We start from the raw sequence: 113,386 nt of genomic DNA on the forward strand, positions 1-113,386 counted from the left end.
CCTCACGAATCCCATGAAACGCGGCATCTCGATCACTCCTCGGGGTTGCTGGGGTGTTGTCTCACACTCGTACGTCGAACGACGGTCAAGGTCTTCGACATCCACTCCGAACGCGTTCTCACGCCCGCAGGTTCACGTTGACCGTCGGGCCCTGAGGCTGAGCCAGGCGCGTCGTCGGGTCGAAGTCGGTGTGCTCCCACTTCCATCGGACGATGCGCGGGCCCACCCAGAAGAGGTAGATGCCCGCCGTGACGAAGGTGAGGGCCAGCCACTTGATCCAGGTTCCGAAGAGGCCCAGAGCCGTGCCCGTGAAGACGAGTCGCTGTCCGTCGATGTAGGAGTGCTTCGCTCGCCACCGCTCGTTCAACACCAGCGCGAACGGGTAGCAGATACCGGCGGTGAGGACCGTGATGAGGACTCCCAGGATGGCCGTCCCGAGGTAGGTCCCGGCACCCCCGTCAAACCGAAAACGCCCGGAGTTGTACGACACTGGCTCTCCCCTGTGGTGTGCATGCTGATCGTGCAGGGCGCCCCTCCGCGACTCGTCTGACGCAGTGCGGATAGCCCAGCGGCCGCGCCGACTCTGCCAGTTCCAGCAACCGGTAGAACACGAAACGCGCAATTTGCCCAGGCGCCATATGCCGTCCGTGCGTCAGGTGTCAGAGGACGAGCTTCATGCGGGGCGCGGACGTCAGGACGAATCCCGCCCTCGCGTAGATCCGCTGGCCCTCCGGCGTGGCGCTGAGGTCGACACGGTCCGCGTCGATCGACCTGGCCCAGTCGGTCACGTCGTTGACGAGCAAGGTGCCGTAGCCGACGCCCCGGTGCGCGGCGAGAGTAATGACGTTCGCGAGCCGGACCGTGCGCCCTCGAGGGCACTGAGGATTCGGAACACCCACCTCGAGTGTGCCTATTGCCGTCGCCACGATCTCGCCGTCGACCTCGACCAGCGGAAACCTGACGAGGCTGGGCCGCGCGACGAACTGCGTGAACCACTCGCGTGCATGGCCGCGCCAGACGTCGTCGCGCGGAGAGTCGTCCTCGTCGAACAGCAGCGCCCACAATCGCACGAGTTCAGGACCGTCGCCGGGAGATGCGATGCGCAGGAGACCGCCGGGAGTAGTGGGCACGACGTCATGCTGACACTCAAACGGCCGGCAGCTGCGGAGCATTACATGGTCGCCGCTGCGGTGCCGCCGGGGTTGGCGCGTGCTGGTGTGCGCACGTGCCCAACGATCTACTGTGGCTGGATGCTCACGAACCGGTCTGCGCCGCATGCGCGCGTGACACCCGTTCTGACTGTCGCCGACGTTCGGGCGGCGGTGGCCTGGTACGCCGACGTGTTCGGGTTCGTCGAACACGTCCGCATCGGCGAAGGACACCGCTCGCAGCTCGGGCTGCCGAACGGGGAGCCCGCCGAGCTCGTGGTGGCCGAGGTTCGTCCCGGACGGCGAACGCCTCAAGGAGAGCGGTCGCACCAAGTGATGCTCAAGGTCGCCGACATCGCGCGCGTGGTCGAGACAGCGACGGCTCGAGGCGCCGTTCTGGTCGACCCGCCGCACGACTGGGAGTACGGCGAGCGACAGGCCACGATCGATGACCCGTTCGGGCACCAGTGGGTCCTGAACCAGACGATCGTCGACGTCGCGCCCGAGCAGTGGGGCGGTCAAACCGTGTCCCCGCGTCGCGGAACCCAGTAACTATCGGGGGCGGCGACGCTTGGGTGAGGACCGACCCCTGCGCCGAATGGACGCCGTCATCACAGCGACACCGCATAGGCAAGGAAGAACGCCGAGCACACTGACTCCAACGCCGATGGCGACTCCGATCTCCCGCAAGGGATTCGAGGCATTACCAGGAGCCAGCGCGTCGCGAAGATACGACAGGCCCCAGACTGCGCCAACACCCCCGGCGAGCGTCAACGCGACACCCACGGCCATCGCCCACCACGACGACAACGCACGCCCTCCGGCGTCCGACCGATCGCAGGAGGACGACACGTCGACCTCGGGATACCTGTCTGGTGATCGCCCCACGCGCTGCTAGAGCTTCTCCAACACGCGAGCCGTCAGCCGACCAGCTCGTGGAGGTGGACGCCGTGGTCCGTCGCGATCAGCTCCGCCGCCTTCTCGCCGATCATGATGGCCGCGGCGTTGGTGTTGCCGCTGACGACGTTCGGCATCACGCTCGCGTCCGCCACGCGAAGGGCCTCGATGCCGTGCACCCGCAGCCGCGGGTCGACGACGTCACCGATCCGGCAGGTCGACGTCTCGTGGTAGACGGTCAGCGCATAGTGGCGGGCCAGGTCCTCCAGCAGCGCGTCGCTCGGGTCGGAGCCGGCCTCGTGGCCGTGAGCCCGCGCCAGGTGTGGCGGGATGACCGGCCCCCCCAGACCACCGCCGGGCCAGGCCTTCGCGATCTCGAGGGCCCTGCGCATCACGGCGATCATGACCCTCACGTCGTGCGGGTCGTCGAAGTAGTTGAGGTCGATCCGGGGTGGGACGGCGGGGTCCGCGCTGGCCAGCGTGACCGACCCCTCGGAGTGGGGTTGCACGGGATTGGGCAGCACGACCACCTGGCCGCGGGTCGGGTCGAGGAAGGACTCCGGGTCCTCGAAGAACGCGGACGGCGGGAGTCGGAAGACGGCCTCCCAGATCGGCGGGGTGTAGCCCGTCGCGAGGAAACCGATCTGCGCGTCGTGCGTGTGCTCGTCGCCCAGCCCGGTCGAGAAGAACGCGACGGCGTCGTAGAGGGAGGACGACGCGAGGCCGCGGCCGGTGGTGAACCACTCGCCGATGCGGCGCTCGGCCTCGGCCTTGGCGGCGGCGAGCGGCTCGGGGAGGTCGACGTCGTCGGCGGGGTCGGCCGGGAGCGGACCGGCCGGGGCCCGCAGCGCGTCCGGCCCGAGGGCCATGGCGACGTCGGTCATCGTCTCGCCGATGCCGTCCGCGGCGAACATCAAGGGGGTGTGGAGGTGGTCCTTGAGGTGACGCCCGACGTCCGGGAGGTCCACGACGCAGTCCACCCCGACGGCTGCCAGTTCGTCGCGCGCCCCGACCCCGGAGAGCAGCAGGATGTGCGGCGAGCCGATGGCGCCCGCGCACAGCACCACCTCGGTGCCCGCGGACACCTCCTCTTGGGTGCCGTGCTCGGTGCGGTAGGCGACCCCGGTGGCACGGACCACCTCTCCGTCCGCCTCGAGCAGGACGCGCTCGACGAGCGCGCCGGTGACCACGGTGAGGTTCTCCCGGTCCAGCGCCGGTTCGAGGTAGGCGTGGAAGGTCGAGCTGCGCCGGCCGTCCTTCGTCGTCGTCTGGAAGAGCGAGGCCACCCCCTGGGGGTCGAGGCGGTCGCGACCGTTGTAGTCGCCCTGCTTCAGACCCGCGGCGCCCGCGGCCTCGACGAACTGGGTCGAGGCGCGGAGGATCGGCTGGCGCACCGACACCCCCACCGGGCCGTTGTGGCCGTGCATCTCGCGGTCCGGGTGCAGCTCGGGGCTGTCCACGAACCCCTCGGCCTTGAGGAAGTAGGGCAGCACCTCGTCATACGACCAGCCCTCCGCGCCCCCGGCGGCCCAGGAGTCGAAGTCGCCGGGGTGTCCCCGGACGTATGCCATGTAGTTCAGGCCGGAGGAGCCGCCGAGCATCTTTCCTCGGGGCACCATCATCTGGCCGCCGACGAGTCCCTTCCCCACCCCACCCGGGTCGCCGTTGAACATCCAGTCGGTCGCGGGGTTGTTCTGCAAGCTCGCGACCGCGGCCGGCACCAGCTCCGCGGGCGGCGGCGGGCCGCCGGCCTCGAGCAGGCACACCCGGACCTCGGGGTCCTCAGTCAGTCGGGCGGCGACCACGGCTCCCGCCGATCCCGCCCCGACGATCACGTAGTCGTACGTCGAGCCCATCGCTACCACCTCGTCGTGGTGCCTCGCCGGACGGCGGGGACGGTGTGGCCACGCAACCACACTCCTGGAGGGCAGACAAGGGAGTCGGTGGCCCCGGCCTCGAACGACACCGAGGGTGCCCAACCGCTGTGGAGAGCGATGGGCCCAGGTCCGACGACTCTGCCCGGGCTTGGACGGAACCGACCGTCAGGACGACGCGCCGAGTCGGTGTCGCACCACCCTCCGGCGCAGGGTGGGCGACGCCTCGACCTCGTAGCCGGCGTCGAGGAAGACCTGGAGCAGCCCGACCGACGCCTCGTCCCAGATCACGGTCTTCCCCGGCGGCGGGTCGGTGGGGTAGCCCTCGAGGACGCGAGCGCCGACCTGCCTGCCGTACTCGACGGTTGCGGCTGCGAGCTCGTACAGCAGTCCTTGGCGACGGACGCCCTTGCGCACGACGAAGCAGGTGACCGACCAGACGCCCTCGAGATCGGGGTCCATCCTCATCCACGACTTCTGCCGCGCCCAGATCCTCGGGTAGTTCTCCCGCGGCTCGACCGCGACCCAGCCGGCGGGCTCGCCGTCGACGTACCCGACGAGCCCGGATGTGGGGTCGCTCGTGCCGCAGCCGGCCTGCTCCCGGAACGCGGCGTCGCGCTCCTCCTGCGTCGTGTCGCGCCAGATCCAGCCCGGGACCTTGAGCGCCTGGCAGCGGCACTTGCGGGCGCCGCCGGCGTCGAACACGGCCTCGACGTCCTCGAGCGTCGCGTCGTTGGCCGGTCGCCAGCTGAACTCGGGCACACCGCGAGACTAGGCGCGGCCGCCGCCAGGAACGACGCCGTGACCATCAATCCGTTTGGTGCAAGGTCGGGCAGAACCGGCACGAACGCCCACCGTGGGAGTGATTCCCCTGCAAGACGATCCGATGAGGAGTAAGCCGGGACGAGGGCTACTCGCCGATTGCCCTAGACCCACCGACGAGGTGGCACCATGACCGCTCGCGCACCTTCTCCGCCGCGGCGCACGCCAAGAGCTCTCTCGTCGGAGTGCACGCCAAGCGCGCTCTCGTCGTCCTGCTGCCAGGCATTGGCAAGGAGAGTGACTGGCAGACGATCTGGTCTCGCGAACCATCCGACTCGCACGCACCGGTCCATTTGGTCTGCGCTGATCCATCCGGTCCCGAACGGACAGATCCCACGGCGCGGCGCACCCCTCAGAAAGCCTGTAGGAACCGACTAACAGCCGAAAGGAAAGCCACGCATGGTCAAGCGTCCATACGCCTCAGTCTTCTTCGGAGCCATCGCAGCGGTCGCGGCGGTGGCCATCGCGCCCGTTGCCTCCGCGGACCCCAAGAACACCACGATCCCGCTGACCTGCGACAACGGCCAGTCCGTCGAGGCCGCCTCAACGGGAACGGCAACTTCACACCAGGGCATGTTGTCGGCAGCACGGCGACGTATGTCATCCAGTCACTGAAGGCCACCGCGACATTCACCCCGACTGGCGGTGAGCCCGTCGTCGTGTCACAAGTGGACACCACCAAACCACATCCGGTCGGAGACCTCGTGACCTGCCACTTCGACTTCGTTCGAGTCACGCCCACCGGGACCTTCCACGGAGTCGGGACCTCGGTCATCTTCATCACGCCGGCGTCCTAGCACCCGGACCAACCGTTGCATCTCAGTTCAGCGACCAGAAGTGCTGTGCTGGACCGAAGGCAACACCACAGAGCTGGTGGCGCTCGCTCACGCTCCCGGGCGGCGTTCCCCACCCCCACGCGAGAAACGGTCGGTCTCCTCGAGAACCGGCTGCTCATGCGTCGCGGTCGCTCGACGGGCGCCACGGCTCGTGCTGGTGCGCGAGCCAGACCTCCTTTGGAGCGAGTGCCCGGACCAGCCGCTGTCCTTCGGTGCGGGGATCGTCGAGCTCGTCGAAGAAGACGGCCGTGTCACCGGCGATGACGACTGAGCTGTCGCCCGTTCCAACGACCACGACCTGCGAGCCCCGGGTGTGGCCTGGCGTCGGGACGAGCCGGATGTCCGGCAGCAGCTCGAGCACGCCGTCGACGGGCACGTATCGCACCCCGGGCGCGTCGACCCACTCCCGGATCGTGTAGTCGTCCTGGCTCCGCGCATCGTCCAGCTCCGCCTGCTGGACGTAGACCGGCCTGCCGCTGAAGAGGTGGTTGCCGCCGCAGTGGTCGAAGTGCAGGTGCGTGTTGACGACGATGTCGATCCCGGCCGGGTCGAAGTCGGCCTGCTCGCTCAGTGGAGTGAGCTGAGGGTCCATGTCGTCGACCGCCGGATGCAGCTGCGTCATGCCGGTGTCGACGAGCACCCGCGCGTCGGGATGGTCGATGACGTGCACGTAGACCGGCATCCGCTCGCCGTCCGCGAGCAGCTCGGCGACGAGCACTGGCGTGACGGTCAGCGACGAGACCTTGCCTTCCGGTCCCCCGCCCTTCTCGGTTCGTGGATCACCCATGGCGCAGAGTCTGGTGCAGAGTGGCCGTCGGCGCGCGTCTTTGGCTGGCCTGTAGCGGGAACGCCGCCTGGGTGCGCGTGCGAAGGTTGGCAGCGTGACGGACGAGCTGCCTGCCTTGACGGTCGCGGACAGCATCGCGTGGCGCGCCTGGCTCAAAGAGCACCACAGCGATGACCGCGGGGTGTGGCTGACCCTGGCGAAGAAGGGCGCTGCCGCACCCACGAGCCTCACCTACGACGAGGCGCTCGAGGAGGCGCTGTGCCACGGGTGGATCGACGGGCAGATCCGAGGCGGCGACAAGGACAGCTACCGACAGCGCTTCACGGCCCGCACTCCGCGCAGCGGGTGGTCGAAGCGCAACGTCGCCATCGCCGAGCGGCTGATGACGGAGGGGCGCATGCAGGCGGCAGGACTCGATGCGGTGGAGCGCGCCAAGGCTGACGGCCGTTGGGACGCCGCGTATGCCGGACCGGCGAGCATCGAGGTGCCGGCCGATCTCGCCGCAGCCCTGGAGTCCAACCGTGCCGCGCGGACGATGTTCGAGAACCTCAACGGCCGTAATCGCTACGCCGTGCTCTACCGCATCGAGACCGCCAAGCGTGCCGAGACCCGAAGCCGACGCATCGAGCAGTTCGTCGCCATGCTCGCGCGGGGAGAAACCATCTACCCCAACCCTGCGAGGGACCAGGATGGCGACCTCCACGCATAGCTGGACGAAGCCGCAGCGAGCCAGCGCTCGCAGGTGATGCCCCGACGGCCCGGCCTCGCGCTTTGACATGATGACTGGCATGGAGGGACCCGCGGCCGCGCACCAGCCCGACGCAGCCCAGCCGGCCGCAGCCCAGCCGGCCGCAGCCCAGCCAGCCGCAGCCCACACGCAACCCGACCGCGAGACCGAGACCCGCGCCCTGCTCGCCGAGCTCGGCACCGCCATGATCGCGACCGGGCAGCCCGTGCAAGAGATCGAGGAGGAGCTCGCCGAGGTGAGCGCCCGGCTCGGCTACCCCGAGGTCCAGTCGGCCGTCGGTCCCACCGGCCTCATGGTCACCCTCACCCCCGGCGGACCCTCCACCTACCGCTCGGCCCCCGCCGGCCTGCGCCTGCACCAGTCGGCGAGCGTCCGCCTGATCCGCCACCAGCTGCTGCACGACGAGCTGACCATCCCCGCCGCCCGTGACGAGCTCGCAGCGACGGCCACACGTCCCGTCCAGCAGCCCCCGTGGCTCGTCGCCCTCGCGTGGCCCGTGCTCGCCGTCGGCATCGCGCTCATCCTCCAGCCCGGCTGGGCCAACGTCGCCGCCGCCGCGGTCGGCGCCCTCATCGTCCTCGCGCTCGTCCAGCTCGCCGAGCGCCACGAGGTGGTCAAGGCCCTGCTGCCGACCCTCGCGGCCTTCGCCGTGTCGCTCGCCGTCTTCGGCGCGGCGAACGCCGGCCTGCTCGACGGCCCGCTCCGCACCGTCCTGCCCCCGCTCGCCGTCCTGCTCCCCGGCGCGCTCGTCGTCAACGGGATGTCGGAGCTCGCCTCCGGGCACATGCAGGCCGGCTCGGCCCGCCTCGCCTACGGCCTGGCTCAGCTCGGCCTCTTCGCCCTCGGCCTCCTGATGGCCACCGCGCTGCTCCGGATCCCCACCGAGACCCTCGTCAACCTCCGCGTCGACGAGATCGGCTGGGCCGGGGCCCCGGTCGGGCTCGTGCTCATCGGCGCGAGCATCTGCCTCATGGAGGGTGTGCCGCTGCGCCTGCAGGGCTGGGTCCTGCTCGTCCTCAGTCTCGCCTTCGGCGCCCAGGTCGCCGGGCAGGAGCTCGGCACGATCGCCCTCGGCGGCTTCGTCGGCGCCATCGCCGCCAGCCTCGGCGCGAGCATCGTCGAGCTGCGCCGCCCCCTGCTGCCCCGCCTCGTGCTCTTCCTCCCCGCGTTCTGGCTGCTCGTGCCCGGAAGCCTCGGCCTCGTCGGCGTCACCGAGCTCGCCGCGGGTCGCGAGTCCGTCACCGACGTCGCCCTCGGCCTGCTCGGCGTCGCCATCGCGATCTCCCTCGGCCTGCTCGTCGGCTCGTCGGTCGGCCGCGCCCTGCGCGGGCGCCTCGCCGCGCCGCTGCCTGAGGCAGCCACGTCAGCACCAGAGGCCGCAGCCGACTAGAGTCGCAGACGCAACACCCTGTCCTCTCGCCAGGACGGGGTGTTGTTCGTCGCCCCGGGTGCGGGGACCGCCGTCATGGGTACGGAACGTAGGCTCTAGGGGCCAACTGGCACCTGTGACCAGCCACGCGGAGGAGCCACCCGTGTCTCAGACCTCATCCCGGATCAAGACGATCCTGCCGACGTCGAGTCGCACTGCCCTCGGCGCCACCGTCGCCACCGGCCTGCTGACCGCGCTCGCCCAGGCGCCCGAGCGGCTCGGCCGGCTCCTGCGGGACCGCTATCCCATGGTGGCCGTCACCGGGATGACCGGGGTCGGCAAGAGCCAGCTCGTCGACCGCCTGACCCGCCGCTCCACCGACGAGGCCGTGGCGCAGGTCGGCTCGGCCGTCATGGAGCGTCGCACCCGCAAGGGGGCCAGGCTGCACGGCTTCCGCTTCCTCGTCGTGCCCGGCGACAACGCCGCCACGCGGCTCGGCGCCCTGGACGAGGTCTTCCACGACGAACCGGTCGACGGGGTGATCCACGTCGTCGCCAACGGCTACGCCACCCCGCGCCGCGCCGGCGGCACCACCGGCACTGCGAGCGCCACGCGCGACGAGCAGCTCGCCGCCGAGCTCGAGGACTGGGCCATCACCTCGCACCGCGTCGCCTCGATGGCCGTGCGCCGCCACAAGCCGATCTTCCTCATCATCGCGGTGACGAAGACCGACCTCTACCCCGACGACATCGACGAGGTCGTCCGCTACTACTCCCCGGGCAGCGGCTCACCCTTCGGCGACAAGATCGACGCCCTCCGCGCCCTCGCCGGCGGCGCGAAGCTCTCCGTCGACGTGCTCCCCGTCTCGAGCCAGGGCGGCGACAAGAAGGCGCCGCTCACCGACAAGCGCGCCGGCGCCATGGTCGACGCGCTCGCCGACCGCCTCGGCCAGCTCAGCGGTCACGCCTGAGCGGCGGCGCGGGACCACTGCAGATGGAAGGCCTACGCGGTTTGGCCGATGCGTGCGTGAGTGACCCGGGTCTAGCGTCGAACCACAGGGCTTGACTCCCCGTCGGCCTTGGATGCCGAGGAGGAGCTATGCCGACGTTGATTGGTCACCACGACGTGAAGGACCGCGACCACTGGCTGGCGTCGCCGAAGCGCGAGGAGTTCTTCGGGCCGCTCGGGGTCTCCAACATCCGCACGTTCGTCGACCCCCAGAACCCGAACCACGTCGCGGTGCTCATGGACGTCGCCGACATGGACACCTTCCAGGCCGCGATGCAGTCCGAGGGCGCCGCCGAGGCGATGGCCCACGACGGCGTGCTGCCCGAGACCCTGGTGATCCTCGTCGAGGCCTAGACCCCTCGGACCGCAGCGCGGCGGAGTCAGGACGGCGTCAGAACGGCATCGCGATGAACGGTGACGAGTAGTCGTCGTCGCCGGCCAGCTGCCGTTCGCCTTCAGCTGGAGAGACCCGGTTCCGCTCGGCCTCGAGAAGCATGCCCAGCAGCCCGACGTCTCCGGCCGTGGGGATCCCGGTGACCTCGTCGTGGTCCAGCACCCATGACAGCGCCGCGGTGATCGGCCTCTGGTGGTGGTACGGCTCGTACCACGTCGTGTGCGAGCGAGCCGCGCCATCGGGCCAGTTGCGCCGCGACACGGTCTTGATGGTCATCAGCCCGGCGTCCTGGCGACGGATCTCGTCGACGAGCGCCAGGTATGCCGTCTGGTAGGTGTCGTCGCGCCACAGCACGGGGTTGAGCGGGGTCAGCACGGTCGCGAACGGGTAGCGACGCAACGCCTCCAGGTGGGTCTGGGCGGCCTCCGTGCCGTGCCCGGTCACGCCGACCGCGCCGGCGAGTCCCTCGTCCACCGCGCGAACCGCTGCCTCCAGGGCGCCGTCCGGGCCGGTGGCCAGGTCGAGCTCCCCGAGGTCGCCGACCGCGTGGAGCTGCAGCAGGTCGACCCGGTCGGTCTGCAGCCGCTCCAGCGACTCGTTGATCTCTCGCCAGGCCGACTCACGGTCGCGGCGACCGGTCTTCGTGGCCAGGAAGATCTGGTCGCGGATCCGGGGCATCCACGGCCCCAGCCGCAGCTCCGCCTCTCCGTAGCTCGCAGCGACGTCGAAATGGTTGATCCCGCCGTCGAGGGCCTCCTGGATCGAGGCGTCGGCCACGTCCTGGGACACCTCGCTCAGGGCCGCCGCGCCATAGATGAGCACCGAGCTCCGGTGCCCGAGCCGACCGAGTCTTCGCGTCTCCATGCCCCCCACCTTCGGCCACCCGCACGGTGGGGGCAACACCTGTGTCACCGGGCGCACAGACAGGCGCGCCTCGAACGGCCATCATCGACGTGGACGAAGGACGCCCTCGCGCTCGCCGAGGAGACCGAGATGGGAACACCGACCGAACGCCGCCGCGGCACAGCCACCACGCACCGCCGCGTGAGCAGACACGGACACGGACGGCTGGCCGCAGTGGCCGTGATGGTGCTCGGCCTCGGGCTGTCCGGGTGCACGTCCGGCGCCGACCCGGCGTCGTCGACGAACGCCAGCACACGGCATACGACCGCGACGACCCCTGGCGGAGCCATGGCCACGACGCTCGAGCCCGAACGTGACGTCACCGTCGCCGGACGGCACTTCAAGGCCCGGTGCGCCGGCAACGGGCCGTCGGTCGTCATGCTGGCCGACATCGGACGGGCCATGGACGACGCATGGGGCACGATCCCGCAGACCCTCGCGGCGAGCAGTCGGGTCTGCGTCTACGACCGCCTCGGGGTCGGGCGCAGCGACCCGGCCCCTGACCTCCAGACCTTCGCAGCCCTCGCGAACGACCTCGACGGCGTGATCTCGGCGCTGGGGCTGACCCGGCCCGTCGTCGTGATGGGCCACGAGATGGGCGCCCCCATCGTGCTGACGTGGGTGAGTCGGCACCAGGCCGACGCGCGCGCCGTCGTGCTGTTCGACCCCGTTCCACCCGGCTACTTCGGCCCGGACGGGGCCCTGGTGAAGCTGTTGCCGCCGAAGGACCCGGGCGATCCGGAGCTGGCCAACCTGTGGGCCGACATCGACAGGTTCAACCAGCCGGCGACGAACAAGGAGAGCCTCGACCCGAGGTCGTGGGCGGCCTACTTGCGCCTCCCGGCGATGTCCACGCCGCTCTACGACCTCGTCGAGGCGCAGGCGCAGCCGTGGCCGACGGCGGTCGACGCGAAGAAGATGGATGCGGCGTGGCGGCAGTTCCAGCGCCGGGTGCTCGCGATGTCATCGCCGTCCGAGATGCTGACGGTGCCGAAGCCCGAGGACTGGCCGGCGACGATCAAGAGCGCACTCGACCGCGCGCTGCGGTCGTGACTGTCGCGCGCCTCCGGTCCCGTGGGCTGTTTGTGGCCTGGGCTGGGCTGGGCTCGGCTGCTCAGCCCTCCGGGAAGCCGGAGTCGATGCAGAGCGTGTTGCCCTCGCTGTCCTTGAACCAGGCCGCCTTGCCCATCCCACCCATGTCGGCGACGCCGTCGTCCCAGCTCACGCCGGGCATGTCGTAGGTCTCGAGCGCGACGCCCTTGGCCTGCAGGGCGCGGGCCTCTGCCACGACGTCGGCGACGTGGAACTGGGCGATGGTGTGACCGGCCTGGCCGGCGTAGTCGGTCTGGTAGACGCTGAACATCGTTCCGCCGTCGGTGCGGTAGATGAGCATTCCGGCGTCCCCGACCTCGCTGGCCGGCTTGAGGCCGAGGGTGTCGGCATAGAACGATCGGGCCCGCGCGATGTCGGCGGCCGGGATGTTGGCGGTGACGGATGCACTCGTGAGCATGGGGGGTCCTCCTGCGGCTGACGAAGGTGGTTCCGGGCCACATCTGCGATGGCCCTCATCCCGCGATACACCTCCTCCGGCGCCGCCGCAGCCGAACCGCGAAGGCAGCTTCGCGATAGCGGCGGGTATGGGCGGCGTTGCCTGAAAGTCCCCTCACCCAGCCTGACGCGGTCGCGCTCCGGGTGCCGGCTAACGGGCCGGTGTCATGTGGAGGTCCGTGCCCAGCATGCCGGCCAGCCGCGCCGCCTCCTGCTCGATGGCCTCGTCGGGTCGCTGTCGCCCGTCCAGCCAGGAGACCGTGAGCGCGTCACCCTTCCGCGTCCACGTTCCCCGGACGACCCCACCGACGACGAGCGGGTTGGCCTTGCGGGTCATGGCGTCCCGAAGCGGCGGCGGCGTGACGTGGACGTCCTTGGTCCCCGGACCCATGACCCACTGGTCGTGCCCCGGGAGGAACCGCGCGGCCTCCGACGGCCGCGCGTCGAGCAGGGACGGGACGTCCTCGCGCACGACGTACGCGGTCGTGCCGTCGACGTCGACGTCGACCAGCTGGTCGCGAAGTCCCTCGATCCACCGATCGAGTCGTCGACGACCGGCGCTCAGCCCGTTGCCGAGCCAGTAGTGGACGTGCTCGAGCGTCGCCGGCCCGTAGGTGCGCAGGTAGGCCGTGACGGCCCGCGGACCGGCGTCGTCGAGGTCGGGGATCCCCGCCCAGCGCGGGTTGGTGTCGAGCCGCTGGAAGGTGTGCTGCCCGTCGCGGGGCGCCCCGAAGCTCATGTCCCCCTGCCACGTCAACGGCTTGATGAGCGTGCCCGCACCCTCGTCGAAGACCGCGCCCAGGTGGGCGTATGCCGTGTGCTTCGTCAGCGCGTCACCGAGCTCCCCGATCGTCAACGGTCCGTCGCTCAGCGCCTCACGCACCGCCGCGCGGAAGTCCGGCCAGTCCGACGGCGCGAGCCGGTAGTGGTCCACCCAGCTCGGCAGCTCCCACTGCCGCCCGGCCGACCGGAGCGCGAGGTAGACGCCGCCGTCCTCGGGCGAGAGGTAGTGCATCGACCCGCGGAACGCGAACGCCTTGATCACCGACCCGTCCGCCAGGGCCTGCGCGAGGTCGCCGGCACGCGCCGTCGTGCTGCGCGTTCGCACCGCGAGGTCGGCCAGCGACTCGTCCATCGACAGCACCGCCCCGAGCCGGCGAACGACGTCGGCGACCGAGGAGGACCCGACCGGGTCGAGCAGGTGTCGCTCCAGCCGCCAGGCCAGCGCCTGGGTCCACGAGGTGGTGGCTTCGGCCCCGCTGCTCATGCCCAACATCGTCGCACCGGTTCCGGACGGAAGACGCCCTGGTGAACCACTGCTGAACCGGCTGGTGGCCGGTGTCGTCTTCTCAAGGGTGCCGGTCCAACTCGGGCTGTGCGCTTTCGAACGGGAGGTTTCCCATGAGACACACCATCCGTCGTCCGTCATCGCTGCTGGCCTTCGGCGCCGGCCTCGGCGCGGCCGTCGGCCTGCTGGCCGTCAGCGCCCCAGCCGGCGCGACCGCCCTCGCTGCGCACTCGAGCGGTCCCTCTGCCTACAAACAGGTCAATCTGGTCTCGGACGTGCCCGGGAGGGCCCAGGTCACCGACCCGCACCTGGTCAACGCCTGGGGCGCGTCTCACCTGGGCGCGAGCCCGCTCTGGGTCTCGGACAACGGCGCGGACGTCACGACGCTCTACTCCGGAGGCGTCAACGGCAGCCCGCAGACCATCGTCCCGCTCGTCGTGAGCATCCCGGGCGGCGCGCCCACCGGTCAGGTGTCCAACGCCACGACGTCCTTCGCGGTGCATGACGCAGCAGGCCACTCGGCACCCGCGCGCTTCCTCTTCGTCGGGGAGACCGGCCACCTCAGCGGGTGGAACCCCGCCGTGGGTGGCACCGGTGCGCCTCCGTCGACCCACGCCGTCGACGCAGTGGTCACCCCGGGCGCCGTCGACAAGGGGATGGCCATGGGCCAGACGGCAGCCGGCCCGATGCTCTACGTCGCGGACTTCTCCGCCGGCGTCGTGGACGTCTACAACGGTGACTTCCAGCGCGTCATCACCAAGGGCAACTTCACGGACACCCAACTGCCCCAAGGCTATGCGCCCTTCAACGTCATGGTCTCCGGCGGGAAGGTCTACGTCTCATACGCGAAGCAGGACAGTGCGCGCCACGACGAGATCGCCGGTGCCGGACGAGGTCGGGTCGACGTCTTCACCCAGGACGGCGTCCTCCTCCGGCGCCTGTCGAGCCACAGCGTGCTCAACGCGCCCTGGGGCCTCACCATCGCCCCGTCGGGCTTCGGCACGTTCTCCGGGGACCTGCTCGTCGGCAACTTCGGTGACGGGCGGATCAACGCCTTCAACCCCCGCACGCTGGACTTCGCGGGTGTCCTCCGGACCCCGGGCGGCAAGGCCGTGGCGATCGACGGACTCTGGGCCCTCCTGCCGGGCTACGGCACCGAGGGATCGACCCATGACGTGCTGTTCACCGCCGGTCCGCAGAACGAGGCACACGGCCTGCTCGGCCTGCTGCACGCGACGTCCTGACGTGACGTGACGTGACGGTGCTGCGGGGTCGGCTGGACGACCCCGCAGCACCCCCGCAGGGTCACGCGACCGGGCTGGCTCCGAGCGTGACGGGCGCCTCGTGCTGGCTTCCGTCCTGGCTGGTCCACCCCATCGGCACGTTGTCACCCGGGTTCGCCCCGACGAGCGCTGCCGACACGTCGTCCGGAGTGGAGACGGCCCGGCCGTTGAGGCTGGTGATGACGTCGCCGGTCTGGAGGCCGGCGTTGGCGGCCGCCTCCCCGCTGACGACGCCACTGACCTGCGCCCCGGGCGTCGTCGCGAACCCACCACGGGCACCGTCGCCGTAGCCGGGGTACGAGGAAGCGCTGCTGACCTGGACCCCGAGGAACGCGGCCGGACCGATCCGCACCGTGCTCGTCTCGTGACCCGACTGGATCTCCTGCGCGATCGAGAGCGCGCGGTCGATCGGGATGGCGTATGCGTCGGGCGCGCCACCGGACGAACCGGCCGTGTCGATGCCGACCACTTCGCCCTGGGCGTCGAACAGCGGTCCACCGGAGTCGCCGGCGAGCACGTTGGCGTTGGTCTCGAGCATGCCGGTGAGGGTCTCGGGAGCGGTCCCGTCCTCGGAGGCTGCGGTGACCGAGGAGTCGAGCCCGGTGATCTCGCCGTCGGCCGCGGTCAAAGTGCCTGTGCCACCAGCGTTTCCGACCGCGGTCACCTGAGAGCCCACATCCACCCCATCGGGGTCGGGCTTGATCGTCGTCAGACCGGAGGCGCCGGCGAGCTGGATGAGCGCGACGTCCTGCGTCGGGTCGGCACCGACCACGGTCGCCTGGTACGTCTGTCCGGTCTGGGCGACAGTGACCCGGATCGAACCCGAGCCCTGGACGACGTGGTAGTTCGTCAGCACCTGGCCGTTCGAGGTCAGGACCATGCCGGTGCCGGCGGCCTGGCCGTGCTGGTACGGCAGCACCGTGTCGATGAGCACGACCCCGGCGGACTCGGCCGCGGTGGCCGGCTGCGACGTCGCGCCCGCTCCGAAGCTGCCCGAGCTGCCAGAGCTGCCCGAGCTGCCCGAGCCGTAGGGGGACTCCCACGACTGCGCGCCGGAGCCGCCCTGGGACGAGGACGAGCCCCAGTCCCGCAACGTGGGTGCGCCGGTCGAGTGCCCAGCGGCCAGGGCCGGCGAGGCAGCGGCCAGGCAGACGAGCAGCGCGGTGGCTGCGCCGAGCGCGCCACGTCGGAGCCGTCGGCTGTGGGCGGGAGATGTGGAGGGGCTGTCAACCGACTGCGTGACGGCCGCGGCGTTGCCTGTGGGTTCCATCGTTGCTTCCTTCAAGACGTACCGGATCTGCTGAGATGAGTTGACCAAGGGCGCCCATGAGGTGTCTCTGGGACAGCCATGAGTTGGTTGTGAGTCGGCCCGTCGGCGTCGGCGTGAGGGAGGGGTGACATGGCCGCACGTGGCGGGACGTCGATGACCTTCTCGGCGAGCGCCAGAGAGGCGATCACGGCGATCGAGGAGGCGGCCCGTCGTGCGGGGATGCAGCACCTCTCCGCAGACCCGGCGAGGGGGATCCTGGTCTTCACCTCCGGGAGGACCGTGCTGGCCTTTGGCGAGAAGGTCACGGTCCGGGTGCGCGAGGCCGCGACGGGGACCGTGCAGGTGACGCTGTCGTCGGACCTCCAGTTCGGCCTGACCGGGTGGGGTCGCAAGGGAGCCGGCCGGGACCGGATGTCCAACGCCTTGGTCCAGCTCCTTCCGCCAGCCCGGTGACCGGACCCCAGACGATCCACGGAGGAGCAGCACATGCCACACATCCAACGTTTCGACCATGTCGGCATCACCGTCGCGGACCTCGACGCGGTGACGGCGTTCTTCGTCGGGCTGGGTCTCGAGGTCGAGGGACGGACTTTCGTCGAAGGCGAGTTCGTCGACACCGTCACCGGCATCCCGGACGTGCGCACCGAGATCGTCATGCTCCGGCCGCCCGCCGGCGGGACCATGCTCGAGCTCTCGAGCTTCGTCCGGCCCGACCACGAGCCCGGGTCCCCGGCCGCGATGGCGAACGAGCTGGGCCTGCGCAACGTGGCCTTCGAGGTCGCCGACGTCCACGCAGCCGTCGACCAGCTGGCCGCGGACGGGTACGGCCTCGTCGGTGGGATCGGCGACTACGAGAACACGTGGCGGATGGCCTACGTCCGCGGTCCCGAGGGGATCATCGTGTCCATAGCCGCGCGCATCGGCTGAGTGCGAGGAATCATGGCTCCATGGACTTCCCGGAGATCTGGCCGCGCCTGAGCCCGTCGAGCCGCTCATGGCTCGTCGAGCACAACGGCGAGCCCCTGCCCGACGAGCTCGTGGCCGAGATCCTCGGCGTCACCGGCGGTCAGGCCAGCGCACAGTGGTGGACCGGCCCCTCGGCGGACGGGCAGACGCAGCTCTCCGACGAGGCCGTCGACTGGATCGAGACCGTCGCCAACGACGAGGACGAGTAGGCCTTGGTCCGTCCCCCCACGGGGCTAGGGTGCCGCCATGGCGGGGTTGACGAAGAACGAGCAGAGCCAGCTGGAGACGGTGGTGGCCCGTCGCCTCGGAGTGCGCTCGAACGCCAAGGTGCTCGTCGCGGCATACCTCGACGCCATGGAACGCAACGCGTACTCCCGAACCGTCGAGTCGGGGCCCGTCCCCACCAGCCTCGTGGCCGAGCGCTCCGCCATCCTGGTCGAGATCAGCCGCCAGCTCGGCCGGGTCATCGAGGACTTCGAGATCCAGGCCCTCTTCCGCGTGACGCCACGACAGGCCGGCAGCATGCGGGCAACGTTGCTCGCCACCTACAGCGACGACGCCGACGCGCTGACCCTGGCGTGGTCGATGCGAGGCGCCCGGCAGCTGGGTCGCCTGACCGTCGACGGCCTCAACGGCACCAAGGTCACCCTGGAGTCGGAGGACCGTCGCGACGCCCTCGTCGCCTATGCGGGTCGCACGGGTGTGGAGGTCCGGGTCGTCACCGATGACGATGCTCATCCGTGGGCGGTCGTCCTGGGCGACGACTTCCCGAAGGCCGACCTCCCCGCCAAGAAGTGACCCCGACCCAGGCCACCACCATGGCGGCACTGCTCGGTGGGCCAGCCGCCCTGGGGGTCGCGGCCCTGCTCGGTTACGCCCGAGGGGTCCTGTCGGCGCCGGCTCGCGATCCGGGGGCAGGCTGGCGCATCGTCGGGATCGGCGTCGTCCTGGTCGTCTGGTTCGTCGTGTTCCTGCTCCTCAGCACCGGCGACGTCGTCCGCTACTGGACTGGCGGGGGCACGGTCGCGCCGGAATACGTCGCGCTGACCACAGCCTGGGTGGTGGGGATCGGCCTGCTCGGCGTCACGCTGTGGAACGCCCGCCGAGCCGCTCGCTATCTCTCCGAGAGCTACCGGGCCGGCGAGTGGCCGCGACCCGTCAGGCTGCTGCGCTGGCTCTTCCGACTCTGAGACCCGTCTCAGGGGCGTCCTCCCTCAGACCGGGATCGGGCGGCGCGCTGTGCGAAACTCCCACAGATGGACACGCTCTCGGGTGACTTCACTCTGACGACCGACGAGCTGCGGGCGGTCGCCGCGTATGCCGTGGCGTGCGCCGAGCCCGCCCTCGTGATCTTCGCGAAGGCCCATCCCGACGACCCGCGCCCGGCGGCGGCTCTCGAAGCCGCGCGCGTCTTCGCCGAGGGAGCGCCTCGGTCCCGCCTCCAACGGACCGCCGCGGCCGACGCCCACCGCGCGGCCCGGGACGCCACGACCGAGCCCGCCCGGCACGCAGCGAGCGCTGCAGGGGATGCCGCCGCCGCGGCATACCTCCATCCCCTGGCCAAGGCGACGCAGGTGCGCCACATCCTCGGGGCCGCGACCCACGCCGCCCGGGCGGCCGAGCTCGCGCGGGGCGACGACCCGGTGGTCGCGGAGTACGTCGTCACCGCCGCCGCCAAGCGGGCCACGCCGGCCGTCCTCGACGTGCTGGGCCGCTATCCGCGAGCACCCAAGGGGCGCAGCCGGATCGCGGTTCTCGTGCAACGGCTCGACAGCCTGCTCCGCGACCCTCCCCCGACGCCGCGCGTCGTCGACGACCCCGGGCCGTTCTTCCACGGGACCAGAGCCGACGTGCGTCCGGGCGACCTGCTCACCCCGGGCTGGCGCTCGAACTACGGCTCGCAGCGCCAGTCCAACCACATCTACCTCACGGCCACGCGCGCGGGCGCGCCGCTGGCCGCCGAGCTGGCCCGCGGCGAGGGGCCAGGACGGGTCTACCGGGTCGAGCCCCTCGGCACGATCGAGGACGACCCGAACGTCACCGACAAGCGCTTCCCCGGCAACCCGACCCGCTCCTACCGGACGACCGAGCCGCTGCGGGTCCTCGAGGAGATCACGGGCTGGGAGCGGCCTCCGCAGGAGATGGTGCAGCACATGCGCGAGCGGATGGCCGAGCTCGCCGAGCTCGGGATCGAGGCGATGGACGACTGACGGCGGTGGGCCCCACGCCCCGCGGCCGGGACTGCGACGGCACTCCTAGGGGACGAGGATGGCGCGCCCACGCACCCGACCGGCCTCGAGGTCGTCCATCGCCTCGTTGACGGCGCCGAGCTCGTACGTGCGGGTGTGCATGCTGACCTTGCCCGCAGCGTTGAGGGCCATGAGCTCGACCAGGTCGTTGTAGGAGCCGACGAGGTTGCCGATGACGTTGCGCTCGGTGGAGATGACGTCGATCGCCGGGATCTCGATCGTGCCGCCGTAGCCGATGACGAAGTCGCTCCCGGCCCGCCGCGTCATGGCCCAGGCCTCGGTCTCGGCGCCCTGCTCGCCGACGAAGTCGAGCACCACCTCGGCGCCGTTGCCGTCGGTCATCTCGAGGACCTTCGCCACGTGGCTGCCGTCGGCGAGAACCATCTCGTCGGCGCCCATCTCCGCCGTGAGGGCGAGCGCCTCCGGGTTCGGGTCGAGGACGACGATCCGAGTGGCGCTCATGGCCCGCAGCGCCTGGATCCCGATGTGCCCCAAGCCTCCCGCGCCGATGACCACGCACGTCGAGCCCGGGAAGAGCAGCGGGACTGCCTTCTTCACCGCGTGGTATGCCGTGAGGCCGGCGTCCGCGAGCGCCGCCACGGCGGCCGGTTCGATCCCCTGGGCGAGCTTGACGACGGACCGGGCCGAGGTCCGGATCCGTTCGGCCATGCCACCGTCCGTGTCGATGCCCGGGAACTGGCTCGCCATGCAGTGCACGTCGTCACCAGCGCGGCAGGCCCGGCAGAAGCCGCACGTGACGAGCGGGTGCAGGATGACCGCGTCGCCGGGCGCGAGGTGATCGACCGCGGAGCCGACCTCGCGCACCCATCCGGCGTTCTCGTGCCCCAGCGTGTAGGGCAGGGTGACGTTGCTCTTCGGCGCCCACTGCCCCTCGACGATGTGCAGATCGGTCCGGCACAGACCGGCGCCGCCGATGTCGACGATGACATCCAGCGGACCCGCGAGCGTCGGCTCCGGGACCTCCTCGACCACAGGACGCCGGGTGTACTCGTGCAGTCGGACCGCCTTCATGACCTCTCCTCGCGTGGTGGGGAAGCGGTGACCGTCTGGGCCGCCTGAGGAGAGCCAAGCACCGCGGCGTCCGGTTGGCCAGAGGCGGCAAAACCCTGCCGCACGGATTTGCCGGGTGCGACAATCCCCATGTCGCCCTCGCAGACACCACCCACGGAAAGTGAAGGGGAGCTCCATGTCGCGCACTCCGGAAGAAGTCTTCGCACACCACGGGCAGGTCCTGGGGGCGGGCGACCTGGAGGGCATCCTCGAGGACTACAGCGAGGACTCGCTCTTCATCGTGCAGGGGAAGGTCCTTCGAGGACTGGACGGGGCCCGGGAGGTCTTCACCCAGCTGCTCAGCGACGTCCCGAACGCTGACTGGAGCCTCTCCACCACCTTCGCCGACGACGTCCTCTACCTCGAGTGGTCTGCGACCGGGGAGGGGTTCAAGGTCGAGGACGGCATCGACACCTTCGTCTTCGCCGACGGCAAGATCCGCGTGCAGACGGTCGTCTACCACGTGCAGCACGGCTGAGGTCGCTGTCTCGCTCGCAGGCTCCGGGGCCGGTCACCGCAGCACGAGGGCCAGTGACGCGCCGACGATGAGGGCCGACTGGAGGCTGTGCACGATGATCCCGAGCCAGGCGCTCTCGTAGCGACGGGACGGGTAGGCCAGCGCCAGGGTGTCGAGCAGCGCCTTCGGGATCGCCCACGGCATGTGCAGGTGGTAGAGCGCGAAGAGGAGCCCGTTCGCCAGCCAGTCGGCTCGCCCGAAGACGCCGCGCATCCGCGGAAGCAGCAGGCCGCGGAAGAGCAGCTCCTCGCCGAGCACCGTGTTGAAGACCGTCATGACGACGATCGCGGCGAACCACGGCCAGTTCCCGGAGAGGAACGCGTGCCCGTCCGTCGACCGCAGGAACGCGCCCAGGTCGCGACCGGCCGGGGCGTGCAGTGACGGCAGGAGCTGCTCGAGACCGACGACGAGCACCGCTGGGAGGAGCACCCACCACACGCGCCCACCGACGCGGCCGGTGCGCGGACTGCGGGGCCGGTGCAGCCACAGCGCGTCCGCGACGGCGCGCCACCGCAGCGTCCCGGTCTCGCGCCGCACGAGCACCAGCACGAGCACGCCCTGCCAGACCAGGCCCACGGTCAGACAGGCCACCAGCGCCCGCGGCCACGCGGTCGGACCGTCCAGCTGCGCCGCGAGTGCCGGGGCCACGAGCCAGGACAGCGCAGCCATCGGCAGCGCCGCCGCAGCCCAGACGCCGAGGATCCGGTGCAGGTCGTACTGGCGCGGCGTCACCGCAGCCGCGGACGACCGGGTCGCGACCACCGACGTGTTGGAGTGGGACATGTTGACCTCCTCAGGCTCGCTCAGCAGGATGCGCGCCGGCGACTCGGTCCCACATCCGGGATCACCCTGACGTCCCTCCTGAGCCGACCCCGAGCAGGCACGTTCGGGTGCCCTACGTGGCGGTGATGTCCGATCATGGGGTGGTGCCCACCCCAGAGCTGGACAAGGCCGCGATCCTCCTCGCCCTGCACGCCGGTCCCGGCTTCGTGCTCCCGAACGCCTGGGACCCTGGCTCGGCCCGCATCCTCGAGCAGATCGGCTTTCCGGCCATCGCGACGACCAGCGCGGGCATCGCGTGGTCCTGCGGCGTCCCGGACGGTGAGGCCCTGGATCGCGACACGATGCTCGAGCACGTCGGCCGCATCGTGGCGGCCGTGGGCGTGCCCGTGACCGCCGACCTCGAGGCCGGCTACGGCGACACCTCGGCCGATGTCGGGCGCACCGTGGCTCTGGCCGCGGAGGTCGGTGCGGTCGGCGCGAACATCGAGGACGCCAGTGACGGTGGGCTGTTCGGCATCGAGGAGGCCGTCGATCGCCTCGCGGCCGCCAGGGCCGCAGCACCGAGCGGCTCCTTCGTGCTGAATGCCCGCACCGACACCTACTTCGTCGACCCGAGCCTTCCGGGTCGCGACAGTGACGACCTGTTCGCGCAGACGGTCGAGCGGGCGAGCCGCTACCTCGACGCCGGGGCCGACTGCGTCTTCGTCCCCGGCGTCGTCGAGGAGGACACGATCCGGCGACTCGCGGCAGCCATCCCCGGCCCGCTCAACGTGGTGGCAGGGCTGGCCAGCACCATCGACGCGCCCACGCTCTTCTCGCTCGGTGTCAGACGGGTCAGCTTGGGCGGCAGCCTCGCCCGGGCCGCCCTCAGCCTGGTCGAGCGCGCCGGACGGGAGCTGCTCGACACCGGCACCCTCGGCTTCCTGGACGGTGCGATCGGCTACGCCGACCTGCAGCGACGCTTCAGCCGGTGACCGCGCCGCTCCGCGGGTGCCGTCAGGCCCGCAGGACCTTGTCCATAGCCTTGCCCTTGGCCAGCTCGTCGACGAGCTTGTCGAGGTAGCGGATCTTCTGCATGAGCGGGTCCTCGACGTCCTCGACGCGAACGCCGCACACCACGCCCTTGATCTCCGAGACGTTCGGGTTGAGGTGGGCCTGGGCGAAGAAGTCCTCGAAGGTCGTCCCGTCCTCGAGATGCCGGCCGAGCTCCGTCTCGTCGTAGCCCGTCAGCCACTCGATGACCTCGTCGAGCTCGGCCTTGCTGCGCCCCTTGCGCTCGACCTTGTTCACGTAGGCGGGGTAGACCGACGCGACGGACGTCGTGAAGATGCGATGCGCCATCCCTCGAGGGTAGCCACGAGCGGTGACGGGGAGGCCCCGGTCCGGCGATTCTCGGTGGCCGGACCCGGTCGCCTGCGGCACGATCGGGAGCCCAGCCCTCTGCCAGAACGGTTCTCGCATGAGCATCGCCGTGTCCGTCCGCCCCCTCGATCTCGGCGACGACGCAGAGCTGGCTGCGGCGTATGCCGTCGAGTCGGCTGCGACGAGTCACGTCCGTGCCGGCTGGGTGCCGTTGGGAGAGCCCGCTCGCCTCGCGGCGTGGCGAGCCGACAACGGGTGGCACCGTCTCCTCGTCGGAGCCTTCGACGGCACCGACCTCGTGGGCGTCGCCTCGGCCCAGACGGCCCACGACACTCCCGACACGTGCTGGGTCGACGTCGCGGTGCACCCGAGAGCCCAACGACACGGCGTCGGTCTGCGTCTGGCGCGGTCGGTCGAGGACAGCGCCCTGCCCGACGTGAGCCGTTTCGTCGCCAGCGCCTACCGGCCCACGTCCGCCGCGGTCGACGAGCTCGTCGAAGGCTTCGCCCGGCGCCTCGGCTACCAGGTGGCCACGACGGAGACCGTGGTCGAGCTCGATCTGGTCCACGCCGAGCTGCCGGCCGGCGCGACCGGCCACCCCACGGCATACGCGATCTCGACGCACGTCGACGGCGTCCCGCACGAGCTGCGCGCCCAGGTGGGCGTGCTCAAGGGACTCGTCGACGCGGAGGCGCCCAACGGCGAGCTCGACTGGCAACCCACGCCGGTCAGCGTGGAGGAGTACGCCGCCGAGATCGCGCTCGCGCAGGAGCAGGGTCGCACGACGATCGAGTCCGTCGCCCTCGGCCCGGACGGCGCCGTCGTCGCCTGGACCGGCGTCGTCGTGGCGGCCGACGCTGCCCGCGCGGCGCAGATCGAGGGGACGCTGGTCCTGGCAGAGCTCCGCGGACACGGTCTCGGGAGGGCGGTCAAGGTGGCGTCGCTGCGCGCCTGCCGCGAGCACGGTCGCGCATCCCGGGTCCGGACGAGCAGCGACGACGAGAACGTGTGGATGCGCCGGATCAACGCCGACCTCGGCTTCGTCCCCGTCGAGTCCGAGGTGATCGTGCACCGACGCCGCTGATCGTCGCGTCCGCGGACGCCGATCGTCCGGGATGGGCCCTACCGTCGTTCCCATGGCCATCGCCCGCTACCCCAGCCTCGTCATCGACTGCCCCGACGCCACCGCGCTCGCGACCTTCTACGGCACCCTCCTCGACTGGACGGTCAAGACGTCCGACGGGTGGGGCGAGATCCGTGACACCACCGGTCAGTGCATCTGCTTCCAGCAGGTCGAGGGGTTCACGCTGCCGCAGTGGCCGGGCCAGGACGTGCCGCAGCAGATGCACCTCGACGTCATGGTCGAGGACCTCGACGAGGCCGAGGCGGCCGTGCTGGCCCTCGGTGCGACGAAGCACGCGCACCAGCCCGGCACGTCGTTCCGCGTCTTCCTCGACCCCGCCGGCCACCCCTTTTGCCTCTGCGTCGACTGACGGCAGCCGTGGGCGAGCGGCGCCTGGTCAGCTGATCCGGGCGAGGTCCAGGGTCCAGACCGGGTTGCCCGGCACGGTCGTGACCCGGGCGTCGCTCGCGACGCGCGTCGCGGGCTGGATGAGGGGGACGAACGGGCTGCGCGCATTCATCGCGAGCTGCCACGCGGCATACGCCCCAGCCCGGTCGTCACCGACGGAGTCGCCCGCGGTGTCGGTGAGGTCGTCGATCGTCCGGTCGGTCCCGCGGGCCCAGCCGGCGCGGGAGCCGAGCAGCTCGCCGGGGGCGAACGCGAGGTAGTTCTCGGGGTCCGGGTAGTCCGGGCTCCAGCTCCACAGGCTGAACGCGCTGCGCCCCGCCCGGTAGGCGGCGATCGCCTGGGCGGCCGGCGCCGGGTTGAGCTGGACCTTGATGCCGACCTCGGCGAGCTGGGAGCGGACGGCCACCGCGAGCGCACTCGCCGGGATGCCCTGGATCGGCAGGTCCACGGCATACGACAACGGGACCGGCTGACCCTTGTAGCCCGACCGGCGCAGCGCCGCCTTCGCGGCCACGAGGTCGCGGGCGGGCACGAGCGGCAGCGTCACGACCGGCGTGGGCTTGCCGTTCGCCCCGGTCGTGGAGGCATCCGTCGGCGTCGCCGAGGAGCCGGACGACGACGGGACCGGGGTCGCTGGGGAGGTGGTCGACGACGGGGCCGGCGTGCCGGTGCTGGTGCCGCCGGTGCCGTCCGGGGTCGCGGTCGGCCCCGGTTTGGGTGCCAGGTCCTCGAGCGCTCCTACAATGCCCTCGGGGATGAGCCCGGCCGCGGGGGTCGAGCCCGACGCGACACGGCTCAGCGCGTCCCGGTCGATGCCGCGCCGCACCGCATCTGCGAAGTCGGGGTTGGCGGTCCACGCGTTGAGGGCCGGGTTGCGCCCGAGGGCGAGGTAGACGAGCGAGCTCGAGCGCATCGTCGTGACCCGGACGGCCGAGGCGGGCGCGGTCGCCGACGTCGGCGCAGTCTGCGAGGCCGGCGCGGTCTGCGAGGCCGCCGGCCGGGTGCCGACCGCGGCGGCCTGGCCGGGTGAGAGGTCGAGGGCGACGTCGACGCCGCCGGACCGCAGCTCGGCAAGCTGGTGGTCCGCGTCGAGGTTGCGCACGATGATCTCGGGGAAGGCGGGCTTGGGCCCTGACCACAGCGGATTGGCTTGCAGCCGAACCTCGGTCGTCCCGCGGACGCTCTCGATGACGTAGGGACCGGAGCCCGCGGAGTGCTGCGAGAGGTAGGCGCTCGCGGTGTCACCGGGTCCGATGGTGCCGCCGTGGGCCTTGACGGCCGTCGAGTTGAGGATGCCGAACGCCGGGTTGGCGAGGATCGCCGGAAGGGCGAAGTTCGACCCTGCCGAGGTGAGCGTGAAGGTGCGGTTGTCGACCTTGGTCAACGTGATCGCGCCGATGATCGACGCGGTCGGACCCGACAGCCCCTTCGCGCGCTCGAGGGTGAAGAGGACGTCGTCGGTCGTGACGGGCGTGCCGTCGGAGAAGCGGAGCCCCTTGCGCAGGCGCAAGGTGAGCCAGCGGCCCTCGGGCGAGAGCGTGTACTCGGCCATTCCGGGCACGACCTTCGTCGGGTCGGCGGGGTCGAGGCTCGTCAGGGTCTGGTAGAGGGCGTGCGTCAGCATCGCTCCACTGCGGTCGAACTGGCGCGTCGGGTCGAGGGTCGAGTGGTCGAAGACGGCGCCGACGACGAGCGGCGCCGAGGCGGTCGCGGGTGCCGTCGCGCTGCCCGGGGTCGTGCCCGATGCCCTGCCCGACGTCGTGGCCGAGGAGAGCGGCCCCGCTGACCCGGCCGTGCAGGCGGCGGCCGACGCCACCGTGAGCACGCCGATCGCCGCCACCGTCGTGGGGCGGACGAGACGTCGACGCATGGACTTCCTTCGGGGGCGCCCGGCACGGGGCCGGACTGGGACTGCGGCAGGCACGGGGAGCGGGACGGGAGCGGGACGACAGGTGGCGCCGACGGCGACCCGGAGCACCGCTGTCCGTCTCCGGAGTCTAGCCGCCGCCTGCGGCAGCGCTCACTGGCGCGGCGCTGGGCGTGAGCACGAGGTAGGCCTGCGCGAGGAGCAGGATCCCGATGGCGACCCACTTGCCGGTGGGCAGCTCCACCCCGTAGCGCCACCGGTCGACGAGGACGAGCCCGACCTGGAGCATGACGATCCAGCCCATCGTGACGAGGGCGAGCTCGGCGTACCTCAGCGACGACGCATACACCCAGAAGAGGACGAGGAAGACGCCTGCGCCGAGGACGAGACCCCGGGCGCTCCCGTTCTGTGCCCACTCCTTGGCGAAGAGCGCGCCCGCGAGGTCGAGCGCGGCGAGGCTGACCATGGCGATCGTCGCGACGACGGGCACAGGCCACGCCTCGGGCATCCTGATGAGGGGGAAGACGTCGGTGACGCTCATGGTGGCCACGTCCTTGGTCGGTCGGGCCGGCTCGGCCAGCGGGCCCTTCACCTCAGAGGGCACTCCCGAGCGCGGTGATACCGCTCAGGCGCCGACGTAGGCCGCCAGGTGCTCACCGGTGAGCGTGGCGCGGCCCGCGACGAGCTCGGCGGGCGTCCCCTCGAAGACGACGTTGCCGCCGTCGTGGCCGGCGCCCGGACCGAGGTCGATGATCCAGTCGCCGTGCGCCATGACCGCCTGGTGGTGCTCGATGACGACCACCGACTTGCCGGACTCGACGAGCCGGTCGAGCAGGCCGAGGAGGTTCTCGACGTCGGCGAGGTGCAGGCCGGTCGTCGGCTCGTCGAGGACGTAGACGTCGCCCTTCTCGGCCATCTGCGCGGCGAGCTTGAGGCGCTGGCGCTCCCCGCCGGACAGCGTGGTGAGGGGCTGCCCGAGGGTGAGGTAGCCGAGACCGACGTCGGCGAGCCGCGTCAGGATCGTGTGGGCGGCCGGGGTGCGGGCCTCGCCGTCGGCGAAGAACTCCAGCGCCTCGGTGACCGGCATGGCGAGCACCTCGGCGATGTTGCGTCCGCCCAGCTCGTAGTCAAGCACCGCGGCCTGGAAGCGCCGGCCCTCGCACTCCTCGCACGTCGACTCGACGGTCGCCATGACACCGAGCTCGGTGTAGATGACGCCGGCGCCGTTGCACGCCGGGCACGCGCCCTCGGAGTTGGAGCTGAAGAGCGCGGGCTTGACGCCGTTGACCTTGGCGAACGCCTTGCGGATCGGCTCGAGCAGGCCGGTGTAGGTCGCCGGGTTGCTGCGGCGCGAGCCCCGGATCGCGCCCTGGTCGACGACGACGACCCCCTCGCGCTTGGCCAGCGACCCGTGGACGAGCGAGCTCTTGCCGGAGCCGGCGACGCCGGTGACGATGCACAGCACCCCGACCGGGATGTCGACGTCGACGTCGCGCAGGTTGTGCGTCGACGCTCCGCGGATCTCCATCGCCCCCGAGCCCTGGCGCAGGGCCTGCTTGAGGCTGACCCGGTCGTCGAGGTGGTGCCCGGTGATGGTGTCGCTCCGGCGCAGCGCCTCGACGGTGCCCTCGAAGACGACCTCGCCACCGGCGGTGCCGGCTCCTGGTCCGAGGTCGACGACGTGGTCGGCGATGGCGATGGTCTCCGGCTTGTGCTCGACGACGAGGACCGTGTTGCCCTTGTCGCGCAGCTGGAGCAGCAGCGAGTTCATCCGCGCGATGTCGTGCGGGTGCAGGCCGATCGTCGGCTCGTCGAAGACGTACGTCACGTCGGTGAGTGAGGAGCCGAGGTGCCGGATCATCTTGGTGCGCTGGGCCTCTCCCCCGGAGAGCGTGCCGGCCGGGCGGTCGAGCGAGAGGTAGCCCAGGCCGATCTCGGCGAACGAGTCCAGCAGGTGCTGCAGCCCGCGCAGCAGCGGCGCGACCGACGGCTCGTCGACGTCGCGCAGCCACTCGGCGAGGTCGCTGATCTGCATCGAGCAGAGCTCGGCGATGTTCTTGCCCCTGACCTTCGAGGACAGCGCCTCCTTGGACAGGCGGGTGCCCCGACAGTCCGGGCACGTGGTGAAGGTGACCGCGCGCTCGACGAACCGCCGCACGTGCGGCTGCATCGCGTCGAGGTCCTTGGACAGCATCGACTTCTGGATCTTGGTGAGGACACCCTCGTAGGTGAGGTTGACGCCCTCGACTTTGATCTTCTCCGGCTCGCCGTAGAGCAGCTTCTGCCGCTGCCTGTCGGTGAACTTCGCGATCGGCTTGTCCATGGGCAGGCCGGCACCGCTGAAGATCCGGCCGTACCACCCGTCCATGCTGTAGCCGGGGACGAGCAGCGCGCCCTCTGAGAGGGACTTGGACTCGTCGTAGATGGCGGTGAGGTCGAAGTCGTTGATCGACCCCATCCCCTCGCAGCGCGCGCACATGCCGCCCTGGTAGACGGCCTCGCGGACGATCGAGGTCTCCGTCCGGTTGCCGCGGTCGGTCTTCATGACCCCGCTCGCGACTCGGGTGGGGACGTTGAAGGCGAAGGCGGTCGGCGGTCCGATGTGCGGGGTCCCGATGCGGCTGAAGAGGATCCGCAGCATGGCGTTGGCGTCGGTCGCGGTGCCGACGGTCGAGCGGGGGTTGGCCCCCATGCGCTCCTGGTCGACGATGATGGCCGTCGTCAGTCCCTCGAGGTGGTCGACGTCGGGCCTGGCCAGCGACGGCATGAAGCCCTGGACGAAGGCGCTGTAGGTCTCGTTGATCATCCGCTGCGACTCGGCAGCGATCGTGGAGAAGACGAGCGAGCTCTTGCCCGAGCCGGAGACGCCGGTGAAGGCCGTGAGCCGGCGCTTCGGCAGCTCGAGGCTGACGTCCTTGAGGTTGTTCTCCCGGGCCCCCTGGACCCGGATCGTGTCGTGGACGTCGGCGGGGTGCGACCCCCGCGACGGGCCGGATGCGGTGCGCGCGGCGGCGCTCTTCGTCTCCATGCGACGTACGCTACGGCGCCCCGCCGACCCACGGGGCCGTCCCGGCCGGGGTCAGGCGAACTCGGCGACGAACCGGCGCAGGACGTCGTGCGCGGCCGACGCGTCGGCGGCGCGGACGACCTCGATGATCGCGTCCTGCTCGTCCGGCCGGAAGTAACCGAGATGGGCGTAGGCCCGGATCCGTTCGACGAAGGCCTCGGCCTCGAGCTCGGGATGGAACTGCGTGACCCAGGCGCACGGCCCGACCCGGTACCCCTGCACCGGGCACGCGTCGCTGGTCGCCACGACGACGGCGCCCGGCGGCGGCTCGGTGGCCGCCTCCTTGTGCCCGACGAACGCGGCGAAGACCTCGGGCAGCGACCCGAAGATCAGGTCGTCACGACCCGCCTCGGTGACGCGCACGGTCGTCGTGCCGACGGGCTCGCCGTAGGTCCGGTCGACGACGCCGCCGAGCGCGAGGCTCGTCACGCCCACGCCGTAGCAGAGCCCGAGAAAGGGCACCTGGCGCGCCACGAGCTCGCGCACCAGCACGGTCAGCTCCCCCTCGACGCGCCGCTCGGTGGGCGACTTCGCCGAGTCCGGCTCGCTCACGGTGAACGGGCTGCCGCCCAGCACGACGCCGGCGTATGCCGTCACGTCCAGGGGCAGGACGGGTCCCTCCTCGAGGCGCACGTGCACGACGGCGTCTGCGCCGAGGCCGGTCAGCCGCAGGAACGCCGCCCGTTCCTGCTCGGCCAGCGCGTCGTCGACGCGGGAGGTGAGCAGCAGGAAGGGACGCCCCGTCACGGGAGCAGGTCGTCGAGGTAGAGCGGGAGCATCGCCCACCACGTCGGCCAGTCGTGGTCGTAGGCGCTGCCCCAGTCGTCGACGCGGTTGGGGATGCCCTTGCTCCCGAGCAGGTGGGCGACGGCAAGCGACTCCCCAACGTCCTCCCACCGCCCACTGCCCGAGGCGAGCACGACCATCCGGGTGCGCAGCACGTCGAGGGACGGGCCCTCGAGGCCGGGCAGGAAGCGCAGCGGCGAGCTGAAGTAGAGGTGGTCGTTGACGTGGCCGCCGAGGAACTTCTCGATGGCGTACGTCCCGCTCATGCAGACCGCCGACTGGACGAGCTCGGGGTAGCGACAGGTGATGGCGAGGGCGTTGAAGGCGCCGATGGACGAGCCGGCGACGGTGACCGGGACGTGGTGGCCGCCGAGGTCGGAGTGGATCGCCGGGATCACCTCGCGGGCGATCGTCTCGTGGAAGGCGTTGAAGAGGGCGAGGCGGTGCTCGACGGTGCCGCGGTGCTGGGCCAGGGCGCGGCCGGCGACGCTGTCGACGGAGTAGACCTTGGCCCGGCCCGCGGCGATGAGGGGCTCGAGGTGGGCGATCAGGTGGTGCCGCTCGACCTCCTCCGCGTCACCGCCCGCGGTCGGGAAGAGCAGCACGGGCGCGCCGTAGGTGCCCCACCTCGCAACGCTGATGTCCTGGCCCAGACGGTCGGAGTACCACCGGTCGGTCATCTTCATGGATTGCCTGCCCTCTCAGTTGCATTCACTCGTAGACGAACTTCTGGGGTCCGGGGAAGATCCAGGACAGGCCGTCGCCGAGCCGGTCGCGCCAGTTCTCCCAGTTGTGGCCGTCGCGCGACTCCGTGTAGCGCACCGTCATGCCGGTCTGGCGGAAGACCGGGACCATCGACCGGTTCGGGCTGATGAGCGGCTCGTAGACGCCGCACGACATGAAGATCCTGTCGACGACCGCGGTCGGCTTCTCCCGGAAGCGGTTGACGAACTTCACGACCGGGTCGAACGCCGGACCGCCGCCGTGCTCGAAGCCGATGTCGGTGAAGACAAGGGAGGCCGACTGGAGCAGCAGCGAGCCGAAGAAGCCGGGATAGCGCACCGCCGTCGAGAGCGAGGCGACGCCGCCGAACGAGCTGCCCATGAGGCAGCGCGCCTCCGGGGCGTCGACCAGGGGCAGTCGCTCGGTGAGCATCGGCACGAGCTCGCGCGCGATGAACCGGGCGTGCGGGGCGTGGTTGGGATACTCCTTGAGCCGGTCGCGCGGCGGCACGAAGACCGCGACGAGCGGGTCGATGTCGAGCCGGTGGATGAGGTTGTCGAGGACGGTCTTCATCGCGGCGAACTGGAGGTAGTCGGTGCCGTCGTGCACGACGAGCAACGGATAGCGCTGCGCCCGGTTGAAGCGGGCCGGCAGGTAGATCTGCACCGGCTGGTCGCGCCGAAGGGCCTTGCTGCGGACCTGCTCCTCGACGAGGGTGCCGGGGCGCGCCTCCGGGTCGACGGTGACCCACTCGGGCACGCGGTAGCCGATCGCCGCGCACACCGACGACGACCCCATCGGGCTGTGGGCCAGACGGGAGTTGAGCGGGTCGTTGAAGCGCTCGTAGTGCTCGCCCTTGCGGATCTCGATCTGGTACTCGACCCGTGACCCCTCGGGCAGCACGGTCGTCACGGCCCAGAGGTCGGACTCACCGATCCTCTTGAGCGGCAACGGGTCCGGCAGACCGACGACCCGGTGCCGCACCCACACCTCGTCGACGTGGCCGCGGTAGAGGAAGGTCGCCCGCTCGCCCTCGACGATCGGGCAGCCGTGGCGCTCGAGGAAGCGGTCGATCATCGGCCCGTCGAGCGGCATCCGATCGCGCAGCAGGTTGATGGCGAGGCGTTCCATGGCACTCATGCGGCGCCCACCACGGACACGTGACCGGTGCGGTCGATGACGCGGGCGCCCGGAGGCAGGTCGGTCGCGCCGTCGGGGAAGCGCACGACGGCGCCGTCGTCCAGGAGCAGCAGCCGGTGCTCACCGAAGCGCCTCGCCAGCACCGACATCCGCTCGTGGTCGTCGAGCTGCAGGCGCCGCTTGGCGTGCGGCAGCGCGATCAGGCCGGGCAGCCGGCCGAGCCCCGTGTCGTGCACCTCGGCCGCCGTGACTCCCTGCGGGGTGAAGTCGTGGAAGAGGACGACCTTGTCCGTCAGCGCCATCGCCCCGGCCGACCAGGCGACGACCGTCTGCTCGCGACTCATCGTCACGTCGAAGAAACGGAGCGTCCAGAGCAGGGTGCGCACGTTGCCGCCGGCGATGACGACGGCCTCGCACTCGTCGAGGATCGCGCCGATCTCGCCTTGGTGCCACCCGACCGTGCCGTTCTCGTCCGACGCCGCGAGGGCACGGGTCGAGCGGTACAGCTCGGCGAGCTGCTCGGCATACCACCGGTCGACGTCGCGCACGGCCTCCATCGCGGCCTCCTCGGCGACCGGACCGACGGCGTGCAGCGACGTGCGGTGGGCGACCGCCTGCACGGCGTCGATCGCCGCCTGCAGCCGGATGCCGTAGAAGGCGCGCAGCTCGTCCATGCGGTCGCGGAACGCGAGCACCGCCGCGGCGACGTGCCTGTCCTTGGCCAGCACGTCGAGCATCCGGTGGTGCAGCCGGAGGTTGACGCCACGGCCGTCGAGGTGGCCGGCGAGCTCGGCGTCGTCGGACTCGCGCTCCTCCCAGCCGGAGTTGACCATGGCGATGCGCCCGGTCAGCTCGAGGGCGCGCACGGTCGAACCGACCGTCGTCGTGAAGCGTTGCGGCCCGAGCAGGATCGTCGTCGACATCGGCGGGTGCTCAGCCCGCGTGCATGTGGATGGTGCGGCCCACGTCGTCGAGCATGGCGCGCGCCGTGTCGAAGTCGGGGTGGCGCAGCCGCACCCAGGCGTTGGCCATGTACCCCGCCTCGACCGCCTGGGTGCCGTGGCCGACGGGCGGGAAGTGGCCGTCGATGACCCACTCGCCGTAGCGCGACTGGATCTCGTCGATGCCGGTGTAGCCGGTGACCGACCCGTCGCGGTCGGGGCGCAGCGCGACGATGCCCGCGGCATACGTCCGCTTCATCTGCTGCTCGGGGGCGCGGTGGGTGATGACGTGCGCCCACTCGCGGTAGACGTCGACCTCGTTGGCAGCGGAGTAGACGTCCCACGCACCGACGCCCGGCGGCCGGGCACCGATCTCGCTGAACTTCAGGCCCTTCGGGCCGTAGAACCACTCCATGTGCGTGGCCGACGTCTCGATGCCGAGCGCCTCGATGACGCGGCGGCCGAGGTCGCGGACCTCGGCGTAGAAGGCGTTGCCCGGCTCGTCGACGCGGTTCGTCGTGATGAACTGCGGCGAGATCCAGCGGTGGCGCATCGCCTCGAGGACGTTGGGGTAGTAGTGCGTCGCCCAGTCGTGCACGACGTGGCCGTCGAGGGTGATCGTGTCGTAGAAGCCCTCGTGGCCCTCGACGAACTCCTCGATGGCGATCGAGCTCGCGCCCTCGCGGCCGTATGCGGCCAGCGCCTCCTCGAGCTCGTGGTCACTGTCGACGCGGACCGTTCCCTGCGCCCCGGCGCCGGCACGCGGCTTGAGGATGAGCGGGTAGCCCTCGCGCTCGGCGAAGGCGCGCGCCTCGGCGGCGGAGTCGACGGCGGCACTGGCAGCCGTGGGGACCCCGGCCTGGCGCAGCGCCTCCTTCATCGACGGCTTGTCGCGGCACAGCCAGGTCGTGCGCACGCTCGTGCCGGGGATGCCGCACACCTCGCGCACCTGCGCCGCCGGCATCGTGTGCGCCTCGACGGTCGCCTCGAGGGCGTCGATCCACACCTTGCCCTGGAAGTGACGGACGGCCTCCACCATCTGGTCGACGTTCGTCACCGACCCGACGCGGTAGTAGCCGCGAAGCGCACCGAGCACGTCGTCGCCGAGGTGGGCCTCGTCGGACTCGCCGATGCCGTAGACGTTCGCCCCCACCGAGGCGAGCGCGTGGACGAAGCGACGTTGGTTCGCCGGGAACGACGGCTCCACGAAGATGATGTTCACCTCGCCGACGCTATCGGTCAGCCGGAGGGGTCGCCACGGCTGCCGTGTGCGGTCGCGCGGGTCACGCCCGAAACGCATGCGCGGATGGCCGTCCGGGACGAAGATGGAGGTGTCGCATCTCGGGCATCACCTCACCCTCAGGAGGAAGCCATGTCGAGGACCGTCCCGAACCCGGCATCACCCGCCACGAGCCCGGCCGGCTGGTCGGGGCCCCTCGTCGCCCTGGGCATCCTGTCCCTCGTCCTGGGCGTGATCGTCCTCGTCTGGCCCGAGGCGACCCTTCTCGTCGTGGCGATCACCTTCGGACTGCAGCTCATCGCGGCCGGGGCCGTGCGCCTCTCGGTCAGCCGGGACCTGCCGAGCGATCCGGGCTGGCTCCGGCCGGTCTCGATGGGGCTCGGGGTGCTCTCGATCGTCGCCGGTGTGATCTGCCTCTTCCGACCCAACTCCTCGCTCTTCGTCATCGCGATCTTCATCGCGATCGGCTGGATCGCCGAGGGCATCGCGGCCCTGGCCCAGGGTTTCGGCTCGGACCGCACGACCGGTACCCGCGTCTTCCTCATCGTCTGCGGCGTCGTGTCGATCATCGCCGGCCTCGTCGTGGCGATCTTCCCCGGGTCCTCGCTCGTGCTGCTCGCCCGGCTCGCGGGCATCATGCTCATCCTCATCGGCATCGCGGAGATCGTCGCGGCCTTCATGGCCCGTCGCGCCGCCGGCACGGGAAGCACGGGCAGCCGGCCGGCACCCGCCGCGGCCTGACGGCATACGACCGCGTGGACGTTCGTACCCCCGGGAGGGGGCGCGACCGTCCACGGTGGGGTCAGGACAGCCCAGGTCAGGACTGCGGCGGCAGGTCCTCGAACTCGTAGATGCGGCGGACCTCCACCGACACCTCCTCGAAGAGCGACATGAACCGCTGAGCGAGCTCGAGGGCCTGCTCCTTGCTGTCGACGTTGACGACGGCGAAACCGCCCACGACCTCACGGGCCTCGGTGAACGGCCCGTCGGTCACGGTGACGCCGCCGCCCTCGGTCTTGCGCAGGACGGCGCCGTCCTTGCTCTGGGTGACGCCCTCGGCGGCGAGCAGCACCCCGGACTCGGCGCACTCCTGCATGAACGCGCCCATCGCGGCCTGGAACTCCGGGCTGGGGTTCGACGCCTCGGGGCGGGACTCGTCGATCTTGTGGATCATGAGGTAGCGCATGGCTCTCCTTGCGTGGGTGTCGCGGGGGTATCGCGGGGTATCGCGCGGGTGTCGGGTGCGTGCCGGGTCGGTCCCAGCCTCCACCACGACGTCGAGCCAGGGTGCCCCGACTCGACACGTCCGGGCTCAGAGCCAGCCGCGGTCCTGGGCGACCCGAGCGGCCTCGGCGCGGGTCGAGGTGCCGGTCTTGCCGATGGCCGAGCTGAGGTGGTTGCGCACCGTGCCCTGCGACAGGTGGACGACGCCGGCGATGGCGGCGACCGTGCCGCCGCGCAGCGCCACACCGAGGACCTCGCGCTCCCGGTCGGTCAGGGGGTTGGCGCCGTCGACGAGCGACTCGGTGGCGAGGGAGGGGTCGACGACCCGCAGACCGGCGTGCACGCGGCGAACGGCCTCGGCGAGCTGGCGCGCGGGGGTGTCCTTGACGACGAAGCCGGAGGCCCCCGCCTCGAGCGCGCGGCGCAGGTAGCCCGGCCGGCCGAACGTCGTCACCACGAGGGTGCGCACCCCGGGCAGGGCGCTGCGGACGGCGGCCGCGGCGGCGATGCCGTCGACGCCCGGCATCTCGATGTCGAGCAGGCACACGTCGGCGCCGGAGGACCGGGCCGCGTCGACGACCTCGTCGCCCCGGCCCACCTCGGCGACCACCTCGAGGTCGGGCTCGAGCGCGAGCAGCGCCGCGAGCGCCCCACGCACGAGGGCCTGGTCGTCGGCGAGCAGCACCTTGATCGTCTCGCTCACAGCGTCACCTCCAGCACGGTTCCATGACCTTCCGGGCCCGTCTCGAGCGAGAGCCGGCCTCCCGCGGCCCCGACCCTCTCACGCAGCCCACGTATGCCGTTGCCCTCGGGGCGCCCGCCGAGGCCGCGCCCGTCGTCCCGGACGGTGAGCCGGTTCGTCGCGAGCTCGACCCAGCACGTGTCGGCATCGCTGTGGCGCACGACGTTGGTCGTCGCCTCCCGCAGCACCCAGGCGAGCACCGTGCGGTGGCGCGGGTCGACGACACCAGGATCCTCAGGGACGTGGGCCTCGATCCCGGCGCCGGCGAGGGCCGTCCTCGCGGCGGCCAGCTCGTCTCCGAGCCGCGCCACCCGGAGCCCGCCCACCGTGGCCCGGATCTCGGCGAGCGCCTGACGACTCAGCGCCTGGATCTCGACCAGCTCCTCCTTGGCCCGCTCGGGGTCGAGGTCGACGAGGCGCTCGGCGAGCTCCGCCTTGACGGTGACGACGGTCAGCGAGTGACCGAGCACGTCGTGCACGTCCCGAGCCACGCGTTCGCGCTCCTCGACGATCGCGAGGTCACGCGACATCCGCTCGTAGTCCTCACCCCGGTCGGCGACGATCCGCACCCCGCCCGTCATGACCCCGACGGCGAAGACGATGATCGCCACGCTCCACGTGCCCTCGTCAGGGTCGGCGAGCATGGCCGCGCTGCCGGCGATGACGGTCGCGACGACGCCGAGGGCGATCGCCCACGCGAGCGGCAGCGCGAACATGCCGAAGGCGACGACGAACGGCAGGAAGCCGAGGCTGCCGGCCCCGATCAGCGGTGCCGTCCCGACGGTGCACCCGAGCAGCACCACGAGGTATGCCGTCGCGTGACGCGTCGTGGCCGCCCCCCGTGGTCGCCGCTCGAGGCCCTGCGACCCGACGACGTAGGTGACCGCGAAGACGACCACGAGCAGCAGTCCGACCACGGTCTGCCACCACGGCCGGGCCACCGTGACGAGGGAGAGCACGGGGAAGACGAGGAAGACGAGCCAGACCCCGCGCACCACCCAGCCGTAGCGCTCCCAGGGGTTGCGCCCCGGCGCCCCGCTCGCCGGCTCGGCGAACGGGGTCACGGCACTGACCTGCTCCGTCACTGGCGCTCCCGCCCGCGGCGGACGAGCACCACGGCGAGCACGCCGAAGATCGCGAGCCACGCGAGCACGTTGACGATCGGCAGCCAGAGCGGGTCACGCGTGCCGTCGGGGAGGTAGCCCTCGGTCAGTGGGTAGCGGGCCAGGGCGGCATACCCGTAGAGCGGGGTCAGCTTCGCGAAGGACAGCAGCGCACCCGACAGCGGGATGAAGAGGTTGCCGAGGAACGCGAAGATGACGAGCGTCCCCGCCGCCGCGCCGACCGCGGCCTCGGAGCGGAAGGCCGTCCCGATGAGCAGGCCGTAGAGCGCGAAGACCGCCGAACCGCCGAGGACGAGCAGGGCGCTGAGGGCCCAGGCCTGCGCCGAGCCCCTGGCGCCCGTGGCGACGCCGAGGGTGAAGGTGAGCAGGACCGGCACGGCGGCGACGGTCATCGCGATGAGCGCCTTCATGGCGATGTAGGAGGAGTCGGCCAGCGGCGTGAGCCCGAGCTGACGGCCCCAGCCCTGCTGTCGCTCGACGGCCGCGTTGCCGCCGATGCTCGTCGTCGCGGTGACGGCGCCGTAGGCGGCCATGCTGATCATGACGTACATCGCGACGTTGCCGTTGCCGATGTTCGCGTCCTTGGCGTCGACCGTCGCACCGAAGATGAGGTAGAAGAAGGCCGGCAGGACGGCGGTGAAGAACATGCCGCTCCAGTCGCGCGTGATGCGCCGCATCTCGAGCAGGGTGAAGGTGACGTTCATCGGACGAGCTCCTCTGCGTGGTCCTGGTCGTGGTCGTGGGCTCCGGCGTCACGGCCGTCGCGCTCGTCGCCCGTCAGGGTCATGAAGGCCTGCTCGAGGCCGGCGGTGACGATCTCGAGGTCGGTGCCGTCGAGGTCGAGCAGCAGCATCCGCGCCACCGTGTCCGAGTCGGCGGCCGTGACGACCACCCGGGAGCCGCGCTCCTCGACGTCGCGGACGCCGTCGACGGCGCGTAGTCGCGCCACGGCCGCGGCGAGCGAGCTCGACGGCAGGGTCGCCGAGACGGTGCGGCCGCTCGCGCGGGACCGGATCTCGGCCGTCGTGCCGTCCGCGACGATGCGGCCACCGGCGATGAGGACGATGCGGTCGGCGAAGGCGTCGGCCTCTTCGAGGTAGTGCGTCGCGAAGACGACGGTGCGCCCCGCGCTCGCGTCGGCGTGCATGGTGTCCCAGAAGTCGCGGCGGGCCGTCACGTCCATGCCTGCCGTCGGCTCGTCGAGGACGAGCAGCCGCGGGTCCGGCAGCAGGGCCAGCGCGAAACGGAGCCGCTGCTGCTCACCGCCGGAGCACTTGGACACGCGGCGGTCGGCCAGCGCCCTCAACCCCGCGCGGTCGATCACCTCGTCGACGGGGGTGCTGGCGGCATACGTCGACGCGATCATGCGCACGGTCTCGCGAACGGTGAGGTCGCGCAGCAGGCCGCCCGTCTGGAGGACGGCGGAGACGTGGCCGGCGATGACTGCCTCGCGGGGCCGGTGGCCGAAGACCCGGGCCGTCCCGGTCGTCGGCTCGGTGAGCCCGAGCACCATGTCGAGGGTCGTCGTCTTGCCCGCCCCGTTGGGGCCGAGGAACGCGACGACCTCGCCGGGCTCGATGCGCAGGTCGACGCCGTCGACGGCGCGGACCTCCGTGTCGTGCGACCCGCGTCGAGCAGGGAAGGTCTTGACGAGCGAACGCAGCTCGACCGCCGGGGCCCCCGAGGCGCCGGCGACCGATGAGTGTGTGGTGGTCATGGCTCCACTCTCCCGCGGCGGGACACGACGCGTCAGCAGCACGCGTCACGTCCTGCGCGTGACAGGTGTCATGGGGACCGGGACCGGGACCGGACAGACTGTGGGCATGGCCGACTTCGAGGTGCACCTCGACCCACCGTTGCCCGCCCCGGAGGCGTGGAGACGCATCCTCGACCTACGCGCGCACACCGCGGTCATCCCGCTCACCACGGTGACGGGCGACGCGATGACGGCCGGCGAGCTCGTCGACGGGTCTCGCTTCACCGCCCGGACCGGACTGGGGCCGGTCGGCTTCGACGACGTCATGGTCGTCGAGACCATCGTCCCGCCGACATCGACCTCGGCTGGTCACGCGCGGATCCGCAAGGAGGGCAACGTGGTCCGCGGTGTCATCGACCTGAGGGTGACGCCGACCGCGGCAGGTTCGGCGGTCGTCTGGTCGCAGCGGATCGGGGTGCGGGCGGTGCCGGCGATCCTCGACCCGGTCGTGTCGAGGGTGGCGTGCGCCGCCTACGCCTCGACGCTGCGCCGACTGCTCAGCCGCGGCTGAAACCCATTCAGCGCCAGCCGAGCTCGGGCGCCACGTGCGTCAGGAGACTCTCGATGACGTGGGCGTTGTAGTCGACACCGAGCTGGTTGGGCACGGTGATGAGGAGGGTGTCGGCGGCCGCGACCGCCTCGTCCTCCGCGAGGTCACGGACGAGCTGGTCGGGCTCACCGGCATACGTCTTGCCGAAGCGCGCCGTGCCGCCGTCGATGATGCCGACCTGGTCCTGGCTGGCCGACTCGCGGCCGAAGTACGCCCGGTCCAGGTCGCTCACGATGGGGAAGACGCTGCGGCTCACCGAGACGCGCGGCTCGCGCTCGTGGCCGGCCGCCGTCCACGCATCGCGGAAACGCTGGATCTGCTCGGCCTGCAGGCGGTGGAAGGGCACCCCGGTGTCCTCCGTGAGCAGGGTCGAGCTCATGAGGTTCATGCCCTGCTCAGCCGTCCACTCCGCGGTGGCCCGGCTCCCGGCACCCCACCAGATGCGGTCGCGCAGGCCGGGCGAGTGCGGCTCGATGCGCAGCAGGCCGGGCGGGTTGGGGAACATCGGTCGCGGGTTGGGCTCGGCGAAGCCCCGGCCGGACAGGACGTCGAGGAAGACCTCGGTGTGCTGTCGGGCCATGCCGGCATGGTCGCCGTCGTTCGGCTCGTAGCCGAAGTAGCGGAAGCCGTCGACGACCTGCTCGGGTGACCCCCGGCTGATGCCGAGCTGGAGCCGGCCGCCGGAGATGAGGTCCGCTGCGCCCGCGTCCTCGGCCATGTAGAGGGGGTTCTCGTAGCGCATGTCGATGACGCCGGTCCCGATCTCGATCCGGCTGGTGCGCGCCCCGACCGCAGCGAGCAGCGCGAACGGCGACGCCAGCTGGCGAGCGAAGTGGTGCACCCGGAAGTAGGCACCATCGGCGCCGAGCTCCTCGGCCGCGACGGCCAGGTCGATCGACTGGAGCAGGGCGTCGGCCGCCGACCGCGTCCCCGAGTGGGGGGATGGGTTCCAGTGCCCGAACGAGAGGAATCCGATCTTCTTCACGTGCGGTCAACAACCGGGGTCGCGACGCTCTTCCCGAACTCCCGTCGACGGCGCCGGACAATCCGGGGCGCCCCCTCGCGCCGAAGCACGAGGCATGATGCGCCTACGACTTGCCCTCAGCGGGATCCTTGCCGCGGTGGCCGGGATCGCCGCCGGCCACCTCGTCGCGGGCTTCCTCGCCCCTGCATCGTCGCCGGTGCTCGCCATCGGGTCGACCGTCATCGACGTGACCCCCACGCCCGTCAAGGAGTGGGCGATCGCAACCTTCGGGACCAACGACAAGCTGATCCTGCAGGGCTCGGTCCTTGTGGTGACGCTCGTGCTCGCCGCCGTGGCGGGTCTGCTCGCCCGCCGCCGGATGCCGCTCGCTGTCGGTCTCATCGTGCTGCTCACCGGGCTGGCCGGTGCCGCTGCGCTCCTGCGACCCGCGGCCCGTCCCCTCGACGCGCTTCCCGCCCTCGCCGCCATGGCCGTCGGCGTCGCCACCCTCGTCTGGCTCGCGCGCCTGGCCGGCGCCGCGGGCGACGCCGACCGCGGCGCGGGCCCAGATGCGGGCCTCGGTGCCGATCTCGGCACCCGCTCCGGCACCAGCCGCCGAGGCTTCGTCGTCGGCGCGCTCGGCGTCACCGCGCTCTCGGTGCTCGCGGCCGTCGGTGGCCAGCTCCGCAGCGGGGCCCAGACGATCAAGAAGGTCGTGCTGCCCGCCGCCGCTGACAAGGCCAAGCCACTGCCGGCCGGCCTCGAGACGAAGGTCCCCGGCATCTCGCCCCTGCGCACCCCGAACGAGAAGTTCTACCGCGTCGACACGAACCTCAGCGTGCCGAAGGTCGACGTCGACAGCTGGACCCTCGAGGTCGGCGGCATGGTCGAGAAGCCCTTCACCCTGACCTTCGCCGAGCTCGCCGCGATGCCGCTCATCGAGCGCGACATCACCATGACCTGCGTCTCCAACGAGGTCGGCGGCGGCTACATCGGCGCCGCCCGCTGGCTCGGCGTCCGGCTCACCGACGTGCTCGACCGGGCCGGCACCAAGGGCAACCCGGACCAGGTTCTGAGCACCGCGGTCGACGGCTTCACCATCAGCACGCCGCTCGGCGTCGTCCGCGACGGACGCGACGCGATGATCGCCATCGGCATGAACGGTGCCCAGCTCAGCGACACCCACGGCTTCCCGGCCCGCCTCATCACGCCGGGCCTCTACGGCTTCGTCGGAGCGACGAAGTGGCTGACCAAGCTCACCCTGACCACGTATGCCGCCGACCAGTCCTACTGGACGAAGCGCCAATGGGCGACGGACGCCCCCATCAAGACGAGCGCCCGCATCGACACCCCGGCGCCGCTGTCGACGATCAAGGCCGGCACGACCGCCATCGGCGGCGTCGCCTGGGCCCAGCACCGCGGTGTCGGCAAGGTCGAGGTCAAGATCGACGACGGCCCTTGGCAGGCAACGAAGCTCGGGCCCGACGTCGGTGTCGACTACTGGCGCCAGTGGTACGTCCCGTGGGACGCCAAGCCCGGACTGCACCGGATCTCCGTGCGCGCGACCGACCTCAAGGGACAGGCACAGATCACCGAACGTGCCACGCCGTTCCCCAGCGGGTCGAGCGGCATCCAGGAGGTGGTGGTGACCGTCGCGTGAACGCATACGACCGAGAAACCCGCGAAAAAACTTGTCCGACAAGCAATCCGGAGCCGCACCGGCCCCGAACCCCCTATGACCGTGCACCACACAGCCACAAGGAGTGACTGACATGAAGAGCATGAAGACCCGTACCGGCCTCGTCGCCCTCGCCATCGCCCTGCCCCTGAGCCTCGCGGCCTGCAGCAGCTCCAGCGACGCCGCGCCCTCCGGTGGCAGCACGCCTGCCGCCAGCACGCCCGCCGACACGATGTCGAACACCCCGTCCGACACGATGTCCTCGTCCGCCTCGATGGACGCCGCATCGGCCGTCTTCGGCCCGGGCTGCCAGGCCGTGCCGAAGGACGGCAAGGGCTCGTTCAACGGCATGGCCACCGACCCGGTCGCGACCGCCGCGAGCAACAACCCGCTGCTCTCGACCCTCGTCACCGCCGTCAAGCAGGCCGGCCTCGTCGACACCCTGAACTCGGCTCCCGAGATCACCGTCTTCGCGCCCGTCAACGACGCGTTCGCCAAGATCCCGGCCGCCGACCTCCAGAAGGTCCTCGCCGACAAGCCGACCCTCACCAAGATCCTCACGAACCACGTCGTGGCCGGCAAGCTCTCGCCGGACCAGCTCGCGGGCGACCACAAGACGCTCGCCGGCACGACGATCACGGTCAAGGGCTCCGGTGAGAACTACACCGTCGGCAAGGCCGACGCGAAGGTCATCTGCGGCAACGTCCCGACCGCCAACGCCACGGTGTACATCATCGACGGCGTGCTGATGCCCTGATCGTCTGCCGACCAGGCTGACGCAGAGCACGACGACGGGCGACACAATGGACCCCATGTCACGGTTCTCGGTGGTCCCCTCCGGCGATGAGTCGCCGGAGGGGACCGCCCGCCCAGTCCATCTGGAGCAGCTGCTCCACAGAGCGGCGACCGGCGACGAGACGGCGTTCGCAGAGCTCTACGACGCGGTCTCCTCCCGGCTCTTCGGTCTCGTCCGCCGGGTCGTGCGCGACCCCGCCCAGTCCGAGGAGGTCACCCAGGAGGTCTTCCTCGAGATCTGGCGGCACAGCGCACGCTTCGACCCGAGCAAGGGTGCGGCGATGTCGTGGATGCTCACGATCGCCCACCGCAAGGCCGTCGACCGGGTCCGGTCGGCGGAGGCGGCTCGCAACCGCGACGAGGGCTACGGCGCCAGCAACCAGGACGTCACGCACGACTCCACCGCGGAGGCCGTCGTCGAACGGCTCGATGCGGAGCGGGTTCATCGGGCGTTGGAGACGCTCACCCCGGTCCAACGGCAGGCGTTGGAGATGGCCTACCTCTCGGGGTACACGCACACGGAGGTGGCAAGCATGCTCGACCTGCCGCTCGGGACCGCCAAGACACGCATCCGTGATGGACTCATCAGACTACGAGACACGTTGGGGGTGACCCTGTGAGCGAGGACATCCACGCGCTCTCCGGCGCGTATGCCGTCGACGCCCTCGACGAGGTCGAGCGGGCGCGGTTCGAGCGCCACCTCGCCGGCTGCTCGGCCTGCCAGGCCGAGGTCGACAGCCTCGTCGCCGCGGCGCACCAGCTGTCGGCACTGACCGAGGTCGCGCCGCCGCCGTCGCTCCGGGCCAAGGTGCTCGCCGAGATCTCGACCGTGCGTCCGCTGCCGCCGATCGAGGCCCCCCAACCAGCCGAGGGCAGCGAACCGGCCGAAGACAGTACGGCCGACGAGCTCGCGGAACGCCGCCGGTCCCGCGCAGGTCGTGGGTTCGGCCGGGGCTGGCGCCTCGTCGTGGCAGCCGCCACGGTGGCGGTGCTCGCCATCGGCGGGTTCACCGTGTGGCGCCAGGTCAGCCAGGATCCCCAGCGGGTCATGGCCGACCAGGTGCTCGCCGCGTCGGACGCGACACGCTACGGGGAACGCCTCGCAGGCGGAGCCACAGCCACCGTGGTCCGGTCCAGCTCTCTCCACCGGGCCGTCCTCATCACCTCGGGTATGGCGCAGCCGCCCGCCGGCAAGGTCTTCCAGCTGTGGCTCCAGGACGCGACGGGTCACATGACCTCCGCGGGCCTGATGCCCGGGGGTGGCGACCAGGTCGTCGTGCTGAGCGGCGACGCCACGCACTCGAAGGGCGCCGGCATCACGGTCGAGCCCGCCGGCGGCTCGGACCAGCCGACGTCCAACCCGATCGCCTTCGTCGCCTTCGCCTGACGCCCGCGGCCGTCCCCTGATCCGGCGGTCACGAGTCTCGTCCCGGCTTCCCCGCCTGGGACTCGTGACCGCCGCGCAGCGGGGCGGCGGTCTACGGTGGGAAGCCCGACCAGAGGAGTCTTCGTGCCCAAGCCACCCCTGCCGGCAGCCGTGGCAGACGAGCTCGTCAAGCCCTGGCACGCGACGATCAGCACCGTGCGTCCGGACGGGCAGCCGGTCTCCGTGCCGACCTGGTACCTCTACGAGGACGGCAGAGTGCTCGTCAACATGGACGCCGGGCGGAAGCGGCTCGAGCATCTGCGGACCAACCCGCGGGTGAGCCTCAGCGCCATGGACCCAGGTGACTGGATCACTCACATCAGCATCCTGGGCCGCGTCGCCGAGATCGTCGACGACGCCGAGCTGCGCGACATCGACCGGATCGCCCGGCACTACACCGGGAAGGCGTATGCCGTCCGCGACCGCCCGCGCGTCAGCGCCTGGGTCGAGATCGACCGGTGGCACGCGTGGGGCCGGCTCAAGGACGTGCGGTGAAGGCCTACCTGTCGTTCGACTTCGAAGGCGTGGCGGGGATCGTCGACTGGACGCAGTGTCGGGAGGGGACGACGGCATACGACATCGGCTGCGCCCTCACGCTCGGCGAGGTGAACGCGGCGATCGAAGGTGCCGTGCGCGGAGGTGCCACCCAGGTGGTCGTCAACGACTCGCACGGACAGATGCGCAATCTCGACCCGGACGACCTGTCCCACGACGCGAGCTACATCTCGGGTCGCCACAAGCCGCTCTACATGATGGAGGGACTCGACGACTCCTTCGACGTCGTCTTCCTGGTCGGCTACCACGGTTCGATCTCCGGGGAGTCGTCGACGCTGTCGCACACCTACAACCCGGAGGTGTTCTCCGCCGCGCGGATCGGCGACACCGAGGTCGGCGAGAGCGGCATCAACGCCCTCGTGGCCGCGCACTTCGGGGTGCCGATCGGCCTGGTCACCGGCGACGAGGTGACGATCACCGAGACGTCGCCCTTTGCCCCAGAGGCCGCGACGGTCATCACCAAGCACTCGATCACCCGCTTCGCCGCGAGCAGCCTGCACCCGCGCGTGGCTCGCGAGCGGATCGAGGAGGCGGCCGCCGAAGCGGTCAGGCGCGCGCTCGACGGCCGGCTCCGGCCGCCGCAGCTCGACAGGCCGGTGCGGCTCGAGCTCGAGGTGCATACCGCCGACATGGCCGAGGTCGGCAGCTGGGTCAAGGGCGCCGAGCGCGTCGGCACCCGGACCATCCGCATCGAGTCGGACGACGCGCTCGCGGCCTTCCGGTCCTTCGTCGCCGTCAACTACATCACCCGGCAGGCCGGAGGCCGCTGAGCGACCGCCCCGCGGGTCTCGCCGAACCCTGACCCGCGCGCTCCAGCACGACCTAGCATCGACAGGTGACGCTTCTCGAGCGCCGTGAGCAGCTCCGGGCCGTCGCGGGCCACCTCGAGGAGGCGGCCGCGGGACGGGGTCGGCTCGTCTTCGTCTCGGGTGAGGCCGGTATCGGCAAGACGTCGTTCGTGACCTCGGCCGCCACCGCGGCTGCGGGCCTCGCCCGCGTCGGGATCGGCGCCTGTGACGGGTCGGCCACTCCGGCGCCGCTGGGGCCGCTGCGAGACATGCTGCCCACGTTGCCGGCCGGTGTCTGGTCCGAGGACGCCTCCCGTCCGGAGGTCTTCGCCCGGGTCGTCGACGCCCTCCGGGCCGCGCCACCCGGCGAGCCCTACCTCCTCGTCATCGAGGACGCGCACTGGGCGGACGAGGCAACACTCGACCTCGTGCGTCACCTGGCGCGTCGGATCCACGGATGCCGCGCTCTGGTGCTGGTGACGTATCGTCCCGAGGACACTCACATCGGCAGTGCCTTGCGAATCCTGTTGGGAGACACGGCGTCCGCTTGTGGCACGCGTCGGATCGATCTCCCGGCCCTGAGCCCCCGTGCGGTGGCCACCCTCGCCACGGAGCGGGCCGGGCAGCTGTCGGGTTCCGTGGCGCTCGATGCCGGTCACCTCTACGACGTCACCGGTGGCAACGCGTTCTTCGTCACCGAGGTGCTCTGGGGCGACACGACGGGGGTTCCACCCACCGTGCGGGATGCCGTGCTCGCGCGAGTGTCACGGCTGCCCGAGCCGGCGCGCCGGGCGCTCGAAATCGTCGCGCTGGCCGGGTCGCGGGTCGAGCCCGACGTGCTGGAGGAGCTGTTGTCCGAGGGACTCCTCGTCATCGACGAGCCCCTCCGCCGGCGACTGCTCATCCACACTGACCACGACATCACGTTTCGGCACGAGCTCGGCCGGCTCGCCGTCGCCGGCGAGGTCCCCGCGGGGCGCCGGATCCACATCCACCGCCGGCTCCTCGCCGCGCTGGAGGCTCGCGGGGCCGACCCGGCCCGGCTGGCCCACCACGCCGACGCCGCCGGCCTGGGCCGCTCCGTGCTGGAGCACGCCCCGGAGGCGGGGGCACGAGCGTCCAGGCTCGGTGCCCACCGACAGGCCGCCGAGCAGTACCGGCGCGCCCTTCACCATGCCGACGCGCTGGGCGAGACGGAAGTGCCCCCCGAGCGGCACGCCGAGCTCTTGTGGGGCCTCGGCTACGAGCTCTACCTCACCGACCACATCGACGAAGCGATCACGGCAGTGGGGGCGGCCCGGAAGATCTGGGAGCGGACCAACACGACGGTCCGGGTCGGCGACGCGTGGCGCTCCCTGTCGCGACTCAGCTGGATGGCCGGCCGCAACGACGACGCGGAGTCGATGGCGCGGGTAGCCATCGACCTCTTGGAGGGCACCGGGACGTACGAGCTGGCGCTCGCCTACAGCAACCGGGCACAGCTGAGGATGCTCGCCGACGACCTCGCCGGCACGCGAGAGTGGGCCGGACGGAGCCTCGAGCTCGCCGAATCCCTACCCGACGCCCAGCGCACCGAGGTGCGGGTGCATGCCCTCAACAACCTCGGCGCCATGGAGCTCGCCGCCGGCGACATCGTGGGCGGAACGATGCTGCTGGACCAAAGCCTGCACCAGGCTCGCACCCACGAGCTGCACGAGCACGCCGCCCGGGCCTACTGCAACCTGGCCTCTCCTGCGGTGCTCCAACGTCGGCACGACGCTGCACGCCGCTACCTGAGCGAGGGTCTCGAGTACTGCACCGAGCGCGACCTGGACTCGTGGACCCGCTATCTCGAGGGCTGGGAGGCCCAACTGCATCTCGACCGCGGCGACCTGGGCCGCGCCAAGGCCTGCGCCGAGATGCTTCTCAGCCGTCCCGACCTTCCCGTCATCGACGCCATCCAGCCCCTCGTCACGCTTGCACACGTGCGTGGCCGCACCGGCGAGGGGGACGTCGACGAGGCGTTGGCGCGCGTGTGGACGCTGGCCTCCGGCACGAACGAGATCCAGCGCGTGGTACCTGCGGTCGGCGCCAGGTGTGAGATCGCCTGGATCGGAGGCGACCTTCGACGCGCCGCCACGTTGGCAGCAGAGGCGTGGCCATTCGTGAAGTCAGCAGAGGGCCCGTGGAACCGCGGCAGCGTGGCGCGCTGGCTGGGCGCCGATCGACCGGATGCCGGCCGACTCGAGGCCTTCGGAGGGGCGGCGGCGATCGGACGCGTGGCTCCCCCGTTCGCGGCCGAGCTGGCAGGGGCGTGGCGCGAGGCCGCCGACAGCTGGGAGTCGCTCGGGTGCCCGTTCGACCGGAGCCTCGCGCTGGCACGGAGCGGCGAGCGGGAGGCGCTGGCCGAGGCAGTGGCCGGCTTCGACCGACTCGGCGCCCACGCGGCGGCTGCACGCGCCCGGACGGAGATGCGAGGGCACGGGTGGGCGACGTCACGTGCCCCTCGCACGTCGACGCGCGACCACCCTGCGGGGCTGACCGCGCGAGAGGCGGAGGTGCTCGACCTGCTCGAGCGAGGGTGCACGGACGCCGCGATCGCCGAGCAGCTCGTCATCTCCCGCCGAACGGCCGAGCACCACGTGTCCTCGGTCCTCGCGAAGCTGGGGGTGTCGAGCCGACGTGAGCTGCTCAAGATGGGTGGCGCCCCACGAGCGGATGGGTAGCCACCACCCATGACCCTGCGGTCCCGGACGGCGACGCTGGACGTATCCATTCCGCACCAGAAAGGACCACGAGCATGCCGCTCTTCATGGACGTCCACTCCCTCGGCGACGGGGTCACCATGGACGCCGTCGCACAAGCCCACCAGGCCGACCTCGCCACGCAGGGACCGCACGGCGTCAGCTACCTGCGCTACTGGGTCGACGAGGACCGGGGCCAGATCTTCTGCCTCGTCGAGGCGCCTGACGCCGAGGCCGCCCACACCGTGCATCGTGACGCGCACGGCCTCGTGGCGGACTCGATCTACGAGGTGAGGGAGGGCGCCTGACCACGGCGCACCCACGAGAGGTATGCCGTCGGCCCCAGCCGGCGGCATGCCTCCGTCTGCCTTCCCGCTTCGAGGAGAACCCACCATGGAAGCTGACCACGAAGGTGGCTCAGATCGCCTCGACGACAGCGGTCAGGTCGCCGCCTGCATCTCCCGTGTTGACGACGCCGGCAGGCTCAAGGAGCAGGGCCTTCACCTCGTGGTCCGCGCGCGGGCAGTGCTCGACCCCGCGTGGCACCACGAACAGCTGTCCGGGTCCGAGGACGACGTCGCGATCGCGCAGCTGGATGGTCAGCTGCCCCTCGACCACCAGGAACAGCTCGTCGGTGTCCTCATGGGTGTGCCAGACGAACTCGCCCTCGAGCCTGACGAGCTTGATCTCGTAGTCGTTGACGCGCGCCACGAGCTTGGGCGACCACGGCTCGGCGAAGAGGGCGAACTTGCTGTCGAGGTCCACGACGTCATCGGTCATCGATCCAGTCTGCCAAGCCTCGACCGCCCTCTGACGGACGATCGACCCGGGCCTGACGTGGGCGTCGGGCTCCCTCTTGCGGTTCAGGGCGGCTGCGGGCCGACGGTGTCGGCCCAGATGTCCAGGGGCACCGAGCGGACGCTGCGGCCGTCGAGGTCGAGCTCGCGACCCATCCGCTTGATCGACCGCAGGACCATCGACCGGTCGTGGATCGTCATCTGCGGCACCTCCGCGGCCAGCCGTGCCTCGACCTGCGACAGCTCGTGCAGCGAGTGCGTCGTGAGCGCGAGCATGAGGTTCGGCCCACCCCCGGAGATGCGCCAGCACACCCGGATCCCGGGCAGGCGGCGCAGGGTCATGGCGACGTCGTCGATGTCACCGGCATCCGCGGAGGCCCAGAGCCAGCTGATGACGGGCCAGCCGGAGTCGGGCAGCGCCATGTCGCAGCGCAGGACCACCCGGCCGTTGCCGACGAGGCCCGCCAGGCGGCGACGCACGGTGCTCTCGCTGAGGCCGGCGCGCGCGGCCATGGTCGCGACCGGCATACGACCGTCCTCACCGAGCAGCAGGATCAGCTGCCGGTCGACGGGGTCGTAGCCGCGCGCCAGGTCGGCCTGGTCGGAGGTCAGTCCGTCGAGGCGCGGCTGCTGGGCCCGCAGCATCACGCCCCGCTGCGCGGGGTCGAGCACGTGCAGCTGCCAGTGGTCGCCCATCGAGTAGACCTTGGTCACGGCGTGGCTGCTCGTCGCGACGACGCCCGGGATCGTCCCGACCGACTCGAGGAGGAAGCGCGAGAGGAAGGCGAGGTCGCGCACCTCGACGAGGATCGTCAACGAGCGCGGCCCGCTCGTGTGCTCGACGCTGAGCACGTGGGGCAGCTCGGTCACGCGCCGCGCGATGGCGAGCGTGTCGGCCGCGGTGCAGCTCAGCTCGACCACGGCGAGGCACGACTCGGGGCGACCCTGCCCGGTCGCCCGACCCGACACCCACGCGATGCCGGCCGCGGAGAGGCGCTGCCACCGGCGGGCCACCGTCACCGGGTCGACATCGAGCGCCCGACCCACGAGGGTCCACGAGGCGCGCGGCTGCAGCTGCAGGCAGTTGACGATCGCCAGGTCGAGCTCGTCGGCGCGGGCGGCGGAATCCTGCGCCATCTCACGACGCGTCGCGTCATCCTGCGTCGAGCGGCCTCTCGGTGGCATGGCTGCCATCCTCGGTCACCAGTGCGGGATGCCTCAAGTCCCGGCACGCAGACCACGACCCGGGAGAGATGAATGCCGTCCGTTGGCGCCACTCGCGAGACCTCGCGCCCCACCCAGCCGGTCAGCCTGGACTGGACCACGCGGCTGCTGCAGGTCGACACGACGAGCCGCGAGACCAACCTGCCGCTCATCGACCTCGTCGCCGACGAGCTGCGCGCGCACGGGGTCGAGCCCGTCCTCGTCACCAACGAGGAGGGGACGAAGGCCAACCTCCTCGCGACCTTCCCGGCCGCCGACGGCACGACGACCGGAGGCGTCGTCCTCTCGGGGCACACTGACGTCGTGCCGGTCGACGGGCAGGACTGGTCGAGCGAGCCGTTCGTCCCCGAGATCCGCGACGGCCGCCTCTACGGCCGGGGCACGTGCGACATGAAGGCCTTCATCGGGTCGGTCATGACCGCGGTGCCGCGGCTCAGCCGCACGCCGCTGAGCGAGCCGGTGCACCTCGCCTTCTCCTACGACGAGGAGGTCGGCTGCGTCGGCGCCGTCTCGCTCGTGGACGAGATCGTCGAGCGCGGGCTGCGTCCCCGCGCCTGCATCGTGGGCGAGCCGACGAGCATGCGCGTCATCCGTGGGCACAAGTCGCTGACGATGATCGAGGTCGTCTTCCACGGCGTCGCGGCCCACTCGTCGCGAACTCCCCACGGCGTCAACGCGATCGAGTATGCCGCTCAGCTCGTCCGCTTCGTCCGTGGCGTTGCTGACGGGTTCCGTGCGGACGGGCCGTTCGACGAGCACTACGACGTGCCCTTCACGACGGCCACCGTCAACCAGATCGAGGGCGGCATCGCCGTCAACACGGTCCCCGCCGAGTGCTCCCTCACCTTCGAGTTCCGCGCGGTCGGGGCCGTCGACGTCGACGCCACCATCGAGGCGTTCCGCGCCGAGGCGCGCCGCATCGAGGAGGCCATGCGGGAGGAGAACCCCGACGCCCGCGTCGAGGTCTCCATCGGCGCGCAGGCCCCCGGACTCGACACGGCCGACGACGAGGACGTCATCGCCCTCGTGACCGGACTCGGCGCCGACGCGAGCACGGAGAAGGTGGCCTACGGCACCGAGGCCGGGCTCTTCCAGCGCGCCGGCATCCCGACGGTGGTGTGCGGCCCCGGAGACATCGCACAGGCCCACGCACCCGACGAGTTCGTCGCCCTCGAGCAGATCGAGCGCTGCGACGAGATGCTCGGCCACCTCATCAGCCGCCTCACCGCCTGAACCCACGCTGGACCGAAGGAGCACCATGACCCTGACCGCCACACCCACAGAGGTGACTCCCGAACGCCTGACCGAGGCACGCAAGGCAGTCCTGAGCAGCTCCATCGGTGCCGCGCTCGAGTGGTTCGACATCATCGTCTACGCGTCGTTCGCCATCGTCATCGCCGAGAACTTCTTCCCCGAGGGCGACAAGACGCTGGGTCTGATCCTCACCTTCGCGACGTTCGCCATCTCCTACCTCGTCCGGCCGCTCGGCGGCATGCTCATCGGCGGCTACGGGGACCGGCACGGACGCAAGAAGGCCCTGACCCTCACGCTCCTGCTCATGATGGTGGGCACGATCCTCATGGCGGCGGCGCCGACGCACGCCATGGTGGGCGCCTGGGCGGGCGTCATCATCCTGATCTCACGACTCGTCCAGGGCTTCTCGGCCGGTGGCGAGTTCGGTTCGGCGACAACGTTCCTCGTCGAAACGGCTCCGAACCGCAAGGCCTACTACGCCTCCTGGCAGGTGGCGAGCCAGGGCATCTCGATGTTCCTCGCCTCGGCCTTCGGCTACGTCCTGTTCACGCAGCTGTCGAAGCCGGACCTCTACTCGTGGGGCTGGCGGATCCCGTTCGTCCTCGGCTGCCTCATCGGCCCGGTGGGCCTCTACATCCGGGCCCGGCTGACGGAGACCAAGGAGTTCACCGAGAGCACCCCGCACGAGGCGCCGATCCGCGCGACCTTCACCGAACACCTGGGCCGCGTGGTCACCGGCTCGGCCTGCGTCGGCGTCGCGACGATTTCGGTCTACCTCATCCTCTTCATGCCCACGTATGCCGTGAAGAACCTCGGCGTCCCGGCGAGCGCCGCCTACCTCGGCGGCGTCGTGGCGGGCGTGGTCACCATGGTCGGCGTCCCCCTGGTCGGGCGGCTGGCCGACCGCGTCGGACCGGCCCGGGTCATGGTCTGGGCCGCCATCGGCGCACTGGTGCTGGCCTGGCCGTTGTTCGCCGTGGTCATAGCGTCGCCGACCGTCCCCGTCCTCGTCGTCGCGATCGGCATCCTCGGCGTCATCATGGCCCTCTACTTCGGCCCGCTGCCGGCCCTGCTCACGACCCTCTTCCCGCGTGACGTGCGAGCCACCGGCGTCTCGGTCGCCTACAACGTGGGCGTCACGGTGATGGGTGGCATCGCCCCGCTCGTGCTCACCTGGCTCATCGGGCTCACCGGATCCCTCAACGCGCCCAGCGTCTACTACATGGCCGTCGCCGTCATCTCGCTCATCGGCCTCGCGGTCGCGCGTCGGCGGTATGACGTCCGCTGACCGCAGGCCGAACGGGAGGCTGTCAGGGACGGAGCGCGTCGATCTCAGCGACGAGAGCCGTCGCCAGCGCTTCCGCCTCGTCGCCCAGGGCGGCCCAGTCGTCCTCGGCCTCCCCGAGGTATGCCGTCGCCGCAAGGTCGAGCGTCCGCGCCCGGGCCGGACTCAAGGTCGCTGCCACGGCGACGGCGGCGGTGTCCTTCGGGGCGATCAGGCCGGTGCGCAGGGTGTACAGCATCCGCGCGAGGGTCAGCAGGACGTTGCGCTCGTCGCCCTCGAGGTTGTCGAGCAGCTCCGGCAGCGCGTCGAAGATCGACCTGGCCAGGTCAGCGCGAGGGACGGGATCGACGAGCCCCGCGAGAGGGGGGCCGAGCAGCACTCGTGCGCGCTGTCGGCCTGAGCCCGAGACCGAGGTCAACAACACGGCCAGGTCGGGATCGACCTCGCGGGCGGGCAGGTGGCCGGTCTCGTAGTCGGCGCGGAGCCATTCGCCGTAGCGGAAGTCGCGGACTGCTGGGTAGCGCCACGGCACGACATCGGTGCGGACGAGGGACGTGAGCTCGACCGGGCGGCCAGGCCGCACGGTCGCGCGTCGTCCGGAGTGCTTCAGCAGGTGGCCAACCAGATACCGCCGCTCATCGTCGTCGAGGCTGTCGCGTGTGAGGAGCAGGACGTCGAGGTCGCTGTCGGGTCGAAGGCCGCCGTCGCAGCTGGAGCCCGTGAGGTACAGGCCGATCGGGTGACCGGGTGACCGGTGCACCACTGCATCACGGAGCGCGTCGACGACGTGGGAGTCCACCCGCAGAGTCTGCCCAGACCTCCGACCCGCGGCCAGCGAGTTATGGGCGACGAGCGCGTGAGGCGGACCGAAGCTCGACAGGCCGCCAATCGGCAAGGCGAGAAAGCCGCAAACCTCACATCTGTCACACTCCGCCCATGCCTATCGCCACAGTCAACATCCCGGGCGTCTCCGGCGACATCGCCGTCGAGCAGTCGTTCTGGAAGGGCTTCAAGTTCAGCGTCGCCGGCCAGCAGGTCAAGCCGCACGGCTTCCCGCGCAACCGCCTGACGCTTCCCGGCGCCGCCGGACCGATCGAGGCCAAGGTCAAGGGCGGTGTGGCGCGTGCCTATCCGTCGTTGGTCATCGACGGCAAGGACTACCCGACCGGACCGCCCACCCCCAAGGCCCAGCAGGTCCTGGCGCTGCTCCCGCTCCTGCTGCTGCTGCTCGTGCAGGGCGCCCTGGGCATCCTGGTCGCCTTCGGTGCACTGTCCGTCAACATGGGCATCGTCAGGGCCGAGCGATCCAACGGAGCCAAGCTCGGCCTCATGGCCGCCGTCCTGGTCGTCGCGGCCACCATCGACATCCTGCTGGCCACCGCGATCCTGTCAGCCCGCGGCGCGTAGCCGGTCACGCCGAGCGAGTAGCACTGCTCAGGCGGGCCGCGGCCGGCGCGTGTTTCGATGGGTCATGGGAACCGGCCGGCCCCGCTCCATCACACGAAGCGTCATCAGCTGTGGTCATCTGCTGGTCGGGGGGTCCGCCCTCGTGTTCGCCGGCGTGATGATCGTGGCAGGCCGTGACCCCGAGGCCGGGTTGGGCGGAGTGCTCCTCGGGATCGGGATGATCCTCGCCGTCGCTGCCGCGCTCTTCACGTGGGCGGCCGTCCTCGTGCTCACAGCAGGACCCGCTCGTCGTAGCCCGCTGTCACTGGTCCTCAGCATCATCGAGCTCCTTGCCGGCGCCACCATGGTCGCCGGGGTGGCGGTCGCCGTTCAGGGTTACAGCGCCTTCGAGCCCTGGCGCTCGCCGATCCTCCTCCCCTGCGTCCTGCTCGTTGCCCTCGGCCTTGCAGGACTTCGTCTCGGGGTGCGTGACCGCCACTGGCCCGGGCCGAAGCTGCCTTGATCCCCCGCGGGCCGACCGGGATCCTCGCCGGTCAGGCTCGGGCGAGCGTCAACGAACGTATGCCGTGCAGGTGCAGGTCGCTCCGGTGCAGCAACCCCTGCGGGCCGTCGTCGAGGAGGGCCTCGAGCGTGAGCTGGTCCTCGGCGTCGAGGCGACCGCTGAGCCCGTCCTCGAGCCGGGCGAACCAGGCCCTGGCGTAGCGGGCGGCGAGCGGATGGTGTGGTGCACGTTCGTCGATGACCACGTCGTGCTGGTCGACCACGGTCCACCCCGACTCGGCGAGCATCACGGCCCATGACGCCCCGATGTTGGGCAGCGCCTCGGCGTGGACGGTCGAGAGGACCTCGAGCGCCCGGGTCTCGAAACCGGGCCGGCCGATGCCGAGGTCGTCGGGCAGGAAGCGCAACGGCTCGTCGAACTCCGACACGGCGAGCAGGCCGCCGGGAGAGGTGAGCCGGCGAAGCTCCGCCAGCGACCGGACCGGGTCAACGAGGTGGTGCAGCGACATCGAGGCCCACGTGAGGTCGATCGGGGAAAGGTCGGGCCAACCGGTGTCGAGGTCGGCCACGAGCGTGCGCACCCGATCACCGACGCCGGCTGCGTGCGCCTTGACCGCCACGCGGGCCAGCGAGGGCTCGGAGACGTCGACGGCGACGACCTCCGCCTCCGGCAGGCGACGCGCTAGCCCGACGGCGCCCGTGCCGGTGCCCGCGCCGAGGTCCACGACCCGGGCCGGCGAGCGTCCGACGGCCCCGAGGCCCTCCGCCGCTGCTGCCGTCACCCGGTCGAGCGCCACACCCCAGTACGCGTCCAGGACCTCGCCGTCGAGGTCGAGCAGGTCGTCCCCTCCGTCCGAGGCGTCCACCTGGTCGTGGACGTGGGGGCGGCCGGCAGCCGGCCCGTGCGTTCGGGGAACGGAAACGTCGTGATGGGAGTGCGTCATGACTGCCACGGTAGGACCGCCAGACGTAGGAGCGGCCCGCCCGGCGCTCAGCCGGTGAGCTGGTCGCGTCGTCGCGTGAGGTGGGCCCGCTCCCCCGGGTTGCCGGTCAGGGCGATGGCCCGGTCGTATGCCGTGCGCGACTCACCGCTGCGACCGAGCCGTCGCAGCAGCTCGGCCCGGGCGACGTGGAAGGCGTGGTAGCCGTCGAGGGCGTCACCGAGGCGGTCGACCTCGGCCAGTCCGACCAGGGGTCCGTCCAGCTCGGCGACCGCTACGGCCCGGTTGAGCCGCACGATCGGCGACGGGTCGACGCGCAGCATCGCGTCGTAGAGGGCGACGACCCGGGACCAGTCCGTGTCCGGGGCCGAGGGGGCGTCGGTGTGGACGACGTTGATCGCCGCCAGCAGCTGGTAGCGCCCCGGCCGTTCACCACCGGAGGCGACGACCCGCAGGCGCTCGTCGACGAGGGCCCGGCCCTCGGCGATGAGGGCGCGGTCCCACGCACCCCGGTCCTGCTCGGCGAGGGTGACCAGCTCCCCGGTGCGGGACACCCTCGCGGCTCGCCGGGCGTCGGTCAGGAGCATCAGGGCGAGCAGTCCGGTCACCTCGCCGTCGTCCGGGAGGAGGTCCCGGAGCAGGCGCCCGAGCCGGATCGCCTCGTCGCTGAGGTCGACCCGGACGGCGTCGTCACCGTCGCCGGCGAGGTAGCCCTCGTTGAAGACGAGGTAGACGACCGCGAGGACTCCAGCCAGCCGTTCACGGAGGTCGTCGGCCGACGGCACGCGGTAGGGGATGTGCGCCGCCGCGATCTTGACCTTGGCGCGGGTGATCCGCCGCGCCATCGTGGTCTCCTGCACGAGGAAGGCCCGGGCGATCTCGGCGACAGTGAGACCGCCGAGCAGGCGCAGGGTCAGGGCCACCCGGGCCTCCATCGCGAGCGCGGGGTGGCAGCAGGTGAAGACGAGCCTCAGTCGGTCGTCCTCGACCGGGCCGGTCGGCTCGGCAGGGCTGTCGTCGTGCATCATCAGGGCCGCCTGGTGCTTGGCGTCGCGCTGGGACTCGCGACGGAGCCGGTCGATCGCCTTGCGGTTGGCCGTCGTGGCGAGCCAACCGCCGGGGTTGGGCGGTATGCCGTCTCGCGGCCACCGCTCCGCGGCGGCGGCGAACGCCTCGGCCGCGGCCTCCTCGGCCACGTCGAGGTCGCCGAAGCGGCGCGCGAGGCCGGCGACCACCCGCCCCCACTCCTGCTGGTGGACGCGGGTGATCGTCTGTGCGACGTCGGGCTCGGTCACGGCTCCATCAGGGCCTGCACGGACTCCGCCGTCCGGAAGGGCCGCACCTCGACCGTGCCGCGGCAGGCCTTCGACCCCTGGGCGGCCAGCGCGAGCGCGACGTCGAGGTCGGCCGCCTCGATGACCCAGAAGCCGCCGAGGTACTCCTTCGTCTCGAGATAGGGGCCGTCGGTGAACACCGGTCGCTCGCCCTGCCCGTCCACGGTCGTGGCGGTCGAGGCCGGCTCGAGGCCGTCGGCGAAGACGAAGTGCCCGTCCCTCTTGAGCATGTCGTTGAACTCGCCGGTGGCGGCGAACGCCTCGAGCATGTCCTCCCGGGAGGGATAGGCGCCGAACTCGGTGGTCTCCGGTGTTCCGAAGACGGACAACAGGTATCTGGCCATGGCGCTCACACCTGCCCGGCGGTGTCGCGGCGGGCCATCCCGGCACCGCGGAACCGGTGCACCTCCTGCGGCCACTCGAGCGCCACGGCGAGCCGTCCGGCCCAGTAGCGTGCCGTCTCGTCGTCCGGCACGTCCACGGCGCAGAAGCCGCCGAGGTGCTCCTTCGTCTCGACGAAGGGTCCGTCGGTGAAGACGGGCTTGCCGTCCTCGGCCACGACGCTGCAGATTGCGGTGTCGGCGTCGAGGCCGCCGTTGGTGAAGAGGAGCACGCCCTGCTCCTGCATCTCGCGCACCACCGCCCGGCTGGCCACTCCCTTGGCCTTGATCTCGTCCTCCGTGTGCTCCTGCACCCACTCGTCGTTGAAGGTGATCAGGTACTCCGTCATCGTCAGCTCCTCCTGGTCCTGGGCGAGAGGTCCGTCCCGGCCCCCCGCTCCCGACGGGCCGAGTCGGCCGCCGGACACTTGTTCCACGAACGACATCGTCCTCATACGACACCCTTCCGGAAAATCCTCGTCGGGGCAGCACCAGCATCGCGACTCCTGCGGCGGGTACGTTGACGCCATGAGCGACAGTCCCGCCTCGGGCAGGTCCAGCGGGTCCCGAGCACCCGACGAGCAGTTCACCGTGCCAGTGCCCAACATGGTGACCGCCCCGACCCAGGCGATTCCCGTCTTCGAGCCAACCCGTGAGCTCCCCGTGCCGCCGAACCCGTATGCCGGACAGTCGGTCTGGCCGGGCACGCCCGCCCCTTCCGGGCCCGCGGGACGCGCTGTCGACGAGAACGTCGACCCCCTCCTCGGCCAGATCGGCGTCGCCCTCTTCTGGATCACGGTCGGCTGGTGGGTCTTCTTCCTCATCCGGGCCCTCGGCTACCTCACCCGCAACGGACTCACCGACACGATCCTCATCCGCACCATCGACCTCGGCGCCGAGGAGACCGTCGTCGCCGCGGTGCTGTCGGTGCTCGCGGTCCTGCTGCTCCTCCTCGGGCGAGGCCGCGCCGGTCGGTCACCGCTCGGATGGTCCTCACTGGTTCTTGCCGTCCTCACGGTGGGCATCGCCGTCTGGCGATTGCTGCCGTGAACGGGATCGTCTGAGCCGAAAGGGAATCCGATGCTCACGGCCGCGACGGCGCAGGACGTCGCCGACGCATACGGCCTCGGAGGCTCGGCCGTCCTGACCGGCCCGGTCGCACGAGGGCAGCTGGGACAGGTGTGGCGGCTCGACACCGAGGCGGGCACCCATGCCGTCAAGGAGTGGTTCGCGACGCCGGACCTCGCCACCATGTCGCGGGACGCCGATCTCGTCGCGGCGGCGCGAGCCGAGGGCGTCGTCACGCCACGCATCGTGCACACCACCACGGGGGCCGTGGCCACGACGGTCGCCGACACGGCCATCCGAGTGTTCGAGTGGGTCGACCTGCGCGGCCCGATGCGTGGTCTCGACCCCGCGGCCGTCGGGGCCACCCTCGCGGCACTGCACCGAGCAGGGCCACCGACGGACGAGCCCGTGGACAACTGGTTCGCGACGGGCCTCGGGGAGCAGCGCTGGCGCGAGCTGCACCAGCGAGTCGTCGACGAGCGGGCGCCCTTCGCCGGGCACCTCGGTGCCCTCGTCGACGAGCTCGTCGCCGTCGAGTCCGTCATCGAGCCGCACGAGTCGACCATCGTCTGCCACCGTGACCTGTGGGCCGACAACGTGCTGGCCACCGAGGACGGCCGGGTCTGCGTCGTCGACTTCGAGAACCTCGGCCCGGCCGACCCGAGCCAGGAGCTGGCCATGGTGCTCTTCGAGTTCGGCGACGACGACCCGTCACGGGCGCGACTCATCCACACGGCCTACCGCGACGCCGGCGGCCCGGGGCGCGTGACGCGGCGTGGCCACTTCACGATGCTCGTGGCCGAGCAGGCCCACATCGGTCAGCTGGCGTGCTCCCGGTGGGTCGGCGCGAGCAGCGAGTCCGATCGCGAGCGCCTCGCCACGTGGTTCCTCGAGATCCCCGACGACCCGGTCACACTGCCGCGCATCGACCGGGTGCTCGCCGCCGTCACCTGACGTCGACGGCGCCCGTCACCAGCCGCCGCGCGCCGCGCCGATGAAGCTCGCGGCCTCGCGCATCAGCGGCAGCACCGTGGCCTGGTAGGCGTGGTACACGTCGGGACGGCCCGACCACACGCGACTCGACGGCTCGTTGTGCTCGTCGAGCTCGTGGCGCCACGAGCCGTCACGGTCGTCGACGAGGTGCTGGACGGCATACGCCCACCACCGCGTGTAGTCGTCGGCGTATGCCGTGTCGCCCGTCGCGCGGTGGAGCGTCCACGCTGCCGCGATCGCCTCGGCGACGACCCAGTGCATGCGCTCGCGCACGACCGGCCGGTCCTGGAAGTCGGTCGTGTAGACGAAGCCGGGGGCGCCATCGACGTCCCAGCCGCGCTGGACACCGGCGGCGTAGAGGTCGCGGGCGGCGCCCGGGATCCACGAGGGTGCCTCGTCGCCGAGCGCGGTCGCGACGTGCAGCGACAGCCGCGACCACTCGATGAGGTGTCCGATCGTCACGCCGTAGGGCTGGAACGGGTGGCCGGGGTCGTCGACGTTGTGGTCGAGCATCGGGCGCCACTGCTCGTCGAAGTGCTCGGGCAGCCGCCAGTCGTGCGACCGCGCGAAGCCGTCGACGACCCGGGTCAGCACGCGGGTCGCCCGGTCGAGCCAGACCCGGTCGCCCGTGACGTCCGCCGCGGCGAGGAACGACTCGACCGTGTGCATGTTGGCGTTGACGCCGCGATAGGGGTCGAGCCGCGTCCACGACGCGTCCCACTGGTCGACGACGAGCCCCTCGCCCTCGTCCCAGAACCGGTCGACCATGACGCCGAGCGCGTCGTCGAGCAGGGCTCGACCGTCCGGGTGACCCATCCCCGTCGCAGAGGCCGCGGCCAGCACGACGAAGGCATGCGCATACGCCTCCTTGACACCGTCCTGCTTGCCGGCGACCGACAGCCAGCCACCGTGGCGGTCGTCGTGCAGCGTCGTGCGCAGCGCCTGGACCCCGTGGTCGACGAGGTCGGCCGCGCGGGCGTCGCCGTGGAGGTGGGCCAGTGCGAAGGTGTGCGTCATCCGGCACGTCACCCACGTCTCGGCGGGACGGCCCGGCGTGAGCCGACCCGCGTCGTCGAGCCAGCCGAATCCGCCTGCCGGGTCGAGCGAGCGGGTCGCGACGTCGACGAGCCGGGCCCCCGCGTCGTCGAGGCGTCGGACCTCGGCCTGCGGGAGGCTGGGGGCGCTCTCGGGAAGCGGCGTCACGGGCATCGTCGTCCTCGTCAGGTCGGTGCGGGCGGGCTGGTCGGTGCTCCATCCTCGCGCACGATCGTGCTCGGTGTACGACCGTTGCAGCCTCCGCGGCATATCGTGGCCGCGTGACGAGCATCGGACGCCTCATGCTGGCGCAGGTCAGGTCGCTCGGGTCGCGGAACGCCTGCCTCGCGGCGGGCGACGTGCCCGGGGGTCCCTGGGCCGCACGCGGAGGACGGACCTACCGGACCGGGGCGAGCGGCAGCACGAGCGGGGCCATCACCAGGGCGCGGGCGATGCGGTCGGTGACGAGCGTCCGCGCCTACCAGGAGGTCGGCCGTGCCGACCTGTTCATCCAGGTCATCCCGTTCGCGTCGCCGGAGGACGCACGCGCTGCGCTCACGGAGCTGCGCGCCCTCCCCCGGACGATGCCGAAGAGCAAGGGCCTCTCCGACGTCGGACAGCTGCGGGCGGTCGCCGCACCCGAGGTGGCCGGCACGACCCATGTCGAGGCGGCCGAGCAGCCGTTCGTCCTCGACGGCGAGCACTCACGCACCCTGACCGTGTGGTGCGTCGTCGCCGGCACCGTCGTCGTCGCGGCGCTCGGTGGGCGGGCCGAAGCCGTCCGGTGGCCGCAGCTCGCGGCGATCGTCGAGGCCCAGGTGGCCGCGCTCGGCTGACGCAGGCCCGCCGAGGGGGACGCGTCAGGAGCGGCCGAGGATGCGACCGAGGAAGCCGCCGCCGCCTTGGGCCTTCTCAGCCGGGGAGTGGCCGGGGCAGCGCTGGCCCGAGGGCACGTTGCGCATGACCTCGTCGACGTGCTGGCCACAGCCGGCCCACGTCGTCTTACCGCAGGTCCTGCAGGTGGCGGCACGGCACATGGTGGTCTCCTCAAAGTCCGGTGATACCCATAGGGGTATGTTTCCCAGCTCACGATAGCCGACGCAGAGCACCTGGCCAAGCCGGGAACACCGTCGGAGAGCCTGCCGTTGTATACCCCGGTGGGTATAACATCGAACGGCAGAGAAGGAGCCTCCATGAGCACCCGAAACCTCACGGCCGCCGACTTCGGCACCACGATCTCCGAGAACCCGATCGTCCTCGTGGACTTCTGGGCGTCGTGGTGCGGCCCGTGCCGCATGTTCGCGCCCGTCTACGACACGGCCTCCGAGCAGCACCCCGACATCGTCTTCGGCAAGATCGACACCGAGGCAGAGCAGCAGCTCGCCGCGGCGGCCCGGATCACCTCGATCCCGACACTCATGGCGTTCCGCGACGGCATCCTCGTCTTCAGCCAGCCGGGTGCCCTGCCCGCGGCCGGGCTCGAGCAGGTCATCGCCGCCGTCCGCGACCTCGACATGGACGACGTCCGCCGTCGGGTCGCCGCCCAGCAGGCCGACGACGTCACCGCCTGACCCGCCGACACCCGAGGAGCCACCATGAGCCACACCCTCAGCACCACCGTCGAGCAGGGCTGCGCCGAGACCCTCGACGCGGCGAAGGCCCGGCTCGCCGACGCCGGCTTCGGCGTCCTCAGCGAGATCGACCTCGCGGGCACGCTCAAGGCCTAGGTCGGAGCCGACATCGCCCCGCAGGTAATCCTCGGGGCGTGCCGGCCGCCGCTGGCCCTGGCCGCCCTCGAGGCGCTCTCGAGCGAGAGCGTCAGCGAGTAGCCCCGTCCGCCTCGTGCCCGGCCCGCCAGTCCGGGCCGAGACGCACCACGTCGCCGACGACCACGACGGCCGGCGCCTGCACGCCGCGTTCACGAGCGAGCTCGCCGATGGTGGCGACCGTGCCGACGGTGGTGCGCTGGTCGGGGGCGAAGCCGCGCTCGACGACCGCCACGGGGCAGTCCGTCGACCGGCCGTGCTGGGCGAGCAGCTCGGCGGTGCGCGCGAGCTGGGTCACGCCCATGAGCAGCACGAGAGTGTGGTCGCCGCCGGTGGGCAACACCGGGATGTCCTCGTGACCGGTGACCACGGTGAAGCCGCGTGCCACGCCGCGGTGCGTCACTGGTATGCCGGCCGCCGCGGGAACGCTCACCGCGCTCGTCACGCCGGGGACCACCTCCACGCGTATGCCGTGTGCCTGGCACGCGTCGCGCTCCTCGCCGCCGCGGCCGAGCACGTAGGGGTCGCCGCCCTTGAGCCGGACGACGCCGAGGCCGCGCTGCGCCTCCTCGACGAGGATGTCGTTGATCCGCGCCTGGGGCACCGGATGGTTCCCTGACGTCTTCCCGACGTCGATGACGCGCACCGATGCCGGAAGCCGGTCGACGACGGCGCGGGGGGCGAGCCGGTCGACGACGACGACATCGGCGGACGCGAGCAGCTCGTGTCCGCGCGCCGTCAGCAGGCCGTCCGTGCCGGGCCCGCCACCGACGAGGGCGACCCAGCCGTGCTGTCCGTGCGGCTCGTGCTGCCGGTGGGTCCGGGTGCGGCGCAGGTCGAGGGTGCCGGAGACGAGCGCCCGCTCGACCCCGTCGCGGACCGTCACGGCCAGACCGGGGTCGCCGGCGGCATACGCAGACACGGTGACCCGGCCGTCCGGGGTGCTGACGTCCGCGCGCGCGGCGACGCTGGCGGAGGTGCCAGACGCGTGGGTCGCGTCGACGCACCAGATGCGCAAGGCCTCGGCGTCGACGGCGACCTCGCGGTCGACGGAGGGCTCACCCGTGGCGGTGTGCGCGAACCATGCGCGGTCGAGGTCGGCGGGGCCGGAGTAGTCCCGCTCGACCCAGTCGATCCGGCCCGCGTCCGCCAGGTCGCGGAGGTCCTCGCAGAGCCACGGGGAGACGACGCGGACGACGGCGCCCTCGTCGAGGAACGCCTTGACGCGGCGCGCGGACACCGGGCCGCCGCCCACAGCGACGACGAGGCGCCCGGTCAGGTCGAGCACGACCGGCAGCGCTGACTTCAGCCCCGCTTGAGTCGGACCGCCAGAGCCCGCCACGCGGGTCGTCGGGGGGAACTCGGGGGGCGGAGCCCCCCGAGCGTGAGGGTTCAGATGTCCCATTCCTCATCACCCTCCGGCTCGGTCGGCGCGGGTGCCGCCGTGGGGAGCGTCGCGCCGACCATGCCGGCGGCGACGGTGCGCCCGTCGTGGGCGTCGATGAGCAGGAACGAGCCGCCGCGGCGGGAGTCGGAGTAGTTCTCGACCGGAAGGGGCGACGCGAGGCGGAGCGTGACGAGCCCGATGTCGTTGAGGGACAAGGCATCCGACGCGACGGTGTGCAGGCCGTCGAGGTCGAGGGCGCCGTCGAGCGAACGGACGGCGGTCTGGACCGTGCGCGACCCGTGCTTGAGCAACAGCCGCTGGCCCGGACGCAGCGGAGCATCACCGAGCCAGCAGACGACGGCCTTGATGTCCTGGGTCGGCTCGGGCGCGTCGGCCACGGCGGCGATGACGTCACCGCGCGAGAGGTCGATCTCGTCGGCGAGGCGCAGCGTCACGGACTGCGGTGCGAAGGCCTCGTCGAGCGGCTGCTCACCGAGGTCGATGCCGACGACGGTCGTGCGCCGCCCCGACGGGAGGGCCACCACGTCGTCACCGACACGCACCACGCCCGAGGCCACCTGGCCGGCATACCCCCGGTAGTCGCGGTGGGCGTCGTCGCGCGCCGCACCCTGCGGGCGGATGACGAGCTGCACCGAGAGTCGGAAGGACTCGTGCGACGGGTCGTCCGACGGCGGCAGGGCCTCGAGCAACTCGAGGAGGCTGGGCCCGGAGTACCACGGCGTGCGCTCGGAACGCTCGGCGATGTTGTCGCCGTCGAGGGCGCTGACCGGGATGGCGATCGCGTCGACGACGCCGAGCTCGCGGGCCACGGCCTGCACCTCGGCCTCGACCCGCTCGTAGACCTCCTGCGAGAAGTCGACGAGATCGATCTTGTTGACGGCGACGACGACGTGCGGCACCCGGAGCAGTGCGGTGACGGCGAGGTGGCGTCGGGTCTGCTCGAGCACGCCCTTGCGGGCGTCGACGAGGAGCACGACGACGTCGGCCGTCGAGCTGCCGGTGACGGTGTTGCGCGTGTACTGCACGTGGCCGGGGCAGTCGGCGAGCACGAACGAGCGGTTGGCCGTGGCGAAGTAGCGGTAGGCGACGTCGATCGTGATGCCCTGCTCGCGTTCCGCGCGCAGGCCGTCGGTGAGCAGCGCGAGGTCGGCGGCCGTCAGGCCGCGGTCCCGGCTGACCCGCTCGACGGCGGCGAGCTGGTCGGACAGGACGGACTTCGTGTCGTGGAGCAGACGCCCGACGAGGGTCGACTTGCCGTCGTCGACCGACCCGGCGGTCGCGAGGCGCAGCAGCGTGGCAGCCATCAGAAATAGCCCTCTTTCTTGCGGTCCTCCATGGCGGCTTCGGAGATCCGGTCGTCGGCGCGCGTGGCGCCGCGCTCGGTCAGCGTGGAGGCGGCCACCTCGACGACGATGTCGGCGTTCGTGCGGGCCGGGGACTCGACGGCCCCGGTGCACGACATGTCACCGACGGTGCGGTAGCGCACGAGCCGGGTCTCGACCGGCTCGTCGTCACGGGGCTGGCTCACCGGGCCGACGGCGAGCCACATGCCGTCCCGGTGGAAGACCTCGCGCTCGTGGGCGTAGTAGAGCGGCGCGAGCGGGATGTCCTCACGCTCGATGTAGCGCCAGATGTCGACCTCGGTCCAGTTGCTGATCGGGAAGACTCGGACGTGCTCGCCGGGACGGTGCCTGGGGTTGAAGAGGTTCCACAGCTCGGGGCGCTGGTTCTTCGGGTCCCACTGACCGAACTCGTCGCGGAGGCTGACGATCCGCTCCTTGGCGCGCGCCTTCTCCTCGTCGCGCCGGGCACCGCCGAAGAGGCCGTCGAACCGGTGCTCGGCGATGGCGTCGAGCAGCGGAACGGTCTGGAGCGGGTTGCGGGTGCCGTCGGCGCGCTCACGCAGCCGGCCGTCGTCGATGTAGTCCTGCACGCTCGCGACCACGAGGCGCAGACCGAGACGCTCGACCGTCTCGTCGCGGTAGGCGATCACCTCGGGAAAGTTGTGGCCGGTGTCGACGTGCAGCACCGGGAAGGGGATCGGCGCCGGCCAGAACGCCTTCGTCGCCAGGTGCAGCATGACGACGGAGTCCTTGCCACCACTGAAGAGCAGCGCGGGACGCTCGAGCTCGCCGGCCATCTCGCGGATGACGAGGATCGCCTCCGCCTCGAGCACGTCGAGCTGGCTCAGCCGCCGGTCGTCCGCCCCGTTGCGGTATGCCGGCCGGCCCGTCTCGGCGTCGAGCGCGGTTGGCGAGATGGCCTGGGCTGCAGTGGGGTTCACGGTCGTCGTCATGTGTGGAGTCCGCACTCGGTCTTGGCGAAGCCGGCCCAGCGGCCGGCACGGGGGTCTTCGCCGGGCGCGACCCGGCGGGTGCACGGCTCGCAGCCGATGGACGGGTAGCCGTCGGAGAGGAGCGAGTTGACCTCGACCCGGTGCTCCTCGGCATACGTGATGACCTCGTCGAAGGTCCACGCGGCGATCGGGTTGATCTTGACGAGACCGTTCTTCTCGTCCCAGGAGACGAGGGGTGTCTCGGCGCGGGTCGGCGACTCCTCGCGGCGCACGCCCGTCACCCACGCCTCGTAGGTCCCGAGGCTCCGCGCCAGGGGTTCGACCTTGCGCATCTGGCAGCACAGGGCCGGGTCGCGCTCGTAGAGCCGCGCGCCGTACTTCTCGTCCTGCTCGGCGACGGTGAGCTCGGGCAGGACGTTCACGAGGGTGATCGGCAGGTCCTCGGCGACGATGTCGCGGGTCACGAGCGTGTCGGAGAAGTGGTAGCCCGTGTCGAGGAAGAGCACGTCGACCCCGGGGGCGAACCGCGACACGACGTGCGGGAGCACGGCATCCGCCATCGAGCAGGCCACCGCGAGGGTGCCGTCGAAGTGGAAGGCTGCCCACGCCGCGACCTCGTCGGCCGTCGGCTCCCGCCGCGGGTCGGCACCCAGGGTGGCGTTGAAGTCGTCGACGACGGCCTTGAGCGCGGCCTCGCTCCGGCGCCGGCGCGGCACCGTCGGGGTGGCCAGGGTGACACGGGTGGAGGTGGGGGTGCCGCTCACTGCAGGGCTCCTTCTTCTGCTCGGTGGCTCCAGGCGGCGAAGGTCTCGCCGTCGACGCGCCCGGCGACGTAGGAGCGCACGACGCGCTCGACGTAGTCGGGCAGCTCCGTGGCCGGGACCTTGAGACCGCGGACCGTGCGACCGAGACCCGCTTCGTCGCGGTCGTGGGACGCGAGCCCACCGCCGAGGTGGACCTGGAAGCCGGGCTGCTGCTCGCCGTCGACGGTGATGATCTGGCCCTTGAGGCCGATGTCGGCGGTCTGGATGCGGGCGCAGGAGTTGGGGCAGCCGTTGACGTTGAGCAGCATCGGCGCATCGAGCGAGCCGTCCTCGACGAGGTCGGCGAGCCGGTCCTCGAGCTCTGCGATGGCGGCCGTGGCGGTCTGCTTCGTCTCGACGATGGCGAGCTTGCAGTACTCGATGCCGGTGCACGCCATCGTCGTGCGACGGAACGGGCTGGGTCGGGCCGTCAGGCCGAGCCCCTCGAGGTCCGTCACGAAGGCGTCGACCCGGTCGGCGGGGACGCCCAGCACGACGAGCTTCTGGTGCGCGGTGAGCCGCACGGCGCTGGCGCCGTAGGACTCGACGAGATCGCCGAGGCCGGTCAGCAGGGTGCCGCTGATGCGGCCGACCGTGGGCGTCGCCCCGACGTAGAAGTTGCCGTCCTTCTGCCGGTGCACTCCCACGTGGTCGCCCGGGCCCGTGGCGGGTGCCGGCGGCGGTCCGTCGGGGAGCGGGTGGCCGAGGTACTCGGTCTCGAGCACCTCCCGGAACTTGGCCGGACCCCACTCGGCGAGCAGGAACTTCAGGCGTGCCTTGTTGCGCAGCCGGCGGTAGCCGTAGTCGCGGAAGATCGAGATGACGCCGTGCCAGACGTCCACGGCCTCCTCCTCGGAGACGAAGACGCCGATGCGCTCGGCCAGCCGGGGCGAGGTCGAGAGGCCGCCGCCGACCCAGAGGTCGTAACCGGGGCCGAGCTCGGGGTGGACGACGCCGACGAGCGAGATGTCGTTGATCTCGTGGACGACGTCGAGGCTCGGGTGCCCGGTGATGGCGGTCTTGAACTTGCGCGGCAGGTTGGACAGGTCGAGGTCGCCGAGGTACTTCTCGGTGATCGCGGCGATGACCGGGGTCGGGTCGATGATCTCGTCGGCCGCCACGCCGGCGACCGGGCTGCCGAGGAAGCCACGGGGGGTGTCGCCGCAGGCCTCCGTCGTCTGCAGGCCGACGGACTCCAGGCGCCGCCAGATCTCGGGCACGTCCTCGATGCCGACCCAGTGGTACTGGAGGTTCTGCCGGTCCGTGATGTCGGCGGTGTCACGGGCGAAGTCGGTGGAGATGCCGCCGAGGACCCGCAGCCGCTCCGGCGTGAGCGCCTGCCCGTCGCTGCGCACGCGCATCATGAAGTAGCGGTCGCTCAGCTCGTCGTCGCTCAGCTGCGCGGTGCGGCCGCCGTCGATGCCGGGGCGGCGTTGCGTGTAGAGCCCCCACCAGCGGAAGCGGCCCGACAGGTCCTGGGTCGGGATCGAGTCGAAGCCCTCGCGCGAGTAAGTCTGCTCGATGCGCTCGCGGACGTTGAGGCCGTTGTCCTCCTGCTTCCACGTCTCGTTGCCGTTGAGCGGCGCGGGGCCGTCGACCTTCCACTGCCCGTTGGAGCGGTCGCCGCGGGGCGGGCGGGTGGCCGCACGGCCCGCGGGGCCTGAAGTCTCGGTGACGGTCATGTAATCGAATGTATAACCGCTGCTTATTCGCCGCTGGGGGTGGTCCACACTCCGGGCCTTTCCTACCGCGGTGGTGGGAATAGGCCAGGAAGTTCCCCGAAAGGGACGGATGACGCACCTTCGTCCCCCGGCCACGCTCAGCGGGCGCCCCGGACGCCCCGGAGGTGCGTCATCCGTCCCCGGACGGGCTGCGTTCAGGGACCGGCGAGCTGCCCGGAGTCGACCGCCTGCATGATGCCGAGCACCGTCGACAGGTACTGCTGCGAGTGGTTGTAGGACAGGACCGCGGCCTGCAGGTCCGCCGGCCGCGACAGGTCCCGGCCCCCGGCGCAGAGGTAGCCGGCGGCGGCGAGCGCCGCGTCCTCGATGTTCTGCGGGTCGGCGACGCCGTCGCCGTTGCCATCGGCTCCCCAGATCCGCCACGTGCCGGGGATGAACTGCATCGGGCCGACCGCGCGGTCCCAGACGGGGTCGCCGTCGTAGCGGCCACCATCGGTGTCCCGGATCGCCGAGAACGCGCCGCCCGAGAGGGCCGGCCCGCGCACCGGGGGCACGGCGTCGTGCGTCGCGTCGAGCATGCGTCCCCGCAGGGACGACGACTCGACCTCACCGATGGCCGCCAGGAGCATGACGGGGAGGTGGCAGCTGCGCTCCCGCTCGACCGCGGAGGCGTATGCCGCCCAGATGATCTCGTCGTCGGACAGCCGGGTCTGGTTCGTGGTGGCCTTCGGTGCCGCCGCCGCGGCGACCGGGATCTGGAGGTCTGCCTTCGGGCGCCACGGCGTCGGGCTGCTGCTCGAGCCGCCGCCGGGCTCGAGCTCGACGTCGGCCACCGGGGTCACGCGCTCGACCGAGAGGACGGCCGCGACCCGTATCTCGTCGAACACCGGCAGCACGAGATCGCCTGCGACGGAACCGAATCCGGGACCGGACGAAGGCTTCGACCCGGCTGGCGCGGCACCACTGCCGGACGCGGACGGCGTGACGCCCCCCTGGGCCCAGGGCGACAGCAAGGGCGTCGGGGTCGGTGTCGGCACGGCGGGCCGGTCGGCCGCGATGGCGGCCGAGCCGGTGCCGAGCAGGATCGCGGCCACGGCGAGGGAGGCCGCCGCGGCGCGTGTCCCGATCACCGGTGGGAGCCGGCGTGCGTGACCACCGCGGGGTCGCGGGGCGCGGGATCGTCTGCCTCGCGAGCTCGAGGCACACGAACTCGCGACGGTGTCGCACGTGCTCGCCGCCTCCGCAGCAGCAGGACGGCTCCCAGCGCAGCGACGACGGCGAGCACGACCGAGCTCCACGCGAGCAGGGCGGACACCGGGGCCCGGGAGACGACCGTTGCGGGGTCGGAGCTGCTCTGGCCCACGACCCAGCGCACGGTGCTGTGGACGTCGTCGACGCCCCGGCGGTGCACGACGACGTCGATGTCCACCGGCCCGCTCGACGGGAGGACGAGCGCCGCCGACCACCGGGACGCCGTGACCGCGGTCGCCGCCACGGCGGTCGCACCGGTCGTCGTCGTCGCGCTGCCGCCGCCCGACGGGACGCCACGGACCGTCAGGGACACGCCGGTGACGGGACCGGGAGCAGGACGCCGGGTGTCGAGGACGTCGATGAGCGCCACGCTCGACCCCGGCCGGTTCGGCCGCAGGGCGAGGGTCTGCTGCAGGTCGGCGACCGGGCGGTCGTCGATGACGCTCGGTGCCTGCTCGGTGACCAGGCGCGGCGACACGGCGGGCTGCCCGGTGGCCAGGAGTCCGGCCAGGGCGACGACGACGAGCAGGCCGACGGCCTCCACCCCCACGAGCGGCCCCCGGGCGGCCCGCTCCTGCACCCGCCGAGTGTGCAGGAGCCGGGTCGTCACCAGGGCGATGAGCCCGACGAGGCCCGCCAGCGCGACCTTGGCGAGCAGGACGCGGCCGTACGTCGTCAGCAGGACGGCGTCGACCGAGACGACGACGTCGCTGGCGAGGTAGATGCCCGAGACGGCGATGACGACGACCGAGACCGTCGCCGGCACGCGGAAGCCCCGCAGGACCGTGCGGACCTCCCCCCGCGAGAGCCCGAGCCGGACCGACCGCACACCGAGGAGGGCGAGCGCAGCCACGGAGCCGGCCCACAGGAGTGCGGCGACGAGGTGCGCCGTGGAGGTGATGACCCACGTCGCGCCCCCGCGCAGACCGAAGTGACCGATGCTCACCGTGAGCAGCCCGGCTCCGGCAAGCAATGTCGCGGCGGCGAGCTCGTCACGACGCGTGCCACCACGGCTGTCACGACGCCTGCCACGACGCCTGCCGAGGACGAACGCGGCACCCAGCAGGGCGAGCTCGCGCAGTCCCCAGCGCACGACGTAGCCCGTCGTGAAGGCCCCGGACCCGAACCGGACCAGGTCGACGAGGGCGACGGCGAGCGCGACCCCCGTCGCGACCACGAGGAGCCGGGCGGCCTGACGGCGCAGCCAGGCCCGCGGCATACGACCCGTGTCGACGGGGAGCCGGCCGAGGAGACGGCCCACGACGACGGCACCGAGACCGGCACCCAGACCGGCGAGGACCGCCCACCGGCCGACGAGCTCGAAGAGGTCGGGGTTCGTCTCGCTCGGGCCGGCCGCCTGCACCTCGCTCTGGACGCCGAAGGCGAAGGTGCCGGTGGACCTGTGGAGGTCGTCGCTCGACAGCGTGCTCCACGACACGTGGTAGGCGCCGACGCCCAGCGGTGGCACCGGCGCAACGACGGTCGACGGCGCCTCCCGGTCCTCGTCGCTCTCGACGAGGCTCAGGCCGGACAGGGCCAGCTGGTGGCCGTTCGGCTCGGTGACGGTGATCTCGGTCGCCTCGAGGACGACGTGCTCGGTGAAGCGCAGCTCGATCGTCCGCGGCGCGGCGGCGAGGCTCCCGCCGTCGGCGGGGCTGCTCGAGGCGAGGTAGGCGTGGGCCGAGGCCGGGGATGCTCCGAGTCCGACGACCAGGGCCGTGCCGATGGCCACTCCCAGGCTCACGAGGAGCCGGCGCGCGCCCATCACAGCACCGGGACGTGCTCGAGGCGCAGGCCGGCGTACTCGATCGTCACGTCCTCACCGGCGCGGAGCGCGCCGCCGGTGTTCTGGTAGACGAAGTAGTACGTGGCGCCTGCACGGTTGATGTGACCCTGGCGCATGATCGAGACCCGGCTCGTGGAGCCGTCGCGAGCCTCGCTGCGGAGCACCGGCGGGTGCTTCGTGTCGGCTTGGAACCGCGTGGCCTTGTCGACGTCGAGGACGACGTAGCTCAGGGTCACGAGGCCGCCGTCGCCGACCACGGCGACACGGGACATCCGCACGCCGAGGGCGGTCTCCATCTCGGCGGACTGCGGGACCGGCCGGCCCGGGTCGTCGTCCCCGGCCCGCAGGGCCCGGGCTCCGAGGAGGCCGAGGACGGCGACGACGAGAACGGCGACGACGGCGAGCGCCGTGCGCGACCGCCCATCCCGGCTGGTGCGCCGGGACGAGCCGTCGGCGTCGGCCGGTGACGGGCCGGGCGGGACTGCTGTGGTGATGCTCATTCGGACTGCCCTCCGATGCTGCCGGCCGGGGTCACGGGCAGGTGACCCCGGCACGAGGTGGGACCGGATCAGGGAATGATGTTCCGGGTCGAGATGAAGCTGTCGAACCAGGCCGTGCCCGCCATGGTCGACGTGTTGGTGGTGGTTGCGATGACGCCCAGACGAGCCGACTGGACCTGCATCGCGGTGCCCGAGTTGTTGCCGGTTCGGGTGTCGCGCAGGACACCGTCGACGGTCAGCTTCAACGTGCCCCCCGTCGTCCCCTGGACCCAGTCGACCTTGACCGCGTGCGCGCCGGCGGTGAGGTTCACCGCGGGCCCGGTCGTGGTGGCGATCCGGTTGCGGTTCAGGACGCTCATGACGATCCGCACCTGTCCAGCGGTGGCGCCGGTGCCGACGCGGTGGTACTGCACCGCGAAGGCCTGCCCGGTGGTCGTCCGCCCCTCGAAGACCGTCGCCCAGGCCGTGCCGCTGGCGCCTGTGGTCAGGGTGTTGGGGTCGAACGAGAACTGGGCGTGGTAGGTCGACTCGTTGAGCGGCGTGTCGTCGACGACGTACGCCGGCGTGTTGCGCGCTCCCACCGTTGCTGCGAGTCCCACGTTGCCGCCGCCGGCGGGGATGCCGGCCGCCGTCGTGCCGGCCACCGCCCTGAACCGGGCCGACCAGGTCGACAGCGCGGTGTCGAACCCGTCGCTGAAGATCAGGTTGGGCCGGACCACGGTGACCGTGGCGGTGGAGGCGTTGCTCCAGTTGCCCGCAGCGTCCTGCAGGCGCAGGTGGAAGGTGTACGCGCCGTTCGGCAGCCCCGTCACAGGAACTTCTGCGCCGGCGTTGGCGCCGTCGTCGAACACCGTGGTGAGGCGGGTGGCCTTGCCGACCCCCGGGTCGGTCGTGCCGATCCAGTACTCCGCAGCCTGGAACCGCGGTCCGACGTAGTTCGGCACGGTCTCGGTGACCGCTCCCATCAGCGCGACGCTGGGTCCGCTCGTCGGGTTGGGAGTCGCGGTGAGCGCTCCGAGCACCGGGGCGGTCTTGTCGATGATCAGGCGCACCGCGGCGTTGTCGGCCGTGAGGCTGCCCCAGTTGCCGGCAGCGTCCTTGGCGTGGACGTTGACGAAGTGGGGGACGGCCGGGTTGAGCGACGTGACCTGGGTGAGCGGGATGAGGCCGTAGGCCTGCTCCTTCGGTGAGTCGAAGGCGCCGTCGACCGCGATCAGCGTGAGCCCCTTGCCCGAGACGGGTGCCGTTCCCGGGTCGAGGAAGGCCTCGGCCCCGGTGATGTTGCTCTGCGTGGCACCGCCGGCGTCGCGGTCCTCGACCTCGGTCGAGACGACGAGGTAGCCGGGGTAGGCCTTCGAGCTGAGCACCCCGTTGGTCGGGTTGGGCCCGACCGAGGCTGCGTTGACCCGCGGAGCCGTGACGTCGACGACCAGTGGCACGTCGAGCGGCGGGCCCCAGATGTTCTGGCTGTTGCGGCTGTGGACGAAGAGGTGCGTCGTGCCCTCGCCGACCCCCAGCACCGTGGCCGCCGGGACGGTGGCGGTGAGCGCGACCTTCGTGGCCTGGCGGTTGGGCGTCATCGGGATCCCCTGGCCGTCGACGCCCGGTGCGCCGATGAAGTACTCAGCTCCTGTGATCTGGCCGCCGGCGGCGGTGTCGTCGCCGGTGGCGCTGAGCGTCACGTTGCCCGTGCCGTTGGCGGGGTTCGGGGTGACCGTCCCAGCCATCGTCTGCGGGCCGGTCTTGGCCAGGTTGAGGATGACCGAGCCGACGACGCCCCAGTTGCCGGCGGCGTCGTGGCCGCGGACGTAGATCGTGTGCTTGCTCGAGCTGAGGCAGTGCAGGTCGACCGGCGGGGTCGCGGAGCTGCACTGCGTCGGCGTCGCGCTGGCCGGGATGGTGCCCGACACGACTGCCGAGGTGCTGCCGAACGTGCCGGTCATCTTGATGGTGCTCGTGCCAGCTGCGACCGTCGCGACGTCGTCGTCGACGACGAGCTCCGCCTGGTCGATGGCCGATCCGCCGCTGTTGGCGTCGGTCACCGTGGCGGTCACGGTGACCGCTCCCGTGCCGTCAGCCGGGTTCGGCGTGACACCGACCGCAGTCGAGGCCGGGCCCACCACATCGGTGCTCGGCGGCGGCGCGTTCGTGTCGAGGAAGGTGAGCATGCCACCGAAGGCGACCGACGTGGGGTCGACGCCCGCGGCCTGGCCGCCGTTGTCGAGCTGGGCGGCCGACTCGAAGAGCGCGAGCTTCGCCTCCGGGCCGGACGGCATCGTGACGAGCGAGTCCATCGTCACGCCGGGGTCGACCGCGGCGACGACGGACGGCTCGGGCGAGCCGAGGGCGTGCCCGTCGTGCGAGAGCAGCTGCTGCTCCCCGCCGAGCAGGCTCATCGGGTGCAGCTCCGTCCCCGCGTTGACGTAGCGCAGCAGCACCTTGTGTGCCTGGTCCGTCGCGACCGGGTCGGTCGAGGGGAACGGCTTGCCGTTGATGAGCCGGAACTTCGGCTTGAACTCGCGCAGGTCGGTGAACTTGGCCGGGTCGGCGTTGAGGGCGGGGTCGATCTCGCTGAGCACGAGCACCGCCTCGTCGTCGTAGGACTGGCCGTATGCCGTGCCGTCCGTCGAGAGCACGACGAGCGCACCAGCGAGACCCATGGCCACCTGGCGGGCGCCACCGGCGGTGTGGCCGGCCTCGTAGAGGAACGTTCCGGCCCGTGAGGCCGTGAAGGTGTAGCGCGCCGTGGCGCCGGGCGCGACACCCGGCGTCGCCGCCGTGGTGGACAGGCCCTCGCTGATGGACGCCGCGGGCTGCCCGGGCAGCGCGAGCGACGTCGGCTCGGTGAGTCCGTTGTGCAGCGTCAGCACGACACGGTCACCCTGTCGGGCGACGATGACCGGACCGGGGGCGGTGGCCGCCCCGGCCTCGGTCGTCGAGTAGCCCCAGATCGGGATCGACTGCGAGAGAAACTCGTTCGTCCCCGGCTTGGCCCAGAGGTCGCACGAGACGGTCTCGGGGTCGGGTGCGGACGCCGGCGTCACGGTGCAGCCGGGCGTCGTCGGCGTCAGCTTGCCGACCGCGGCAGCGGGTGCTGCCGCGGGAGCCGTGGCGGGTGCCACGGCGGCGGCCGAGGTGGGCCCGGAGGCCGGCGCGACGGCATACGCAGTCGTGGCGGCGAGAGCGGGAGTCGCGAGCGCGGCAGCGACGGCGGAGGCGCCGAGACGGAGCCGGAGGCTGGGTCGAGATGTCATCGGAGTCGCCTCACTTCACCGGGCAACCGGCGGGCGGGTCGATGCGGAAGACCGTCATCATGCCGCCGAAGGTTGCGCCGTAGTTGGTCGCCTGCTGGAGCGCGTGGCTGTGGGCCACGTGGTAGTACTCGCCGCACTCGTTGTTCACCGTGATGTTCGAGGGGAACGAGCCCTGCTGGCCGAGGTAGGGGCTCTCGTTGAACCACGTGTCGGTGCCGACGAGCAGCTGGTCGGTGATGACCGGCAGCTGGGTGGGCACGGGGTTCGTCGTCGCGTTCCAGTGCTCGACGTCACGCCAGTCCATGAGCGCGTCGACCGTCTGGCCGGGCATCACGTCGAGGTCGTACTTGAGGTACGAGAGGTCCTGGCCGGAGGTGCCCACGAGCGCGTGCCCGTCCTTGTTGACGACCCGCTCGTCACTGCCGTGCGGGTGGAAGGGGAAGCTCACGCGGCCGGCGTTGAGGTAGCGGATGACGGCCGGGTCCTTGTTGGTGGCTGCGTCCCACGGCTTGATGTGCACGAGGGCGCCGTACGGCTGGTTGGGCAGCCACGACGCGTTGTTGGGCGCGAGGGTGTCGGGCATGCTGCGGCCGTTGATCATGTAGTAGCGCGCGTTGTAGGCCGTCCAGTCGACCGGCTGCTTGCGCTCGACCGCCAGGTGGACGTCCGGGTCGATCTCCGAGAGGAGGAAGACGTACTCGTGCTGGGGGTTGAACACCGAGTCGGCTCGGTCGTTGACCTGGCCGGCAGCGGCGGCGGGGCGCACGACGAGGGCACCGAAGAGGCCCATCTCCTGCTGCTTCGTGACGTCGGTGCCGCTCGTGTAGAGGTAGGTGCCGGGTGACCCTGCCTTGAACTGGTAGGTGACCGAGCCCGAGGTTGCGGCCGCCGGCTGCACCATCGAGGTCAGCGCGTGTGAGGTGGCGTCGAACTGGGGCTGGGCCGCGTTGCCGTCCGCCGTGACACCCTTCTGGCCCGGGAAGACGATCGAGGTCGCCTCGGGCAGCTCGTTGTGCAGGACGACGGTGACGGTCTGGCCCGACGTGACGCAGAGGACCGGGCCGGGCAGCTGGAAGTGGCCCGAGCTGAGGCTGTAGCCCCACGAGTAGATCGAGTTGCCGTCCGGGGTGGAGACGTAGCCGTCCCGGGCCGTCAGCGAGAACGTCCCCTGGTTGCCCTTCTCGCAGAGCAGGCCCTCGGACGTCGCGGCCTGCGCGCCCGAGGTGGCGCCGAAGGCGGTGGCGGCCACGACGGCACCCACGCCCACCACCACCGGTGCACGCCCGCGGATCCGGGTCTTGAGCGGCACCCGGGTCCGGGCACCACGTGATCTGTTGAGTCGCATGATCATCCCTTCGTCGGGTCGTCAGGTGTTGGGCTGGATCTGGGGGCCGTAGGTCCCGGCGGCGCCGACGCGAAGGACGGTCATCATGCCGCCGAGTCCGGCTGCGCCCCCGTTCCCGGTGAGGCCGTGGGTCCGGTCGTAGAGCAGGTACTCGCCGGGCTTGGTCGGGGTGAGGAGCACGTCCCGGCTCTCCCCGGGGCCGACGTCGACGCTGTTGGTGGCCTGGTAGTTCGACGTGCCGTCGCGGCCACGGAGCAGGCTCGCGTCCTTGGCGATCACCGTCATGTCGACGTTGTCGAGCGTCATGGCGTGGTTCTGGTAGCCGAGGTTCGACAGCCGCAGCAGCACCGTCTCCCCGACGTTGCACGTGATGAGCGAGCTGATCGGCTGGTACTGGAGGCGGCCGGCCGCGGACGCTGTCGGGTCACCCCCGGGTGCGATCGTGTCGGGGTAGCCGCGACCGTTGAGCAGCCAGAAGCTGGGGGCGTAGTCGGTCCAGTCGCTGACCTGGATGTGGGCGTCGCGGTAGTGGGCGGCCGACCACAGCTCGGTCATCATGAACGCGAACTCGCGGTCGTAGCGGGTGCTGCCGTCGCCGTCGTTGTACGCGTACTTCGTGCCGACAGGGTGCCCGTTGACCGGCGTCTTGTTCTGGGCCGGCCGCACGAACACCATGCCGGTCATGCCCATCTGCACGTGCTCGACGTCCTCGAAGTGGCAGTGGTACATGTACGTCCCCGCGTCGTGGGGCCGATAGAAGTAGGACAGGTTGCGTCCGATGGGCACCGACAGCGACAGCTCGGGGACACCGTCGAAGAGCGGGATGGCGTTGACGAACCCGTGCCAGTGCAGGGTGTGGCCGTCGAAGAGGTCGGGCCGCTGGAGCAGACCCAGGTTCGTCAGGGTGATGGTGATGTCGTCGCCCTCGTCGAAGGCGAGCATCGGCGCGCTGATCTGCGCCTTCCCGCGAGTGGCCGCGACCTGCGCGTCGGAGAACCCCGTGACGTCACGGAACCCGAAGACGTAGGTGTCGAAGGGGCTCGGCGCCAGCGAGTCGGGGTAGAAGGGCAGGTCATGGGGCGAGCCGGCCGGCATGCTCACCCAGCCGTCCGTGCCGGCCAGGTGCACCGTCTTGCGCGGGCCCGGCGTCGTCGCGCGTGGCGTGACGACCCTCGGCATGGCCGCGGCGCTCCCGAAGGACACCCTCGACCCGAGGACCGCCGCGCCCAGCGCCCCGGCGCCCCCGAGGATGACAGCCCGTCGCCCGAGTCCCGCACGGTCCGCTGAGGTGGCGGCTGCGGTGAAGACGCTGCTCTCGTCGTTCATGGTCTGCTCCATTGGTCGGATCGACCGGTGCACCGGTCCATCGGGGTGTGCTTGGTGAGCGTGTGGTTGTTCGGCATCCCCATCGGGGAGCCGGGACGGTGAGGACCCCGGGGCGCGCGGGGGGAGGCCACCTCTCTGGGAGGAGGTGTCACGCCCCGGGGCAGTGAGTGGCGAGGCATCACGGTCCGACCTGGTCGGAGCCGGAGTCGAACCGCCGGCTGGTGCCGACGACGGTCGGCCTCGCCTGGTTGTCGATGTCCCGCAGTGGTGCAGCGACGGTGACGGTCCACGGGATGGCAACTCCCAGGATCGTCTGGCTGCCGTAGGTGACCGACGTGGTCCCGCGCCCCTTGCCGTATGCCGCCGCGCCCGCCCCGGAGAGGTGGTAGTCGGCCCGCAGCTGTGGAGGCAGCAGGGCTGTCACGATGGCCGCCTCCCGGAAGGCCGGGAAGGTGCGAGCGGCCAGGACAGTCACGGTGAGCTCGGGCGTCGGGTCCTTGAACCCGGGGGTGTCGGTGACGGTGACGTTGGCTCCCCCGTCGGTGCCCGCCGTCGTCTGGATCAGACCACCGACGGGGTGGAGAGAGCCCGGGCCGCCGACGACCGCCATGTCCCATGGGTTGACGGAGTTGGTGCTGCCGTCGGGCAGGGTGCCGCCGATGCCGTAGACGTAGCCGCCGATGTAGGTGCCGGCCCGGTTGTCGTTGAAGACGTTGTCGAGCAGGACGGGCTTGCTGAAGGTCGCCTGCCCGTTCGTGCGCACCAGACTGAAGCCCGTCAGGCCGTTGCTGTTCAGCCGAGCCATGAGCACATCGCTGTTCGGGCCGGTCGAAAGGCCCGCGGGGGCTGGCAGGCCGTCCGAGGTGACCGCCGTCGCCGTCGTCATGTTGCCGGCGACGGTGTTGTCGACGATGTTGACGAACGGCGCGTCGTCGAGGGCGATGCCGCCACCCTCGTGGGCCGACACGTTGTTGGTGATCGTGTTGTTCGTGATGGTGATCGTCTGCGGGTCCAGCTTGGTGACGTGCGTGCCGGCCACCTGGAGCAGTCGGATGCCGCCGCCGTCGTCGCTCGCGAGGTTGGCGTCGATGACGTTGCCGTCGATTGTCGCCGAGCCCGTGCCGGGGCTGAGTCCGGTCGGCGTGGCCGGCAGCTCGCCGGCGAGCATGATCGCGCCGCCCTCGTCGTAGGAGCTGTTGAACCAGACGGTGTTGCCGCTGATCGTGCCGCCGTTGCTGAAGCCGGGGTTGCTCATGTAGCCGAAGGCCGTCAGGGCGCCGCCGTACTCCGCGGAGAAGTTGCCGCAGATGGCGTTGTGCTGGACCTTGTAGCCGTCGCTTCCGGTGAAGAGTCCGATGCCGCCGGCGAGGTTGGTCCCGCCGTTGTTGAGCACCTGGTTGTCGGCGATGACCGTGTCGTAGTTGCGGTTGTCACCCGTGTAGGGCGTGCCGACCCGGATGCCGCCGCCGTAGCTGCCGCTGTTGCCGACGATGAGGTTGTCGGTGATCCGGGTGCTGCGGTTGTTGTTGTGGAGGTAGATGCCGCCGCCCTGGGTCACGAGGGCACCCGTGGCGCCGTACGGCGTCTTGGTGCCGCCCGTGAGGACGTTGACGTTGCCGGGGAAGTCGGTCTGGGCTCCGCCGGTGACCTGCAGGCCGTCGATGGCGACGGGGTAGGCCGCGTCGGACCCAGTGCCGCGCGGGTCGTCGAGGACCGTGATCGTCGCGGCGTCCGGCACGTCGAGCTCGCCGCTGTAGGTGAGCGAGCCGAGCAGGTTGAGCCAGGCCGTGCCGCCGGGCAGGTCCGGGCTGAAGCCGGAGCCGTCGATGATCGAGCCGGCAATCCACTTCTGCGAGCCGTCCGTCTGCGGGATGAAGCCGCCGGGGCCGACACCCTGGATGGCGACGCGGTGGTGGACGATGACGTTCTCGTTGTACTCACCGCGCGGGTTGAGCGCAGAGGGTGCTCCGGGCCAGACGACGACGAGCCAGTACTTGCCGGACGAGGTCGGCTTGGCCGCCTCGAGCGCGGCCTGGACCGTGGGGTACGGCTTGCCCGGGCCGACCTCGGCGACGTTCGGGTTGTAGGCCGCCGAGGCGGTGTTCTGGGCGCCGAGGTTCCAGATCGTGATGCCGTTGAACGTCGACCGCTTGGAGCCGTTGGTGATCGACACCTTGAGGGCGCCACGAGAGGTCGACGAGACGGCGGGGACGGTGAACGAGATGCTCGTGTCGGACCAGCTCGTCACGGCGGCTCCCGTGACCGTCGAGCCCGCGGCGTTCGTCAGCGTGACGGAGCCGGTGCCCTGGGTCGCCCCGAAGCCCTTGCCGGTGACGGTGACAGTGCGTCCCGTGCCGGTCGGGCGGACGTACGGGTGGTCCACGGCGAGCAGCTGCGGGTCGGTGAGGCCCAGGTCGCAGCGCGCCGGGTTCGACGCGGTGGTCCCGGGGGCGAGCACGGTCGCGGCTGCCTGGGTGGGCGCCGTGTCGGTCACGGTGTAGACGCCGGGCCAGCCCTGGAAGTTCGTGCTGATGGTGCGGTAGGCCGGGTTGTAATCGGGGTTCGGGTCACCCGGCCCGCCGGGGTCGTTGCCGGTGAAGCGGTACATGTTCGGGCAGGGACCGGCCGGCACCGGGCAGTTGTAGGTGCTCGTCGACGGCTCGAGGGCCTCGTACATGCCGTTGAAGTCGGTGTGGGTGGTGTCGACGAGTCGCCCGCTCCAGTCGTAGAGGCCGACGGGGACGTTGGGCAGGCCCTGGGCCTCGCCGTAGTTGGCGCTCCGCTTGTCGAGGGACAGGCCGAGGTCGTTGATCGTCAGGCCCCAGAAGTGCGTCGGGATCGGGACGGGTGTGAAGAGGTTGAAGTTCGGCGCGACCGTCTGCCCGCTGCGCACGGTGATGAGCTTCGAGTCGCAGAGCGGCCGGTCCTGGCCCTCGAAGGGGCTGCCACCGCCGGCCTGGAAGGCCGGGTTGGTGACGCGGACGGTGTGAAGCGGGCCTGCGCACGGGGAGATGATGCCGGGTCCCTGCGACGGCGGCTGGGTCGGCGGCAGCGGGTCGTTGCCGGTTCCGGGACCGTCGGACGCGGCCTCGGTGGCATTCGGCGGGAAGTTCTCCTGCGGGAGGTAGGTGTCGCCGTCGAAGACGTTGACGTCCTCTTCCTTGGTGACCTGGTACATCGGCTTGCCGTCGACCGGGTCCTTGGGCACGTCGACGGCCACGATGTAGTCGCCGGCGGCCAGGTCACCGAAGCCGTAGTTGCCGTTGACCGTCTGGCTGGCGGCCCCGGGCGTGCTGTCGGACGGGCCGGCCTGCACTCCCATCATCGGGGCCTCGACGCAGAGGTTGTTGGCCGCTGCTCCGGACTCGGGCAGGGCGAGCTGGTCGCTCAGCTCGGTGCCGTCCCACTGGCGAGCCGTGCAGCCGCGCGGCGCCGCCCACTCCTCGCTCGTGTACTTGTCCTTCTCCGGACCCTTGACGAGCGCGCCACGCTCCGGGTCGGGGTTCGGGATGGTCTGCGGGGCCGAGGGGTCGGTGTCGTGGGCAGGGTTCGGCACCGACATCGGCACGATGGCCTTGCCCTGCCGGCACGAGTTCGCGATGTCCTCGGGCGTCGTCGCCGCACAGGGCACCGACTCGTAGACGTGGACGTTCACGTCCGGGATGCCGGGCTGGTAGGCCTCGCTGACCGCGTCTGCGGGGTCCAGCTCGTTGCGGGTCGTGTCGTAGGAGACCGTCGCAGCGATGCCGCCGTTGTCGTTCGTCGCGTAGGGCTCAACACCCCAGTCGATCCGCCCGGAGAGGCCGATGACCGGCAGGAAGTTGATGTCCACGAGGCCGCCCAGGATCGTCGTGGGTGAGTCCTCGTTGTCGGCCTGGTAGGTCACTCCGGTGGTCCGGTAGCGGGTGTTGAACGCCTCGAGGACGAGCCACTTGCTGAGCGGGTAGCCCTCCTGGATGTCGTAGACGCCGGCGTCGTTCGTGGTGACCGTGTTCGTGTACTGGTCCATGAGCGTGTTGTCGCGCTCGCGGACGGTCAGCGCGAACTGGGGCACCGCCGCCTCGCCGGGGTCGCGCTTGCCGTTGCCGTTGTCGTCGACGAAGACGGTGCCGCGCACGTGGGTGAACCAGCCGACGAGCATCTTGTTGCCGACGTCGACGAGGCCACCGCCGGAGACCTCGACGTTGAAGCTCCACAGGATGTAGTCCTGGTTGTCGTCCCAGATGGTCAGCTGGTAGGTGCCGTCCGGGACGTTCTTGATGTCGAACGAGCCGTTGGCGGCGCCCCGACCGACGTAGACGGCCGCGTCTCCACCCGTGAGGTCCGACAGGGCGACCCACGGCGCCGGGATCGGCCCGGCGGACTTCGCCCCGGCCCACCCGGTCTCGGGGACGACCTGGCCGTTCTGGCCGCCGATGTAGGGCAGGCCGGCGACGGCGACGCCCTTGATCTCGCCGGTCGGCGGGTTCGTCCTCGGCACGCTCATCGCCTTGACGCGGACGAAGCCGAACTGGGTGGCCGGGACCGGCTCGGCCCCCTTGATGAACTCGGTGTCGAGGCCGGTGTCGCCCTCCTGCACCCAGATGTCGTGGTCGTGGCCGCCCTCGAGGGTCGTCGTCTGGACCCAGCCCGACTGGCCGACCGGCGGCGAGACGGTGGCGCCGTAGCGGTTCGGGCCGAGGTTGGGGATCGTGATGACACCCTGGGCGTCGCTCGTGCACTTGCCGGTCGACCGCCTCGTGTCGACGACGGGCTTGCCGTCGGCCCCGAACGTCATCCGTCCGGTCCTCCGGTCGTGGACGTACACGGTGCACAGGGCGTTGCCGTAGTAGTCGGTGCTCACCAGTCCGAGGACGTCGGAGAGGTTGCCGGTGAAGCCGCGGAGACCCTGCTCCGCGTCGGCCTCGTAGGTCCCGTCGGTCGGGACGTTGTCGTTGAAGACCTGGATCTTGATGGTCGCCAGCGGCAGCGGCAGCGGCTGCATCCCGACCTCGACCGCGGTCTGCCGGCCGGCGACCACGCTGAAGTGGGCGCCGTCGATCTTGAAGTCGGGGGCGGTCACCGAGATGAGGTACTTGCCGGGCTTGAGGCCCTTGAGCAGGGTGGCCTTGGCGAGGTCGTTCTGGTCGCCCTGGGCCACGATCTTGGAGTGCCCCGACGTCGGGCGGACCGACGGCCAGGGGCAGCTGTCGGCATACGGCTCGGTCGGGTCTCCGGCGGCCGGGTTGGCCGGCTTGGTGCTCCCGCCCGGTGCGCGCGACGGCAGGCAGCGGTCGAGGAGCGGCGCGGCGGCCGTGCCCGGGTCGCCAGTGCTGTCCTCGTTGATCATCCACTGGTACGTGCCGACGGGGTCGCCCTTGTGGACAAGGGGCGAGGTCGTACTAGTGGGATCCAACGTGCGTGCGCTCGCGACGGCGAGCGAGATGCAGCCGCTCCCGGCAGCAGTGCCTGGCGGACAGTTGGCGACGGTCACGACGGTGGGCGCGACTGCCGCGGGCGCCGTGGCCGGTGCGGCCACCGTGCTCGACGCGGCCGCGGCGGTGGCCACCGGCCCACCCACCTGGGCCATTCCGGCGATGGCGAGCGCGCTCAGGCTCGCGATGACTGAAACGGAACGCCTGCGCAGCTTCGACACGTCCACGGCAACCCCCACGTGATGCGGCGGGCTCGGTGCGAGCCCGCTGTCCCGCGAACGTCGCAGGCGTCGTCAGGGCGCACGGCCGAGACGGGTCGCAGGCTCAGCCAACTGTCACCGATCCGGTGGGCGTCGCCTCAGGGACGCGTCACCGTTCCGGGAGCCCGCCGTCATATACCTGTCATCTTCGTGCCCGTTATGCGACGGTGCATCCGGGTGTGGGACACCAGCTCGCACCACTTGTGGCCCTTTTCCGTCCCGAGATCGACGGTGCGACCCATACTGATCCTGCATATCGGGGAGGGGGGTCTCTCATGGCTACGGTGATGGTCGTAGACGACGAGGAAAGAGTCCGAACACTGCTGGCGAAGTCGCTGTCGTCGCAAGGTCACACGGTGGTGACCGCGGCATCGGCGAGTGCAGCCATCGACCGGCTGGCGTCCAAGTCCGTCGACCTGGTCGTCCTCGACCTGGTCATGCCGGGCCTGGGGGGCCTGGCCGTGCTTAACGCACTGAACGAGGGCAAGAAGACGACGCCGGTCATCGTGCTGTCGGGGGTCACCGATGTGGCGTCCCGGGTCGAGGCGCTCGACCGCGGGGCCGTCGACGTCGTGTCCAAGCCGTTCAGTCTGACCGAGCTGCTCGCTCGCGTCCGGCGCAACGTCGGGCTGACCCGAAGCGTGCCCGACGACCGCTGTCTGGACGTGGGCGGCATACGCCTCGACGTCGGTAGGCGCCGCGCGACGTTCCGCTCGGTCAGCGCCTCGCTCACGGAACGGGAGGTCAGCCTGCTCGCGCACCTCATGCGGCGCGCTGGACAGGTGTGCCACCGGGAGGAGCTGCTCCACGACGTCTGGCAGCTCGACTTCGACCCCGGCAGCAACGTCGTCGAGGTCTGCGTCGGGCGGATCCGCGCCAAGCTCGGGCAGGACATCCCGATCGAGACGCTGCGCGGCGTCGGCTACGGCCTCTACGAGGACGCCTGATGCTGCGTCAACGGATGGTCCTGCTGTGGGGTGTGGTCGCGGCGCTCAGCTCGGCCGCGATGATCGCCCTGCCCGGCAGTGAGACGGTGCCCTACCACATCGGCTGGGCGGCCTTCGCGCTCTGCTTCGGCCTCGAGCAGTGGAGCCGGCGATCCACCTGGATCGGGCTGGGTCTCTTCACCGGGGTGACCGGGGTGATCCTCGCGGACCGGGTCACGACCGGAGTGCTCGACTGGCAGGAGACCACGGAGATCCCGCTCATGCTGCTGCTCATGGTGCTCATGATCTGGCACGTGCGGCGCCGGCAGCAGGCACTGTCGGACCTCACCGACCTCGCGGCCCGCGAGCGCGCGGACTCGACGATGCGCGAGCTGCTCACGCAGCGCACGTCCCACGAGATGCGGTCGCCGCTCATGATCTCCCGCGGCTACGTCGAGCTGCTGATGGACCGGACTCCGGCGGGCGAGGACCTGTCGGATCTGCAGGTCGTCGACGAGGAGCTGTCACGGCTGACCCGCGTGTGCGAGCGGCTCGTGCGCAGCATGCGCGTGGAGCTCGACCTCGAGATCATCGAGATCGACCTCCACGCCGTGCTGCAGCAGACGGCCCGACGGTGGTCTACCGTCGCACCGCGACACTGGCAGGTCGAGTCGCCGGCGATCACCCTCGACTGCTCTCCGGAGCGACTGCGGGCCTGCCTCGACACCCTCGTCGAGAACGCACTGCGCTACACCGAGCGCGACGACGACACGGTGATGCTCTACGCCCGCCCGATGCGCGACGCCATCGCCATCGGGGTCGCCGACTCCGGGCGCGGCTTCAGCGCCGACACCCTGCGCACGGCCGCCGGGCAGGATCACGCGCATCCGGTGGCCCACATCCTCGACGGTGTGCGCGACGACCTCTCGCAGACCGGTCTCGGGCTCTCCCTCGTGCGGGACGTCGCGACCCGCCGCGGCGGCTGGGTTCAGCTGGGGGTGTCCCCGTGGGGCGGGGCCGACGTCGCGATCATCTTCCCGCTCGTCCCGCAGGTTGCCGGGGGTCAGTCCCTCTGGCCGACCCCGGTGGACGTGCCGACCACGCCCCAGCTCATGCCCCTCTGGCGCTCCGCGACGGCGCGGAAGACGGAGCCCGGGACCGAGGCGTTCAGCGCCTGAAGCACCCCCAGCGACACATCTCCGGGTGACTCGACGGCAAACCGACAATCACCGCAGCGCGCAGTAGAAAGCGGGCAGCCGCCGCTCGTATGCACTCATGACCTCGCGCGCCACCGTGACCGAGTCGACGAGCGGGTGGAGCGCGAACGCCTCCACGGCGAGCGACCTGGACTGCTCGACCGCGGCGCGGATGACGAGCTCGTCGACGGCCTTGACCTGCTGGGCGAGCCCGAGCGCGTGGCCGGGCAGGGCGCTCACCGGCAGCGGCACCGGACCCGCGGCGTCGACGCGGCACGGGACCTCGACGACCGCGTCGGTGGGCAGCCCGGCGACGGCACCTCCACCACGGACGTTGAGGATCAGGCGCGCCGGCTCGTCACGGGCGATCGCCGCCATCAGCGCGAGGGCCACTCCCTCGTAGCCGCCTCCCTCGACGTCCGCCTCGGCCCGCTCGTGCGACGCCCCGTCGTCGCCCTCGCGGGTCTCCTGCATGTAGGTCGCGTTGCGCTCGCGCCGGACCGCGTCCCACCGCTGCCAGGCGTCGTCGCGCGAGGCGGCCACGGCCGAGTAGAAGTCGGCCTGCTGGGCGACGAGGTACTCCCCGCGCGTCCGCGGGGCGCTCCTGATCTGCGCGATCGCGTCGCGCGTGAAGTAGTAGTAGTAGAGGTACTCGTTGGGCAGGGCCCCGAGCGTTCGCAGCCAGTCCGTGCCGAAGAGGTGGCCCTCCTCGATCGCCGCGAGCGCCGTCTCGTCGGCGAGCAGGTCCGGCAGCACGTCGCGCCCGTCCCGCCGCAGCCCGGTGAGCCAGCCGAGGTGGTTGAGCCCGGCGTAGTCGATCTCGAGGTCGTCGAGGTCGTGCCCGACCGCGCCGGCAGCACGCTTGGCGAGACCCAGCGGCGAGTCGCAGATGCCGACCACCCGGTCACCGAGCACCGACTGCATCGCCTGGGTGACCAGCCCGGCCGGGTTGGTGAAGTTGATGACCCACGCGTCCGGGGCCAGACGGCGTATGCGTCGGGCGACGTCGAGCGCGACGGGGACGGTGCGCAGGCCGTAACCGACACCACCGGGCCCGGTCGTCTCCTGGCCGAGCAGCCCGAGGTCGAGCGCGATCCGCTCGTCGGCAGTGCGTCCCTCGAGACCGCCGACACGCATCGCCGAGAAGACGAAGTCGGCCCCGGCAAGCGCCGTGTCGAGGTCGGTCGTCGCGGTGACGGTGGGTGGCGCGACCGGGCCGCCGACGTCGGCGGCCTGTGCGGACAGGACCATTCGCATGACGTCGAGCTTGGCGTGGTCCGTGTCGTGCAGCACGACCTCGGTGACGCGGCGGTCGGCGGTGTCGCGCAGGAGCGCACCGTGGACGAGCGGCACGCGGAACCCGCCCCCGCCGAGGATGACCAGCTTCATGGCAGCACCACCCTCGGACCGTACCAAGGCAGGACGCGGCAGCAACGCCAAGCCCCGATCGAGAGAGCAATCCGTCCGCGCCGGACGGATCGCTCTTTCGATCAGCGGGGTGAGCGCACCCCACCCCGATCGAGAGAGCAATCCGTCCGCGCCCTCCTCCGATCGAGAGAGCAATCCGTCCGCGCCCGGGGGAACACGGCGAGTCGTGAACGACGATGCGCGATCATGGGGACGTGCCCCTTCACCACACCTTCGACCCGCTCGCGGCCCTGCGTCGCCCCGACGAGCCGTCGCTCGACGTGTTCGTCTGGGGCACCGTCTTCCTCGACATGATCTTCGCCGGACTGCCCCACGCCCCGAAGCCGGGCACCGAGGTGTGGGCCGACGGGCTCGCGTCGTGCCCGGGCGGCATCGCCAACCTTGCCGTCGCCACCCGCCGGCTCGGACTGCGCACCGGCCTCGCGGCCGCGTTCAGCGACGACGACTACGGCGACTTCTGCTGGCGCACCCTGGAGGAGCAGGAGGGCATCGACCTCGCCCGGAGCCGCCGCTTCGCCGACTGGCACAGCCCGGTGACCGTCTCGATGTCGGTCGACCGCGACCGCAGCATGGTCTCCCACGGCCACCCGTCCCCCGTACCGGCCAGCGAGCTGATCGGCACGCCACCGCGCTCGCGCGCCGTCATGGTCGACCTCGGCGAGGACGAGGTCTGGGGCGCGACGGGGCCGACATGGGTCGACCGCGCCCGCGACAACGGTTCCCTCGTCTTCGCCGACGTCGGCTGGGACCCCAAGGAGCAGTGGTCGCCGCACGTGCTCGAGCGCCTGGACCGTTGCGACGTGTTCATGCCGAATGCCGTCGAGGCCATGGCCTACACCGGCACCGGCTCGCCCGCCGAGGCCGTCTACGCCCTGGCGGACCGGGTGCCCGTCGCCATCGTCACCGACGGCGCCGCCGGAGCTCTCGGCATCGACGCCCGCACCGGGGAGGAGGCGCGCGTCCCCGCGCTGCGCGTCCGGGAGGTCGACCCGACCGGGGCGGGCGACGTGTTCGGCGCCGCGCTGCTCGTCGGCACCCTCGCGGAGTGGCCGCTCGAGCAGCGGATGACCTTCGCCAGCCTGTGCGCCGGGCTGGCCCTCCAGCAGTACGGCGGCTCGCTCGCGGCGCCGGGCTGGGGCGACCTCGCCGACTGGTGGACCGCACTCGTGTCCGACACGAGCGGCGACGCCTACCACCGCTCGCTCCGGCGACGCTTCGCCTTCCTCGACGAGATCGTGCCCCGGGTGCCCGTCCTGGCGTGCCGGCGCGCGACCGCGACGATCGCACGCCGTGCCGACGTGCAGGACCTCGACTGACCGGCCCTGCGCTGGGCGGGCACGATGGTGACGTGACCGAGCTGCCCGAAGACGTCCGTGACCTCGCCGCGCTCGACCTGTACGGCGCGCAGGTCCAGGACTGGTCCATCGCCGGGGACTCGTTCACGTGGACGCTGCTCGCCGGCGACACCCACGCGGGCCACGAGCTCGCGACCGTGACCTACGTGGGCGCCGTCGTGCTGCACACGAACCGGCGGGACCTCGACCGCGCCGTCGCGGCCGCCGCCGAGGTCGAGCGCTCGACGGTCGCACCGACGCAGGACAGCGGGTTCGAGCACCGGATCACCCTCGCGCCCGGCTACGCGATCGTCATCCGCTTCTGGAGCGTCGAGGTTCGCCGGATGCCGGCACCCGACCACCTGCGGCGGGTCCGTTGACCCTCGGCCGGGCCACCCGGCATACGCCCTCGGTCGTATGCCGTGTGGTCCGGTACCGACGACGCATCGCCGCCCGGGGTGCCATGGTGGGTCCATGGAGAAGTCATCGCTGACCGCCCTCGCCCGCGAGCTGCTCGAGCACGCCACGACGACCTCGAGCGGTCGCGGCGCGGACACGGTCTACGGCGGCCACGAGCACGTGCTGCGCCAGACCGTCATCGCGCTGGCGGCGGGCCGTTCGATGACCGAGCACGAGAACCCCGGCGAGGCCACGGTGCAGGTCTTGCGGGGACGCGTGCGCATGAGCGCCGGAGACGTCGCGTGGGAGGGCGCGCCGGGTGACCTGCTCGTCGTCCCGCAGGCGCGCCACACGCTCGAGGCGCTCGAGGACTCGGCCGTGCTGCTCACCGTCGCCAAGCTGCCCTGAGCCGGCGACACGGCATACGCCCTCGGTGGGGGCTCAGTCGCCGGCGATGCCGGTGCGCTCGACGCCCTCGACGATCCAGCGCTGGAGGAAGAGGAACATCAGCAGCAGCGGCACGATCGCGACGAGGGCGGCCATGAAGAGCTGGCTGACCTGCACCGACTGCGCCGTGAGGAACGTCGACAGCGCGATCTGCACCGTCCACGACTCCTGGTCGCGGCCGATGACGAGGGGCCAGAGGAAGGCGTTCCACGAGCCGATGAAGGTGATGGTGCCGATGGCCGCGACGAAGCCGCCTGAGTTGGGCACGACGATGCGCCAGAAGGTGCCCCAGTAGCCGAGGCCGTCGATGAACGCCGCCTCCTCGATCTCCTTGGGGAAGCCGAGGAAGAACTGTCGGAAGAGGAACGTCGCGAGCGCCTGGAAGAGGCCCGGGATGATGAGGCCGCGCAGGGTCGAGATCCAGCCAAGGGTCGAGACGAGGACGAAGCTCGGCACGAAGGTGACCGCCGCCGGGATGAGCAACGTCGCGGTGATCGCGTAGAAGACGGCGTTGGACCAGCGGTAGGGGATGCGGGCCAGGCCGTAGCCGGCGAGGCCGGAGATGATCAGCACGCCGACCGTCTGGGTCACGGCGATGAGGCCCGAGTTGAGCAGGCTGCGCGCCATCGGGATCGCCGGGTTGTCGAAGAGGCCGGTCAGGTTCGAGGTCTCCCAGACCGGCGGCAGCCAGTGGAAGTCCGGCGAGCCGAGGTCCTGCTCACGCATGAACGCGCTGCGGATCAGCAGGTAGAAGGGGATGAGGAAGAGCCCGGCCGCGACCACGAGGGCGCTGTAGCGGGCCCATCCCGTGACCCGCGACTGGCGCTTGCTGCGCACGATAGCCATCAGTCGCCCCTGTCGCCGAGTCGGAGGATGCGGCCCTGCACCACCGCGATGATCGCGATGATGAGGGTCAGGATGACCGCACCCGCCGAGCCGTGCCCGAAGTCCTGGCCCGAGCCGAGCGCCGTGTAGTAGAGGTAGACGAGCGGCGGCCGCGCGTAGGGCGGGTAGGTGCCGAACGTCGAGAGGATGTTGTAGAACTCGTCGAACGCCTGGAAGGCGTTGATGAGCAGGAGCAGCAGCACCGCGGTCGACGTCGCGCGCAGCTGCGGCAGGGTGATGTGGCGGAAGACCTTCCACCCCTCCGCGCCGTCGATGGCGGCCGCCTCGTAGAGCGTCGGGCTGATCCGCTGGATGCCGGCGAGGAAGAGGATCATGTAGAAGCCGACCTGCAGCCACAGCCGCGCCGTGACGATGACGAGCCAGTACCACGGGGGGTTGGCCAGGCTCAGCCACGGGATCGAGTCGATGCCGAACCAGCCGAGCACCCCGTTGGCCAGGCCGGAGCGGATGCCGCTGAAGATCGACATCTTCCAGATCAGCGCGGCCACGACGTAGGAGCACGCCGTCGGCAGGAAGAAGACCGACCGGAAGAACGACTGCATGAGCCGGGTGCGGGCGACGAGCAGCGCCGCGCCGAGGGAGATGACGAACGTCGTCGGCACGATGAAGACGGCGAACGCGAGGAACGTGACGAGGCTGCTGCGGAACGCCGGGTCGGCCAGCATGTCGAGGTAGTTGCCGGCGCCGACGAACTTCGTCGGGGTGACCGTGTTGTAGGACTCGAAGAACGACAGGTAGATCGACCACGCGATCGGCACGTAGACGAAGACGATCAGCCCGATGACGAACGGCCCGACGAAGACCCAGAACCACAGGTTGCGGTCCTGGCGCCCGCGCAGGCGCCGACCGAGCGACGGCCTCCCCGCGGTGGGGGGTGGTGTCGCCCGGTCGGTCGCCTTCCGCTGCACGGCCGTGTTGTCGTATGCCGTCGGGTCGGCCTGCGCTGTCAGGCGAGGACCCGCTTCAGCTCGGGCTCGGCCACGGCCTTGACCTTGGCGATCTCGCCGGCCGGGTCGGCGCCCTCCTTGACGATGCGGTTCATCGCGTCGCCGAAAGCCGTGGCGCACTTGGGCGTCCAGAGGATCGGGCTCTGCGCGTGGCCGACGTCGGTCGCGAGCTTGGCGGCCTCGGCGGCCTGCCCGCTCTTGAGGGTCGACGCCTGGCTGATGAGGCTCGTCCGGGACGGGATGTGGAAGCCGTAGCTCGTCGCGAAGTCGAGCTGGTCCTGGGTCTGGTCGACCCACAGCCACTTGGCGAACTTCTTGGCCGCCTCGACGTCCTTGCTCTTGGCGCTGACGCACGAGCCGTAGGCACCCACCGGCACGGACGCCTTGCCGCTGCCGTCGAGTGCGGGCCACGCCATGACCCCGAAGTCGTCGCCGAGGCCCTTCTTGATGTCGGGGAAGGTCCACAGGCCGGTGAACTGCATGGCCGTCAGGCCGGAGGTCAGGGCTGAGGCGTCGAACCAGTCCTTGGGCGTGCCGAGGAGCAGCACCTTGGCGTCCCACATCTCGCGGAGCTTGCCGAGGGCGGTCGCGGCGCGCGGGTCGTCGAACCCGAACTGGTTGTCCTTGGTGAGGTAGTCGAGACCGGCCGACCAGAGCATCGGGCCGCCCATGAGGCCGGCGCCGCCGTCGTTGCCGAGGAAGAGGCCCTTGACGTTGCCCTGCGTCAGCTTCTTCGCCGCGGCGATGAGCTCGTCGATGGTCTGGGGCGGCGTGACGCCGGCCTTGTCGAGCATCGACTTGCGGTAGACGAGCAGCTGCATGTCGACGACCTGCGGGATGGCATACGTCTTGCCCTGATAGGTCATCCGCTCGAGGATGCTCGGGTTGAAGTCGGACTTCGTGTCGGCGAGGAGGTCGGTGAGGTCGACGACCTGGTTGCCCTTGATCATGTCGATCGTCGGGCCGTTGCCGTACTCGAAGACGTCGGGGCCGGCGTCCGTGAGGAGCGAGGCGGCCGTGGACTGGTCGTAGTCGCCGGGCTTCCAGCTGACCTTGACGGTGGCGTCCTTGTAGCCCGCGGCGTACTTCTCGACGGCCTGCTGCGTGCCGGCCTCGCCGTACTGGTGGTACCACTGGTTGATGGTGGCCCCGCTGCCGCCGCCGCTCGCGCCGCCCGTGGCCGCCGGCTGGCGTCCGGTGTTGCTGCCGCACGCGGCGAGCGCACCCGTGACCGCAGCGGCACCGCCGAGCGCGAAGAGCGAGCGCCGCGTGAGGTTGGCCCCGAGGGCCTGGCCGATCTCGCGGCCGATCTGCTTGTCAGACATAGGTTCCCCTGCGTCCTTCCTGCCCGGGTGTGCGGGCACCGTTGACGACGGTGGGCGCTCGGCCAGTCTGCTCGACCTCGCCCACCGTGCGATCGTATGCCCGAGACCTCCGCGTATGCCGGATGGGCCACCCCGTGACGTCAGCGCGGCCCACCCCGATCGAAAGAGCGATCCGTCCGGCCCGCGGGCGGACGGATCGCTCTTTCGATCGAGGGAGGGGTGTCGGCGGGGCTCAGATGGTGGCGGCGGAGTTGAGGGGGTTGTCGTCCAGCGTCTCGCGCGCGGTCTGGAGCAGCTGCTCGACGAGTACGAGCGTCTGCTCGTCCTCCAGCGTCATGCGCCGCCCGAAGTGGCCGCGCGCCAGGGCGACGCCGACACCGACACGCAGGAAGCTCGAGCGGACGTCGGTCAGGGTGTCGGGATCCATGCGTTCGAGCAGCCGAGTCACAGAGAGCAGTCCCGACACCACGGGACGACCGTCGAGCTCGAACTCGTCGAAGAGCCAACGTCTCTCGGCTGCCGCGGTGCCGAGCAGGTCCCGGCCGGGACCGGTGCTGCGCAGCGCCGCGTCGGTGACCGCGTCCCAGAAGGCGCCGCGCTCGTCGTCGTCGAAGCGGACCCGACCGACCAGGGCGCTCAGCACCCAGACGGGGCCGAGCCGCAGCGTGAACCACTCCTGCTCCGACCACTGCTCACGCCACTGAGACACGCCCGCCACACCGCCTCTCGCCCGTTCCGGACCCCACCAGCGTACGACCGGCTCGAGCGGCTGGGGTGGTGGAGCTTCTCCGGCACCGGGTGCCGGAGGAGCTCCACGACATGTCACGACAGTGGCATCTCGCGGGCCGCGACGACCGGGCGGAGCACGGCCTCGACCTCGGGCGTGGCGAACCAGCGGCGCAGGCAGTCGTCGGCGAGGACGTTGGCCAGGGAACCGAGCACCATCGACTGGTCGAGGGACAGGTGGCGACCCGCATGCCGACCCGTCCGGGTGTCGACGGCGTCGATGAAGCCGCCGGGACCGTAGGCGCCGAGGTCGCGCTCGATGCGGACGAGGTTGTCGGTGGCGGCGTCGAGCTCGACCATGAGGGCCATCGCCGATGCGTGCGGGGTGACGACGACCTCACCGTCGCGTTCGCTCGGGTAGCCGTCGGCCTCCCACGCGATGGGTGGCACGCCGAACACCGAGTAGCCCTCACCGGGACAGGCCGACGGGCTGAACCCCCAGTAGCCGTAACCCTGCTCGTCGAGGGCGTACTCACGCTGGAGCGCCACGGTGCGCGCCTCGTTGACGCCCCAGGTGTCCGGCGCCCACCACGCCTCGGGCACGAAGATCGTCGGCATCAGGGCCTCGAACATCGAACCGCCGAAGGTCGGCACGACGTCGCGGCCGCGGTAGTGCCGCAGCGGCGCGTCGAGCGCGGCATAGTGCTCGGGCGGGATCTGGCCGCGGGCGATCCCGACGTAGCTCGCGATGCGCGGCTCGGAGTCGAGCAGGTCGTAGTGGTGCTTCGTGTGGAAGACGTCCGCGTGACCGGGGACGAAGGACGCGCGTCGCGTATCCACGCCGGGGTCCTCGACCCAGAAGCCGCCCGTGAGGCGCCCGCCCGGCCCGTCCGGTCCAGCGGCCGCGTCGTGGAAGACCCCGAAGTTCATCCGGTCGAGCACGACGTGGGCCTGCGCCGCGACCCGAGGCTCGGCAGCCGCGGCCACCATGAGCCCGGCCGCGAGCCATCCGTTGTCGACGCTCGAGAGGAACTGCTGGATCTCGTGCCCGCTGTCGGGCATCTGCCGCAGCAGGGCACCCGAACGGTCGTCGTACCAGTTGAAGAACATCCCCGACTCGTCGTGTACCTCCATCCCGGCGAGCGTCGTGAGCAGCCGGGCGAGCAAGTCACGGGCCTCATCGGCGTCGACGAGCCCGAGGTCGCGGGCCGCGACGGTGCACCAGAGCAGCCCGCCGATGTTGGTCGGCGAGGTGTAGCCGCTCCGGGTCGCGGGGTCGAGCGAGGCGGCGATGCTGTCGGTCGGCAAACCCGTGTCCGGGTCGGTCATGGCCTCGAAGGAGCGCCAGGTGTCGGCGGCCCAGCGGGTCAAGAGGGTGCGGTCAGGCATGCGAAGTCCTTCGGTTTGGGAGGTGTCGGGAACTGCGCACTCGACAAGGAGCGCGGCCCGACGGACCGCCACGACACGGCATACGCCAGCGGGTCGAGCGTGGCGAGGCGAGCGCGTGGCGGTCGGTCGGTGCGGGGAGCGTCAGGCGCCGGCGATGGACGTCTGGTCCCAGTCGCAGCCGCACGAGCCGCGCACCACCATGCGCGTCGGGAGGACCTGCGGGTGGACGTCGAACTTCCGCCCGCCGATCCGCTCGTGGAGGCGGATCGCCGCCCACCGGCCGAGCTCGCGCATCGGCTGCTGCACCGTGGTCAGGCCGGGTGCGAGGTAGCGCGAGGTCATGATGTCGTCGAAGCCGACGACGGCGACGTCGTCCGGCACCCGACGACCCTCGCGGGCGAGGAGGACCATGGTGGCGAGGGCGAGCTCGTCGTTGGCGCAGACGAGCCCGTCGACGACCGCGCCGGCGGCTTCGGCCTCGCGCAGCCCCTCCATGACGCGTCGTGCCGAGGTCTCCTCGTACTGGACCGGGATCGGGCCGGCCACCTCCGCGCCACGACTCCTCGTCAGCGCGTGCTGGAAGCCGCGGTAACGCTCCGAGACGTCGTGCGAGGTCTCCGGGTCGCCGACGAAGACGAGCCCGGTGCGGCCGTGCTCGAGCAGGTGCCGGGTCAGCTCGGCCGAGCTGATGAAGTTCTCGACCTGCACCGCGTCGCAGCCCTCGATCGCGTCGCGCGCGACAAGCACCGTCGGGGTGGTCTTGACGATCTGGCGCACCATCGTGTCGCTGATCGTGTCGTTGGCGATGACGATGCCGTCGATGCGCCCCAGCATCTTGCGCACCGAGGCCTCGGCGTCCTTGGACGCATCGCACACCACCACCACCACGGACTGGCCGCCCCGGGCCGCCGTGGACTCGAAGCCCGAGAGCAGCTCGGAGTAGTAGGGCCCCCGCAGGCCCGGCAGCACGAGCCCGTGTGTCTGGTGCGACGGCACGTCGACGGATCGGCCCGCCCGCAGCGGGACGTACTCGAGGTCCTCCACCGCCCGCAGCACCCGCTGCCGGGTCATCGCCGAGGCCGGGGTCGAGCCGCTGAGCACGCGCGAGACCGTGGCGATGGACACGCCGGCGCGCTCGGCCACGGTGTAGATCGTGACCGGTCGCGCGTCGTCGTACTCCGTGGACACCCAGGCTCCCTCTTCCGGGTCCACTGTGCACGGGCGCGCCGTCCTTCACAACTCCAGCCACGAGTCCAGCCACGAGTCCAGCCACGCGCCTCAGAACGGATTGGGGATCGCGTCGAGGAGCGTCCGGGTGTAGTCGTCCTTCGGGTCACGGATGACCTCCAGCGTCGGGCCCTTCTCGACGACCTTGCCGCCGTTGAGCACGATGACCTCGTCGGAGAGCATGCGGGCGCTGAGCAGGTCGTGGGTGATGTAGAGGATGCCGACGTCGTTGTGCTTGACGAGGTCGTTGAGCAGCTCGAGCACCTCGGCCCGGATCGACACGTCCAGGCTCGAGATGGGCTCGTCGGCGACGATGATGTCGGGCTCCACGGCGAGCGCCTTGGCGATGATGACGCGCTGGCGCTGGCCCCCGGACAGCTCGTAGCCGTAGCGATTGATGAACCGGTCGGCCGGCGTCAGCGCCACCCGCTCGAGCAGCTCCTTGACCCGCTCACGCAGCTCCTCGCCCTTGAGCCCCTGGTAGTTCACGAGCGGGCGCGACAGCACGTAGCCGAGTCGCTTGGCCGGGTTGATCGAGCTGTAGGGGTCCTGGAACACCATCTGGACGTCGCTGCGGTACTGCCGCAGGGCGCGACCCCGGAAGCCCGAGACCTGCCGGTCACCGTCCGGCCCGTGGAAGACGATCCGGCCTTCCGTGGGCTTCTCGACACCCGTGATCATCCGCGCGATCGTCGACTTGCCGCTGCCGCTCTGGCCGACGAGCGCGGTCACCTCGCCGCGGCGCAGCTCGAAGCTGACGTCGCTGACGGCCTCGGTCCGCGTGACGGTGAGTCCGCGACGGCGCTCGAAGACCTTCGTGACGCCCTGCACCGACAGCACGACCTCGTTGGTCAGCGCGCTGCGGGACTCGTCGGCCGTCTTGACGAACTGCGGCCCCTCGAAGCCGCGCTTGGCCTCGCCGAACCTGGCGGCGCCCCCGTCCTCGCGCTGGAGGACGGCGACGTGGCAGGCCGCACGCCCGCCCTGGAGCGGCACGAGAGCCGGCTCCTTCTCGACACAGAGCTCGATGCGCTCGGGGCAGCGCGGCGCGAAGCTGCAGCCGACGATGTCGCGGCTGAGGTCCGGCGGCCGTCCCGGCACGTAGGTGATCTTCACGGTCTCCTGCCGCGGATCGCCGTACGAGCCGAGCAGCCCCTTCGTGTAGGGGTGCAGCGGCTCGCGCACGAGCGCCCCCGCGCTCTGGTCCTCGACGATGCGGCCGGCATACATCACGAGGATGCGGTCGGAGAGGTCGAGGACGGTGCCGATGTCGTGACTGATGAAGAGCACGGCGAAGCCCTGCTCGGCCTGGAGCCGCCGCACGTTCTCGAGGATCGAGTGCTGGACGACGACGTCCAGCCCCGTCGTGGGCTCGTCGAGCAGGATGAACTTCGGCTCGAGGGCGAGGGCTAGGGCGAGGTTGACGCGCTGGCGCATGCCACCGGAGAGCTCGTGCGGGAAGGCGGTCATGAACTTCGGGTCGATGATGACCATGTCGAAGAGCTCGCGGATGCGCCGCGTGACCGCCTCGCCCCGCAGCTTCGAGTGCTGCTCGATGGCGTCCCGGAACTGCCCCTCGACCCGGACGACCGGGTTGAGCGAGTTCATGCTGCTCTGGAACACCGTCGAGATGTCGCGCCACCGCAGGGCGCGCAGGTCGTCCTCCGCCAGGTGCGTGATGTCGGTGCCGTCGAACGTGATCGAGCCGCCGCTGATGCGGCCCGGCCGCTGCAGCAGCCGCAGCAGCGCGACGCCGAGCGTCGTCTTGCCCGAGCCGGACTCGCCGATGAGGCCGACGAACTCGCCGGGCTCGATGCCGAAGCTGACCTCCTGCACGGCGTCGAGAGGGCGGCTCGCCTTGGGTTCGTACCGGACGCTGAGGTCGCGGACGTCGAGGAGTGTCATGCGTCCTCCCTGAGGTGGGGGTTGCTGAGCAGGTCGACGCCGAAGTTGATGAACGTCATCGCGGTCATGAGGATCGCGAGCACGAGTCCCGGCACGAAGACCCACAGCCACAGGCCCTGGGCGATCGCCCCCTGCGCGTTGGACTGGTAGAGCATCGTGCCCCACGACACGCTCTGGCTGTCGCCGAGACCGAGCGCCGCGAGACCGGCCTCGGCGCCGATCGCGCCGGTGGCCGCGCCGACGAAGCTCGCGGCGACGAGCGAGGTCATGTTGGGCATGATCTCGCGGAAGACGATGCGCCACGTCCCCTCACCGGAGAACTTCGCCGCGGTGACGAAGTCGCGGTTGCGCAGCGTGATGATCTGCGCCCGCTTGGCCCGGGCGGCGCCGGCCCACGACGTGATCGAGATGATGCCGACGATGAGCCAGATGCCGCGCACCTCGGAGTAGGCGACGAGCGTGATGATGAGTGGGAGCGCCGGGATGACGAGGGCGACGTTCGTGATGAACGACAGCACGTCGTCGAGCAGGGTGCCCTCGGCGTAGCCGGAGATCATGCCGATGACGAGGGCGATCGCCGTCGCGATGAAACCCGCGAACAGGCCCACCAGCAAAGAGATCCGGGTGCCGTAGATGAGCTGGGAGGCGATGTCCTGACCGCTCGTCGTCGTGCCGAGCCAGTTGGTCGCGCTCGGGCCGGCCAGCGGGGTGAACGAGCTGTCGAGCGGGTCGTGGGGCGCGATGAGCGGCGCGAAGATCCCGACGAGCACGTAGACCGCGAGGATGACGACGCCGACCCGGGCCTTCTTGCTGCTCCAGATCACCTGCCACCACTGCTCGGGTCGCCCGGCGTCGCTGACCTGCTCGACCGCGAGGGTGGCGAGGGCCTGGTCCCGCTGGCCCTCGGCCACGAAGTCCCCGGTCGGTGTGGGGATGGGGGTGGTGCTCATCCTTCGGCCCTCCTCGCTCGTGGGTCGAGCACGCCGTACAGCAGGTCTGCGGCCAGGTTGGCCACGAGCACGCCCGTGGTCGTCAGCAGCATGAGCGTCTGCAGCAGCGGGTAGTCCTTGTTGGCGACGGCCTCGCCCATGAGCCGGCCGAGGCCGGGGTAGTCGAAGACGGTCTCGACGAGGATCGCCCCGCCGAGCACCCCACCGAGCGCCAGGGCGAAGCCCGTCACGCTGGGCAGCATGGCGTTCCGCGCTGCGTACTTGAGCGCGACGTGGCGGTCGGGCAGGCCCTTGGCCTTGGCCAGCCGGATGTAGTCCTCGCCGAGGTTCATGATCATCGTGTTGCGCATGCCGAGGATCCAGCCGATCGGGGTGACGATGAGCAGCGCCACTGCCGGCAGGAACGAGTGGGAGACCGCCTCCTGGATGAAGGGGAAGTTGAACCCCGGGGTGGACTCCTCGTAGCCGCCCGACGTCGGGAACCAGCCGAGGCTGTAGCCGAAGACGTAGAGCAGGAGCAGACCGATCCAGAACGGCTGGAGCGTGCCGAGGAACGTCGACCCGAGCGTCGTGACGGAGTCGAAGCGCGTGTTGCGTCGCCACGCGGCATACGCACCGAGCACCACGCCACCGGCGAAGGAGAGCACCTGGGTGATGGTGACGAGGATGATCGTCCACCAGAACGCCTGGCCGATCACGTCGGTGACCTTGTAGGGGTAGTACGTGTAGGACAGCCCGAAGTTGCCGTGGGCCAGGTCACCGAGGTAGTTCACGTACTGGCTCAGCAGCGAGCCGTCGGGCGTGCCCAGCATGGCCCGCATCGCCTTGACCTGCGCCGGGTCGAGCGCCGCGTCCTTGCCGGCGAGGCGCTTGACCATGATCTCGGCGGGGTCGCCCGGCTGCAGGCGTGGGATGAGGAAGTTCAGCGTGACGACCGCCCACAGCGTGGCGAGGAAGAAGCCGAACTTGCGCGCGAAGTACTTCATGCGGGTCTCCTCCCCGCCGGGGCCGGGGCGGCTGCTGGTGCAGCCACCCCGGCACGCGAGCAGGGGGTCACTTCGGCGCAGTGAGGTGCGTCAGCACGAGGAGCTTGTCGTCCTGCGGGTTGGCGTACGGGTCCTGCTCACTCGGCCAGCCGACCGCCTTGTCGGAGCGGTAGATGATGCGGGCCGGAGCGTAGAGGAGTGCGGTGACCGGGTACTTCGTCATCATCGTCTCGACGAGGGGCGCGAGGTCGGCCTTCTGGCTCTCCTTGTCGGTGTCGGACGCCAGCTTGGCGACGGCCGCATCGACGGCGGGGTCCTTGAAGCGCTCGACGTTCGGGAAGATGTCGGTCTTCGTCGGGATCTGCGTGCTCGAGAGCTTGGCGCCGATGTTCTTGGAGAGCTCGCAGCCGCCGTGCAGGTACTCGAGCATCAGCTGGAAGTCGCCGGACTTCTTCTGGCCGTCGACCGAGTCGGGCGCGGAGGCGGTGACCTTGGCGGTGACCCCGGCGTCGTTGAGGCCCTTGACGACCACGTCGGCGATGGCCTGGTAGTCGATGAAGCCGGCCTGCACCGAGAAGTTCACGGCGAGCGGGGAGCCGTCGGGCATGGTCCGCTTGCCGTCGGCGCCCTTCTTGTAGCCGGCCGCGTCGAGCAGCGAGTTGGCCTTGCCGAGGTCGAACGGCATGACCGTGTCCTCGCCCCCGTAGTTGGCCGGGAGGAGCGACGCCATCGACGGCAGCTTGAGCCCCGTCTGGCTCGCCGGCTTCATGACGCCGTAGGTCGCCTTGACCGACATGTCCTGCTTGTTCATCGCGTAGGAGATCGCCTCGCGGAACTTCACGTCGTTGAACGGCGGCTTCTCGTCGTTGCCGGTGAGGACCGTCATGCCGTTGGGCGCGTAGTAGAAGTGGTTGTTCTTCGGGTCGGCGTCGACGAAGGTCTTCTTCGGGTTGGGGATCTCGCCCCAGTAGGCGTCGAGCTGCCCGGAGCGCAGCTTGAGCGCGGCCTGGGCCGCGTCGTACTGCCCCTCGAGGACGATCTTCTTGACCTTGACCTTGTCGGCCTGCCAGTAGTCGGGACGACGCTCGAGCACGAGCTGGCGTCCGTTGTAGCTGGCGACCTTGAAGGGCCCGGTCGAGACGGGCGTCTTGTCGACGAACTTCGTCGGGTCCCCGACCTTGGAGTAGACGTGCTCGGGCAGCATCTTCGTACCGATGATGCCGTCGTACTTCGCGGCCGCGTTGCCGGTGAACTCGAAGACGACCTGGTCGCCGACGGCCGTCACGGACTTGGCCGGTGCACCGAAGCTGTCGGTCCAGACGCCGGCCTTGTCGAAGGCGGGGTACTGCTTCATCAGGTTGAAGGTGAAGGCGACGTCCTTGGCCGTGAAGGCCTGTCCGTCGCTCCACTTGACGCCCTGGCGGATGTCGAGCGTGAGCTTGGTGCCGCCCTCCCACGTCGACTTCGTGGCGAGCCACGGCGTCTCCTCGCAGGTGAGGTTGTTGCGCACGATGAGCGGCTCGTAGAGCCAGGTTCCCGTGAGCGGCTTGGGCGAGTTGGGGTTGTAGTTGACGAGTCCGCCGACGGCCGCGTCGGCCTCGGAGGGGAACGTCAACTGGTCGATCATGCCGCCGCTGCTGCCCTGGCCCTGCTTCTGGGCCGCGCCGCCGGCGCAGCCCGTCAGGGCGAGGGCGGCGGTCAGGCCGGTCACGATCAACAGGGGTTTGGTACGAGCCAGCGTCATTGCAGACCTCCGTGTGGGGCGGGATTGCCGTCAGATTAGGTGCACTCCGACGACGACTGTCAACGCTCTGGAGGCATGTAACTACTTTCATGGCTTCACTCGTGCGCAGCGTGACTTTCATTTGTTTTCAAGGGGATTCACTCTGGAGTGAAAACAGGCCCGCTGATAGGAAAGAACAGTGCTCGACGACAACGCTGTCCTGACCGCTCCGACGGTCCACTCCCTCGAGGGCTGCTCCACGCTCTTCGCCGAGGTCCTCGACAACGGTGCGCTGCGCCGACTCGAGGCCTTCGGCACGAGCCTGCTGCTCCACCCCGCGACCGTTGCAGAGGCGGGTCTGACGAACGTGCACCTGCGCGTGCACCGGCCGGACGGCATACGTCGTCGGGCCCTGCTCGGGCCGGGCAGCGGCTCCGTCGTCACGCCCGGCGAGGCCGCGGTCACTGTCACCGGGCACCACGACGGCATCGACTACCGCCTCGTCCTGCGCCTCGGCGACGAGCACGCGAGCTGGCACTGGGACCTCGAGCTGACGAACACGTCGGACGAGCCGGTCACTGCGGACGTCGTGCTCACCCACGACCCCGCCCTCGCGCCGCTGGGCGCCGTGCGCACCAACGAGTACTACGTGAGCCAGTACCTCGACATCTCGCCGGTCACGACGACCAGCCACGGCACCGCGGTCGCTGTGCGACAGAACATGCCCGGCCAGCGCGTGCCCTGGCTCATGGTCGGCACCACCGGCACCGGCACCGGCTGGGCGACCGACGCGCTCCAGCTCGTCGAGCGCACCGCCCACGGCGTGCGCTGGCCCGGTCTCGACGCGGCCGACCTGCCGAGCGCGCGCCTCCAGCACGAGCACTCGCTCATCGCGCTGCAGGACGCCCCGGCCGAGATCGCGCCGGCCGACACCCGCCGCACCGGCTTCTGGGGCATCGCCCTCGAGGACCATCCCGAGGCGACGTCCGACGCCGACGCACGCTGGGCCGATGTCGCGGTGGCGAGCAGCGCCGTCGAGACCCCCCGAACCGACCCCAGCGCAGCCGACCCCACCGCGGCCACGCTGTGGTCGTCCAGCCCCGCCTTCCCCTCGCGGGCGCTCGACCGCGCCGAGCTCGACGACGCGGGCCTGCTCGACGGCCGCACCGACATCGAGACGGCCGCCGACGGCACCGAGCTCGCCTGGACCGTCCGCGGCGGCCAGCTCGTGACGCCCGCCAAGGAGCTGAGCGTCCTGCGCCCGCACGGTCACCTGCTCCGCACCGGCGACGCCTTCACCCCCGACTCCCGCTCGCTCGCCTCGACGGTGTGGATGGCGGGCACCTTCCACTCGCAGATCACCCGCGGCCACGTCGGTCGCAACCCCGTGGTCACGGGCCGCCGCACCTACCTCGGCCTCCAGCGCGCCCACGGCGTCAGGCTTTTCGTCGAGGACGCCGACGGTTCGTGGTCGCTTCTCGAGACCCCGAGCGCGTGGTTCACGGCGCTCGACCACTGCACGTGGTGGTATGCCGGCACCTCGGGTCCCGTGCTCACCGTGACCTCGGGCGCCCCGGCCGACGAGCACTCCCTGGGCCTGTCGGTCGCCCAGCACGGCGCGGCGCCTCGTCGGGTGCTCCTCGCGCTGCAGGTCGCCGACGACCTCACCGATGCGCCGACCGTGTCCACCGCGGGCGACCACCTCGACGTCACGACGGCGCACGACCCCCGCCCGTGGCGCGTCTCATGGACCGGCCTCGGCAGCGCCGAGGTCGGCGACGCCCGCCTCCAGGCCGACGGCGTCAGCCGTGGCCCGGGGTGGGTCACCGTCCTGTTCGACCCGAGCGACCGTGTCGAGGTCGTCGTCGCCTCCGCTCCCGACGCCGGTGACGCGCCCGACGGAGAGGTGGTCCCCGCCGGCGAGCACCTCGGGAAGTCGTTCTGGGACAAGGCTGGTCACGCCGTCAGCCTCGACGGTTCCTCGCTCGGCGTCGCCGGGTCCCAGGCCGCGAACCTCTCTGCTGCCCTGCCGTGGTTCACCCACAACGCATTCGTGCACTACCTCTCACCGCGGGGGCTCGAGCAGTTCTCCGGTGGCGCCTGGGGAACGCGCGACGTGTGCCAGGGGCCGGTCGGCCTGCTCACGGCGCTCGGCCGACAGGAAGCCGTGCGCGACGTGCTCCTCCGCGTCTTCCGGGCCCAGAACGCCCGCGGTGACTGGCCGCAGGCATTCGAGTTCCTCCCGCCCCTGCCCGAGACGGGGCAGCAGGACTCGCACGGCGACGTCGTCTTCTGGCCCGTCCTCGCCGCCGGCGACTACCTGCGCACGACCGGGGACGCGAGCCTGCTCGACGAGGTGGTGGCCTTCGTCGGCGACGACGCCCTCGGCGAGCCGGCGACGGTGGCCGAGCACCTCCAGCGTGCAGTCGACCGCATCACGGAGAGCACGGTCCCCGGCAGCCCGCTGCCCGCATACGGCCACGGCGACTGGAACGACTCGCTCCAGCCGGCCGACCCGCACCTCGCCGCCCACCTCGTCTCGACGTGGACGGCGGTGCTCCAGACGCAGTCGCTGCGCACCCTCGCCGAGGGTCTCCACGCGGTCGGCACGCCCGGTGACACCGCCACCCTCAGCGCCGACGCCGACGAGCTCGCCGAGCGCACCCACGACGCGCTGCTCGACCAGCTCGCTGCCGACCCGGTGCTGCCGGGCTACCTGCTGCACCACGACGACGGGCGCTTCGAGCCGCTCGTGCACCCGAGCGACGAGCGCACCGGGCTGCACTACGGCGTGCTGCCGTGGATCCACGCGATCGGCGCCGACCTCATGACGCCCGAGCAGGCGCGGCACCACCTCGACCTCATCGAGGAGCACCTGCTCGGCCCGGACGGGGCGCGCCTCTTCGACCGCCCGGTCAGCTACGTCGGCGGCCCCATGACGGTCTTCCAGCGCGCCGAGGCGAGCACCTTCTGGGGGCGCGAGATCGGATTGATGTACATGCACGCGCACCTGCGCTACGCCGAGGCGCTGGCCCGCGTCGGCAAGGGCGCGGCCCTGCTCACCGCCCTCGCCAAGGCGAGCCCCGTCGGGCTGGACTCGCTGGTGCCGCAGGCACGCCCGCGTCAGACGACCTGCTACTACTCGTCGTCCGACGGCGCCTTCACGGACCGCTACGACGCCTCGGAACGGTATGCCGCACTGCTCGCGGGCGAGGTGCCCCTCGAGGGTGGCTGGCGCATCTACTCCTCCGGACCCGGTCTCGTGCTGCGGCTCGTCACGGAGGTGCTCCTCGGCATCCGTCAGCGCGGCGACGAGGTCGAGGTCGACCCGGTGCTGCCTCCCGCGGAGGACGGCGCCAGCGAGCTCACCGCGCGTCTCCCGCTCACGGGCCGCGACCTGACGATCCGCTACGTCGTCGGACCCGAGGGCCACGGCGTGCGCCGGGTCACCGTGGGCGGGCGCGAGCTCGAGCTGCGACCCCTCACCAACCCCTACCGCCGGCCGGGCGTGGCCGTCCGGGGCGCCGACCTGCTGGCCGCCACCCCCGATACCCCCGAGACCGCCACCGAGATCATCGTGGAGACCCACTGACATGACTGACGTCACCACCACGCCGCCCACCCCCGAGCGGCCGTGGCTCGATGCCGCGCTGCCCGTCGAGGAGCGCATCGACCTCCTCCTGACCGAGATGACCCTGGCCGAGAAGGTCGGCCAGACCCACCAGGTCGCCAACATCGACCCCGAGGCCGACGCCGACGAGATCGCGGCCGGCCGGATCGGGTCGAGCCTCTACGCCTCCGGTGCCACCGCAGGCAACGAGCGCGACGAGGGCGTCCTCGTCGGCAACATCGACGCCGCCCAGCGCCACGCCGTCGAGGGCAGCCGCCTCGGCATCCCGCTCCTCTTCGGCCGCGACGTCATCCACGGCCACCGCACCGTGGCCCCGATCCCGCTCGGCATCGCCGCCTCCTTCGACGAGGGCCTTGCCGAGGAGATCGGCACCATCGCGGCCCGCGAGGCCGTCGTCGACGGTGTCGCCTGGACGTTCGCCCCGATGGTCGACCTCTCCGAGGAGCCCCGCTGGGGCCGCGTGGCCGAGTCGCTCGGCGAGACCCCGGTGCTGTCGGGCCGCCTCGCCGCCGGTCTCGTCCGCGGCTTCCAGGGCGACGACGTCAGCGACCCCGACCGTCTCGCCGCGTGCGCCAAGCACTTCGCTGGCTACGGCCTCGCCGCCGGCGGCCGCGACTACGACACGGTGAGCGTCGGGGAGAACACCCTGCGCAACCTGCACCTGCGGCCCTTCAAGGCCGCCGTCGACGCCGGGGTCACGACCGTCATGGCCGCCTTCAACGACGTCGACGGCATCCCGATGCACGCCCACGAGCACCTCATCCGGGGAGTCCTCAAGGGCGAGTGGGGCTTTGACGGCATGGTCGTCGCCGACTGGAACGGCGTCGGCCAGCTCGTCAACGCCGGCGTCGCGGCCGACCTGCGCGAGGCAGCGGCGCAGGCCATCCGGGCCGGCGTCGACCTCGACATGTGCTCCGGCGCCTACCTCGCCCACCTGGGGGAGCTCGTCGAGTCCGGCGACGTCGACCTCGCGCTCGTCGACGACGCGGTGCGCCGCGTGCTGCGGCTGAAGTTCCGCCTCGGCCTCTTCGAGCGTCCGTATGCCGCCCGCCCCGGTGCGTCGAACGCGCCGACCCCCGAGACCCGCGAGGTCGCCCTCCGGGCCGGCCAGGCCGCGCACGTGCTCGTCAAGAACGACGGTGTCCTGCCGCTCGACGCGTCGGCCGGGGCGACCGGCTCGGTCCTGCTGAGCGGCGCGTTCGTCGACGACGGCGACGCGCTGCTCGGCACGTGGGTGCTCGACGGCCGGGGCGAGGAGGTCGTGACGCCCGGTCCGGCCCTGCGCGAGCGCCTCGGTGAGCGGGTCACCGTCGCCGACGGCCGTTTCTCCGACGTGACGCTCATGCAGGCGCGCGCCGCCGAGACGACCGTCCTGCTCCTCGGCGAGCACCGCTCCCGTTCCGGCGAGGCGCAGTCGGTGGTCGACATCGGCCTGCCGCCGGGCCAGCTCGAGGTCCTCCGTGCGGTCGCCGCCCTGGGCAAGCCGCTCGTGGCCGTCGTCTACACGGGGCGCCCGCTCGACCTCAGCGAGGTCCTCGACCTCGCCGACGCGGTGCTCGTCGTGTGGCACCCCGGCACCGAGGCCGGCAACGCCCTCGCCTCCGTGCTGCTCGGCGAGGTGGAGCCGAGCGGCCGGCTGCCGATGACCTTCCCGCTCTCGACGGGGCACATCCCGACGAGCACGCACCAGCGGCCGACGGGCCGGCTCATCCGCGCCGACGTCGACCACAAGGAGGGCCGCTACATCGACGCCCTCACCTACCCCCGCCTGCCCTTCGGGTTCGGCCTGTCCTACACGACGGTCGAGTACTCCGCGCCCGCCGTGTCGACCGAGACGCTGCCCACGGACGGTTGGGTCACCCTCTCGGTGACCGTCACGAACGCCGGCGCGCGGCCCTGCCGTGAGGTCATCCAGCTCTACTTCCGCGACCCCATCGCGCAGGTGACCCGACCGCTCGTCGAGCTCACCGACTGGGCGCTCGTCGACCTCGAACCCGGCCAGGCGCGCGAGGTCACCTTCGAGGTGGCAGCCGAGCAGACGGCATACGCAGGCCGTGACCTGACCACCCGCGTCGACGAGGGCGAGATCGTCCTGCTGACCGGCCCCGACTCCGCCCGCCTCCAGCCCGTGTCCGTCACGGTGACGAAGAAGGACTCATGATCGAGATCAGCCAGCGCCAGATCCGCATCGACGGCGAGCCGCGCATCGTCATGGCGGGGGAGGTGCACTACTTCCGCGTCGCGCGCGCCGAGTGGGGGCAGCGCCTCGACCTGCTGCTCGAGGCCGGCTGCGACACCGTCGCGACCTACATCCCGTGGATCTTCCACGAGCTGCCCGACGGCACGATCGACGTCACCGGCGAGACCCGGCCCGAGCGTGACATCGGCGCGTTCCTCGACCTCGCCGCCGCGAAGGGGCTTCGCGTCCTCGCCCGGCCGGGGCCGTTCATCATGGCGGAGCTGAAGAACGAGGGCATCCCGTTCCGCGTCTACCGCGACCACCCGCAGATCGTGCCGCTCGGCTGGGACGGCGTGCCGGTCACCTCGCGGACCGTGGACTACCTTGCGCCCGAGTTCCTTTCGGAGAGCGGCCGGTGGTTCGACGCGATCATGCCGGTGCTGGCGCCGCGGCTGCAGACGGCCGGCGGCCCGATCGTCGGCGTCCAGCTCGACAACGAGATCGGCATGCTCGCCTGGGTGACGAACTCGCCCGACCTCAACGACGGGCTCGTCGCGTCGTTCGGGGACTTCGTGCGCGAACGGCACGGTGACGCGGGGCCGTATGCCGTGTCGCCGGGAGAGGACGGCTGGGCGGAGGTCGTGCGGTCGCCGAAGGAGGAGTGGGCCGGCGTGCTGCGCCTCGACCTGGGGCTGTTCATGCGGCAGCGCTTCGCCTCGTACGTGGCGGCACTGCGCGGGATGTGCGAGGAGCGCGGCGTCGCGGGCGTGCCGTTCTTCATCAACATCCACGGCACCGAGGGCGGCAACGGCGCGCCCTTCCCGATCGGCATCAGCCAGCTCGTCGACACGTATGCCGGCATCCCGGGGATGGTCTCGGGGTCGGACCACTACCTCGGCGAGGCCACCCTCAACACGATGACCGACCTCTACGTCATGAACGCCTTCATGGCGGCCGTGCACGACGCGGACCAGCCGCTGACGTCCCTGGAGTTCGAGGCGGGTTCGGGCGACTACGGCGCCGGGGCGGAGATGCAGTACGACCCGTCGACGGCCGACCTCAAGACGCGCCTGTGCCTCGCCCAGGGCAACCGGCTCATCAACTACTACCTCTTCGCCGGCGGCATCAACCCGCCGCTCGACGAGAAGGTCGACGACGGCAACGATCGCGTTTCCTTCACGGGTGAGCGGCACGGCACGGCGGCGCCGGTCGGTCCGGAGGGACAGCGCGGCTACGCCTACGAGGCGACGGCGCGCGGCGTGCGTGCCGTCAAGGCCAACGAGCCGTGGCTCGCGCGGATGGACGAGGAGCACGACGACGTCACGCTCGGGCTGGTGCTCGACGCCTACATGACGGAGTACCACCACCCCGGGTCGGACGTGATGACCGAGGTGGTGAACGACCTGACGTCTCACCGTGGCGCCGGCGAGCGAAAGGCGCTGGCCCGCTCGCTGCTGCTCGGCGGCTTCCGCTTCGGGGCGACGCACCTCGAGCGTCGGGACCCGAAGCCGGGGTCGACCGTGCTCCTGGGGACGGGGCTGCATCTCTCGCGCGTCGTGCAGGAGCGGCTCGTCGGACACGTCACCACCGGCGGCAACCTCGTGCTGCTCGGCCGGGTGCCCGAGCGCGACCTCGACGGGTCACCGTGCACGGTGCTCGCGGATGCGCTGGGGATCCGCGGCGGCGAGGTCCTGCGCGACACCGGGCACTACTTCCCGTCGCTCGTCGCGCAGGGTTGGGCGCAGCCGTGGCCGGAGATGCGGGCCGGCTGGCTGCAGCAGCTCGAACACGAGCGCGGTGACGTCGTGCTGACCGACCTCTACGGAGCCGTCTGCGGCGTCGACGTTCCGCTCGGCGAGGGCCGGGCGATCGTCCTGGCCGCGCAGGTGCCCTCGGACCCGGCGCTCTTCGACCGGGCCCTGTCGAGCCTCGGCGTCGCACCGGGCCTGCGGCTCGAGACGCAGTGGCCGGGCGTCTTCGCCACAACGACGCACACCGACGACGGCGAGCGGGCGCTGCACGTCATCAACACGTCGGGCGCGCCGGCAACGGTGACGGTGGCGCTGGACGGCACCCCGATCGCCACCGGCGCGACCCTGAGCGTGCCGCCGCGGTCGGGCCACATCCTGCCCCTAGGGCTCGAGGTGGCCGGGCGGCGCCTCGACTGGGCCTCGGCGGAGATCGCGGGAATCGATGATGACGGCACGATCCATTTCCGCCCCGGCCTCGACGAAGACGGCGGCACGACGATCGTCGTCGACGGCGCCCAGGTGGTCCTGCCGGCAGGAGAAGACACCCTCCGCCACTAAGGCACGGAATCACAGAACGGCCGGGAAGCGACAAAGAGTCGCCACCCGGCCGTTCTCGTTTCTCGTAGGGCCCGTAGCCCATCCCGCCCAGAATGAAGCGGTCTACTTGCGCAGCGATCTGCCGATTTCTGGATCTTCACCCACACGTTGCCATCGATCGGGTTGAACCCGGCGTCCTTGAACGCGTCGCCTGCGAGTCTCCCCCTCCGCAGCGGCCCGCTTGGTGTCCACTGCTTCGACTGCACTACCGACGACCGAACTTGAAACGGCCCTCCCAGCGATGGCCCACGACGGACGGGCATCTCAGCGCCCCGTCAGCCGGTCGAAACACGCGACTCGGGAGTCGCGCCACTCCTGCACGTTGGAGGCGGTGCAGCGGGGAGGTCCTCGGAGGGTCAGACAACCGCAGGATTTCGCCTGCCGCCAACGGACCAGCGCCGACTTCTACACCGCCAGCCACAGCGCGGCTGCTTCCGGCTCGGGGAAGGGGTCGAGACCTCACCGCTCCCTGTGCATCTAGCTGTTGCGTGAACCGAGGCCCGTGCCAAACGGCGGCCGGTAGGCCTTGGCGCGGTTGGTAGTCACCCGGTGATGGCGCGGTCGTCCACGTAGCGCAGGTGGCCCACGCCGCCATCGGGGTCGTCGCTTCGCTCACCAAGCTCAATGGTGATGAGGCTGTCGCCCTCGTAGGCGGGGCTCAGTTCGAGGGCTAGGTAGTCGAACAGTTCACGCTCGTGGACAGCGATGACAACCTGGCGGCCGTGCTGCTTTGCAAGCGTGCGGATGAGGGCGGCGAACTGAGCGACATGCACTTCGTCCATGGCCTGCACCGGGTCGTCAAAAACCAAACAGGGGACCACCGGTTCGACGGCTAGATGCAACGCGAGAAACAGCGACAGCGCCGCCGTGTTGAGGTTGCCGGCGGACAGCATCATCTGTGGCGGACCGCCGGGGTCACCGTTCCGCAGGTGCGTTTCCAACGTAACTTCGAGAGCCGTTCTCGTCGCCGACGGGATACCGAAGGAGGGAATAAACTCTTCGTTGGGCGCGAGTCGGGTGAACAGATCGGCCCACACGTTGTTCAGAGACTCCGTGAATACGCGCTGAACGATAGTCGTGCGGGCCGCTGATGCCGCATCGTGGACGTCGCGTGCGATTCGTTGACGCCGCTTCGCCTCAGTGACATATCCCTCCCATGCGGTACGACGGTCAACCGCTTCCGCTACGCGGGTAGTCGCCGCTTGGTAGGCATCGCTCGCAGTTTTCAGACGGCGCGACGCCTCGGCCATCTCTCGGCGGGCTAGGTCAGCAGACTGCAGCTGCTCGACGGCTCTGGCGGACAGTTCGACGAGCCGGACGCACGCCTCCGACGGGCTTTCGCTAACGCTAATGGTGGTGTGGAGCCGCTCGGCGAAGTCCGCCAACCGGTCGCCGATGAACGCGTGTTCGCTGTCGGCGGTGTCGAGTTGATCCGCGGCCCGCAAAGCGGCCTGCTCGTCGGCGTTGACCGTTTCGCTTTCACGGATGACCGGGTCGAGGTCATTGAGGCGGGCGCTAAGACCCTCCAGGGTGACCTGCCTGTTCCCTAGGTCCGCGAGACGCTCTGGCGAAAGAAGTCGATTGTCGATGACCGCGAGGTCGCGCCTGCTTTGGTCGACGAGTTGCGCAAGTTCGTCTCGACGGCGGCGGAGTTCAACGAGTTGAGTTCCTTGCACCGCGAGCCGAGCAATCTTGTTCTGGACGTGGGCGCCTAGATGCCCAGCGCCGAGTTCTGCATAGTTGCGGTCACAGACTGGGCAGATGTCGTCTGTGATGACGCCCTGGACCGCAGCGAGGCCCTCGACAAGCGACGATGCCTCCAATTGTGCTGCCGCCAGCTCGCTTTCCGCCTTTGTTAGAGCAGCCCGATGCAGAGCGTGCTGCTCGTTGGCAACGGCTCTCTCTCGTCGCAACCGCTCCTGCTCAGCGAGTTCAGTCGCGTTGTTTGACAGGGCGGCCGTGACGCCTTGAACCCAGCCCTGCGTCAGGTCGATTCCAACGAATTCGGCATCGGCGACCCATGAGGCGAGCACTGGCTGGCGTTGCTGCTGCCAGTCGAGTTTCCGTGCTGTGGCGGCTTGAAGCGCGGCCTGTGCTTCGTTGCGGCGTTGGGTAGTCGTCCGTTCGGCGACCGCTGCGACGCGTCCTCGAAGTCCAGCGAGTTCGCGGTCCGTGTTCAAAGCCTGCCGCAGCGCTGCTACCACGTTTGGCTCGGTTTGCCGAGCGAGTTGCAGGATCTCAGGAATGTCGCGTGTGCCGGGAATGCTGATTCCCGCGGCGGCGAGCAGTTCAACGGTTTGCGTGACCGCGTGGTCGAGTTCCTGCGCGGCGGCTACTCGTTGCTTCGACGCTTCGGTTTCGTCGCGTTCGGCGCGCTTAGCCGCGTCGTCGGCCTCGGCAAGCCTGTCAACGAGTTTCTTCAGCGTTCGAAGGTTGGTCGCATCGTGGAGTCCAGTTCGAAGCGCGTCAAGGTCTTCAAGTCCGAGGAGTTCGTTGACAAACCTGGCAAGGATAGACTCCTGCTTTCCCTCACGGACTTGATACAACTCCAGGAGGCGCCCCAAGGAAGTTTGGTCGAGGTAGCAGCGTTCGCTGTAGAAGCGCGCCTGCTCAGCGTTTAATGCTGGCTGCCCCGTCACTCGGGAGCCCGCGATCGTCATCCGGTCCATCAGTGTCGGCCGAAGCGTCTCCGCGACGTCGACTTGGACGGTCGCGAACGGCTGGCCTGTGTACGGCAGGTGTGCCGTGTAGTGCTCGTCTTGACGTGCCATCGAACTAACGCGGCCGGTGAGTGCCATTTCGAGTGCGGACAAGATGCTGGTCTTGCCGGTGCCGTTCGGTCCGTGAATGAGTACGACGGGCGCATCAAGCGAGATGCGGCGGGTGCCCTCAACGCGGCGGAAGTCGCCGAGGGTCAAGTTCCGCAGAGGCCGTTCACTCATCAGGATGCACGTCCTCCGGGATGGCGCCGTTCACAAAGTCCCGCAGCGCCGCCTCGACCCGCGGGCCCGTTGACGGCTGCTCCGACGAGACGCCGGTGCTCGTCGGTGATCTGGCGCCTTAGGGCATAGATGACTTCTCCGATGGGGTCACGCCCAGTGACGCTGACTCCTGGTAGGTCCAGCGGCAACAACACTGCCGCCGTCTGCCGGACCTCCTCGGCGGTTGGGTCCTCTTCGTCGAGCGTGAGGACGCGCGCATGCCGTTCCAGTTCAGACTTGTCTGCTGCAGCGAGGCCGCCGAGAACCATAAGCGTGATGGGGCGCCTCGACCGGGCGACGTCGAGACTCCGTGCGAGCACGGCCACGAGGCGCACAAGGCGGCGCGGCGGCAGTTCGCCGGTCGCCACGATGACGAGATC

The 113,386-nt window shown here is 71.0% G+C and carries 105 protein-coding genes (2 of these 105 only partly in view); 44 read left to right on the top strand and 61 right to left on the bottom strand.

Annotated elements, in window-relative coordinates:
- The 3 genes from AC1DIW_RS06255 to AC1DIW_RS06265 form a co-directional block, all read right to left on the bottom strand.
- A protein-coding gene (locus tag AC1DIW_RS06255) for a YciI family protein (protein WP_478106879.1) crosses the window boundary here: on the bottom strand, positions 1–15 show its 5' portion. 348 nt of this gene lie to the left of the window's left edge; 15 of the gene's 363 nt are visible here — the first part of the coding sequence; the start codon lies at positions 13–15; its stop codon lies off the left edge, out of view.
- Between the two features lie 103 nt (positions 16–118).
- Entirely contained in the window at positions 119–490 is a 372-nt protein-coding gene (locus AC1DIW_RS06260; protein WP_442278570.1) for a DUF898 family protein, read from the bottom strand.
- A 169-nt stretch (positions 491–659) separates the two neighbouring features.
- Positions 660–1,130 carry a GNAT family N-acetyltransferase gene (locus AC1DIW_RS06265; RefSeq protein WP_442278569.1) on the bottom strand — a complete coding sequence of 157 codons (471 nt, stop codon included), beginning with the start codon at positions 1,128–1,130 and terminating at the stop codon, positions 660–662.
- Between the two features lie 153 nt (positions 1,131–1,283).
- Between AC1DIW_RS06265 and AC1DIW_RS06270 the strand changes: the two genes are divergently transcribed.
- A complete protein-coding gene (locus AC1DIW_RS06270) occupies positions 1,284–1,700 on the top strand; it encodes a VOC family protein (RefSeq protein ID WP_478106880.1) in 417 nt (138 codons plus the stop codon).
- A gap of 368 nt (positions 1,701–2,068) precedes the next feature.
- Here AC1DIW_RS06270 and AC1DIW_RS06275 read toward each other — a convergent pair whose 3' ends face one another.
- The 3 genes from AC1DIW_RS06275 to AC1DIW_RS06285 form a co-directional block, all read right to left on the bottom strand.
- Positions 2,069–3,901, bottom strand: coding sequence for a GMC family oxidoreductase (locus AC1DIW_RS06275; RefSeq protein WP_478106881.1), 1,833 nt, complete (start codon positions 3,899–3,901; stop codon positions 2,069–2,071).
- A gap of 186 nt (positions 3,902–4,087) precedes the next feature.
- On the bottom strand, positions 4,088–4,681 hold the full coding sequence (locus AC1DIW_RS06280) for a GNAT family N-acetyltransferase (protein ID WP_478106882.1): 594 nt from the start codon (positions 4,679–4,681) through the stop codon (positions 4,088–4,090).
- Between the two features lie 1,011 nt (positions 4,682–5,692).
- On the bottom strand, positions 5,693–6,364 hold the full coding sequence (locus tag AC1DIW_RS06285; RefSeq protein WP_478106883.1) for an MBL fold metallo-hydrolase: 672 nt from the start codon (positions 6,362–6,364) through the stop codon (positions 5,693–5,695).
- 94 nt (positions 6,365–6,458) lie between these two features.
- Between AC1DIW_RS06285 and AC1DIW_RS06290 the strand changes: the two genes are divergently transcribed.
- The 4 genes from AC1DIW_RS06290 (at position 6,459) to AC1DIW_RS06305 (ending at position 9,843) form a co-directional block, all read left to right on the top strand.
- Positions 6,459–7,073: a YdeI/OmpD-associated family protein gene (locus AC1DIW_RS06290; protein ID WP_478106884.1), complete on the top strand. Its 615-nt coding sequence runs from the start codon at positions 6,459–6,461 to the stop codon at positions 7,071–7,073.
- Between the two features lie 79 nt (positions 7,074–7,152).
- On the top strand, positions 7,153–8,502 hold the full coding sequence (locus AC1DIW_RS06295) for a threonine/serine exporter family protein (RefSeq protein ID WP_478106885.1): 1,350 nt from the start codon (positions 7,153–7,155) through the stop codon (positions 8,500–8,502).
- A 142-nt stretch (positions 8,503–8,644) separates the two neighbouring features.
- Positions 8,645–9,451, top strand: a complete 807-nt coding sequence (locus AC1DIW_RS06300; protein WP_478106886.1) for a P-loop NTPase family protein — start codon at positions 8,645–8,647, stop codon at positions 9,449–9,451.
- Positions 9,452–9,579: 128 nt separating this feature from the next.
- Complete coding sequence (locus tag AC1DIW_RS06305) at positions 9,580–9,843, top strand: hypothetical protein (RefSeq protein ID WP_442278560.1); 264 nt, start codon at positions 9,580–9,582, stop codon at positions 9,841–9,843.
- 37 nt (positions 9,844–9,880) lie between these two features.
- Here the strand turns inward: AC1DIW_RS06305 and AC1DIW_RS06310 are convergent, their stop codons facing one another.
- Positions 9,881–10,747 (bottom strand): aldo/keto reductase, encoded by an 867-nt coding sequence (locus AC1DIW_RS06310; RefSeq protein ID WP_478106887.1) that lies wholly within the window; start codon positions 10,745–10,747, stop codon positions 9,881–9,883.
- 129 nt (positions 10,748–10,876) lie between these two features.
- Between AC1DIW_RS06310 and AC1DIW_RS06315 the strand changes: the two genes are divergently transcribed.
- Entirely contained in the window at positions 10,877–11,839 is a 963-nt protein-coding gene (locus AC1DIW_RS06315) for an alpha/beta hydrolase (protein ID WP_478106888.1), read from the top strand.
- Positions 11,840–11,900: 61 nt separating this feature from the next.
- On the opposite strand, the gene AC1DIW_RS06320 is transcribed toward AC1DIW_RS06315, so the two are convergent.
- Both AC1DIW_RS06320 and AC1DIW_RS06325 read right to left on the bottom strand, forming a co-directional pair.
- Entirely contained in the window at positions 11,901–12,296 is a 396-nt protein-coding gene (locus AC1DIW_RS06320) for a VOC family protein (protein WP_442278557.1), read from the bottom strand.
- A 189-nt stretch (positions 12,297–12,485) separates the two neighbouring features.
- Complete coding sequence (locus AC1DIW_RS06325; RefSeq protein WP_478106889.1) at positions 12,486–13,601, bottom strand: winged helix DNA-binding domain-containing protein; 1,116 nt, start codon at positions 13,599–13,601, stop codon at positions 12,486–12,488.
- A 134-nt stretch (positions 13,602–13,735) separates the two neighbouring features.
- On the opposite strand from AC1DIW_RS06325, the gene AC1DIW_RS06330 reads away from it, so the two are divergent.
- The gene (locus AC1DIW_RS06330) at positions 13,736–14,866 is read left to right on the top strand and encodes a TIGR03118 family protein (RefSeq protein WP_478106890.1); all 1,131 of its coding nucleotides are present in this window, start codon (positions 13,736–13,738) and stop codon (positions 14,864–14,866) included.
- A gap of 61 nt (positions 14,867–14,927) precedes the next feature.
- Here the strand turns inward: AC1DIW_RS06330 and AC1DIW_RS06335 are convergent, their stop codons facing one another.
- Entirely contained in the window at positions 14,928–16,175 is a 1,248-nt protein-coding gene (locus tag AC1DIW_RS06335) for a S1C family serine protease (RefSeq protein WP_478106891.1), read from the bottom strand.
- Positions 16,176–16,304: 129 nt separating this feature from the next.
- On the opposite strand from AC1DIW_RS06335, the gene AC1DIW_RS06340 reads away from it, so the two are divergent.
- The 6 genes from AC1DIW_RS06340 to arr all read left to right on the top strand — a co-directional run bounded on the left by AC1DIW_RS06340 (position 16,305) and on the right by arr (position 19,351).
- Entirely contained in the window at positions 16,305–16,628 is a 324-nt protein-coding gene (locus tag AC1DIW_RS06340; RefSeq protein WP_442278553.1) for a hypothetical protein, read from the top strand.
- A 33-nt stretch (positions 16,629–16,661) separates the two neighbouring features.
- Positions 16,662–17,102, top strand: coding sequence for a VOC family protein (locus tag AC1DIW_RS06345; RefSeq protein WP_442278552.1), 441 nt, complete (start codon positions 16,662–16,664; stop codon positions 17,100–17,102).
- A 20-nt stretch (positions 17,103–17,122) separates the two neighbouring features.
- Complete coding sequence (locus tag AC1DIW_RS06350) at positions 17,123–17,350, top strand: hypothetical protein (protein WP_478106892.1); 228 nt, start codon at positions 17,123–17,125, stop codon at positions 17,348–17,350.
- A 37-nt stretch (positions 17,351–17,387) separates the two neighbouring features.
- Complete coding sequence (locus AC1DIW_RS06355; RefSeq protein ID WP_478106893.1) at positions 17,388–17,939, top strand: hypothetical protein; 552 nt, start codon at positions 17,388–17,390, stop codon at positions 17,937–17,939.
- A 20-nt stretch (positions 17,940–17,959) separates the two neighbouring features.
- The gene (locus AC1DIW_RS06360; protein ID WP_478106894.1) at positions 17,960–18,331 is read left to right on the top strand and encodes a hypothetical protein; all 372 of its coding nucleotides are present in this window, start codon (positions 17,960–17,962) and stop codon (positions 18,329–18,331) included.
- Between the two features lie 66 nt (positions 18,332–18,397).
- The gene (gene arr, locus AC1DIW_RS06365) at positions 18,398–19,351 is read left to right on the top strand and encodes an NAD(+)--rifampin ADP-ribosyltransferase (RefSeq protein ID WP_478106895.1); all 954 of its coding nucleotides are present in this window, start codon (positions 18,398–18,400) and stop codon (positions 19,349–19,351) included.
- 45 nt (positions 19,352–19,396) lie between these two features.
- Here the strand turns inward: arr and AC1DIW_RS06370 are convergent, their stop codons facing one another.
- The gene (locus AC1DIW_RS06370) at positions 19,397–20,422 is read right to left on the bottom strand and encodes an NAD(P)-dependent alcohol dehydrogenase (RefSeq protein ID WP_442278547.1); all 1,026 of its coding nucleotides are present in this window, start codon (positions 20,420–20,422) and stop codon (positions 19,397–19,399) included.
- A 175-nt stretch (positions 20,423–20,597) separates the two neighbouring features.
- Between AC1DIW_RS06370 and AC1DIW_RS06375 the strand changes: the two genes are divergently transcribed.
- Entirely contained in the window at positions 20,598–20,939 is a 342-nt protein-coding gene (locus AC1DIW_RS06375) for a nuclear transport factor 2 family protein (RefSeq protein ID WP_442278546.1), read from the top strand.
- Between the two features lie 33 nt (positions 20,940–20,972).
- Here AC1DIW_RS06375 and AC1DIW_RS06380 read toward each other — a convergent pair whose 3' ends face one another.
- The gene (locus AC1DIW_RS06380) at positions 20,973–21,761 is read right to left on the bottom strand and encodes a lysostaphin resistance A-like protein (RefSeq protein ID WP_478106896.1); all 789 of its coding nucleotides are present in this window, start codon (positions 21,759–21,761) and stop codon (positions 20,973–20,975) included.
- 143 nt (positions 21,762–21,904) lie between these two features.
- On the opposite strand from AC1DIW_RS06380, the gene AC1DIW_RS06385 reads away from it, so the two are divergent.
- Positions 21,905–22,735, top strand: coding sequence for an isocitrate lyase/PEP mutase family protein (locus AC1DIW_RS06385; protein ID WP_478106897.1), 831 nt, complete (start codon positions 21,905–21,907; stop codon positions 22,733–22,735).
- A gap of 22 nt (positions 22,736–22,757) precedes the next feature.
- Here AC1DIW_RS06385 and AC1DIW_RS06390 read toward each other — a convergent pair whose 3' ends face one another.
- A complete protein-coding gene (locus AC1DIW_RS06390; RefSeq protein ID WP_478106898.1) occupies positions 22,758–23,102 on the bottom strand; it encodes a DUF2200 domain-containing protein in 345 nt (114 codons plus the stop codon).
- Positions 23,103–23,220: 118 nt separating this feature from the next.
- On the opposite strand from AC1DIW_RS06390, the gene AC1DIW_RS06395 reads away from it, so the two are divergent.
- Positions 23,221–24,207, top strand: a complete 987-nt coding sequence (locus AC1DIW_RS06395; RefSeq protein ID WP_478106899.1) for a GNAT family N-acetyltransferase — start codon at positions 23,221–23,223, stop codon at positions 24,205–24,207.
- A gap of 52 nt (positions 24,208–24,259) precedes the next feature.
- Positions 24,260–24,616, top strand: a complete 357-nt coding sequence (locus tag AC1DIW_RS06400; RefSeq protein WP_478106900.1) for a VOC family protein — start codon at positions 24,260–24,262, stop codon at positions 24,614–24,616.
- A gap of 27 nt (positions 24,617–24,643) precedes the next feature.
- On the opposite strand, the gene AC1DIW_RS06405 is transcribed toward AC1DIW_RS06400, so the two are convergent.
- The 8 genes from AC1DIW_RS06405 to AC1DIW_RS06440 all read right to left on the bottom strand — a co-directional run bounded on the left by AC1DIW_RS06405 (position 24,644) and on the right by AC1DIW_RS06440 (position 34,400).
- Complete coding sequence (locus AC1DIW_RS06405) at positions 24,644–26,524, bottom strand: ABC transporter substrate-binding protein (protein WP_478106901.1); 1,881 nt, start codon at positions 26,522–26,524, stop codon at positions 24,644–24,646.
- Positions 26,525–26,651: 127 nt separating this feature from the next.
- Positions 26,652–27,062 carry a hypothetical protein gene (locus tag AC1DIW_RS06410; RefSeq protein WP_478106902.1) on the bottom strand — a complete coding sequence of 137 codons (411 nt, stop codon included), beginning with the start codon at positions 27,060–27,062 and terminating at the stop codon, positions 26,652–26,654.
- Positions 27,063–27,146: 84 nt separating this feature from the next.
- Positions 27,147–29,549: an ATP-binding cassette domain-containing protein gene (locus AC1DIW_RS06415; protein WP_478106903.1), complete on the bottom strand. Its 2,403-nt coding sequence runs from the start codon at positions 29,547–29,549 to the stop codon at positions 27,147–27,149.
- Between the two features lie 51 nt (positions 29,550–29,600).
- Positions 29,601–30,335 carry a glutamine amidotransferase gene (locus tag AC1DIW_RS06420; RefSeq protein ID WP_478106904.1) on the bottom strand — a complete coding sequence of 245 codons (735 nt, stop codon included), beginning with the start codon at positions 30,333–30,335 and terminating at the stop codon, positions 29,601–29,603.
- The gene (locus AC1DIW_RS06425; RefSeq protein ID WP_478106905.1) at positions 30,332–31,060 is read right to left on the bottom strand and encodes an esterase family protein; all 729 of its coding nucleotides are present in this window, start codon (positions 31,058–31,060) and stop codon (positions 30,332–30,334) included. Before AC1DIW_RS06425 ends, AC1DIW_RS06420 begins: the two co-directional genes overlap by 4 nt.
- A 25-nt stretch (positions 31,061–31,085) precedes the next feature.
- Positions 31,086–32,237, bottom strand: a complete 1,152-nt coding sequence (locus tag AC1DIW_RS06430; RefSeq protein WP_478106906.1) for an alpha/beta hydrolase — start codon at positions 32,235–32,237, stop codon at positions 31,086–31,088.
- Entirely contained in the window at positions 32,234–33,160 is a 927-nt protein-coding gene (locus AC1DIW_RS06435) for a Type 1 glutamine amidotransferase-like domain-containing protein (RefSeq protein WP_442278534.1), read from the bottom strand. Before AC1DIW_RS06435 ends, AC1DIW_RS06430 begins: the two co-directional genes overlap by 4 nt.
- Before the next feature lie 10 nt (positions 33,161–33,170).
- A complete protein-coding gene (locus AC1DIW_RS06440; RefSeq protein WP_442278533.1) occupies positions 33,171–34,400 on the bottom strand; it encodes an ATP-grasp domain-containing protein in 1,230 nt (409 codons plus the stop codon).
- 150 nt (positions 34,401–34,550) lie between these two features.
- Between AC1DIW_RS06440 and AC1DIW_RS06445 the strand changes: the two genes are divergently transcribed.
- A complete protein-coding gene (locus AC1DIW_RS06445) occupies positions 34,551–35,159 on the top strand; it encodes an HdeD family acid-resistance protein (protein ID WP_478106907.1) in 609 nt (202 codons plus the stop codon).
- Between the two features lie 76 nt (positions 35,160–35,235).
- On the opposite strand, the gene AC1DIW_RS06450 is transcribed toward AC1DIW_RS06445, so the two are convergent.
- From AC1DIW_RS06450 to AC1DIW_RS06470, 5 genes are all read right to left on the bottom strand, one after another.
- Positions 35,236–35,604: a YciI family protein gene (locus AC1DIW_RS06450; protein ID WP_478106908.1), complete on the bottom strand. Its 369-nt coding sequence runs from the start codon at positions 35,602–35,604 to the stop codon at positions 35,236–35,238.
- A gap of 126 nt (positions 35,605–35,730) precedes the next feature.
- Positions 35,731–36,345, bottom strand: a complete 615-nt coding sequence (locus tag AC1DIW_RS06455; protein ID WP_478106909.1) for a response regulator transcription factor — start codon at positions 36,343–36,345, stop codon at positions 35,731–35,733.
- Positions 36,342–37,469 (bottom strand): sensor histidine kinase, encoded by a 1,128-nt coding sequence (locus tag AC1DIW_RS06460; protein WP_478106910.1) that lies wholly within the window; start codon positions 37,467–37,469, stop codon positions 36,342–36,344. The genes AC1DIW_RS06455 and AC1DIW_RS06460 overlap by 4 nt, the downstream gene beginning before the upstream one ends.
- Positions 37,466–38,212 (bottom strand): ABC transporter permease, encoded by a 747-nt coding sequence (locus AC1DIW_RS06465; RefSeq protein WP_478106911.1) that lies wholly within the window; start codon positions 38,210–38,212, stop codon positions 37,466–37,468. Before AC1DIW_RS06465 ends, AC1DIW_RS06460 begins: the two co-directional genes overlap by 4 nt.
- A complete protein-coding gene (locus AC1DIW_RS06470; protein WP_478106912.1) occupies positions 38,209–39,225 on the bottom strand; it encodes an ABC transporter ATP-binding protein in 1,017 nt (338 codons plus the stop codon). The genes AC1DIW_RS06465 and AC1DIW_RS06470 overlap by 4 nt, the downstream gene beginning before the upstream one ends.
- A gap of 106 nt (positions 39,226–39,331) precedes the next feature.
- Between AC1DIW_RS06470 and AC1DIW_RS06475 the strand changes: the two genes are divergently transcribed.
- A complete protein-coding gene (locus AC1DIW_RS06475; protein WP_478106913.1) occupies positions 39,332–39,775 on the top strand; it encodes an SRPBCC family protein in 444 nt (147 codons plus the stop codon).
- Between the two features lie 7 nt (positions 39,776–39,782).
- On the opposite strand, the gene AC1DIW_RS06480 is transcribed toward AC1DIW_RS06475, so the two are convergent.
- On the bottom strand, positions 39,783–40,799 hold the full coding sequence (locus tag AC1DIW_RS06480; protein WP_478106914.1) for an LLM class flavin-dependent oxidoreductase: 1,017 nt from the start codon (positions 40,797–40,799) through the stop codon (positions 39,783–39,785).
- A 94-nt stretch (positions 40,800–40,893) separates the two neighbouring features.
- Here AC1DIW_RS06480 and AC1DIW_RS06485 point away from each other — a divergent pair, with 94 nt between their 5' ends.
- The 8 genes from AC1DIW_RS06485 to AC1DIW_RS06520 all read left to right on the top strand — a co-directional run bounded on the left by AC1DIW_RS06485 (position 40,894) and on the right by AC1DIW_RS06520 (position 49,051).
- Positions 40,894–42,438: a molybdopterin-dependent oxidoreductase gene (locus AC1DIW_RS06485; RefSeq protein ID WP_478106915.1), complete on the top strand. Its 1,545-nt coding sequence runs from the start codon at positions 40,894–40,896 to the stop codon at positions 42,436–42,438.
- Positions 42,439–42,550: 112 nt separating this feature from the next.
- Positions 42,551–43,213: a fasciclin domain-containing protein gene (locus AC1DIW_RS06490; RefSeq protein WP_478106916.1), complete on the top strand. Its 663-nt coding sequence runs from the start codon at positions 42,551–42,553 to the stop codon at positions 43,211–43,213.
- A 46-nt stretch (positions 43,214–43,259) separates the two neighbouring features.
- Positions 43,260–43,871, top strand: a complete 612-nt coding sequence (gene sigK / locus AC1DIW_RS06495; protein ID WP_478106917.1) for an ECF RNA polymerase sigma factor SigK — start codon at positions 43,260–43,262, stop codon at positions 43,869–43,871.
- Positions 43,868–44,638 carry an anti-sigma factor gene (locus AC1DIW_RS06500; RefSeq protein WP_442278521.1) on the top strand — a complete coding sequence of 257 codons (771 nt, stop codon included), beginning with the start codon at positions 43,868–43,870 and terminating at the stop codon, positions 44,636–44,638. The genes sigK and AC1DIW_RS06500 overlap by 4 nt, the downstream gene beginning before the upstream one ends.
- Before the next feature lie 123 nt (positions 44,639–44,761).
- Entirely contained in the window at positions 44,762–45,172 is a 411-nt protein-coding gene (locus tag AC1DIW_RS06505) for a TIGR03618 family F420-dependent PPOX class oxidoreductase (RefSeq protein WP_478106918.1), read from the top strand.
- Complete coding sequence (locus tag AC1DIW_RS06510) at positions 45,169–46,002, top strand: M55 family metallopeptidase (protein WP_478106919.1); 834 nt, start codon at positions 45,169–45,171, stop codon at positions 46,000–46,002. The genes AC1DIW_RS06505 and AC1DIW_RS06510 overlap by 4 nt, the downstream gene beginning before the upstream one ends.
- A 65-nt stretch (positions 46,003–46,067) precedes the next feature.
- Positions 46,068–48,725 (top strand): ATP-binding protein, encoded by a 2,658-nt coding sequence (locus AC1DIW_RS06515; protein ID WP_478106920.1) that lies wholly within the window; start codon positions 46,068–46,070, stop codon positions 48,723–48,725.
- A 74-nt stretch (positions 48,726–48,799) separates the two neighbouring features.
- Positions 48,800–49,051 (top strand): DUF4242 domain-containing protein, encoded by a 252-nt coding sequence (locus AC1DIW_RS06520; protein WP_478106921.1) that lies wholly within the window; start codon positions 48,800–48,802, stop codon positions 49,049–49,051.
- 109 nt (positions 49,052–49,160) lie between these two features.
- Here AC1DIW_RS06520 and AC1DIW_RS06525 read toward each other — a convergent pair whose 3' ends face one another.
- Together AC1DIW_RS06525 and AC1DIW_RS06530 are read right to left on the bottom strand one after the other, a co-directional pair.
- Positions 49,161–49,523 (bottom strand): cupin domain-containing protein, encoded by a 363-nt coding sequence (locus tag AC1DIW_RS06525; RefSeq protein ID WP_442278516.1) that lies wholly within the window; start codon positions 49,521–49,523, stop codon positions 49,161–49,163.
- A gap of 83 nt (positions 49,524–49,606) precedes the next feature.
- Positions 49,607–50,725: an Lrp/AsnC family transcriptional regulator gene (locus tag AC1DIW_RS06530; RefSeq protein WP_478106922.1), complete on the bottom strand. Its 1,119-nt coding sequence runs from the start codon at positions 50,723–50,725 to the stop codon at positions 49,607–49,609.
- Positions 50,726–50,797: 72 nt separating this feature from the next.
- Here AC1DIW_RS06530 and argE point away from each other — a divergent pair, with 72 nt between their 5' ends.
- Both argE and AC1DIW_RS06540 read left to right on the top strand, forming a co-directional pair.
- Positions 50,798–51,997 (top strand): acetylornithine deacetylase, encoded by a 1,200-nt coding sequence (argE, locus tag AC1DIW_RS06535; protein ID WP_478106923.1) that lies wholly within the window; start codon positions 50,798–50,800, stop codon positions 51,995–51,997.
- 25 nt (positions 51,998–52,022) lie between these two features.
- Positions 52,023–53,306: an MFS transporter gene (locus tag AC1DIW_RS06540; protein ID WP_442278513.1), complete on the top strand. Its 1,284-nt coding sequence runs from the start codon at positions 52,023–52,025 to the stop codon at positions 53,304–53,306.
- Positions 53,307–53,328: 22 nt separating this feature from the next.
- On the opposite strand, the gene AC1DIW_RS06545 is transcribed toward AC1DIW_RS06540, so the two are convergent.
- Complete coding sequence (locus AC1DIW_RS06545; protein ID WP_478106924.1) at positions 53,329–54,102, bottom strand: aminoglycoside adenylyltransferase domain-containing protein; 774 nt, start codon at positions 54,100–54,102, stop codon at positions 53,329–53,331.
- A gap of 137 nt (positions 54,103–54,239) precedes the next feature.
- Between AC1DIW_RS06545 and AC1DIW_RS06550 the strand changes: the two genes are divergently transcribed.
- A complete protein-coding gene (locus AC1DIW_RS06550) occupies positions 54,240–54,710 on the top strand; it encodes a hypothetical protein (RefSeq protein WP_442278511.1) in 471 nt (156 codons plus the stop codon).
- A gap of 154 nt (positions 54,711–54,864) precedes the next feature.
- Positions 54,865–55,212: a hypothetical protein gene (locus tag AC1DIW_RS06555; protein WP_478106925.1), complete on the top strand. Its 348-nt coding sequence runs from the start codon at positions 54,865–54,867 to the stop codon at positions 55,210–55,212.
- A gap of 31 nt (positions 55,213–55,243) precedes the next feature.
- Here the strand turns inward: AC1DIW_RS06555 and AC1DIW_RS06560 are convergent, their stop codons facing one another.
- Genes AC1DIW_RS06560 through AC1DIW_RS06575 form a run of 4 tightly spaced genes read right to left on the bottom strand, consistent with a single transcriptional unit; the run spans position 55,244 to position 58,216 of the window.
- Positions 55,244–56,155 carry a class I SAM-dependent methyltransferase gene (locus tag AC1DIW_RS06560; RefSeq protein ID WP_478106926.1) on the bottom strand — a complete coding sequence of 304 codons (912 nt, stop codon included), beginning with the start codon at positions 56,153–56,155 and terminating at the stop codon, positions 55,244–55,246.
- Positions 56,156–56,202: 47 nt separating this feature from the next.
- A complete protein-coding gene (locus AC1DIW_RS06565) occupies positions 56,203–57,447 on the bottom strand; it encodes an RNA polymerase sigma factor (protein WP_478106927.1) in 1,245 nt (414 codons plus the stop codon).
- Positions 57,444–57,830, bottom strand: coding sequence for a YciI family protein (locus AC1DIW_RS06570; protein ID WP_442278507.1), 387 nt, complete (start codon positions 57,828–57,830; stop codon positions 57,444–57,446). The genes AC1DIW_RS06565 and AC1DIW_RS06570 overlap by 4 nt, the downstream gene beginning before the upstream one ends.
- Positions 57,831–57,835: 5 nt before the next feature.
- Entirely contained in the window at positions 57,836–58,216 is a 381-nt protein-coding gene (locus tag AC1DIW_RS06575; RefSeq protein WP_478106928.1) for a YciI family protein, read from the bottom strand.
- A 178-nt stretch (positions 58,217–58,394) separates the two neighbouring features.
- Here AC1DIW_RS06575 and AC1DIW_RS06580 point away from each other — a divergent pair, with 178 nt between their 5' ends.
- On the top strand, positions 58,395–58,916 hold the full coding sequence (locus AC1DIW_RS06580) for a hypothetical protein (protein ID WP_478106929.1): 522 nt from the start codon (positions 58,395–58,397) through the stop codon (positions 58,914–58,916).
- Between the two features lie 30 nt (positions 58,917–58,946).
- A complete protein-coding gene (locus AC1DIW_RS06585; protein WP_478106930.1) occupies positions 58,947–59,888 on the top strand; it encodes a phosphotransferase enzyme family protein in 942 nt (313 codons plus the stop codon).
- Between the two features lie 15 nt (positions 59,889–59,903).
- On the opposite strand, the gene AC1DIW_RS06590 is transcribed toward AC1DIW_RS06585, so the two are convergent.
- Positions 59,904–61,136 carry an AGE family epimerase/isomerase gene (locus tag AC1DIW_RS06590; protein WP_478106931.1) on the bottom strand — a complete coding sequence of 411 codons (1,233 nt, stop codon included), beginning with the start codon at positions 61,134–61,136 and terminating at the stop codon, positions 59,904–59,906.
- 107 nt (positions 61,137–61,243) lie between these two features.
- Here AC1DIW_RS06590 and AC1DIW_RS06595 point away from each other — a divergent pair, with 107 nt between their 5' ends.
- Positions 61,244–61,798 (top strand): hypothetical protein, encoded by a 555-nt coding sequence (locus tag AC1DIW_RS06595; RefSeq protein WP_478106932.1) that lies wholly within the window; start codon positions 61,244–61,246, stop codon positions 61,796–61,798.
- 24 nt (positions 61,799–61,822) lie between these two features.
- Here the strand turns inward: AC1DIW_RS06595 and AC1DIW_RS06600 are convergent, their stop codons facing one another.
- Positions 61,823–61,999, bottom strand: a complete 177-nt coding sequence (locus tag AC1DIW_RS06600) for a hypothetical protein (RefSeq protein WP_478106933.1) — start codon at positions 61,997–61,999, stop codon at positions 61,823–61,825.
- 156 nt (positions 62,000–62,155) lie between these two features.
- Between AC1DIW_RS06600 and trxA the strand changes: the two genes are divergently transcribed.
- Complete coding sequence (gene trxA, locus AC1DIW_RS06605; protein WP_478106934.1) at positions 62,156–62,533, top strand: thioredoxin; 378 nt, start codon at positions 62,156–62,158, stop codon at positions 62,531–62,533.
- A 24-nt stretch (positions 62,534–62,557) separates the two neighbouring features.
- Positions 62,558–62,689: a hypothetical protein gene (locus tag AC1DIW_RS06610; RefSeq protein ID WP_478106935.1), complete on the top strand. Its 132-nt coding sequence runs from the start codon at positions 62,558–62,560 to the stop codon at positions 62,687–62,689.
- 91 nt (positions 62,690–62,780) lie between these two features.
- Here AC1DIW_RS06610 and cobA read toward each other — a convergent pair whose 3' ends face one another.
- The 12 genes from cobA to AC1DIW_RS06670 all read right to left on the bottom strand — a co-directional run bounded on the left by cobA (position 62,781) and on the right by AC1DIW_RS06670 (position 84,020).
- A complete protein-coding gene (gene cobA / locus AC1DIW_RS06615; RefSeq protein WP_478106936.1) occupies positions 62,781–64,016 on the bottom strand; it encodes a uroporphyrinogen-III C-methyltransferase in 1,236 nt (411 codons plus the stop codon).
- A gap of 104 nt (positions 64,017–64,120) precedes the next feature.
- Positions 64,121–65,440 carry a sulfate adenylyltransferase subunit 1 gene (locus AC1DIW_RS06620; RefSeq protein ID WP_478106937.1) on the bottom strand — a complete coding sequence of 440 codons (1,320 nt, stop codon included), beginning with the start codon at positions 65,438–65,440 and terminating at the stop codon, positions 64,121–64,123.
- Positions 65,440–66,432, bottom strand: a complete 993-nt coding sequence (gene cysD / locus AC1DIW_RS06625; protein ID WP_478106938.1) for a sulfate adenylyltransferase subunit CysD — start codon at positions 66,430–66,432, stop codon at positions 65,440–65,442. Before cysD ends, AC1DIW_RS06620 begins: the two co-directional genes overlap by 1 nt.
- Complete coding sequence (locus tag AC1DIW_RS06630) at positions 66,429–67,196, bottom strand: phosphoadenylyl-sulfate reductase (RefSeq protein ID WP_478106939.1); 768 nt, start codon at positions 67,194–67,196, stop codon at positions 66,429–66,431. The genes cysD and AC1DIW_RS06630 overlap by 4 nt, the downstream gene beginning before the upstream one ends.
- The gene (locus tag AC1DIW_RS06635; protein WP_478106940.1) at positions 67,193–68,917 is read right to left on the bottom strand and encodes a nitrite/sulfite reductase; all 1,725 of its coding nucleotides are present in this window, start codon (positions 68,915–68,917) and stop codon (positions 67,193–67,195) included. The genes AC1DIW_RS06630 and AC1DIW_RS06635 overlap by 4 nt, the downstream gene beginning before the upstream one ends.
- 194 nt (positions 68,918–69,111) lie before the next feature.
- On the bottom strand, positions 69,112–70,047 hold the full coding sequence (locus tag AC1DIW_RS06640) for a lytic transglycosylase domain-containing protein (RefSeq protein ID WP_478106941.1): 936 nt from the start codon (positions 70,045–70,047) through the stop codon (positions 69,112–69,114).
- A complete protein-coding gene (locus AC1DIW_RS06645) occupies positions 70,044–71,933 on the bottom strand; it encodes a copper resistance CopC/CopD family protein (protein ID WP_478106942.1) in 1,890 nt (629 codons plus the stop codon). Before AC1DIW_RS06645 ends, AC1DIW_RS06640 begins: the two co-directional genes overlap by 4 nt.
- Complete coding sequence (locus tag AC1DIW_RS06650; protein ID WP_442278493.1) at positions 71,933–72,454, bottom strand: hypothetical protein; 522 nt, start codon at positions 72,452–72,454, stop codon at positions 71,933–71,935. The genes AC1DIW_RS06645 and AC1DIW_RS06650 overlap by 1 nt, the downstream gene beginning before the upstream one ends.
- A gap of 68 nt (positions 72,455–72,522) precedes the next feature.
- A complete protein-coding gene (locus AC1DIW_RS06655) occupies positions 72,523–75,708 on the bottom strand; it encodes a multicopper oxidase domain-containing protein (protein WP_478106943.1) in 3,186 nt (1,061 codons plus the stop codon).
- A gap of 10 nt (positions 75,709–75,718) precedes the next feature.
- A complete protein-coding gene (locus AC1DIW_RS06660; RefSeq protein ID WP_478106944.1) occupies positions 75,719–77,053 on the bottom strand; it encodes a multicopper oxidase domain-containing protein in 1,335 nt (444 codons plus the stop codon).
- Positions 77,054–77,074: 21 nt separating this feature from the next.
- Positions 77,075–78,379: a multicopper oxidase domain-containing protein gene (locus tag AC1DIW_RS06665; protein WP_478106945.1), complete on the bottom strand. Its 1,305-nt coding sequence runs from the start codon at positions 78,377–78,379 to the stop codon at positions 77,075–77,077.
- A gap of 178 nt (positions 78,380–78,557) precedes the next feature.
- Positions 78,558–84,020, bottom strand: coding sequence for an IPT/TIG domain-containing protein (locus AC1DIW_RS06670; protein WP_478106946.1), 5,463 nt, complete (start codon positions 84,018–84,020; stop codon positions 78,558–78,560).
- Between the two features lie 320 nt (positions 84,021–84,340).
- Between AC1DIW_RS06670 and AC1DIW_RS06675 the strand changes: the two genes are divergently transcribed.
- Positions 84,341–85,000 carry a response regulator transcription factor gene (locus tag AC1DIW_RS06675; protein ID WP_478107073.1) on the top strand — a complete coding sequence of 220 codons (660 nt, stop codon included), beginning with the start codon at positions 84,341–84,343 and terminating at the stop codon, positions 84,998–85,000.
- Positions 85,000–86,157: a sensor histidine kinase gene (locus tag AC1DIW_RS06680; RefSeq protein ID WP_478106947.1), complete on the top strand. Its 1,158-nt coding sequence runs from the start codon at positions 85,000–85,002 to the stop codon at positions 86,155–86,157. Before AC1DIW_RS06675 ends, AC1DIW_RS06680 begins: the two co-directional genes overlap by 1 nt.
- 48 nt (positions 86,158–86,205) lie before the next feature.
- On the opposite strand, the gene AC1DIW_RS06685 is transcribed toward AC1DIW_RS06680, so the two are convergent.
- Positions 86,206–87,564 carry a 6-phospho-beta-glucosidase gene (locus AC1DIW_RS06685; protein WP_478106948.1) on the bottom strand — a complete coding sequence of 453 codons (1,359 nt, stop codon included), beginning with the start codon at positions 87,562–87,564 and terminating at the stop codon, positions 86,206–86,208.
- 215 nt (positions 87,565–87,779) lie between these two features.
- On the opposite strand from AC1DIW_RS06685, the gene AC1DIW_RS06690 reads away from it, so the two are divergent.
- The 3 genes from AC1DIW_RS06690 (at position 87,780) to AC1DIW_RS06700 (ending at position 89,744) form a co-directional block, all read left to right on the top strand.
- Positions 87,780–88,919, top strand: a complete 1,140-nt coding sequence (locus tag AC1DIW_RS06690; protein ID WP_442278485.1) for a carbohydrate kinase family protein — start codon at positions 87,780–87,782, stop codon at positions 88,917–88,919.
- 32 nt (positions 88,920–88,951) lie between these two features.
- The gene (locus tag AC1DIW_RS06695) at positions 88,952–89,317 is read left to right on the top strand and encodes a hypothetical protein (protein WP_478106949.1); all 366 of its coding nucleotides are present in this window, start codon (positions 88,952–88,954) and stop codon (positions 89,315–89,317) included.
- A gap of 94 nt (positions 89,318–89,411) precedes the next feature.
- A complete protein-coding gene (locus AC1DIW_RS06700) occupies positions 89,412–89,744 on the top strand; it encodes a cupin domain-containing protein (RefSeq protein WP_442278483.1) in 333 nt (110 codons plus the stop codon).
- A 33-nt stretch (positions 89,745–89,777) separates the two neighbouring features.
- On the opposite strand, the gene AC1DIW_RS06705 is transcribed toward AC1DIW_RS06700, so the two are convergent.
- The 10 genes from AC1DIW_RS06705 to AC1DIW_RS06750 form a co-directional block, all read right to left on the bottom strand.
- Positions 89,778–90,629 (bottom strand): carbohydrate ABC transporter permease, encoded by an 852-nt coding sequence (locus AC1DIW_RS06705; RefSeq protein ID WP_478106950.1) that lies wholly within the window; start codon positions 90,627–90,629, stop codon positions 89,778–89,780.
- Positions 90,629–91,597, bottom strand: a complete 969-nt coding sequence (locus tag AC1DIW_RS06710) for a carbohydrate ABC transporter permease (RefSeq protein ID WP_478106951.1) — start codon at positions 91,595–91,597, stop codon at positions 90,629–90,631. Before AC1DIW_RS06710 ends, AC1DIW_RS06705 begins: the two co-directional genes overlap by 1 nt.
- A 38-nt stretch (positions 91,598–91,635) precedes the next feature.
- Positions 91,636–92,961, bottom strand: coding sequence for an ABC transporter substrate-binding protein (locus AC1DIW_RS06715; RefSeq protein WP_478106952.1), 1,326 nt, complete (start codon positions 92,959–92,961; stop codon positions 91,636–91,638).
- Between the two features lie 232 nt (positions 92,962–93,193).
- On the bottom strand, positions 93,194–93,670 hold the full coding sequence (locus AC1DIW_RS06720; protein ID WP_442278479.1) for a hypothetical protein: 477 nt from the start codon (positions 93,668–93,670) through the stop codon (positions 93,194–93,196).
- 113 nt (positions 93,671–93,783) lie between these two features.
- Entirely contained in the window at positions 93,784–95,076 is a 1,293-nt protein-coding gene (locus tag AC1DIW_RS06725) for a glucoamylase family protein (RefSeq protein WP_478106953.1), read from the bottom strand.
- A gap of 141 nt (positions 95,077–95,217) precedes the next feature.
- The gene (locus AC1DIW_RS06730; RefSeq protein WP_442278477.1) at positions 95,218–96,264 is read right to left on the bottom strand and encodes a LacI family DNA-binding transcriptional regulator; all 1,047 of its coding nucleotides are present in this window, start codon (positions 96,262–96,264) and stop codon (positions 95,218–95,220) included.
- Positions 96,265–96,354: 90 nt separating this feature from the next.
- The gene (locus AC1DIW_RS06735) at positions 96,355–98,208 is read right to left on the bottom strand and encodes an ABC transporter ATP-binding protein (protein WP_478106954.1); all 1,854 of its coding nucleotides are present in this window, start codon (positions 98,206–98,208) and stop codon (positions 96,355–96,357) included.
- Positions 98,205–99,158 carry an ABC transporter permease gene (locus tag AC1DIW_RS06740; RefSeq protein ID WP_478106955.1) on the bottom strand — a complete coding sequence of 318 codons (954 nt, stop codon included), beginning with the start codon at positions 99,156–99,158 and terminating at the stop codon, positions 98,205–98,207. Before AC1DIW_RS06740 ends, AC1DIW_RS06735 begins: the two co-directional genes overlap by 4 nt.
- A complete protein-coding gene (locus tag AC1DIW_RS06745) occupies positions 99,155–100,144 on the bottom strand; it encodes an ABC transporter permease (protein ID WP_442278474.1) in 990 nt (329 codons plus the stop codon). Before AC1DIW_RS06745 ends, AC1DIW_RS06740 begins: the two co-directional genes overlap by 4 nt.
- 67 nt (positions 100,145–100,211) lie before the next feature.
- Positions 100,212–101,855 carry an ABC transporter substrate-binding protein gene (locus AC1DIW_RS06750; protein WP_478106956.1) on the bottom strand — a complete coding sequence of 548 codons (1,644 nt, stop codon included), beginning with the start codon at positions 101,853–101,855 and terminating at the stop codon, positions 100,212–100,214.
- Positions 101,856–102,066: 211 nt separating this feature from the next.
- On the opposite strand from AC1DIW_RS06750, the gene AC1DIW_RS06755 reads away from it, so the two are divergent.
- Genes AC1DIW_RS06755 through AC1DIW_RS06765 form a run of 3 tightly spaced genes read left to right on the top strand, consistent with a single transcriptional unit; the run spans position 102,067 to position 109,986 of the window.
- Positions 102,067–105,459: a GH36-type glycosyl hydrolase domain-containing protein gene (locus AC1DIW_RS06755; protein ID WP_478106957.1), complete on the top strand. Its 3,393-nt coding sequence runs from the start codon at positions 102,067–102,069 to the stop codon at positions 105,457–105,459.
- A 1-nt stretch (position 105,460) separates the two neighbouring features.
- Positions 105,461–107,659, top strand: a complete 2,199-nt coding sequence (locus AC1DIW_RS06760; protein ID WP_478106958.1) for a glycoside hydrolase family 3 N-terminal domain-containing protein — start codon at positions 105,461–105,463, stop codon at positions 107,657–107,659.
- On the top strand, positions 107,656–109,986 hold the full coding sequence (locus tag AC1DIW_RS06765; RefSeq protein WP_478106959.1) for a beta-galactosidase: 2,331 nt from the start codon (positions 107,656–107,658) through the stop codon (positions 109,984–109,986). Before AC1DIW_RS06760 ends, AC1DIW_RS06765 begins: the two co-directional genes overlap by 4 nt.
- Positions 109,987–110,567: 581 nt before the next feature.
- On the opposite strand, the gene AC1DIW_RS06770 is transcribed toward AC1DIW_RS06765, so the two are convergent.
- Both AC1DIW_RS06770 and AC1DIW_RS06775 read right to left on the bottom strand, forming a co-directional pair.
- On the bottom strand, positions 110,568–112,943 hold the full coding sequence (locus AC1DIW_RS06770; protein WP_478106960.1) for an AAA family ATPase: 2,376 nt from the start codon (positions 112,941–112,943) through the stop codon (positions 110,568–110,570).
- 23 nt (positions 112,944–112,966) lie between these two features.
- A protein-coding gene (locus AC1DIW_RS06775; RefSeq protein ID WP_478106961.1) for a hypothetical protein crosses the window boundary here: on the bottom strand, positions 112,967–113,386 show its 3' portion. The gene runs 129 nt beyond the window's last position; only the last 420 of its 549 coding nucleotides appear in the window; its start codon lies off the right edge, out of view; it ends in the stop codon at positions 112,967–112,969.

This window comes from Terrabacter sp. 01T434 (assembly GCF_056398545.1).

Excerpts from the sequence above, each read along its gene's own strand:
- AC1DIW_RS06335 (WP_478106891.1), bottom strand. The coding sequence starts at position 16,175 with ATGGAACCCACAGGCAACGCCGCGGCCGTCACGCAGTCGGTTGACAGC.
- AC1DIW_RS06540 (WP_442278513.1), top strand. The coding sequence starts at position 52,023 with ATGACCCTGACCGCCACACCCACAGAGGTGACTCCCGAACGCCTGACC.
- AC1DIW_RS06760 (WP_478106958.1), top strand. The coding sequence starts at position 105,461 with ATGACTGACGTCACCACCACGCCGCCCACCCCCGAGCGGCCGTGGCTC.
- AC1DIW_RS06485 (WP_478106915.1), top strand. The coding sequence starts at position 40,894 with ATGATGCGCCTACGACTTGCCCTCAGCGGGATCCTTGCCGCGGTGGCC.
- AC1DIW_RS06390 (WP_478106898.1), bottom strand. The coding sequence starts at position 23,102 with ATGGCGCATCGCATCTTCACGACGTCCGTCGCGTCGGTCTACCCCGCC.
- AC1DIW_RS06340 (WP_442278553.1), top strand. The coding sequence starts at position 16,305 with ATGGCCGCACGTGGCGGGACGTCGATGACCTTCTCGGCGAGCGCCAGA.
- AC1DIW_RS06600 (WP_478106933.1), bottom strand. The coding sequence starts at position 61,999 with ATGTGCCGTGCCGCCACCTGCAGGACCTGCGGTAAGACGACGTGGGCC.
- AC1DIW_RS06315 (WP_478106888.1), top strand. The coding sequence starts at position 10,877 with ATGGGAACACCGACCGAACGCCGCCGCGGCACAGCCACCACGCACCGC.
- AC1DIW_RS06685 (WP_478106948.1), bottom strand. The coding sequence starts at position 87,564 with ATGAAGCTGGTCATCCTCGGCGGGGGCGGGTTCCGCGTGCCGCTCGTC.
- AC1DIW_RS06405 (WP_478106901.1), bottom strand. The coding sequence starts at position 26,524 with ATGCGTCGACGTCTCGTCCGCCCCACGACGGTGGCGGCGATCGGCGTG.
- AC1DIW_RS06740 (WP_478106955.1), bottom strand. The coding sequence starts at position 99,158 with ATGAGCACCACCCCCATCCCCACACCGACCGGGGACTTCGTGGCCGAG.
- AC1DIW_RS06360 (WP_478106894.1), top strand. The coding sequence starts at position 17,960 with ATGGCGGCACTGCTCGGTGGGCCAGCCGCCCTGGGGGTCGCGGCCCTG.
- AC1DIW_RS06380 (WP_478106896.1), bottom strand. The coding sequence starts at position 21,761 with ATGTCCCACTCCAACACGTCGGTGGTCGCGACCCGGTCGTCCGCGGCT.
- AC1DIW_RS06525 (WP_442278516.1), bottom strand. The coding sequence starts at position 49,523 with ATGACCGATGACGTCGTGGACCTCGACAGCAAGTTCGCCCTCTTCGCC.
- AC1DIW_RS06635 (WP_478106940.1), bottom strand. The coding sequence starts at position 68,917 with ATGACCGTCACCGAGACTTCAGGCCCCGCGGGCCGTGCGGCCACCCGC.
- AC1DIW_RS06715 (WP_478106952.1), bottom strand. The coding sequence starts at position 92,961 with ATGTCTGACAAGCAGATCGGCCGCGAGATCGGCCAGGCCCTCGGGGCC.
- AC1DIW_RS06620 (WP_478106937.1), bottom strand. The coding sequence starts at position 65,440 with ATGGCTGCCACGCTGCTGCGCCTCGCGACCGCCGGGTCGGTCGACGAC.
- AC1DIW_RS06445 (WP_478106907.1), top strand. The coding sequence starts at position 34,551 with ATGTCGAGGACCGTCCCGAACCCGGCATCACCCGCCACGAGCCCGGCC.
- AC1DIW_RS06285 (WP_478106883.1), bottom strand. The coding sequence starts at position 6,364 with ATGGGTGATCCACGAACCGAGAAGGGCGGGGGACCGGAAGGCAAGGTC.
- AC1DIW_RS06575 (WP_478106928.1), bottom strand. The coding sequence starts at position 58,216 with ATGACGGAGTACCTGATCACCTTCAACGACGAGTGGGTGCAGGAGCAC.
- AC1DIW_RS06330 (WP_478106890.1), top strand. The coding sequence starts at position 13,736 with ATGAGACACACCATCCGTCGTCCGTCATCGCTGCTGGCCTTCGGCGCC.
- AC1DIW_RS06325 (WP_478106889.1), bottom strand. The coding sequence starts at position 13,601 with ATGAGCAGCGGGGCCGAAGCCACCACCTCGTGGACCCAGGCGCTGGCC.
- AC1DIW_RS06355 (WP_478106893.1), top strand. The coding sequence starts at position 17,388 with ATGGCGGGGTTGACGAAGAACGAGCAGAGCCAGCTGGAGACGGTGGTG.
- AC1DIW_RS06305 (WP_442278560.1), top strand. The coding sequence starts at position 9,580 with ATGCCGACGTTGATTGGTCACCACGACGTGAAGGACCGCGACCACTGG.
- trxA (WP_478106934.1), top strand. The coding sequence starts at position 62,156 with ATGAGCACCCGAAACCTCACGGCCGCCGACTTCGGCACCACGATCTCC.
- AC1DIW_RS06345 (WP_442278552.1), top strand. The coding sequence starts at position 16,662 with ATGCCACACATCCAACGTTTCGACCATGTCGGCATCACCGTCGCGGAC.
- AC1DIW_RS06675 (WP_478107073.1), top strand. The coding sequence starts at position 84,341 with ATGGTCGTAGACGACGAGGAAAGAGTCCGAACACTGCTGGCGAAGTCG.
- AC1DIW_RS06310 (WP_478106887.1), bottom strand. The coding sequence starts at position 10,747 with ATGGAGACGCGAAGACTCGGTCGGCTCGGGCACCGGAGCTCGGTGCTC.
- AC1DIW_RS06745 (WP_442278474.1), bottom strand. The coding sequence starts at position 100,144 with ATGAAGTACTTCGCGCGCAAGTTCGGCTTCTTCCTCGCCACGCTGTGG.
- AC1DIW_RS06430 (WP_478106906.1), bottom strand. The coding sequence starts at position 32,237 with ATGAGTGCCATGGAACGCCTCGCCATCAACCTGCTGCGCGATCGGATG.
- AC1DIW_RS06475 (WP_478106913.1), top strand. The coding sequence starts at position 39,332 with ATGGCCGACTTCGAGGTGCACCTCGACCCACCGTTGCCCGCCCCGGAG.
- AC1DIW_RS06295 (WP_478106885.1), top strand. The coding sequence starts at position 7,153 with ATGGAGGGACCCGCGGCCGCGCACCAGCCCGACGCAGCCCAGCCGGCC.
- AC1DIW_RS06350 (WP_478106892.1), top strand. The coding sequence starts at position 17,123 with ATGGACTTCCCGGAGATCTGGCCGCGCCTGAGCCCGTCGAGCCGCTCA.
- AC1DIW_RS06470 (WP_478106912.1), bottom strand. The coding sequence starts at position 39,225 with ATGACCACCACACACTCATCGGTCGCCGGCGCCTCGGGGGCCCCGGCG.
- AC1DIW_RS06320 (WP_442278557.1), bottom strand. The coding sequence starts at position 12,296 with ATGCTCACGAGTGCATCCGTCACCGCCAACATCCCGGCCGCCGACATC.
- AC1DIW_RS06705 (WP_478106950.1), bottom strand. The coding sequence starts at position 90,629 with ATGGCTATCGTGCGCAGCAAGCGCCAGTCGCGGGTCACGGGATGGGCC.
- AC1DIW_RS06665 (WP_478106945.1), bottom strand. The coding sequence starts at position 78,379 with ATGAACGACGAGAGCAGCGTCTTCACCGCAGCCGCCACCTCAGCGGAC.
- AC1DIW_RS06655 (WP_478106943.1), bottom strand. The coding sequence starts at position 75,708 with ATGACATCTCGACCCAGCCTCCGGCTCCGTCTCGGCGCCTCCGCCGTC.
- AC1DIW_RS06550 (WP_442278511.1), top strand. The coding sequence starts at position 54,240 with ATGCCTATCGCCACAGTCAACATCCCGGGCGTCTCCGGCGACATCGCC.
- AC1DIW_RS06645 (WP_478106942.1), bottom strand. The coding sequence starts at position 71,933 with ATGGGCGCGCGCCGGCTCCTCGTGAGCCTGGGAGTGGCCATCGGCACG.
- arr (WP_478106895.1), top strand. The coding sequence starts at position 18,398 with ATGGACACGCTCTCGGGTGACTTCACTCTGACGACCGACGAGCTGCGG.
- AC1DIW_RS06415 (WP_478106903.1), bottom strand. The coding sequence starts at position 29,549 with ATGGAGACGAAGAGCGCCGCCGCGCGCACCGCATCCGGCCCGTCGCGG.
- AC1DIW_RS06425 (WP_478106905.1), bottom strand. The coding sequence starts at position 31,060 with ATGAAGATGACCGACCGGTGGTACTCCGACCGTCTGGGCCAGGACATC.
- sigK (WP_478106917.1), top strand. The coding sequence starts at position 43,260 with ATGGACCCCATGTCACGGTTCTCGGTGGTCCCCTCCGGCGATGAGTCG.
- AC1DIW_RS06530 (WP_478106922.1), bottom strand. The coding sequence starts at position 50,725 with ATGCCACCGAGAGGCCGCTCGACGCAGGATGACGCGACGCGTCGTGAG.
- AC1DIW_RS06580 (WP_478106929.1), top strand. The coding sequence starts at position 58,395 with ATGAGCGACAGTCCCGCCTCGGGCAGGTCCAGCGGGTCCCGAGCACCC.
- AC1DIW_RS06680 (WP_478106947.1), top strand. The coding sequence starts at position 85,000 with ATGCTGCGTCAACGGATGGTCCTGCTGTGGGGTGTGGTCGCGGCGCTC.
- AC1DIW_RS06370 (WP_442278547.1), bottom strand. The coding sequence starts at position 20,422 with ATGAAGGCGGTCCGACTGCACGAGTACACCCGGCGTCCTGTGGTCGAG.
- AC1DIW_RS06275 (WP_478106881.1), bottom strand. The coding sequence starts at position 3,901 with ATGGGCTCGACGTACGACTACGTGATCGTCGGGGCGGGATCGGCGGGA.
- AC1DIW_RS06520 (WP_478106921.1), top strand. The coding sequence starts at position 48,800 with ATGCCGCTCTTCATGGACGTCCACTCCCTCGGCGACGGGGTCACCATG.
- AC1DIW_RS06490 (WP_478106916.1), top strand. The coding sequence starts at position 42,551 with ATGAAGAGCATGAAGACCCGTACCGGCCTCGTCGCCCTCGCCATCGCC.
- AC1DIW_RS06450 (WP_478106908.1), bottom strand. The coding sequence starts at position 35,604 with ATGCGCTACCTCATGATCCACAAGATCGACGAGTCCCGCCCCGAGGCG.
- AC1DIW_RS06735 (WP_478106954.1), bottom strand. The coding sequence starts at position 98,208 with ATGACACTCCTCGACGTCCGCGACCTCAGCGTCCGGTACGAACCCAAG.
- AC1DIW_RS06725 (WP_478106953.1), bottom strand. The coding sequence starts at position 95,076 with ATGCCTGACCGCACCCTCTTGACCCGCTGGGCCGCCGACACCTGGCGC.
- AC1DIW_RS06700 (WP_442278483.1), top strand. The coding sequence starts at position 89,412 with ATGGAGAAGTCATCGCTGACCGCCCTCGCCCGCGAGCTGCTCGAGCAC.
- AC1DIW_RS06465 (WP_478106911.1), bottom strand. The coding sequence starts at position 38,212 with ATGAACGTCACCTTCACCCTGCTCGAGATGCGGCGCATCACGCGCGAC.
- AC1DIW_RS06590 (WP_478106931.1), bottom strand. The coding sequence starts at position 61,136 with ATGCCCGTGACGCCGCTTCCCGAGAGCGCCCCCAGCCTCCCGCAGGCC.
- AC1DIW_RS06765 (WP_478106959.1), top strand. The coding sequence starts at position 107,656 with ATGATCGAGATCAGCCAGCGCCAGATCCGCATCGACGGCGAGCCGCGC.
- AC1DIW_RS06435 (WP_442278534.1), bottom strand. The coding sequence starts at position 33,160 with ATGTCGACGACGATCCTGCTCGGGCCGCAACGCTTCACGACGACGGTC.
- AC1DIW_RS06400 (WP_478106900.1), top strand. The coding sequence starts at position 24,260 with ATGGCCATCGCCCGCTACCCCAGCCTCGTCATCGACTGCCCCGACGCC.
- AC1DIW_RS06375 (WP_442278546.1), top strand. The coding sequence starts at position 20,598 with ATGTCGCGCACTCCGGAAGAAGTCTTCGCACACCACGGGCAGGTCCTG.
- AC1DIW_RS06690 (WP_442278485.1), top strand. The coding sequence starts at position 87,780 with ATGCGCGATCATGGGGACGTGCCCCTTCACCACACCTTCGACCCGCTC.
- AC1DIW_RS06395 (WP_478106899.1), top strand. The coding sequence starts at position 23,221 with ATGAGCATCGCCGTGTCCGTCCGCCCCCTCGATCTCGGCGACGACGCA.
- AC1DIW_RS06585 (WP_478106930.1), top strand. The coding sequence starts at position 58,947 with ATGCTCACGGCCGCGACGGCGCAGGACGTCGCCGACGCATACGGCCTC.
- AC1DIW_RS06560 (WP_478106926.1), bottom strand. The coding sequence starts at position 56,155 with ATGACGCACTCCCATCACGACGTTTCCGTTCCCCGAACGCACGGGCCG.
- AC1DIW_RS06660 (WP_478106944.1), bottom strand. The coding sequence starts at position 77,053 with ATGCGACTCAACAGATCACGTGGTGCCCGGACCCGGGTGCCGCTCAAG.
- AC1DIW_RS06650 (WP_442278493.1), bottom strand. The coding sequence starts at position 72,454 with ATGAGCATCACCACAGCAGTCCCGCCCGGCCCGTCACCGGCCGACGCC.
- cysD (WP_478106938.1), bottom strand. The coding sequence starts at position 66,432 with ATGACGACGACCGTGAACCCCACTGCAGCCCAGGCCATCTCGCCAACC.
- AC1DIW_RS06410 (WP_478106902.1), bottom strand. The coding sequence starts at position 27,062 with ATGAGCGTCACCGACGTCTTCCCCCTCATCAGGATGCCCGAGGCGTGG.
- AC1DIW_RS06570 (WP_442278507.1), bottom strand. The coding sequence starts at position 57,830 with ATGGCCAGATACCTGTTGTCCGTCTTCGGAACACCGGAGACCACCGAG.
- AC1DIW_RS06610 (WP_478106935.1), top strand. The coding sequence starts at position 62,558 with ATGAGCCACACCCTCAGCACCACCGTCGAGCAGGGCTGCGCCGAGACC.
- argE (WP_478106923.1), top strand. The coding sequence starts at position 50,798 with ATGCCGTCCGTTGGCGCCACTCGCGAGACCTCGCGCCCCACCCAGCCG.